The 94,050-nt window shown below is 59.0% G+C and carries 79 protein-coding genes, 1 tRNA gene and 1 pseudogene; 20 read left to right on the forward strand and 61 right to left on the reverse strand.

All coding sequences use genetic code 11. From position 1 onward, the window contains the following. Positions 1–200: 200 nt before the first annotated feature. Complete coding sequence (locus BO1_RS21920; RefSeq protein ID WP_028219385.1) at positions 201–1,025, reverse strand: AraC family transcriptional regulator; 825 nt, start codon at positions 1,023–1,025, stop codon at positions 201–203. A gap of 162 nt (positions 1,026–1,187) precedes the next feature. On the opposite strand from BO1_RS21920, the gene BO1_RS21925 reads away from it, so the two are divergent. From BO1_RS21925 to BO1_RS52185, 3 genes are all read left to right on the forward strand, one after another. Further along, positions 1,188–2,510, forward strand: coding sequence for a tetratricopeptide repeat protein (locus BO1_RS21925; RefSeq protein ID WP_028219386.1), 1,323 nt, complete (start codon positions 1,188–1,190; stop codon positions 2,508–2,510). Positions 2,511–2,711: 201 nt separating this feature from the next. Next, on the forward strand, positions 2,712–3,956 hold the full coding sequence (locus tag BO1_RS21930) for an MFS transporter (RefSeq protein ID WP_028219387.1): 1,245 nt from the start codon (positions 2,712–2,714) through the stop codon (positions 3,954–3,956). A gap of 58 nt (positions 3,957–4,014) precedes the next feature. Next, the gene (locus tag BO1_RS52185; RefSeq protein WP_043285845.1) at positions 4,015–4,935 is read left to right on the forward strand and encodes a LysR family transcriptional regulator; all 921 of its coding nucleotides are present in this window, start codon (positions 4,015–4,017) and stop codon (positions 4,933–4,935) included. Between the two features lie 9 nt (positions 4,936–4,944). Here the strand turns inward: BO1_RS52185 and BO1_RS21940 are convergent, their stop codons facing one another. The 7 genes from BO1_RS21940 to BO1_RS21970 all read right to left on the reverse strand — a co-directional run bounded on the left by BO1_RS21940 (position 4,945) and on the right by BO1_RS21970 (position 11,978). Beyond that, positions 4,945–5,976, reverse strand: coding sequence for an alcohol dehydrogenase catalytic domain-containing protein (locus tag BO1_RS21940; RefSeq protein ID WP_028219388.1), 1,032 nt, complete (start codon positions 5,974–5,976; stop codon positions 4,945–4,947). Positions 5,977–5,984: 8 nt separating this feature from the next. Further along, positions 5,985–7,100 carry a flavin monoamine oxidase family protein gene (locus BO1_RS21945; protein WP_322788537.1) on the reverse strand — a complete coding sequence of 372 codons (1,116 nt, stop codon included), beginning with the start codon at positions 7,098–7,100 and terminating at the stop codon, positions 5,985–5,987. A gap of 11 nt (positions 7,101–7,111) precedes the next feature. Beyond that, positions 7,112–7,786: a cupin domain-containing protein gene (locus BO1_RS21950; RefSeq protein WP_028219390.1), complete on the reverse strand. Its 675-nt coding sequence runs from the start codon at positions 7,784–7,786 to the stop codon at positions 7,112–7,114. An 85-nt stretch (positions 7,787–7,871) separates the two neighbouring features. Beyond that, the gene (locus BO1_RS21955; protein ID WP_028219391.1) at positions 7,872–8,153 is read right to left on the reverse strand and encodes a hypothetical protein; all 282 of its coding nucleotides are present in this window, start codon (positions 8,151–8,153) and stop codon (positions 7,872–7,874) included. Positions 8,154–8,326: 173 nt separating this feature from the next. Next, positions 8,327–10,015, reverse strand: a complete 1,689-nt coding sequence (locus tag BO1_RS21960) for an amino acid permease (protein ID WP_245643872.1) — start codon at positions 10,013–10,015, stop codon at positions 8,327–8,329. Between the two features lie 6 nt (positions 10,016–10,021). Next, positions 10,022–11,245, reverse strand: coding sequence for a MalY/PatB family protein (locus BO1_RS21965; RefSeq protein ID WP_043285848.1), 1,224 nt, complete (start codon positions 11,243–11,245; stop codon positions 10,022–10,024). 169 nt (positions 11,246–11,414) lie between these two features. Continuing rightward, the gene (locus BO1_RS21970; RefSeq protein ID WP_245643873.1) at positions 11,415–11,978 is read right to left on the reverse strand and encodes a carboxymuconolactone decarboxylase family protein; all 564 of its coding nucleotides are present in this window, start codon (positions 11,976–11,978) and stop codon (positions 11,415–11,417) included. 104 nt (positions 11,979–12,082) lie between these two features. Between BO1_RS21970 and gcvA the strand changes: the two genes are divergently transcribed. Beyond that, positions 12,083–13,000, forward strand: coding sequence for a transcriptional regulator GcvA (gene gcvA, locus BO1_RS21975; protein ID WP_028219395.1), 918 nt, complete (start codon positions 12,083–12,085; stop codon positions 12,998–13,000). A 409-nt stretch (positions 13,001–13,409) separates the two neighbouring features. Here gcvA and BO1_RS21980 read toward each other — a convergent pair whose 3' ends face one another. The 9 genes from BO1_RS21980 to BO1_RS22020 form a co-directional block, all read right to left on the reverse strand. Continuing rightward, positions 13,410–13,757 carry a RidA family protein gene (locus BO1_RS21980; protein WP_028219396.1) on the reverse strand — a complete coding sequence of 116 codons (348 nt, stop codon included), beginning with the start codon at positions 13,755–13,757 and terminating at the stop codon, positions 13,410–13,412. A 132-nt stretch (positions 13,758–13,889) separates the two neighbouring features. Then, entirely contained in the window at positions 13,890–15,209 is a 1,320-nt protein-coding gene (locus BO1_RS21985) for an NAD(P)/FAD-dependent oxidoreductase (RefSeq protein WP_028219397.1), read from the reverse strand. A gap of 219 nt (positions 15,210–15,428) precedes the next feature. Beyond that, positions 15,429–16,556, reverse strand: coding sequence for a branched-chain amino acid ABC transporter substrate-binding protein (locus BO1_RS52190; RefSeq protein WP_218002819.1), 1,128 nt, complete (start codon positions 16,554–16,556; stop codon positions 15,429–15,431). A 106-nt stretch (positions 16,557–16,662) separates the two neighbouring features. Beyond that, positions 16,663–17,379: an ABC transporter ATP-binding protein gene (locus BO1_RS21995; protein WP_028219398.1), complete on the reverse strand. Its 717-nt coding sequence runs from the start codon at positions 17,377–17,379 to the stop codon at positions 16,663–16,665. Continuing rightward, positions 17,379–18,155: an ABC transporter ATP-binding protein gene (locus BO1_RS22000; protein ID WP_028219399.1), complete on the reverse strand. Its 777-nt coding sequence runs from the start codon at positions 18,153–18,155 to the stop codon at positions 17,379–17,381. Before BO1_RS22000 ends, BO1_RS21995 begins: the two co-directional genes overlap by 1 nt. Positions 18,156–18,174: 19 nt before the next feature. Continuing rightward, complete coding sequence (locus BO1_RS22005; protein ID WP_028219400.1) at positions 18,175–19,344, reverse strand: branched-chain amino acid ABC transporter permease; 1,170 nt, start codon at positions 19,342–19,344, stop codon at positions 18,175–18,177. Positions 19,345–19,383: 39 nt separating this feature from the next. After that, a complete protein-coding gene (locus tag BO1_RS22010; protein ID WP_028219401.1) occupies positions 19,384–20,334 on the reverse strand; it encodes a branched-chain amino acid ABC transporter permease in 951 nt (316 codons plus the stop codon). Positions 20,335–20,899: 565 nt separating this feature from the next. Then, the gene (locus tag BO1_RS22015) at positions 20,900–22,219 is read right to left on the reverse strand and encodes an NAD(P)/FAD-dependent oxidoreductase (RefSeq protein ID WP_028219402.1); all 1,320 of its coding nucleotides are present in this window, start codon (positions 22,217–22,219) and stop codon (positions 20,900–20,902) included. Between the two features lie 268 nt (positions 22,220–22,487). After that, positions 22,488–23,390, reverse strand: a complete 903-nt coding sequence (locus BO1_RS22020; protein ID WP_043285852.1) for a LysR substrate-binding domain-containing protein — start codon at positions 23,388–23,390, stop codon at positions 22,488–22,490. A gap of 245 nt (positions 23,391–23,635) precedes the next feature. On the opposite strand from BO1_RS22020, the gene BO1_RS22025 reads away from it, so the two are divergent. Together BO1_RS22025 and BO1_RS22030 are read left to right on the forward strand one after the other, a co-directional pair. Then, complete coding sequence (locus tag BO1_RS22025; protein ID WP_028219404.1) at positions 23,636–24,826, forward strand: fumarylacetoacetate hydrolase family protein; 1,191 nt, start codon at positions 23,636–23,638, stop codon at positions 24,824–24,826. Beyond that, entirely contained in the window at positions 24,823–26,283 is a 1,461-nt protein-coding gene (locus tag BO1_RS22030) for an aldehyde dehydrogenase (NADP(+)) (protein WP_052409549.1), read from the forward strand. The genes BO1_RS22025 and BO1_RS22030 overlap by 4 nt, the downstream gene beginning before the upstream one ends. A 990-nt stretch (positions 26,284–27,273) precedes the next feature. Here BO1_RS22030 and BO1_RS22035 read toward each other — a convergent pair. The 13 genes from BO1_RS22035 to BO1_RS22095 all read right to left on the reverse strand — a co-directional run bounded on the left by BO1_RS22035 (position 27,274) and on the right by BO1_RS22095 (position 43,530). Next, positions 27,274–28,608 carry an MFS transporter gene (locus tag BO1_RS22035; RefSeq protein WP_043285856.1) on the reverse strand — a complete coding sequence of 445 codons (1,335 nt, stop codon included), beginning with the start codon at positions 28,606–28,608 and terminating at the stop codon, positions 27,274–27,276. Positions 28,609–29,396: 788 nt separating this feature from the next. Next, positions 29,397–30,125, reverse strand: coding sequence for a GntR family transcriptional regulator (locus BO1_RS22040; RefSeq protein WP_043285859.1), 729 nt, complete (start codon positions 30,123–30,125; stop codon positions 29,397–29,399). A 270-nt stretch (positions 30,126–30,395) separates the two neighbouring features. Then, positions 30,396–31,652, reverse strand: a complete 1,257-nt coding sequence (locus tag BO1_RS22045) for an aromatic ring-hydroxylating oxygenase subunit alpha (protein WP_028219408.1) — start codon at positions 31,650–31,652, stop codon at positions 30,396–30,398. A gap of 173 nt (positions 31,653–31,825) precedes the next feature. Beyond that, positions 31,826–32,746: a LysR substrate-binding domain-containing protein gene (locus tag BO1_RS22050; protein WP_084688101.1), complete on the reverse strand. Its 921-nt coding sequence runs from the start codon at positions 32,744–32,746 to the stop codon at positions 31,826–31,828. Between the two features lie 136 nt (positions 32,747–32,882). Beyond that, on the reverse strand, positions 32,883–33,884 hold the full coding sequence (locus tag BO1_RS22055; RefSeq protein WP_028219410.1) for a glycine betaine ABC transporter substrate-binding protein: 1,002 nt from the start codon (positions 33,882–33,884) through the stop codon (positions 32,883–32,885). A 268-nt stretch (positions 33,885–34,152) separates the two neighbouring features. Next, positions 34,153–35,400, reverse strand: coding sequence for a serine hydroxymethyltransferase (glyA, locus tag BO1_RS22060; protein WP_028219411.1), 1,248 nt, complete (start codon positions 35,398–35,400; stop codon positions 34,153–34,155). Between the two features lie 25 nt (positions 35,401–35,425). Then, positions 35,426–36,541 (reverse strand): quaternary amine ABC transporter ATP-binding protein, encoded by a 1,116-nt coding sequence (locus BO1_RS52195; RefSeq protein ID WP_084688102.1) that lies wholly within the window; start codon positions 36,539–36,541, stop codon positions 35,426–35,428. Further along, complete coding sequence (locus BO1_RS22070; protein WP_028219412.1) at positions 36,534–37,421, reverse strand: ABC transporter permease; 888 nt, start codon at positions 37,419–37,421, stop codon at positions 36,534–36,536. The genes BO1_RS52195 and BO1_RS22070 overlap by 8 nt, the downstream gene beginning before the upstream one ends. Positions 37,422–37,499: 78 nt before the next feature. Next, positions 37,500–38,570 (reverse strand): ABC transporter substrate-binding protein, encoded by a 1,071-nt coding sequence (locus BO1_RS22075; RefSeq protein WP_218002820.1) that lies wholly within the window; start codon positions 38,568–38,570, stop codon positions 37,500–37,502. After that, a complete protein-coding gene (locus BO1_RS22080) occupies positions 38,570–39,895 on the reverse strand; it encodes an NAD(P)/FAD-dependent oxidoreductase (RefSeq protein ID WP_028219414.1) in 1,326 nt (441 codons plus the stop codon). The genes BO1_RS22075 and BO1_RS22080 overlap by 1 nt, the downstream gene beginning before the upstream one ends. Positions 39,896–39,921: 26 nt before the next feature. Next, on the reverse strand, positions 39,922–40,812 hold the full coding sequence (locus BO1_RS22085; RefSeq protein WP_028219415.1) for a dihydrodipicolinate synthase family protein: 891 nt from the start codon (positions 40,810–40,812) through the stop codon (positions 39,922–39,924). Positions 40,813–40,816: 4 nt separating this feature from the next. Beyond that, positions 40,817–42,316 carry an aldehyde dehydrogenase gene (locus BO1_RS22090; protein WP_028219416.1) on the reverse strand — a complete coding sequence of 500 codons (1,500 nt, stop codon included), beginning with the start codon at positions 42,314–42,316 and terminating at the stop codon, positions 40,817–40,819. Between the two features lie 494 nt (positions 42,317–42,810). Beyond that, a complete protein-coding gene (locus BO1_RS22095; RefSeq protein ID WP_156992359.1) occupies positions 42,811–43,530 on the reverse strand; it encodes a GntR family transcriptional regulator in 720 nt (239 codons plus the stop codon). 511 nt (positions 43,531–44,041) lie between these two features. Here BO1_RS22095 and BO1_RS22100 point away from each other — a divergent pair. The 7 genes from BO1_RS22100 to BO1_RS22140 all read left to right on the forward strand — a co-directional run bounded on the left by BO1_RS22100 (position 44,042) and on the right by BO1_RS22140 (position 55,889). Next, positions 44,042–45,172, forward strand: coding sequence for a hybrid-cluster NAD(P)-dependent oxidoreductase (locus BO1_RS22100; RefSeq protein ID WP_028219418.1), 1,131 nt, complete (start codon positions 44,042–44,044; stop codon positions 45,170–45,172). A 121-nt stretch (positions 45,173–45,293) separates the two neighbouring features. After that, the gene (locus BO1_RS22105; protein WP_028219419.1) at positions 45,294–46,523 is read left to right on the forward strand and encodes a M24 family metallopeptidase; all 1,230 of its coding nucleotides are present in this window, start codon (positions 45,294–45,296) and stop codon (positions 46,521–46,523) included. Positions 46,524–46,570: 47 nt separating this feature from the next. Then, positions 46,571–47,164 (forward strand): dimethylsulfoniopropionate lyase, encoded by a 594-nt coding sequence (locus BO1_RS57790; protein WP_084688103.1) that lies wholly within the window; start codon positions 46,571–46,573, stop codon positions 47,162–47,164. 415 nt (positions 47,165–47,579) lie between these two features. Then, on the forward strand, positions 47,580–48,695 hold the full coding sequence (locus BO1_RS52200) for a GlxA family transcriptional regulator (protein WP_043285865.1): 1,116 nt from the start codon (positions 47,580–47,582) through the stop codon (positions 48,693–48,695). A 163-nt stretch (positions 48,696–48,858) separates the two neighbouring features. After that, positions 48,859–52,311: an adenylate/guanylate cyclase domain-containing protein gene (locus BO1_RS22125; protein ID WP_043285869.1), complete on the forward strand. Its 3,453-nt coding sequence runs from the start codon at positions 48,859–48,861 to the stop codon at positions 52,309–52,311. A 216-nt stretch (positions 52,312–52,527) separates the two neighbouring features. Beyond that, positions 52,528–53,889: an MFS transporter gene (locus BO1_RS22130; RefSeq protein WP_028219423.1), complete on the forward strand. Its 1,362-nt coding sequence runs from the start codon at positions 52,528–52,530 to the stop codon at positions 53,887–53,889. Between the two features lie 674 nt (positions 53,890–54,563). Continuing rightward, complete coding sequence (locus tag BO1_RS22140; RefSeq protein ID WP_028219424.1) at positions 54,564–55,889, forward strand: IS110 family RNA-guided transposase; 1,326 nt, start codon at positions 54,564–54,566, stop codon at positions 55,887–55,889. A gap of 170 nt (positions 55,890–56,059) precedes the next feature. On the opposite strand, the gene BO1_RS22145 is transcribed toward BO1_RS22140, so the two are convergent. From BO1_RS22145 to BO1_RS22235, 19 genes are all read right to left on the reverse strand, one after another. Beyond that, positions 56,060–56,659, reverse strand: a complete 600-nt coding sequence (locus BO1_RS22145; protein WP_052409550.1) for a cadmium resistance transporter — start codon at positions 56,657–56,659, stop codon at positions 56,060–56,062. 263 nt (positions 56,660–56,922) lie between these two features. Continuing rightward, on the reverse strand, positions 56,923–57,909 hold the full coding sequence (locus tag BO1_RS22150) for a SphA family protein (RefSeq protein ID WP_052409551.1): 987 nt from the start codon (positions 57,907–57,909) through the stop codon (positions 56,923–56,925). 112 nt (positions 57,910–58,021) lie between these two features. Beyond that, entirely contained in the window at positions 58,022–59,251 is a 1,230-nt protein-coding gene (locus BO1_RS22155; RefSeq protein ID WP_028219427.1) for a cytochrome P450, read from the reverse strand. Between the two features lie 34 nt (positions 59,252–59,285). Beyond that, positions 59,286–60,524: a cytochrome P450 gene (locus BO1_RS52205; protein WP_043285873.1), complete on the reverse strand. Its 1,239-nt coding sequence runs from the start codon at positions 60,522–60,524 to the stop codon at positions 59,286–59,288. Between the two features lie 112 nt (positions 60,525–60,636). Continuing rightward, positions 60,637–62,049, reverse strand: coding sequence for an aldehyde dehydrogenase family protein (locus tag BO1_RS22165; RefSeq protein ID WP_028219428.1), 1,413 nt, complete (start codon positions 62,047–62,049; stop codon positions 60,637–60,639). 18 nt (positions 62,050–62,067) lie between these two features. Continuing rightward, the gene (locus tag BO1_RS22170; RefSeq protein ID WP_028219429.1) at positions 62,068–63,159 is read right to left on the reverse strand and encodes a Zn-dependent alcohol dehydrogenase; all 1,092 of its coding nucleotides are present in this window, start codon (positions 63,157–63,159) and stop codon (positions 62,068–62,070) included. Between the two features lie 229 nt (positions 63,160–63,388). Next, entirely contained in the window at positions 63,389–64,402 is a 1,014-nt protein-coding gene (locus tag BO1_RS22175; RefSeq protein WP_167338373.1) for an MFS transporter, read from the reverse strand. 297 nt (positions 64,403–64,699) lie between these two features. Then, positions 64,700–66,031: an FAD-dependent oxidoreductase gene (locus BO1_RS22180; RefSeq protein WP_028219431.1), complete on the reverse strand. Its 1,332-nt coding sequence runs from the start codon at positions 66,029–66,031 to the stop codon at positions 64,700–64,702. A gap of 376 nt (positions 66,032–66,407) precedes the next feature. Then, the gene (locus BO1_RS22185) at positions 66,408–67,589 is read right to left on the reverse strand and encodes an NAD(P)/FAD-dependent oxidoreductase (protein ID WP_043285903.1); all 1,182 of its coding nucleotides are present in this window, start codon (positions 67,587–67,589) and stop codon (positions 66,408–66,410) included. A gap of 40 nt (positions 67,590–67,629) precedes the next feature. After that, the gene (locus BO1_RS57795) at positions 67,630–68,490 is read right to left on the reverse strand and encodes an SMP-30/gluconolactonase/LRE family protein (protein ID WP_084688107.1); all 861 of its coding nucleotides are present in this window, start codon (positions 68,488–68,490) and stop codon (positions 67,630–67,632) included. Beyond that, positions 68,490–69,725: a CaiB/BaiF CoA transferase family protein gene (locus BO1_RS22195; protein ID WP_028219434.1), complete on the reverse strand. Its 1,236-nt coding sequence runs from the start codon at positions 69,723–69,725 to the stop codon at positions 68,490–68,492. Before BO1_RS22195 ends, BO1_RS57795 begins: the two co-directional genes overlap by 1 nt. Before the next feature lie 9 nt (positions 69,726–69,734). Continuing rightward, positions 69,735–69,932: a ferredoxin gene (locus BO1_RS22200; RefSeq protein ID WP_028219435.1), complete on the reverse strand. Its 198-nt coding sequence runs from the start codon at positions 69,930–69,932 to the stop codon at positions 69,735–69,737. Between the two features lie 26 nt (positions 69,933–69,958). After that, complete coding sequence (locus BO1_RS22205; protein ID WP_028219436.1) at positions 69,959–71,161, reverse strand: cytochrome P450; 1,203 nt, start codon at positions 71,159–71,161, stop codon at positions 69,959–69,961. Between the two features lie 21 nt (positions 71,162–71,182). Beyond that, positions 71,183–72,082 carry an SDR family NAD(P)-dependent oxidoreductase gene (locus BO1_RS22210; protein ID WP_084688109.1) on the reverse strand — a complete coding sequence of 300 codons (900 nt, stop codon included), beginning with the start codon at positions 72,080–72,082 and terminating at the stop codon, positions 71,183–71,185. Continuing rightward, entirely contained in the window at positions 72,057–72,575 is a 519-nt protein-coding gene (locus BO1_RS22215) for a nuclear transport factor 2 family protein (RefSeq protein WP_028219438.1), read from the reverse strand. The genes BO1_RS22210 and BO1_RS22215 overlap by 26 nt, the downstream gene beginning before the upstream one ends. A 95-nt stretch (positions 72,576–72,670) precedes the next feature. After that, positions 72,671–73,999, reverse strand: a complete 1,329-nt coding sequence (locus BO1_RS52210; RefSeq protein WP_156992360.1) for a spinster family MFS transporter — start codon at positions 73,997–73,999, stop codon at positions 72,671–72,673. 255 nt (positions 74,000–74,254) lie between these two features. Further along, the gene (locus tag BO1_RS22225; RefSeq protein WP_028219439.1) at positions 74,255–75,199 is read right to left on the reverse strand and encodes a cupin domain-containing protein; all 945 of its coding nucleotides are present in this window, start codon (positions 75,197–75,199) and stop codon (positions 74,255–74,257) included. 12 nt (positions 75,200–75,211) lie between these two features. Next, on the reverse strand, positions 75,212–76,117 hold the full coding sequence (locus BO1_RS22230; RefSeq protein WP_028219440.1) for a fumarylacetoacetate hydrolase family protein: 906 nt from the start codon (positions 76,115–76,117) through the stop codon (positions 75,212–75,214). Further along, on the reverse strand, positions 76,117–77,790 hold the full coding sequence (locus tag BO1_RS22235; RefSeq protein WP_043285878.1) for an FAD-dependent oxidoreductase: 1,674 nt from the start codon (positions 77,788–77,790) through the stop codon (positions 76,117–76,119). Before BO1_RS22235 ends, BO1_RS22230 begins: the two co-directional genes overlap by 1 nt. Before the next feature lie 375 nt (positions 77,791–78,165). Between BO1_RS22235 and BO1_RS52215 the strand changes: the two genes are divergently transcribed. Beyond that, complete coding sequence (locus tag BO1_RS52215) at positions 78,166–78,681, forward strand: hotdog family protein (protein ID WP_156992361.1); 516 nt, start codon at positions 78,166–78,168, stop codon at positions 78,679–78,681. Between the two features lie 37 nt (positions 78,682–78,718). Here BO1_RS52215 and BO1_RS22245 read toward each other — a convergent pair whose 3' ends face one another. Continuing rightward, positions 78,719–79,657, reverse strand: a complete 939-nt coding sequence (locus BO1_RS22245; protein ID WP_028219442.1) for a LysR substrate-binding domain-containing protein — start codon at positions 79,655–79,657, stop codon at positions 78,719–78,721. A gap of 244 nt (positions 79,658–79,901) precedes the next feature. Continuing rightward, the gene (locus BO1_RS57800; RefSeq protein WP_084688110.1) at positions 79,902–80,153 is read right to left on the reverse strand and encodes a hypothetical protein; all 252 of its coding nucleotides are present in this window, start codon (positions 80,151–80,153) and stop codon (positions 79,902–79,904) included. A 232-nt stretch (positions 80,154–80,385) separates the two neighbouring features. Here BO1_RS57800 and BO1_RS22255 point away from each other — a divergent pair, with 232 nt between their 5' ends. Beyond that, positions 80,386–81,036, forward strand: coding sequence for a TetR/AcrR family transcriptional regulator (locus tag BO1_RS22255; protein ID WP_028219443.1), 651 nt, complete (start codon positions 80,386–80,388; stop codon positions 81,034–81,036). A 1,306-nt stretch (positions 81,037–82,342) separates the two neighbouring features. Here BO1_RS22255 and BO1_RS22265 read toward each other — a convergent pair. Next, positions 82,343–82,624, reverse strand: a complete 282-nt coding sequence (locus BO1_RS22265) for a hypothetical protein (RefSeq protein WP_245643874.1) — start codon at positions 82,622–82,624, stop codon at positions 82,343–82,345. Between the two features lie 136 nt (positions 82,625–82,760). Then, complete coding sequence (locus BO1_RS22270) at positions 82,761–83,060, reverse strand: H-NS histone family protein (protein ID WP_028219445.1); 300 nt, start codon at positions 83,058–83,060, stop codon at positions 82,761–82,763. Between the two features lie 1,227 nt (positions 83,061–84,287). Between BO1_RS22270 and BO1_RS60260 the strand changes: the two genes are divergently transcribed. After that, a complete protein-coding gene (locus BO1_RS60260; RefSeq protein WP_167338374.1) occupies positions 84,288–84,431 on the forward strand; it encodes a hypothetical protein in 144 nt (47 codons plus the stop codon). A gap of 374 nt (positions 84,432–84,805) precedes the next feature. Here BO1_RS60260 and BO1_RS22280 read toward each other — a convergent pair whose 3' ends face one another. From BO1_RS22280 to BO1_RS22290, 3 genes are all read right to left on the reverse strand, one after another. Next, a complete protein-coding gene (locus tag BO1_RS22280; protein WP_028219447.1) occupies positions 84,806–85,120 on the reverse strand; it encodes a hypothetical protein in 315 nt (104 codons plus the stop codon). Between the two features lie 15 nt (positions 85,121–85,135). Continuing rightward, entirely contained in the window at positions 85,136–85,411 is a 276-nt protein-coding gene (locus BO1_RS22285; protein WP_028219448.1) for a hypothetical protein, read from the reverse strand. Positions 85,412–85,480: 69 nt separating this feature from the next. Then, positions 85,481–85,687 carry a hypothetical protein gene (locus BO1_RS22290; protein WP_028219449.1) on the reverse strand — a complete coding sequence of 69 codons (207 nt, stop codon included), beginning with the start codon at positions 85,685–85,687 and terminating at the stop codon, positions 85,481–85,483. A 520-nt stretch (positions 85,688–86,207) separates the two neighbouring features. Here BO1_RS22290 and BO1_RS22295 point away from each other — a divergent pair. Next, positions 86,208–87,581: a hypothetical protein gene (locus BO1_RS22295; protein ID WP_028219450.1), complete on the forward strand. Its 1,374-nt coding sequence runs from the start codon at positions 86,208–86,210 to the stop codon at positions 87,579–87,581. Between the two features lie 460 nt (positions 87,582–88,041). Here BO1_RS22295 and BO1_RS22300 read toward each other — a convergent pair whose 3' ends face one another. Together BO1_RS22300 and BO1_RS57805 are read right to left on the reverse strand one after the other, a co-directional pair. After that, complete coding sequence (locus BO1_RS22300) at positions 88,042–88,335, reverse strand: DUF7673 family protein (protein WP_043285882.1); 294 nt, start codon at positions 88,333–88,335, stop codon at positions 88,042–88,044. Between the two features lie 4 nt (positions 88,336–88,339). Next, positions 88,340–88,489: a hypothetical protein gene (locus tag BO1_RS57805; protein WP_245643875.1), complete on the reverse strand. Its 150-nt coding sequence runs from the start codon at positions 88,487–88,489 to the stop codon at positions 88,340–88,342. Positions 88,490–89,728: 1,239 nt separating this feature from the next. Between BO1_RS57805 and BO1_RS22315 the strand changes: the two genes are divergently transcribed. Next, positions 89,729–90,142: a hypothetical protein gene (locus tag BO1_RS22315; RefSeq protein WP_043285885.1), complete on the forward strand. Its 414-nt coding sequence runs from the start codon at positions 89,729–89,731 to the stop codon at positions 90,140–90,142. A 293-nt stretch (positions 90,143–90,435) separates the two neighbouring features. Here BO1_RS22315 and BO1_RS22325 read toward each other — a convergent pair whose 3' ends face one another. After that, positions 90,436–90,957: an HU family DNA-binding protein gene (locus BO1_RS22325; protein WP_028219454.1), complete on the reverse strand. Its 522-nt coding sequence runs from the start codon at positions 90,955–90,957 to the stop codon at positions 90,436–90,438. 966 nt (positions 90,958–91,923) lie between these two features. Here BO1_RS22325 and BO1_RS22335 point away from each other — a divergent pair. Then, positions 91,924–91,997 (forward strand) — tRNA-Gly (locus BO1_RS22335). A gap of 125 nt (positions 91,998–92,122) precedes the next feature. Here BO1_RS22335 and BO1_RS57810 read toward each other — a convergent pair. Continuing rightward, positions 92,123–92,269, reverse strand: a pseudogene (locus BO1_RS57810) (helix-turn-helix domain-containing protein); the annotation flags it as partial. A 281-nt stretch (positions 92,270–92,550) separates the two neighbouring features. On the opposite strand from BO1_RS57810, the gene BO1_RS22340 reads away from it, so the two are divergent. Continuing rightward, positions 92,551–92,886, forward strand: coding sequence for an H-NS family nucleoid-associated regulatory protein (locus tag BO1_RS22340; RefSeq protein WP_028219455.1), 336 nt, complete (start codon positions 92,551–92,553; stop codon positions 92,884–92,886). A 619-nt stretch (positions 92,887–93,505) separates the two neighbouring features. Here BO1_RS22340 and BO1_RS22345 read toward each other — a convergent pair. Continuing rightward, positions 93,506–94,050 (reverse strand): UPF0158 family protein (locus BO1_RS22345; protein WP_245643876.1); only part of this gene is annotated, 545 nt, incomplete at its 5' end.

Raw genomic sequence — 94,050 nt, forward strand, 5'->3', positions numbered from 1 at the left:
CTTAATTATGTTAAATCTCGTGTAGGCTGATCACCTCCACAATCTGACGCGCCAGCATGCTGCATGCGTACAGCGTGAACCGACGCCCTGTTCATCCACTTGTGTTTAACTGGCTTCTTTCACCATAGCTCGCTCCATTGAACACGGGTTTCGAGATGCGCATCGCGGCGGCGGGAGTCAGGCGAGCGGTCGGCCGGTGCTCAACCGTCCTCCGGTTCAACCGGCATCCGCGAGCCATCGAGCTCGTCGCGCCCTCGCATGTACGCCTGCGGGCTGCATCCCAGCTCCAGACGAAAAGCGTAAACAAAGGCCGAGGTGGAGCCATATCCCAGTTCCATTGCCGTGCGGGTAACTCCCAGTCCTCCCGCAAGCAACTCGATCGCCCGGAACAGGCGCATGCGTCGCCGCCAGGACCGCAGACTCATTCCGGTTTCCGCCACGAATCGACGCGCCAGAGTTCGCTCGGAGATGCCGAGCGCCTCGCTCCACGCCTCCGCCCCACGCGGATCCGCTGGATCGGCATACAGCGCTTCGCACAGCGCTGCGAGCCCCGCCTCGCGCGGCCACGGCACGGCCGCGGAGAGCGGCCGCGCGCGACGCAACTGGTCCAGAATCAGATGTGTGATTCGGCCCGCGTACCCGTCTACGTCCGCACTGCCGGCGATCGCCGTGGCCTCGATGATCAGCGCCTTCAGCAACGGCGAAACGCCATACACCGCGGGATGCACGCACGGCAGCCCCTGCCCCGCGTCCTCCTCGATCCACAGGCTGCGGAATTCTGCCCCCAATAGCGAACCCACGCGATGCTTCAAGCCTGTCGGCAACCACACCGCCTGCTCCGGAGAAATTACCACCGAGCCGCTTTCCGAATTGACCGTGAGCGCGCCGGAAACGGCATAGACGAGCTGATTCCAGTCGTGGGCGTGGTCGGGAAAATAGTGGCGGGCGGGCACGAATTGCGCCCTCACGGTCAGCGGGCACGGCGGCGCGGCGTGACTCGGCGCGGTGACAGGGGTCCAGCTCATGAAGATCTCCGGTTGACACTTATTCTACACATGTCGACGGTTAATCGAGATACAGACATCTCCAAATTTGATGTAATGACTCGATTCCGCATTCATTAGCGTTCCGCGCTCCGCTACCCCATCAGCCGGACGCAGCATTGATACCAGAGGAGCAACTGCTTTATGGCGCGCAACGACCGTTACGGCTTGCCACTTTCCACCCACTCGGACATCGCGGCCGAGCGATACCAGAGCGGCGTCGACCTGCTCCTTTCCCTTTGGCCTGGTGCCGAACAATCGCTGGAAGAGGCGATCTCGGCCGACCCCGATTTCGCACTGCCCCTCGCAGCCCGCGCGCGCCTGCACGCCATCCGTGCCGAAGTGACCGAAGCGCGCGCGAAGATCGCCCAGGCTCTGGAAATCGTCCGCAGACACGGCACAGAGCGCGAGCGCAGCCACGTTGAAATCCTGTCCCTCGCGATCAACGGCCAGTCGCCGAAAGCGCTGTCAGGCGCACTCGCGCATACCGACCGCTGGCCGCGCGATATCGTCATACTTTCGATGCCACTGGGCGCGTTCGGTCTTTTCGCCTTCTCGGGCATGGCGGGCCACAATCAGGCGCGCGTCGATCTGTGCGAGCGCCACGCGCGCCACTTCAGCGATGACGACTGGTGGTTCCTGACGTATCGCGGCTGGGCGCATGGCGAGAACGGGAACATTCAACTGGGCCGCAGCCTTACACAACGCGCGCTCGAATTGCGTCGCCACAACGTGAATGCTGCGCACGCGGTGGCCCATGTGCTGTACGAGGCGGGTGCCAATGACGAGGCGGAAGCCATCATCGATGGCTGGCTGCCCGAATACAACCGCAGCGGCGTGCTGCACGACCATATCGCCTGGCACGCCGCGCTCATCGCACTGGAACGCGGTGACACGCGGCGCGCGCTGTCGATCTATGCGGAGAACGTCGCGCCGCTCGTCACCACTGCAGTACCGGTCAACGTGGTGAGCGACACCTCCTCGTTCCTGTGGCGGCTGCAAGCCTATGGTCACGATGTGCCCGCAGGCATGTGGGACGAGGTGGCCCGGTACGCCTCGGACTATTTCCAGCAGGCCGGCTTTCCGTTCGCCGATTTCCATATGGCGGTAATCGCGGCGGCGACCGGTGACAAGGCGGCGCTCGAGCGCCGCACGAACGCGCTTGACGATTTGATCGAAGCGGACAAGCTGCCGGCTGGCGCAGTCGTGCCCGCGCTGTGCCAGGCGGCGCTTGCCTTCGCGGAAGAAGACTACGCGCGTTGCGCCCGCATTCTCGAACCGGTCGCGAGTGAGGTCGTGCGCATCGGCGGCAGCGGCGCGCAGCGTGAAGTGGCCGAGGACACGCTGCTCGTCGCGTACATGCGCAGCGGCGATGCGGCCAAGGCAAGAGCGCTGCTCGACAAACGACTGCACCGCCGTCCTTCGCCGCGCGACACGCGCTGGCTGAGTCTGCTCACGGCAGCCTGAGACGCCACTCCTGCGCCAGTCACGCGCCGCGTTGCTTCGGCGCGGCAGCCATGCAAGGTTGCGCGCGGGCATCGCTGCCGCGGCGAATTCGTCATTCGAACCCCTTAAATATTTCGCAATCCATATCGTTATCATGAATCTTTGCTGCCGGCATGATGCTAAAAGCGACGCGACGCTCAACAAATTGGTAATACGTACGCCATGAACTCAACCATCGCGCGCAAACGCCACGGGCTTCGGCAGCGTGTGCTGCGCTTGCCGGGCGCAATCGGCACCATCGCCATTGCACAGCTATTCGGCACGTCGCTGTGGTTCAGCGCGAACAGCACGGCCGCCGATCTGATGCGCGTCTGGCACGCCACGGCGGCGGATATCGGCTGGCTCACGAATGCAGTACAGATCGGCTTCATTCTCGGCACGCTGGCCATCTCCTCGAGCGGCGCAGCGGACCGCTACGCCGCCAGCCGGATCTTCGTCCTGAGCGGAGTAGCGGGCGCCATTTTTAACGTGGGCTTCGCATGGCTCGCGACCGGCCTTGTCAGCGGCGCCGCGTTGCGGTTTTGCGTGGGCATCTGTCTTGCCGGGATCTACCCCATGGGCATGAAGCTGGTTGTCAGTTGGGCGCCCGAAAAAACGGGGCAGGCGCTCGCGCAACTCGTTGCCATGCTGACGCTGGGTACGGCGCTCCCGCACGCGATGCGCGTCATGGGCACGGATTTTCCGTGGCAGCTTGTGATTACCGCTTCGTCGGTGCTCGCGCTGCTCGGCGCGGCGCTCGTCGGCGCGCTCGGTGATGGCCCGCACATGCGCGTCGTTCATACCGATGCGGGAAAAACGCACGCCACATCCAGCGCGTGGGCGATGTTTCGCATTCGCGCGTTTCGCGCCGCGACTTTCGGATACTTCGGCCACATGTGGGAGCTCTACACGTTCTGGACGATGGTGCCGTTGCTGGTCTCGCGCACTTCGCTCGCGGCGCCCTTCCCGCACCTGGGCTTGTCCGGCGTCGCATTCTGCATCATCGGTGTGGGGGCGCTGGGGTCGTTGATCGGTGGCGCGTTGTCGCGCCGTATTGGCAGCGCCTGGGTCGCGCTGGGCGCGCTCGCGACATCCGGCTTGTGCGCGCTGACTTTCTCCCTCGCGTGGCGGCAGCTTTCGCCCGCTGCGCTCGGCGCGTTGCTGCTTCTGTGGGGCGCGTCCGTCGTGGCGGATTCACCGCAGTTCTCGGCGCTCGCCGCAAAAGCATGCCCGCCCGGCGTAGTGGGTGGCGCGCTGGCGATCCAGAATTCGATCGGCTTTGCGATCACGGTCGTGTCCATCGCCGCCACAACGGCCCTGTTCGGCCACATCGGCCTCGACGCGACCTGGCTGCTCGTGCCCGGTCCGCTGCTGGGTCTGTTCGGCTATACCGTGGCGGCGCGCGGCGCACGTCCGCAACCCGACTGAGTACGGCACTACGCCTGGCATACGCCAGCGCAGCCCGCACAACGCAACAGAGGCGCTCATGCTAGACCTTCAACCCCTTGTCGTCCTGATGGAAGTCGAGCGTCTCGGCAGCGTGACCGCAGCGGCTGAGCGCCTCAACGTCACGCAATCCGCGCTCTCACACCTGATGCGTAAATTCGAGGAGCGCCACGGCATCAAGCTGTGGACCAAGAACGGGCGCGGCCTGCGCTTCACGCAAGCGGGAGAACACCTGCTCGCGCTCGCACAGCGCGTACTGCCGCAACTCGATCACGCCGAACGCACGCTCGCAGAATTCGCCAAGGGGAGACGCGGCGCATTGCGCGTCGGTATGGAATGCCATCCCTGCGAGAAATGGCTGTCGAGGTTGACGCCACGCTATCTCGCGGCATGGCCCGACGTCGATTTTGATGTGCGCACCGCGTTTCGTTTCGACGGCGTCGCCGCGCTCGTTGGCTACGAGATCGACATGCTCGTCACGCCCGACCCGACCGATGTGCCCGAGCTCCATTTCGTCCCGGTCTTCGATTACGAACTGGTGCTCGTGGTTCACGAGACGCATCCGCTGGCGTGCGCGAAGTTCGCGATGCCGCGCGACCTGCTGGAGGAAGAGTTGATTACCGTGCCCGTGAGCGCCGAGCGGCTTGACATCTACACGAAGTTCCTGATACCCGCCCACTGCAAGCCGGCGTTCCAGCGCACCGCGGAATCGACCGATCTGATGCTGCAACTGGTGGCGGCGCGGCGCGGCATCTCCGTCTTGCCGGATTGGCTCGTTCGCGAGGAAGGGGTGGGCCTGCCGCTTCGAAGCGTGCGCATCGGCGAACACGGCATTTTCAAGAGCATCCATCTCGGCATACGCAAAGGAGAGGAAGCGACTGCGTACATCGCAGGCTTCGTGGACCTTGCACGCCGCCCGGGCGGCGCGTGCGAGGCAAACGAAGCAGCAGTCCCGGCGTGACGCCAGCCATCACGCGAAGGTCCGCCCGGTTGTCAGCACGATGCGAAAGCGCGCGTCGCCTGATTGCAGTCTGCGCAACGCCGCGTTTGCATCTTTGAGCGGCATCACTTCGATCATCGGCCGCACATCCGCGAGCACGCTGAAAGCCAACGCCTTTTCGTTGTCGGAAGGTGTACCCGTGATGGACCCCACGACGCTGCGTTGACCGCCAACCATCTGAGCGGTCGATATCGACATCGGATCCTTGCCGACGCCAAGCAGCATCAAGCGCCCTTCCGGCGCGAGTCCGCCGATGACGGCCGACACCGCATCGGCCTGCGTGACCGTCGAAATGATCGCGGCCGCTCCGCCCGGGTCCTGCAGCTTCGCCGCCGCAAATGCTTCATTGCAGTCGATGTACAGATGAGCGCCAAGTGCGATGGCATCGTTCGCGATGTCCTCGCCACGGCCAAGCGCAACCACCTTGAAGCCCATGCGACGCGCGTATTGAATCGCCATATGTCCCAGTCCGCCTATGCCGAGTATCGCGACCATGTCACCCGGCTCGGCACCGCACTTCTTGAGTGCGTTGAAGGTAGCGATCCCCGCGCAAAGGATAGGCGCTGCTTCTTGCGCATCCAGTTCGTCCGGGATCGACACGAGCGCGGAGCTGCGTGCCAGCATCATTTCAGCGTAGCCGCCGTCGCACGTCACGCCGACCACGGGCTGGTCCAGGCAAAGCTGAAACCGGCCCTGGCGACATTGCGCGCACGAGTTGCAGTGTCCGCCGAGGCGCCCCACGCCCACGCGTTGACCCACTTTCCACACCGAAGGCACGCCCGCACCCAGCGCGACGATCCGACCCACGACTTCATGGCCGGGCACACGGGCCGGCTGTGCCGCAGGGTTCGCGCGTGCGATGTCTGCGGCGTCCGCGCCGCAGACGCCACACGCTTCGACGCCAATCAGCACGTCCCCCACACCCGGCTCGGGTATCGGCCGCTCGACTTGTTCGAGCACTCCGGGCCGCTTGACCTGCATGGCGCAGTATGTTGCTTTCATGGCTTCTCTCATTGCATTTCACATTTGCGGGTCGAGTTCGCCGCACCCAGCAGCGACGCGACGCCGCGTTCCGCGGCATCGACAGCGCCGGCCAGGTAGCCCGGATAGCGGAGCGACCACTCGCTTGCGATGCCTGTCACGCGCCCTTGCCACGCTCCTGATTCCGCGCGGGCCGGCGCGGCCGAGCCATGAGTGGCCGCCTCGGCGAGGTCCAGTGCGCTCGCGGTCAAGGGATCGCTTGCCCAGTCTTTGAGGCCCTCGGCGAGCGGTTCTGCGGCTTCAGGACCAAAGAGACGAGAGAGTTGTGCCCGGCAATGCGCGCGCAGTATGTCCTCCGGCACGTTCGCCCTGACCTGCGCGGGAATCCCGAAGAATCCGAACAGCGCGGCCTGTGCGCCGGGCATCGACGCGTTGTGGATCTCCGCGAGCGGCCCGCGCGCGCTACGCGCCTCGCCGGATAGTCCTCGCGCACGCCAGAATGGCTTGTCATACACCGCGAGATATTTGGCATGAGGCGCCATCCAGGTAGCCGCAGCGCGCCATGAGTTCGCGAGCTCGGGCGGCAACCTGGGGACGAATTCGAGCGTTGTATCGGCAAGCCGTGGTGGCAATGCCATCAACACATGTTGCGCACGCCAGGTGGTCATCCAACCAGCGGCATTCTGGCTCGTCAATTCGATTTCATCGCCCGCAACTCGCAGGGTGCACACCCGCTGGTCCGTATGGATGCGAGCCAGATCCACACGATCTTGAAGCGCGGTCATCAACGCGTTCATGCCGCCGATGATACGCATTCCGTCTTGCGAGAAATAGCCTGCCTCGCGTCGCGGCTCGCCTTCTCCGGCGCGTTCGACAAGCAGATCGCCGCTCGCATGCTGCGCAAATGCATGAAGACCCAACTCGGTAGTCAACTGCGCAAACTTTGGCTGGACCGAAGGCCAGAACCATGTGGGTCCCAGATCGAAGCAGTTTGACGCCCCGGAAGGCGCACGCCCCAAACGCAGCGGCAAAATCCGGCCGCCCAGTGCCTCTCGCGCCTCAAGCAGCACATAGTCGCGCCACCCCTTTTGCTCCAGGAGCAAAGCCGCGTAGAGCCCGCTCAACCCTCCGCCCACGATAGCCACGCGTACAGTGCTCATCGCTGTGCCTCAAATGTTGCGTCAGGCAGATGACCTGTTTTCAGGTAATACGTCGCGCCCTCGACACCCGCCACGATCTGAGGAACGGCGTCCGCGGGCAGACGCAGCCACGCGCCGCGCTCATAGGCCTCACTGTCCAACCTCAGCTCGCCCGACAACACCAGCAGCTCCACGCCATTCACCGGCCCGGAGAACACGGTCTCGCCTGCCTGAATGCGCTGCACGCTCACCTGCTGCGCGCCGTGCGTGTGAAGTGGGCAAATCTCGCGACCTTCAGCGTGTATCCACATCGCGGGATCCCGCGTATCGATGCGCACGGTTTTCGCATCCTGTGCCGCCATTTGCTGAAGCTTTACGAAGATCACGGCGCCTTTAGCAGTGTGCGGTTGATGCTGCGATCCGGGCGGATTGCGCAGATACCAGCCCTCCGGGTAATCGCCTTCGTCATCGGAGAAGGTTCCGCTCAGCACGAGGATTTCCTCGCCCCCCGGATGCACGTGGCGAGGAAAGTGAGAGTTCTGCGTGTATCTGACAATGCTCGTTGCGCGTGCTGCTTCCGCGCCAATCCTGTCCAGCATCACACGCTCGACCCCGCTCTGCGGCGAGGCCACCCATGCATAATCGCGAGGCGCAACGATGGCACATTGCGAAAAATCTGCATTGACCAGCACGAACGATTCTCCTGTTTTTCTCCAGCAGTAGCGCACGTCGTCGTTTGAATCCGTCTACAACGGCGCGAGAGCTTTAATCCGGGAATCAGACGGCCTGGTAGATACGGATATCTGGCGCGGCTTCGAGCAAAGGTTTCAGTCCTTCGACCACATCGTTCGTGAACAGCGCGCTGCTGAGATAGGCGCTCGCCGATGCCTGCGTTTCAAAGCCGTGCAACACCTGCACGTCCTCGTCCCGAACTAGCAGCGCTTTGGATTGGGCACCTGAAGTGGTAGTCAAGAACGGATGCTTGTATTTCATGTAAATCTGCGCAGCGGCAGCGCGATTCGCCGTAGCAATCTTCAGGGTGATTTGCAGGTAGAACACTTTACTCTCCGGTTTGCTGTGGGTGTTTGCCCGAGATTCGCACGGCGGCCCGGCCGTCGATCGCCCGCCGCGCGACCTCTCCTGCCATTCTTCGCGTGATCGAACTTCACAGCAAACCAGATATTGTGTTCGCCAGAGAAAGAAAAACTTTCGCGGCGAACATGCGTTCGCTTTTACGATTCAGTGACCGGATGCGCTACCGGTAGCTCGCTTCGCGTATAGAACCGGTACGCGACATAGACCACGGCCACCCAGACCGCGGAGACGACGAGCGACATCCGCATGTCCGGCAGGATCGCGATACAGACCAGCACGGCCGCGATGAATGCCAGCGCGATGTAGTTGCTGTACGGATAAAACGGCATCTTGTACGCGATGGACGATTCCTGACCACTACGGATACGGATCTTGCGGAAATTCAGGTGACTGATCACGATCGAGCCCCACGCGCAAACGAGCGCGAAAACCGTCACCGAGGAGCACAACTCGAAGGCCCGCTCCGGCATCACGTAGTTGAGGATCACGCCCACAAACATCGCCGCGAACACCATCATGATGGCGTGAGCGGGCACCTTGCGTGCATTGACGACGCCCAGGAATGCGGGGGCGTTCTTTTGCAACGCGAGATTGTAGAAAGTCCGGCTATTCGTGAACACGCTGGCATTCACTGCGGAGAGCACTGCCATCATCACCACGAGATTCATGATGCTCGCAGCTGCCGGAATGCCGATCTTCGTGAACACTTCGACGAACGGGCTGCCTTTGGTGGTCAGCGAGGTCCACGGAAAGATCATCAGCAGCACCGCCACCGCACCAACGTAGAAAATGAGCAGACGCCAGAAGGTGGCGTTCACGGCTTTGGGCATGGTGGTCTTCACGTCGCGTGCTTCGCCCGCAGCCAGACCGAGGTTTTCCACGCCGCCGAACGAGAATGCCACCATCACGATTGCGAGTAGCGTTCCGCCAACACCCTTCGCGAAGAATCCGCCGTGATCGACTAGGTTGCGATATCCGATCGGTTGTCCGTTATTGCCCCAGCCAAAGACAATCATGGCCACGCCGAATGCGATCATCGCGACAATTGCCGCCACCTTGACGAGTGAAAACCAGAATTCGGCCTCCCCATAGACCTTCACGCCGACGATGTTCACGAGGAACATCACGGAAACCGCCGCGCCAGCCGTCACCCAGATCGGAATATGTGGAAACCAGTAATGGACGTAGTGGCCAAGCGCGTTGAGATCGGCCGCACTGGTCGCCAGCAGGAAGATGAACGCGTTCCACCCGTTGAGAAAGCCGGCAAATCGATGGATGTAGCGATTCGAATAGGAAATATAGGAACCCGAGACGGGCTCTTCGACCGCCATTTCGCCGAGCGCGCGCATGACAAAATAAATCGCCAGCGCGGCGAGCAGATACACGAGAATGATCGCCGGGCCGGCCGTTTTTATGGCCCACGAGGAACCATAAAAGAGCCCTGTTCCGATCGCGCCGCCAATCGCAATCATCTGTATATGGCGGTTCTTCAGATCTCTTTTCAGATCCTCCTGCTCATACGCCATCATCTCCCGCTCTGCACTCATTGTCGCCTCCTCCTTTAAACGATGTCCATGCGCTGGCTCCAATGCACAATCGGTTCGCGGGAGCGCGACTTCGGCATCGGAAGACACAGCAGTAGTCTGAAATTGATCGAAATGGCTATCTGTTTGAACAGCAGCCATATTTGTTTTTATTGCGATTTTCTGGCGTGCCAGACGATTGAGACTGCCATCAGTCACTCCCGCCGCGACGACGCAGACAGCCACGCCAAAGGTCTTTGCGACCGTCGGCGCTTGTGCCTCAAAGCCCCACCATTCGCCCAAAACCTTCTATTGGAGCGTCTCGAGCGCCGCCAACAGGCGGCCAATTGCCGTCTCCACCGTTGCGCGCGAGCAGCCGAGATTGATGCGCATGTAGCCATGCCCATCAACGCCGAACTTCTGGCCTTCATCAAGCCACAAGCGCGCCTGCGTCAGCATGAACTTGTCCAGACTCTGCACGTCCATGCCGAGCTTTCGGCAATCGATCCACGCCAGATAAAGCGAGTCTGCGGGTAGGACCTCGACCTTGTCGGTAGCGCGGTTGACCGCTTCGCGGAACAGCGCATGATTTCCCCGCATATAACCCAGCATCTCCTCCAGCCAGGGTTCGCCATGCGTATAGGCGGCCTCCGCGGCAACCATGCCCAGCGTATTCACCGACCGATACATGTTGCGATCGAACTGGCGGCGCAGTTCCTCCCGCAGACGCTTGTTTGGCACGATAATGTTTGCGCTCTGCAAGCCCGGCAGATTGAAAGTCTTGCTCGGCGCCGTGCAGGTGATGCTGTTCGCAGCATACCGCTCTCCCAGCGACGCAAAGGGGATATGCTTCTTCGCCGGATTCATGATGATGTCCTGATGGATCTCATCGGAGATCACAAGCACGCCCCGCCGCTCGCAGATGTCGCCCATGACCCGTAGCTCTTCCTCGCTCCAGATGTTGCCGGTGGGGTTGTGCGGGTTGCTGAGAATAAAAAGCTTCGTATTGTCACGAATGGCCGATTCGAAAATCCGCGTATTGAAGCGGAAGCCACCTTCCACGCGCTCCAGTGGCGCGGCGGAGAGATGTCGTCCATTGATCAGAACATCCTCGTGAAAGTGCGCATAGACAGGCGTTTGAATTAGCACCGAATCGCCCGGTGCGGAGAAAGCCTGAATGGCCGTTTTCAGCGTGGTGATGATGCCTGATGCCTGCAAGACCCACTCGCGCGCGATCTCCCAGCCAAATCGCTTCGCCTGCCAGCCCACAATGGCGTCCAGATAGCTTTGTGGCGCGCCGCCGTTGTAGCCGAAAACGCCGCGCTCCACGGCCCCATGCAGCGCATCAATGACGCAGCGCGGTGCCTTGAAGTCAGTGTCCGCGACCCACATCGGCAGAGGTTGTGCTTCAAACTCGTCTGCTGAAAGAATGATCTTGCCGAGATCCCATTTCAAAGAATTCGAGTCCCGGCGATCAATCACTTCGTCAAAGATCGATGAAGTGCAAACCGTCGAACCACCGTCTCCAATCATTTGCGCAATATTTTTCACGTTGACACCCGTTACAATTCCGACGAAACACCCACTGTGTCTCTCACTACGCACGCAGGTTATCAGCGCAAATTCATGAGCAACAATGGTTTCTACTCATGGAACCGTGAGCACCGCTCATGGATGAAAACCGCACGTGGCCGAGGCCGGTCTAAATGGCCAGCGCCACCAGGAAACGCGATACCATGTTGTACGCGGCGACCGTGGCCACCGCCTCAACCGTCGCCGTTTCGCCGAACAGAATTTTGGCCTTTTCTATCACATCCGCGTCGACGCTCACGCGCTGCGTGGACTGATCGGCCAGTCGGATGAGTAAATTCTCCTGCACGCTGAATTGCGAATCATTGACGTCCAGGTGCCTGAGGGCTGCAGCTTTTTCCTCAGTTCCACCAGCATCGAGGTAGGCGGGATAGTGAACACTCCATTCGAATTCGGCATGGTTAAGCACCGCGACCCGCAACATGATCAGCTCACGATATTCCAGTTCAAGACTGAACTCGGCTCGAACCCGACGCAGCAATTCGTTCCAGCCGATAGCCAACGGGAAGCTTTTTAGTAGCACACGATCGATTCCGATGAGTTCGTCATTGGGTCGACGGGCTCGCATGGCAGCGATGAGACTTTCGGGCGCTTCGTCGCCCTCCTTCCACGGTACGACTCGGACATCGGACACGGAAATCTCCTTCATGTATTGAATGACGATCCACTGGCTCATTGCCGCGTACCGGTCCGCCCCGCACGCGGCATGCAGAAATTCTGATGAAGGAACGGAACGCTTGCAATCGCGATAATCTTCTCGACCGCTAAAGAAAATGTGTCATGAAAGCACCTGTTTTTCTTAACGCTCTCCGTGCCTTTGAAGCGAGCGCGCGCCATCAAAGTTTCTCTTTGGCCGCGACGGAACTGAACGTCACGCCGGCCGCCGTCGGTCAATTAGTTCGATCGCTTGAGGAATGGCTAAACACACCACTGTTTCACCGCGGCAGCGGCGGACGCTCTCGCCTGACCCCCACGGAAACAGCCGAGCGTGCCCTGCCCGACATCCGTGCCGGATTCGACCGCCTTTCGCAGGGGCTGAGCCGGCTGCGTGACGGCGTGAAAGATGGCCCATTGACCGTAACGGTCAGCCCGGCTTTCGCCGCCAAATGGCTTCTGCCGCGTATCGAGACCTTTCATACGCTCCACCCGGAGACCGACGTACGCCTCGATACCAACCTCCGTTTAGCGGATTTCGCCGCCCAGGGCATCGATATTGGGGTGCGGTACGGGAGGGGGTCGTGGCCGGGGCTGACATCCGAGAAGCTTCTGGACGAAGAAATCTTCGCCGTTTGTTCCCCCGAATGGCTTAGAACGCACGGAGACGTCGTCACGCCCGCGGACCTTGCCGGCAAGGCCCTCATCCATGATCTGTCGGTAGACGTGCACGTAGGCTTCGCCTCGTGGAGCGACTGGCTTGCGCGCGTTGGCGCAACGGACGTCGATACGAGTCGAGGGATGCAAATCAACAATTCCGCCGCCGTACTACAGGCTGCAATCGACGGTCAGGGTGTTGCCTTGGCGAGGAGCGTGATGGCGAACGATGACCTTGCTGCGGGGCGACTTGTCGCGCTCTTTCCGCGCGTCAAGCTCGTGTCCAAGCTCGCCTACTACATCGTCTACCGCGCTGAATGTGCGACATTGCCGAAGCTTCGCGAGTTTCGCGATTGGCTACTCAAGGAGGCCGGCGGCACGGCCTGAGAACTGACGCTGGTCGTTTCACGGTCGACCAGCAGATCATCGAGCGGCCGCACTGAAACGGTCTGGACTGAAGCGGCACTGGACTTCACCGGCGCAGCACAGCCGCGCCAGTGGGCAGGATATTCGCAGGTGCACATGCCCCGTGAGCTTCGGGCCGAACGGATACGCCTCGGATCGCTCATAGGCGCTGAGCGCGACGGGCTGCGGGCGACGGCGTCGCTTCCCGTTTAGGAATCGCTCGGCGACATCGCTTGTGAGTACAGTATCCGACCATCGATTCATTGGCGCACCGCGTAACGTGCCACACGTGTCGCGTCACCGCGGGAAGTCCCGAGCGTTGCGCGACACGCCGGCCGCCGTCGCCAAGGCGACAGTCGTTGCCCTTCCGCCAGAGCGACGGCGCTACAACCTAGCCGCGGTACGCGAACGCCTGCACTTCGATGAGGTACCCCGGGTCGGCAAGCCGGCTTTCGACCGTCGCACGAACGGGCTTCTCGGAACCTTCGACCCATTTGTCGTAGACTCTGTTCATTCCCTCGAAGTTGTCGATGTTAGACAGCCAGATCTGGATGCGGGTGAGATTATTTTTCGTGAGCCCCGCGGCGGCAAGCAACTCATCGATCTGGGCAAGAACCTGCCCGGTCTGTCCGGCAATATCAGCGGACATGTCGTCCGCGATCAGCCCGCCAGTCACGAAGAAATCACCGTACTCGACAGCTCGGGAAGCTCTGTTGTTAGGCGTAATGCGATTGATCATCTAGATACTCTCCTTTACTAATGGATTAAAAAAATGTTGACGTGCATCCTGGGGAACCAGCGCTCACCGCACCCCAATCACTACCACTATTGAGTAAGTCAAGAATCGGGAAAAGCCAGAATCGCTTGCAGCTCAAACATCCCCTTTGGCGTGAGCCGCCTCCCAGGCAATGCGCGCTCTCGCTGCAACAAGGCGAATCGGATCGGAAGGCACCCACGACGGACGCGAGCTTTCCAGCACAAATCGCAGGTTCTCGCTCTCGACGCCGCAGATATAGTCGGCCATGTAGTAGCCGAGATAAGTGCCCTTAACAACGCCCACGCCATTGCAGCCGCTCAGCACGTACACGCCCTCGTCCGGATTCGAGAACACGGGTTCGTGGTTTTTGGTAACCGCAAACAAACCACCCCACGTATAGTCGAACTCCATTGCCTTCAGGAACGGGAAGCGCGCCTCGAACGACGATCGGTGGCTGCGCCACGCTGCTTCCAGATCGGCACCTGTGCTTTTAAGCTCGGGCAGGTAATCATATGTATTGCGAATGAATATCCGGTTGTCGTGAGTGAACCGGACGGTCGTCCCCGCAGGGTGCGCCGACGTCACGCCCCATGGCTGCACACCGCTGAAGTGCCGGCGTATTTGCTCTTCGCTCAGAGGGCGAGTCAGGCTCGCATAGGTAAAGATTGGCACAATCCGATGAGCGAGCTTGCCGAACTGCTCCGAATACGAGTTGGTCGCCTGCACGACTTTGCGCGCCGTAATGGTCCCGCCGACAAAATGCAACTTGTGCGGCGGCCCGTATTCGATGCCCTGAACCGGGCTGTTCTCGAATAGCGATACCGATGGCGGAAGCGCCCTGATCAGTCCGCGTACCAGTGCTGCCGGATTCACGAGCACGTTGCCCCGCGTGTAGACGGCAGAACCGTAGTAGTCCGTTCCCAGCCGACGCGCAAGGTCCGGTCCGGAAACCATCTCGTACTCGAACCCCGCCTGCTCGAGCATAGCTGCGAAGTTATTCAGGCCGGGCAGGTTGCTCTCCTCGTGGGCCGCCATGTACTTTCCTGCATCGGTCCACGACGGAATCGCTAACTGATCCTTGAACGCCCTCAAGCGCTCGATGGCAAACATATTCAGACGGAAGAGCGAGCGTGCGTGCTCAACACCGGTCTTCGCGAAGTTCATGTTGTGCGGCAGATCGATCAGGAACCCGGCGTTTCGCCCCGACGCGCCTTCGCCAACACGAAGTGCGTCGACCAGTGCAATACGCGCCGACGGGTTGATCTCGGCGAGCCGCATCGCCACGGAGATCCCCGTGAAGCCGGCGCCAATGACCGCGTAGTCGAACTCGTGCGAACCCTTCAAGCGGGGTCCAAGGCGAGCGGCAGAATCCTGCGAGGTTTCGAGCCAGCCAAGGTCGCCGTCAATCTGCGGCAACTTCTCCACCTTATGCATTCTCGCCCCCTGAATAAACTGGTGAGACGATGCTTGGAAACGAACTGGTCTACAAGCGAAATCGCGTAATAAGCCATTCCACAAAGGAATGCTTGGTGCATTCACGAAAGTATTCGAACAAGGATCGCAGCACGCTTCTCTTCAAGCAGGCGCAGCGTTGCCCGACGCTGCGCCTCTCCTGACTATCCAATTGTCCTTTCCTTCAGCGAATACCCGGGATCACTTCAGATGGACCGTCTGGATCGGTTGATAGTGGCCGTCCTTGACCTGGTACAGGGTCACACTGCTTGAGCGAAGGTCGCCCTTGTCATCGAAGGCAATCGTGCCGGTCACGCCCTGGAAGTTCACTTTCTTCATGGCCGGCAGGAAGTCCTTGGGATTCGTCGAGTTCGCGATCTCCATGGCGTGGACGAAAGCCCACACCGCATCGTAGGCGTACGGTGCGTAGAGCACGACCGGGCCATACTTCTTGAACTGGTCGATGAACTTCTTGCCGCCCGGCATGCTCTCCAGCGGTTGCCCTGCCTGAGCGGAAATCGTGCCCTCGGAAGGCGGGCCGGCGAGCTTGATGAAGTTATCCGTTTCGATCGACGAGCCGTAGAGGGCTACCTTCATCGACAACCCGGCCATCTGCTTGCGCATCGGGCCCGCCTGGGCATCCACGCCGCCGTAGAAGATCGCCTGGGGCTGGCTGCTCTTGACCGACGTCAGCACGCCGCGGAAATCGACCGTATTGGGAGTCACATATTCCCGGTCCACTACCGTCGCACCGTCCTTCTTCAGCTCTTCGGCAACGATATCCGCGAGTCCCTGACCATAGGCCGAGCGGTCGTCGACAATGGCAATCCGTTTGTAGCCCGCCGTTTTCGTCAGGTACTGCGCCACCACGCGGCCCACGTAGGCGTCGTCGCCAATCACCCGGAACGCAGTCGCGAACCCCTGACGGGTCAGCACAGGATTGGTGGCCGACGGCGAAATCTCCGGAATGCCGGCGTCAGAATAGACCTTCGAGGCGGGCACCGACGTGCCCGAGGTCAGATGCCCGACGACCCCCACGACTCCGGCGTCCACCAGCTTTTGCGCAATCGTCACCGCGGTCTTGGGGTCCGCCATATCGTCTTCGGAGTCGATCGAAAGGTGAAGCGGCACACCCTTGATCTTGATTCCGGCCGCGTTGATCTCCTCTACCGCGAGCCTCGCGCCGTTCTCCACGTCCTTGCCCTGACTCGCGAGCGGCCCCGTCAAGGGTCCCGCAACGCCAATCTTGACGTTATTGTCGGCATGCGCCTGTCCGATCAGGGCTGCTCCGAGTGCGATTACGCCTGCCACTTTAGTCATGCTAATCATGATACTTGTCTCCTGAAATACAGTGTTGAATTCCCAGCCGTGTGGTGTACATCTTCCAGATTGCCTGCGCTCACGCGCCAACTTATTTACCCATTCATTTACCCACTCATTCACCCAGATATGCCGCACGTACTTTCGGATCATCGAGCATCTGCTTCGCGTCGCCCTCCATCGTCACGAGACCCGAGTCCATCACGTAGCCGCGGTTGGCCGCCTGCAACGCGAGCCGCGCGTTCTGCTCCACCAGCAGCACCGTGATGCCCTCCGCTGAGATCGTGCGCACCACCTCGAAGATCTTCTCGACCATGATCGGCGAGAGACCCATCGACGGCTCATCGAGCAGCAGAAGCTTCGGCTTGCTCAGGATCGCGCGCGCCATCGCCAGCATCTGCTGCTCGCCGCCCGAGAGCGTGCCCGCGAGCTGCGCCGCGCGCTCCTTCAGGCGCGGGAAGAAGCCGAACATGCGATCGACGTCCTTCTTGATGCTGTCCGTATCGCTGCGCAGGTACGCGCCCATCTGCATGTTCTCGACAATCGACATGCGCGCGAAGATGCCACGACCTTCCGGCACCATCGCCAGACCGCGCTTGAGCAGCTCGTGCGCCGGCACGCCCTTGATCGACTGGCCCATGTACTCGATGTCACCTGCCGAGTAAGGTTTCAGGCCCGTGATCGCCTTCATGGTGGTGGTCTTGCCCGCGCCGTTCGCGCCGATCAGCGTGACGAGCTCGCCCTGCTGGACCTCCATGTCCACGCCCTTGACCGCCTGAATGCCGCCGTAGTTGACCTGCAGGCCCTTGATTTTCAGAACCGGTGTAGCCATCAGTGAACTCCCGCGCCCAGATATGCCTCGATCACCTTCGGGTCCTTCTGCACGTCATGCGGCAGGCCCTCGGCGATCACCTTCCCATAGTCGAGCACTGTCATACGGTTGCACAGGCCCATCACCAGTTTCACGTCGTGCTCGATCAGCAGGATGGTCTTGCCATCGGCGCGGATCTTGTCGAGCAGGCGCGTGAGTTCGACCTTCTCGGTCGCGTTCATGCCCGCCGCCGGCTCGTCGAGCGCCAGCAGCTTCGGATCGGTCGCGAGCGCGCGCGCAATTTCCAGACGGCGCTGGTGGCCGTACGAGAGGTTGCGCGACGTGTAGTCGGCGTACTGCGAGATGCCCACGTACTCGAGCAGTTCGAGCGCGCGCTCCTTGATCTCGCGCTCTTCCTTGCGCTCGGCCGGCGTCTGGAACACCGCGCCGAGCAGGCCGTGCTTCGTGCGCACGTGGCGGCCCACCATCACGTTTTCCAGCGCGGTCATGCCGCCGAACAAACGAATGTTCTGGAACGTGCGGGCGATGCCCGCCTTCGCCACCTGATAGACGGCAGTCGGCGTGTAGGTGTCGCCGTCGAGCCGGAATTCACCCGAATCCGGCGTGTAGAGGCCCGTGATCACGTTGAAGAACGTGGTCTTGCCCGCGCCGTTCGGGCCGATCAGGCCGTAGATCGTGCCGGCTTCGATCTGCAGGCCCACGTCGGAGAGTGCCTGCAGGCCGCCGAAGCGTTTGTTCACACCCTTCACGGACAGGCGGATAGATTTGTTGCTCATCTCGTTTCACTCCAGTCCGTTATACGCTCACCGGCTTCTTGCTCGCACGTTTCGCAATCTTCGCGATCTTGTCTTCGTGCTTCGCCGCGGGCCAGAGGCCTTCCTGGCGATACAGCATGATGACGACCATCGCGAGACCATAAAGCAGCTGTCGAATCACTTCGGTATCGACGATCTGGTGGCCGAACAGCGCGTGCTGAAGCGGGCCCATGGTCGAGCGCAGGAACTCAGGGAAGATCGAAAGCAGGACCGCGCCGAGAATCACGCCCGGAATATGGCCCATACCGCCGAGCACCACACAGGCAAGTACGACAATTGATTCTACGAACGTGAACGACTCTGGCGAAACGAACCCCTGGAAGGAGCCGAACATCGCGCCGGACAAACCGCCGAACGACGCGCCCATCGCGAACGCGAGCAGTTTCACGTTACGGGTGTTGATGCCCATGGCCTTGGCGGCGATTTCGTCTTCGCGGATCGCGGCCCATGCGCGGCCGATACGCGAGTGCTGAAGACGCGTACACACCCAGATCGTGAGCAGCGCGCAGATCACGAACACGTAGTAGTAGCAGTACACCGCGGTGAATGTGAACCCCAATACCGTGTGCGGCTGCGCGAGGTCGAAGCCCGCGATGTTCAGTGGCGCCACCCCGGTAATCCCTTGAGGACCGTTGGTGATGTTCAGCGGCCGGTCCATGTTGTTCATGAAAATGCGGACGATTTCCCCGAAGCCGAGAGTCACGATCGCGAGATAATCGCCGCGCAGACGCAGCGTAGGTGCACCGAGCAGGACGCCTGCGAGCGCCGCAACGCCCATTGCGATTGGTACGACGATCCAGTAAGGCGTTTGCAGCCCATGGGGGAAGATACTGGCGAGCCAGGCGAACTGGGTCGTGAGATGGGGCGACGTGAGCAGCGCGGCAGTATAGGCGCCCACCGCGTAGAACGCGATGTAGCCCAGGTCAAGCAGGCCCGCAAAGCCCACCACCACGTTCAGGCCCAGCGCGAGCATCACATAAAGCATCGCGAAGTCCAGCACGCGGACCCAGTAGTTACCGCCCGCGGCGCCCACCAGCACCGGCAGGAGCGCAACGATAACGGCAGTGACGATGCCCGTTGTCAGGGTCTTCGTCAGATTCTTCTCCGGGTTGAGCGGCGCAGACGGCTCAATGCGTTGAAGGGAAGTCATGGTTCCGTGTCTCCGGTTTTGATATGTAGTCGACATCACTTACGCGCGGTCTGCAACACGTTCGCCCAGCAGCCCCGACGGACGGAAAACGAGCACGATGATCAGCACGATGAACGCAAACACATCCTGATAGTTACTGCCGAACACCCCGCCGGTGAGACCACCGATGTAGCCCGCACCGAGCTGCTCGATCAGGCCGAGCGCCACGCCGCCCACCATGGCGCCGCCCAGGTTGCCGATACCGCCCAGCACCGCCGCGGTGAACGCCTTCATGCCCGGGATGAAGCCCATGTAGAAGTGCGCGTTGCCGTACTCGGAGGCGATCATCACGCCGGCCAGCGCAGCCAGCGCCGAGCCGATCATGAAGGTGGCCGAGATCACGAAGTTTGGGTTCACGCCCATGAGGCTCGCGTTGTTCGGATTCTCGGAAATGGCCCGCATTGCGCGGCCCAGTTTGGTTTTGTGCACGAGCAGCAGCAACGCACCCATCATGAGAAATGCGACGACAATGATCACGATCTCGGTGGGCGAGATCACGGCGCCGACGCTCGTGTCGGTCGCCTTGATCACGTTGATCGGATCGGTCGAGATCAGTTGCGGGAAGGCCAGCGGGTTACGCGACCAGATCATCATCGCGAGCGTCTGCAGCAGGATCGACACGCCAATAGCGGTGATGAGCGGAGCGAGACGCGGCGCGCGGCGCAATGGGCGGTACGCGACCCTCTCGATCGTGTAGCCGACGAAGGCGCAGACCACGGCGGCAATGACGAGCGCGATGATCAGCGTGGGGATGTTCCCGAGGCCCGGGAAGTGGTTATGCATCACGTTGATCGCGGAGAGCGCGACCATCGCCCCGACCATCAGCACGTCGCCATGTGCGAAGTTGATGATGCCGAGAATGCCGTACACCATCGTGTAGCCGAGGGCGATGATGGCGTAAATGCTACCGAGTACGAGTCCGTTCAGGATCTGCTGGATAAAGATGTCCATTGCGATACCAGGTTGAATGTTGAGGCGATGTCGGTAGTGGCCATTCCCACCACTCCCGTGCGACTCCGTTGCTACGGTTGATAGAAGATTACGAAGCCGATATGGACTGCACAAACGAAATCGCCGCATGAGATATGCTGGCCGGGAATACCTTGGCTAGGGATAACCCTAAAAACTGTTGCTGCGAAGCAGCAGCAATTCCCGCATGGAATGCAAGGACGATGGGAAGACGGCTGCCGCGGCGAGGATTTTGTCCACGGCTTTGAACGAACCTCTCGCGTAACAACAGAGGTAAGGAAGTACATGTATCCCGCTCAGCACGAGGGCGTAGCGAATGGGATCGTGAGTCGGGAAGGTTTTGCAAACAGAGAAAAGCCGAAGCCAGACAAGCTGGCTTCGGCTCTGCCGATCAGGTTAGGGAGAACGACCTGGTCGCCGCACAACAGGCGCATCGTGCAATCAGGAACGTGCTGTCAACCGCTCCTTTGGTTGCCGGTGCATCGGCTCGTCGTTACGCCAGGGCGCGTTGCGTAATGTGATTGAAGCGAATCGGCTCGCTGTAGCCTTAGACGTCTCCCTTTGCGGTAACGCCCGCCCATGCGATACGAGCCCGTGCGCCGACAAAGCGGAGCGGATCCGGCGGCACCCATGAAGGATTCGAATTCTCCAGAATGAAGCTCAAGTTCTCGCTCTCGATTCCGCAGATATAGTCCGCCATGTAGTAGCCCAGATAGGTTCCCTTCACCACGCCTACGCCATTGCAGCCGCTGATGACGTAGACGCCTTCGTCCGCCCGCGAGAACGCCGGCTCGTGATTCTGGGTGATCGAGAACACCCCTCCCCACGTGTAGTCGAAAGTGACGTCTTTGAGGAATGGGAACCGCGCTTCGAAAGCTGCGCGGTGTTGGTGCCACGCAGCGTTCAGCTCGTCGCCCCCGCTTCTCAGCTCAGGAAGATAGTCGTACGTATTCCGGATAAAGATCCGATTGTCGTCAGTGAACCGCACCGTGGTCCCTGCCATGTGCGCCGACGTCAGGCCCCACGGCTTGACTCCCTTGAAATGCTGCGCAAGTTGCCGCTCACTCAAGGGCTGAGTCAAGCTCGCATACGTGAAGATCGGCACGATCCGGTTGGGAAGCTTCCCAAACTGCTCCACATATGAATTCGTTGCCTGCACGACTGTGCGCGCCGAGATCGTCCCGCCGACAAATTTCAGCTTATGAGGGGAGCCGTATTCGATGGCTTGGACCGGGCTGTTTTCAAACAGCGAAACAGACCGGGGAAGCGCCTTGATCAGACCACGCACGAGTGCCGCGGGATTGACCAGTACGTTTCCTTTTGTATACACCGCAGAGCGATAGTAAGGTGTACCGAGCCGTCGGGTCAGTTCCGGGCCCGAAACAAGGTCATAGTCGAACCCCGCATGCTTGAGCATGCCTGCGAAGTTCTCCAGGCCGGGCAGGTTGCTTTCCTCGTGTGCCGCCATGTACTTCCCGGCGTCATTCCAGAAGGGAATCGCGTATCGGTCCTTGAATTGCCGCAGCCTCTCGATCGCAAACGTGTTCAGGCGGAATAGCGAGCGCGCATGCTCAACGCCGGTTTTCGCAAAGTTCATGTTGTGCGGCAAGTCGATCAGGAAACCCGCATTCCGACCTGATGCACCTTGCCCGACCCGCAAAGCGTCCACCAACGCGATGCGTGCCGACGGATCATTCTCGGCAAGCCTCAGGGCGGCGGATATTCCGGTGAAACCGGCACCAATCACGACGTAGTCGAATTCGTGATCGCCCTTCAGCCGGGGGCCAAACGCGACATTGGAATCAGGGGCAGTCTCAAGCCAACCCAAATCACCATCCACATGTGGAAATCTCGTTATCTTTTGCATTGCCGTTCTCGGTTGAGACTCAGTTGAGCCATACCGGAACGATGCAAGAACACAGGTTTCAGCACAAACGAATTTGCGTCATATGACATTCCCGCGAGGAATGCAATGTGAAAGAGCCGGCCGCCTGCCCGCAAGGGCCGACGTTTCTTATCGGGTATTCCCTAGCCCATGAGAGGTGTGTCTCGCGCCGCGCCAAAGCCGACCGGCATTCCGATTTGGCATGGGACATACAACCCTCAACGGGCGAAGCCAAGGGAGTGCACGCTGATCAGATTGTGGTGAGCAGCCAATCCCGGAAAGTTGCAGCTTGCGTACTGAGAGGACGATGCTTGGCAAACACGAGATGATCGCCGCGCCCCGTCTCGTACTGGAACTGACCGACTCTCTTTAGTTTGCCGGCTTCAATTGCCGTGCGCGCCATCGAATCCCAGACGAGACTCACTCCAAGTCCTTCGAGCGCGGCGTTTAGCGTCAATGTCAGCTGGTTGAACGTAATCGCCTTTCCGGGAATTTGATAATCGACACCGAAATGATCGAACCAGTCCTGCCAGTCGAGGCAGTCCCACTGGTGCGAGTCGAGCTGTATCAGCGGTAACGAGCGCAGATCACCTGGCGTTGCCGGCTCGGGAAATTGCATTTCGGCGCTGCAGACGGGGTAGACGATCTCGTGGATGAGCGGTGCGCTCTCCAGGGTCGTCCAGTCACCCGATCCATAAAGGATACCGAGGTCGTTTTCCCCCACGCTGTGTTCATTCATGGCGTTGGTCGAAACGACGCTCACCGTAATGTCCGGATACTTCTGATTGAACCGAACGATTCTGGGGAAGAGCCAATAATGTGCAACCGACAGCGTGCAGCTGATGGTGACGGCCTCGCCGGACTGCGCATTGCGGGCTTTCTGCACCGCTCGCTGCAGCCTGTACAGCACAGGCTCCACTTCCTCGAGAAAACTGGCACCCGCCTTGCTCAACGTAATCCCGCGCGCATGCCGGTCAAACAGCGCGCAATTAAGCGCTTCCTCCAAAGCCTTGATCTGTTTGCTCACGGCGCTCTGCGTGATGGAGAGCTCGCGCGCTGCCGCCGTAAAACTCCCACTGCGGGCGACGGATTCAAAGCACACAAGCGTCTCGATCGGAGGCAATGAATTCAACATCCTCAGAACATTCGTCATCACTTCACCATTGCATCGCCACGGGAATTCCCTCCGGATCGTCCAATTATACGGAGATCATTGCGCTGCTGCCATTCCCAGCTGGCATACGTTCGACGGCCATTTCCAACGTATTCGGCTACGTTGAAATCGGGCGTGGCGGCAAGGTATTCCGACGAGGAAGGTCCTATGCCGGGATTTCGTTTGTGTCCGAGAGATGTTGCTCTCTACGATTCGGCTTACACCCCACTCTCTGAATGTCCGTTATGTCCTCAAAATCCGCTTATCTTCCGTGCGATCTCGATCGTGCCCTGCTAGTTGGACGAGTCTGGCGACAAACCCCAGCGGGCGCCGGCCCATGTGTCGTAGCTGTTCGCAATGGAATGGTCTTCGATATCTCTCAAACTGTGCAGACCACGGCAGACCTGTTCGATCGAGAGGATCTGCCCGAGATCGTGCGCAACGCACCTGGCGAACCGCTTGGCGATGTAGGGACGCTGCTCGAGCACAGCCTTGACGCGGAGCGCGACGCCAACCGACCTTATTTGCTCGCACCGTGCGATTTACAGGCGATCAAGGCATGTGGTGTGACCTTCGCTGTGAGTCTCCTCGAGCGCGTCATCGAAGAACAAGCCGGAGGCGATCCCGCGAAAGCACAAACCGTTCGCGCAGAAATCACACAACTGATTGGCACCGACCTCTCGAAGATCAAGCCGGGCTCCGATGCTGCAATCAAGCTGAAGGAAGAACTTCAACGGCGCGGCGCGTGGTCCCAATACATGGAGGTTGGGATCGGCCCGGACGCCGAGGTGTTTTCGAAGTCGCAGCCGATGTCTGCCCTCGGATTTGGCGTGGATATCGGGCTGCATCCGGCTTCCGCATGGAACAACCCTGAGCCCGAGATCGTTCTGGCGGTCAACAGCAAGGGACACGTTGTTGGCGCCACGCTCGGCAACGATGTCAACTTGCGAGACATCGAAGGCCGCTCCGCACTTCTCCTCGGGAAATGCAAGGACAACAACGGCTCGTGCGCCATCGGACCTTTTATCCGGGTGTTCGACGAAGCCTTTACGCTCGACTCGATCCGCGCAACAAGCGTCTCGCTGCGCGTCGAAGGTCTCGACGACGACTTCCTGCTGGAAGGCGTGAGCCACATGAAGGAGATCAGCCGCGACCCGCTCGATCTCGTCGCCCAAACGTGGGGCGCCCATCATCAGTATCCAGACGGCTTCATGTTGTTCCTTGGAACGATGTTCTCCCCGATCAAGGACCGGAACGCACCGGGTGGCGGCTTTACTCACCATATCGGTGATCGCGTAACGATCAGCGCGCCGCCGCTGGGCGCGCTGCTGAACACCGTCCGCTTGTCCACCGAGATTGAACCGTGGACATTCGGAGTTCGCGCGCTGTACGCCAATCTTGCCGCTCGCGGCTATCAACTGGGGAAGCAATCTTGAATCAAACTTCGTTCAATGTGACATCCGCGCCCTTCGCTGCTATCGACAATGCCGTCGCGCGCGCAGACGAAGCCCAGGCGATTTACGGCACCGCGCCCGGCGCGGTGCGCAGCCGCCTCCTGCGTGGCCTCGCCGACGCACTCGAGCGAGACGCCGCCGGGCTTGTTGCGCTCGCCGATGAAGAAACCTCGCTCGGCACCGCGCGCCTGAACGGCGAACTCGCGCGCACCGCATTCCAGTTGCGTGGCTTTGCGGAGCGTGTCGAGTCTGGTCTCGCGCACCGTCAAATCGACGATGCAGCCGTGCCTGGCGCGCCGCCTGCGGGACGTCCGCAGCTCACGCGCGTGCTTGAGCCGCTCGGTCCGGTCGCGATGTTCTCGGCGAGCAATTTTCCGTTCGCATTTTCGGTGCTTGGCGGCGATACGGCCTCTGCCCTCGCTGCGGGCTGCACGGTGATCGTCAAGCCGCATTCGGGTCATCCAGAGCTTTCACGCCGCGTGCACGCGCTTGCCGCTGCAGTGCTGCGCGAGCAAGGCCTGCCCGAAGGTGTGATCGATTTCGTCGACCAGGCTTCACGCGAAGCGGCGGTGCACCTCGTGAGCCATCCCGACGTATCCGCCGTTGCGTTCACAGGATCCTGGCAGGGCGGCGTTGCGCTCTGGCGCGCCGCCAATGCCCGGCCTCGCCCGATTCCCTTCTATGGGGAACTCGGCTCGATCAATCCGCTGGTCGTGACACCTCACGCGCTCGCAGAGGGCGTCGACGTGCCCGCCGCGACGCTCGCCGCGTCGATTACGATGGGCAGCGGCCAATTCTGCACGAGCCCTGGCCTGATCGTGGTGCGCGACGATGCCGACGGCGAGCGCTTTGTTGAGGCACTCGCTCAATCGTTGTCTGCGCAAAAGACGCATGCCATGCTTACGCCCCCGATGCGAACCGGCTTCGAGCATGCTGTCGCGCACATCGCCGCTCAGCCAAGGGTGCACGTACGGCTTGCCGCACCCCCGGGCAGCGACGCTGCAGCATTGCCGCCCGCCCCCCGCCTCTTCGAAACCGACGCAACATCGTTCATCGCAAACCCGGCATTGCGCGAAGAGATGTTCGGTCCCGCCGCGCTGGTCGTGAAGGTCCGCGACGAAGCCAGCGTGATCGACGTACTCGCGGCCGTCGAAGGCTCGCTTACAGCGACACTCTGGGGCGCCGATGACGATACGCCCGGGAACCGCGCACTGGCGGCCGCCGCGCAGCGCATTGCTGGGCGCGTACTGTTCCGCGGCGTGCCGACTGGCGTCGCTGTGTGCGATGCGCAGCAACACGGCGGTCCGTGGCCCGCCTCGACGCAGCCGCAAACCACCTCCGTCGGTTATACGGCGATCGAACGCTTCCTGCGCCCCGTCGCATTGCAGGACGCACCCCAATGGGTGATCGATGCAAACGGGGGAATAGTCGCCGTCTGATGCGGGGTGGCGCGATTTTGCGCCACTCGGAGCAACGTGTTGCCGCCCCCATCGTCGATGGAGGGCGGCAATCGCATCTGCAGTCCTGATGCGCAAGGTCGATGGCCTTTTCCCATCCGAAGCTATCGACGCAATGCTCTCGAAGACCGCGCGCCAAACCCCCACGTTCGTGGACTCAACAACCTTCTCAACGCGGCTACAAAAATAGTGGGCGCCCTCTTCGCAGACGTAGTCGGTCACGCCGAATTCCGTACCGCGTCCAGGCGTCGCAACGCCGGCGAGACAAACCTCGTTGAACCTCAAGATCGCCACCTGGCACCCTCGCCATTCGCCACGTCCCAGCCGCTTACGGTGGGCGCGTGTGGTCACGCCGGCCTACCAGGCGCACGTCCTTCCCCCGAGTCACCCCTTTAGAAAATCCAACCGTATTGAATCCTCGAGCTTCGAAGCGCGTTTCCCCTCCAGGCGACTGAGGCGAAACAAAACTAGTAGCAAGGGACGCACATCATCGGCGTGACCGAGCCGGTGGTGCCCAACTACCAGAGGAGGTTTCGGATGCGCGGCAAGGAGTAACTGCGGCTGCACGCCGGGCAGCCAAAACGTCACGAGATAGGCGTTGTGGGCCGGAAAGTCATGCCCCCGGCCGCACTCAGAGCATACCTGCGATGCGTGATCCCGGTAGAGGCCTTCAGTCGGAAAAATACCTACCGCACGAAGTCAGGCTCTCGCTTCGGGGCAGGCTCTCGTCGCTGCTGCCAACAGGCTCATTTCGCGAGGCCCGTCAAACAGCCCTTGTTTTCTAACCCCAGACCCAGCCTCTGAGGGCGGCTACTGGGTATTCAGCCCGTCACTACCAAATTGCCGCCGGGCGAACCCGCCCGGTGGCCAGAGTCAGAGATATCGAACCTGCCAGTAGCCACTCGCCCCTACCTCCATGCGAGTTGAATCACGGGTAAGGACTGTGTTCGTACCACCAGCCGGTCCGCTTTCCTAGCGTTCTAACGATGCAGCACTTTCCAGGCTCATGTCGCAAGTTTCAGGCGCCATGCACACCGCTGCTATCAAACCAATGAAGGTGACGATTGCGGCCGCTAGCATAGTGTTACCAATGCCGATTGATTCAAGCGAGACAGGCACATACCACGTTCCAATTGCCGCGCCTACGCGCGAGAGCGAAGTACCCATGCCCATCGCAGCCGCTCTGACTTCGGTCGGGAACAGTTCATTCGGATACACCGTTTGCAAGACCTGCGCGCCACCAATAAAAACCGCATAGGAGCCAAACAATGTGAGTATCAAAAGCTTGTTGTCCTGATGCGAAAACGCCAGAACAAAGAGGGCCAACCCAGACCAAAGAAAACTGTGAATCAGCATTTTCCTGCGTCCCAGGCGATTGATCAGTTGCGTAGCGAGAATACAACCAACCACAAACAGAGACGTAATGACGGTCGAACCAAAATCCGCCCAACGACCTGTAAGGTTGAATGCCTCCAATACCTTTGGTACGAAGGCGTAAACTGCGAAGACCGGCACCACAGCGCAAGTCCAAAACACGACAATGAACGCCATACGCGGCCCGTAGCCTGAACGCAGCACACTCATGAATGAAGCGTGCTTCTTACCGTACGCTGCACAGGCGATGTTTGCCAGCGAAAAGCCAGATCCATAGACCTTCTTGATGATTCGCTCTGCCTCACTGCCTCGCCCTTTGCTCAGCAACCAACGGGGTGACTCGGGAGTACCAATCCGTGCAGCAAGCACCATCGCGGAAAGGACGGCAGGGCTTGCGAGCACGAGACGCCACGATTCAGTTCCAAAACTGTCCGATATGATGTTTCCGGCCAGATAGGCGAGTGCAGCACCTGCAAACCACAATATCTGAACCATCGCGAGGCGCGGTCCGCGGTATCTGGTTGGCAGGAATTCGACGAGCATGGCGCTGGCAACCGGATACTCGATCCCCACTCCAATCCCGATCACCAACCTCAAGATAAAGAGTGTGACTCCGGATTCAACCCAATACTGAGCGACGGAACAAACAAGGAAGATAATCGGACCGGCAAGGAACAGCCGCTTTCTTCCAAGTTTATCGGTTAGATTCCCGCCAATGAATCCACCGAGAAAAATCCCAATCAGCGCGGATGCAGCGACCATGCCTTGCCAGAAGCTATCCAGCTGGAGCGCACTCGAGACCTTCGTCAGTGCGACACCAATAATGCTCAGTATGTATCCATCCATCAGCCACCCACCCGAAGCGCGCACCGTCAGGAAGTGATGGAATCGATTTATCGGGGCGTCCTCAATGGATATATTTACCTGTCTCAACTATTGACTCCTGCTTATTTATAAACTTCTATAATTAAATTTATGTTTTATTATTCAATTTTATACACCACCTTTCCGTGGCACTGTTCGCATAAAATATTGACCGTTGAGTAATATGGGTCACGTGAAACAACCTTGATCGCTAAGGCGACGAAGAGAGATCGCATCGAACGACCAACTTCCGAATTGGAGGTTGATCGCTGAGCGTACCCTCATAAACGATCGCCCTCATGCTGGTTCACCGAGCTTCGCAAACACTCAATGGGCATGTCGTGATGCACGGTGTCGACGTTTCTCGCGCACAAGGCGGAGACGCCAGAGAACCCACACATAGTCGAGTTACGTTCGAGAGGGAGGCCTTACCGCAGTACATTGCTGTCGTCTCTTCCATCGCCTTTGGAGGTATTCTTTCGACGATAAGGCATGAAGGCCAAGCGGACAAACGAATTCGAGGCATGCTGTATTCCCCGCAGGAATATTGATGCAAGCTCGCCGCCTAAATGCTTTCGGGGTGGGAGTTGGAAAGACTCCGTTGGCGGCCTGGACGATGCGCTATTCCCGACTTCGAACTAGTCGTCGGCGAGCTCCGGGCAGTAGCGTGCCCGTTACCCCATCTCCACGCGTCGCACTTCGACTGGCCTCCAAGCGCGATAACTATGTTCCGTCAGCCGGGTCGCGAGTCCTGGCAACAGCATTGAAGCGCATCGGGTGCCGCGGCAGTGTTACCGGGGCAGCATCATCACATCCGACGACCGGACCAAAGCGGGCAGTCGGTACGAGGGTCGGCGTCAGGCGACGCCAATGGGCACATGGACGCCTTCGGGCACCGCATATTCCGCCATGCGAAGACGTGAGAGTTCCCAGTGCGCCCGAATAAGATCGCCAGCTCTAACCGCATCGTGCAGCGCGATAGCCTTGATGATCTGTTCGTGCTGGTCGACGGCGTCGGCCATATCCTGCTGCATGCGCTCGACGCCGGGGTGGCGATAGAAGATCTTTCCGAGACGCGCATGATCAATAAGGAGACGACGCAGACTCGGCATCAAGTAGTCGTTCTGCGCCATCCTGCCAATTTCGAGATGAAACTGGTCGTTGTACCGCACGCGGCCATCGACATCATTCTCGCTGACGGCGATCTGAAGGTTCTGCTGAATTCTCTTTAAACGATCAATGTCATCCGGCGTCGAATTGGCCGCTGCCAATTGAGTAGTGACAATGTAGATAAGTGGGGCGGCGAGAAAGAAACTTCGCAGCGACTGATAATTCAAAGACGAAACGCGTGCAGGGCGATTAGCCTCGAGCTCGATGTAGCCTTCCGCCGCCATCTGACGCATCAATTCGCGTACAGGCGGTCGGGAAAGGCTAAATTCATCGGCCAGCTCCAACTCGTCAACGACGGCACCGGGGCGCAGTTCCATGCTGATGATCCGGTGCCGCAAGGCCCCGGCCAACGCGGATTTACGGTCGGTGGGTTGCCCGGCCTCACCGTCCACGTCAATACCACGACTCATTTTCATGATGGATTCAACAGCAAAAGCAAGGGGGTTAAACGCGATAGGCGGCGGCAAGAGCGCGCTGCCAGGGCACTCGCGTTGCCGCTGTTACGAGCCGTCATGTCTTCGGGATTGCAGGAAATCGTGATTCGCGAGGTTTTACGGCCAGATTTGATACCACTCTCCTCGATTTCTTGTTCACCTGCCACGTCGATCCAACGAGGCCTCCTTGTAGCGCGCATCCGTTTTCTCCAGAGGACCATGTGGCATCGACTTACCCAAAAGACCGTCGGATCAGACGCCGTGCGCCTTGAGGCGCGCGGCATACCAGTCAACGAATTGGTCGACGTAGGTTTCGGTGAACGGCGAATACGGCCCGGGGATGTAACCCGGATCCTGCGCGCCGCGGTGGTTGATGGCTACCAGACTAGCGTCCTGCGCGTTCGTAGCGACCCAAACCTCAGTGAGTTTGTTGACGTCATAGTCCACCCCCTCAATAGCGTCAGCGTGTACGAGCCACTTCGTGCGCACCAACGTCTTTTCCGGAGTGAGAGGGATGATGTACGAAATCATTGCGTGATCGCTCATCACATGCGTCCACGAGTTGTGAGTCCACATGTGCGTGTCGCCAAGGTCGCGCCGAGACGAACGACCCAGAAGCTTTTGGCACGCCACCTTGGTGTCCATGGTCTGCGATTCGCCGCATCCGGCGATGACCAGACGTTGAGTGCGAAACTGCGTCGCCACATCTCCGCCCAATTCTTCGACGGGCGAGCATAGCAATCCTTCCTTCTCCCAACCCTGCTGGCTTGCGTCGTTGCGCTTGTGGTAATCGTCGAGCGCGCGCAGCGATTCTTCCGTCATTTCGTCTGTGCTGAAGCCGAAGTCCTCAGGCAGAAAAGATACCGTCAGTTCCGGGTGCCCCGCCTCGCAGTGGTAACACTCCCGGTTGTTTTCCATGACAAGCTTCCAGTTGCCATCCTCAATAATCTCAGCTTCATGCGCAATCTTCGTGTTCTGTAAGTCATACGGAGCAAAGCGCGGCGCCATCGTTGCTTCCAGCTTTCCGATGTCAGCCGGCGGTTCGTCTGCGAGACAGACAAACACGTGGGTTCCGACGACTTTAGTGTGAACCGGCAACAGGCTGCGACACGTTGGGTCAAAATGCTTACCCATGTGTTTCGTGTGACACAAGCTTCCATCAAGGTCATACGTCCACTGATGGTACGGGCATACCAACTTGCCCACCGTCGACTTGCCTGCGTCCTTCAAGCGCGCGCCACGGTGACGGCAGACGTTGCGGAAAGCACGAATGTTCTCATCGTCGTCCCGTACGAGGATGATGGACGCTTTGCCGATATCGACAACGGAGACGTCACCCGGTTCGGGTATGTCCGCCGTCACGCCGACCAGGATCCAGTGCTTGTGAAAGAAAACATCAACGTCAGTATCGAAAATATCCGATCGGATAAAAACCTCTCCAGGCAATCCGCACCCTGACTCACGGCTCCTGATCAGCTCACCAAGGGACTTCAACTGAACTTCTGACATTGTCTTTCTCCAACGTTGATGGGGATACGGGGACTTCGAATGTTCCCGCGTTATCGGCAGTATTCGATTGCCGAGAAACGACGTCAATGCGCTTTATTTTCGTGAACGTATAACTTTGGTTTATGGCCACCCGATACGCGCAAACTCATGGTCCAGCGCACGCAGGCAAACCATCACGTGACCCCTGCAGCAGTTCGCAGCAACTCCATGAGCGTTTTAATGGTCGGCGTGATCGCTCGACCATGAGGCACAACCATGTAATAGGCGTCTCGCAAGGGGAGCGAAGCGTCCGTGAGGCGGACGAGTTCTCCGGAAGCCAGATGTTCGTGAAGCAACCTGCCCCAACCCAGCGCAACACCCTGCCCCAGTCGTGCCGCCTGAATGGCATCGGTGTAAAGGCAGGTGCGAATCCCGTAATTGAGCTTGGTCGAATGTGCGCCGATGGCCCTGAACCATTCTTCCCATGTCAGCCAACCCTCGGACGTTGGGTCGTACGCAATTAGCGTCATATTCGCCAACTCCTCCAGCGACCCCGGCGCGCCGTACTCATCTTTCCAGGCTGGCGAACATACCGGAAATACCTGCTCATCGAACAGCAGATGCGCTGTCCCGTCACTCCAGTTTCCATTGCCCCAGCGCACCTCGACATCCACCTCGTTGCGACGAAGGTCCGCAGTAAACATCGTAGTGGTGAGTCGAAGGCGCAGATTCGGTTGAAGGCGTTTGAGCCTCGCGAGACTCGGCATCAGCCGGAAATGCGAGAACGCCGCTGTCGTTGCCAGCACGAGCTCGTCGTTGCCCTCGATTCCAGCCGACAGGCGGTCGAACACGCCTGCGATTTTTCCCATCGCCTCCGAAACAACGGCGTACAACGCCTCGCCTTCGTTGGTCAACGCGGTCGTGCGGTGCAGTCGGTCCAGCAACCTTACCCCGAGCAACTCCTCGAGTAACCTGATCTGCCGACTGACGGCTGCCTGCGTCACGCCAAGCTCTGAAGCCGCATTCGTGAAGCTTCGTAGCCGCGCCACCGCCTCGAATTCGACCAGTGCCGTGAGCGAAGGGATGAGTCGCCGATAGCCCTTCGCACCGTCCATCGCTACTTTCATTGTGGGACCATGAGTGGAAAGCGCTTCTATACCTATACCGAAGTACCGAGGGCCATCAACATCTTCCGTTGACGACTCGCCGCCCGGACGCGAACAGCGAGTCAAAAGCCGCCGTTGACTGCCTTTACAACGATGCCTTGATTTTCTCCGCTGCGGCCGGCGTTACCCACTTGGTCCAGACATCCTGCTTTTCCTTGAGGAAGCGCTTCGCCCCATCTTCGCCAGTCGCCTGGTTGTCCGTCATCCAGGTCATGACTTGCTCGACGTCAGCGGTCTTGAACGTCCGTGTATCCAGGTACTTCATGACATCTGGGCTGGCGTTTGCCGCAAATGATTTGGTAAAGAGGGTGTACAACCGCCCCACCGGCCACCCTGTCGGCTTCGGGTCAGGGCAGTTCGCCACCGTCGTACACCGCTTCCACTCGGCCTGGTCGACAGGGGTGCTCACGTCCAGTCTGACCATCTTGTATTTGCCAAGCAGGGAGGTAGGCGACCAATAGATGCCGAGCCACGGCTGTTTGTGCTCGTAGGCCTTCGCGATCGATCCGTCCAGGCCCGCCGCCGAGCCCGTATCGATCAGCTTGAACCCCGCCTGGGCACCCTTGTACGCCTTGAACAGTTGAGCACCGTTGACTGTCATGCCCCACCCCTGCGGGCCGTTAAAAACCGCACCTTTGCCCGGATCCTCGGGGTCCGCGAAGATTTCCGGATGCTTCAAGGCATCCTGAAACGTCTTGATGTCAGGATGCGCGTCCGCAACGTATTTGGGGATGTAAAATCCCATGACTGCGCCTTCCTGAATCGTCTTTGCCCCCATGATGACCTTCTTGTCATCAATCCCCTGTTTGACGATTGTGGGCAGCAAATCGATGGCCCCTTCCGACACAATGTCCGGTGTGCCCTTGTTCACCATCGATGTAATCGTCGGAACCGTGTCTCCAATCACTGTATTCACCTGACAGCCATAACCTTCCTCAAGAATCGTTTTGTCCACGGCGGACTCGAGTTCGGCACTCTGCCAGTTCATGCTTGCAATCGTCACGCTCCCGCAACCGGCGGCGTTGGCCTGCGTGCTACCGCAGAAAACTCCAGCTGCGACCAGTGTCCCTAGAAATTTCAGTTTCATTGCAGTTCCTTCAAGAGTTGCCGGACCTACCCCGGTATGCGTTGAACTAAGTGTTGATCAGATTTTTATTTGAATAGCATTACTACATAATTATTATGATTTTTGATGTGACTATTCGAATTAACGGCGTTGCGACCTGAAAACCCTATCCACCTATCCAAACGACTTCGCGAAACCCGTGCCACGTTGCAAATGTAATACCGGGCTACTCACATTAAGCAAGGTTCCTTTCTTACCCTGCGGGTAGCCCAGCACGGATTCCGGGCAGCTAGCGGTATACCGCGAAGCGCTTCGTCAGCTCGGCGACCTGCGCCTTCACGCGCTCGATCGTGGCTGCGTCTTCCGGATTGTCGAGCACGTCGGCAATCAGGTTGCCCACCTGCTCGGCTTCCTTCACGCCGAAGCCACGCGTCGTCATCGCCGGCGAGCCGAGGCGGATGCCGCTCGTCACGAACGGCTTTTCCGGGTCGTTCGGGATCGCGTTCTTGTTCACCGTGATGTGCGCGGCGCCCAGCACGGCTTCGGCGGCCTTGCCCGTGATCTTCTTCGCGCGCAGGTCCACCAGCATCACGTGGCTTTCCGTGCGACCCGAGACGATGCGCAGGCCACGCTTGACCAGCGTTTCGGCCAGCACGCGGGCGTTCTCGACCACCTGCTGCTGGTATTCCTTGAATGCCGGCGAGAGCGCTTCCTTGAACGCCACCGCCTTGCCCGCGATCACGTGCATGAGCGGACCGCCCTGGATGCCCGGGAAGATTGCCGAGTTGATCTGTTTCTCGTATTCGGCCTTCATCAGGATCACGCCGCCGCGCGGGCCGCGCAGGCTCTTGTGCGTGGTCGTGGTGACGAAGTCGGCGAACGGCACCGGGTTCGGGTAGACGCCCGCGGCGATGAGGCCCGCGTAGTGCGCCATGTCGACCATCAGGTACGCGCCCACGCTCTTCGCGATCTTCGAAAGACGCTCGAAGTCGATGCGCAGCGCAAATGCCGAGGCACCCGCCACGATCAGCTTGGGCTTGTGCTCCTGCGCGAGCTTTTCGGCGGCGTCGTAATCGATGTCTTCGGCTTCGTTCAGGCCGTAGCTCACGACGTTGAACCACTTGCCCGACATGTTGACCGGCGAGCCGTGCGTGAGGTGGCCGCCGTGCGCGAGGCTCATGCCCATGATGGTGTCGCCCGGCTTGAGCATGGCGAAGAACACACCCTGGTTGGCCTGCGAGCCCGAGTTCGGCTGGACGTTGGCGGCTTCGGCGCCGAACAGTTCCTTCACGCGGTCGATCGCGAGCTGCTCGACGACGTCCACGTATTCGCAGCCGCCGTAGTAGCGCTTGCCGGGATAGCCTTCGGCGTACTTGTTGGTGAGCTGCGAGCCCTGCGCGGCCATGACCGCGGGAGACGTGTAGTTTTCTGACGCGATGAGCTCGATGTGCTCTTCCTGGCGGCGGTTCTCCTGCTTGATCGCCCTAAGCAAATCGGGATCTACAGCTTCGAGGGTGTGTTCGGCTCGATTAAACATGGTTTTCCACAATTGATGATGTCTTTCATGCACGAGAAACGGCTACCCGCGCGTCGACACAGTCGCCCACATCGGGCCGCACATGACCAGTCTCGGATGTTCCTTCCTGAGTAGTCAGCGCACAAGCCAATTGACGGAGACTCACGGTGCCAAGCGGCAGATTACCCTCCCCGACAACGTCCAAATGGTCAATTTCCGGATCGTGCGTCAGCACCGAAATCGCATCCTCGATCGTCGTCCCAGCTGCAATGGACCTGCCAACCGCGGCAATTCCCGGGCGCAACGGAGACATGACCGCCTCGACGCACACGACGCGCCCGCGATTCACCTGCTTGACGAAGTTGCTCACATACTCGTCGGCCGGGCGCAGGACGATGTCCTGCTTTGTCCCTTGCTGAACGATATTTCCATCGCGCAAGATAGCGATCTGATCGCCGAGCCGAAGCGCTTCATCCAGATCGTGGGTAATGAAGACAATCGTCTTGCGGATTTCCTTTTGAAGGTCCAAAAGCACGGTTTGCATATCCATGCGAATCAACGGATCGAGCGCGGAATAGGCTTCGTCCATCAGCAGAACCGGCGCATCCAATGCAAGCGCGCGCGCCAAACCCACGCGTTGTTGCATGCCACCCGACAACTGATTCGGATAGCGTTGCTCAAATCCCTTGAGACCGACACGCTCAATCCATCTCATCGCTGTCTCGACTGATGCGGAGCGCGCGACGCCGCAAATCTCGAGACCGTAGACGACGTTGTCCAGCACATTACGGTGGGGAAGAAGTGCAAACTTCTGAAATACCATCGCCGTTTGGCGCCGACGAAACTCACGCAGATCCTTTTCCTTCATCTTGCACACATCGACGCCGCCGATCAGCACTTCACCGGCCGTAGGGTCAATCAATCGATTGATGTGCCGGATAAGCGTGGACTTGCCTGAACCAGACAGGCCCATGATCACCTGAATGGATCCCGCGGGAATATCCAGATTAATGTTACGCAAGCCAAGTACGTGGCCGGACTGCGCGAGCAAATCAGCCTTGGAAAGACCGCCTTTCACGGCGTCGACATAAGACGCGCCCTTTGGACCGAAGATCTTGTAGAGATTGCGGATCTTGATCCCGCCAGAATTGATGTCAGCCATGGACGACCTCCTGATGCTTTTGGAGCCGCTTGCCATACGCCTGGCTGACTCGGTCAAAGATGACCGCAATGCCCACGATGGCGAGACCGTTAAAGATGCCGAGTGTGAAATACTGGTTTGCAATGGCCTTCAGCACGGGCTGCCCAAGACCCTGAACACCAATCATCGCGGCGACGACCACCATCGCCAGAGCCATCATGATGGTCTGATTGACCCCAGCCATGATCGTCGGCAGAGCAAGAGGCAGTTGAACCTTCAACAGCCGCTGCCAGCTCGATGAGCCAAACGCGTCGGCCGCCTCGAGAATGTCCTTGTCGACAAGACGGATACCAAGATTGGTCAAGCGTATCATCGGTGGGATTGCGTAGATGACGACAGCGATCAGGCCAGGCACGCGTCCGATGCCCAACAACATCACCACGGGGATCAAATAGACGAAACTCGGCATGGTTTGCATCACGTCGAGAACCGGGTCGACCAGCCTGCGAGCCCGGTCCGATCTCGCCATCAGAATGCCGATTGGCAAGCCGATGATGATCGACAGGAGCGTACAGACGAAGATCATGGACACGGTTCGCATCGTGTCCTCCCACATGTCGAGATAGCCAATCGCGGCGAGTGTGACAAGGCACCCGACGACAATCTTCCAGTTTCTGCTGGCGACCCACGCCACGGCGAGAATCAGCAGCATGATAATCGGCCACGGGGTCTGCGTCATAAAGCGTTCTGACGCCATCAAGAATTGCTGAAGCGGGTGGAACGCTGCATCGATGGGGTCACCATACGCGGCCGTAAAGGCTCGAAAACCGTCATCGATTGACCGCTTCATATTGAGAAGCGCGTCGTCCTGCATGTGTGGGAATCTGGTTAGCCAGTTCATGTCTACTTCCTCCATTCCAGAACCATATGTGGCACTTTTCACCGCACCGAAGAATTCGGTAACGTAAGCCAACCCGGTTCACAGAGACGCGTTGATGCGGTCAGCTGCGTCTTTAGATACCCATTTAGTCCATACATTCTTGTTATCCTTCAAGAAATGCTTGGCACCATCCTCTCCGGTAGCCTGGTTTGCAGTCATCCAGGCCATCAACTGGTTCACTGTCGCGTTGCTCCAGGCGCGCGTATTCAGGTACTGCATGACGTCTGGACTGGTGGCCGACGCAAAACGCTTGGTAACGAATGTATAGACGGGGTCCGACGTTTGCCAGCCAGTCGGCTTGGGATCGGGGCAATTTGCTTTCGTGGTACATCGCCGCCATTCCGCCTCGTTAAACGGTACGCCGGGGTCAAGGCGTACCATCGGATATTTCCCAAGCAGTGCTGTGGGCGACCAGTAGTAAGCAACCAATCCTTGCTTGTGTTGATATGCCTTGGCGATAGCACTGTCGAGCCCAGCGGCGGAGCCCGTGTCAACCAGTTCAAAGTTGTCTTTATCGGCCTTGAATGCTTTGAAGAGTTGAGCCGTGATAACTGTCCAGCCCCAACCTTGCGGGCCGTTGTAGATAGCCCCTTTCTTCGGGTCATCAGGTGCAGGGAACAACTCCGGGTGTTTCAGCACGTCCGCAATGGTTTTTATTTCGGGATGCTTGTCGGCTACATATTTCGGGATGAACCACCCGTTCATACCGCCATCGGAGATTACCTTGGCGGTCTGCTGCAGTTTCCCTTCCGCCAACCCGCGCTTCACGACATCCGGAACGTTGTCTGTCCAGACTTCGGGCGCGATATCCGGCTGACCTTTTTCCACCATCGAGGTGATGGTTGGCACAGTGTCACCTGTCGATACTTCAGCATCGCAACCATAGCCTTGGTTAAGGATGATCTTGTCGACTGCAGCTAGTACCTCGGCGCTTTGCCAGTTCATGCTTGCTATGGTTACGTGCCCGCAGGACCCGGCGTAAGAAACCGGCGCCCAGGCAACAAGGCCAAGCGCTGCGCAAAGAGAGAAGCTGATTGCTTTCATTTTCAAAACCCCTTTAATTCCTGAAAAACGTACCGGCTCGAATTCATACATGAAAATATGATTCATCATTCGATTCCGGCCGACCATTCCTTGACGCTGAGGTTTGCAGTCGCGCCGATCGTCAAGAAGGGTTGTGGCGGAAGTGGCTTCGGTGTCGCGAAGCCCTTGAAGACCTTTACAAGCCATGAATCGACACCCATTGCCGCCTCGGCAGCAGCGATCCCGGATGCGGTCGCTTTCGTGGCACCGACTCCATTGCACGCAATCGCGGCGAAGATTCCGGGCTCAATTTCCCCGAACGCCGGAACTCCGTTCCATGTGAGTGCCATCGCGCCTGCCCAGCGATACTGCATCTGCAGGCCCTTAAGCGTGGGAAAGCGCGCCTCGAACTTGCGGTCGTGTATGCGGCCGGCGCGCCCAATCGCGCCATCGCTGACCTGCAACCTGGGGTTGTACGTATAACGGGAGCGAATCAGAATTCGGTCGCCGTCGTCGCCCTGAACCCTGCGAACCGTTGTGCCCATCGGGAACGCAGGCGTTGCCGCCCATGACCGTTGACCGCCGAGTCGCTTGGGGTCAAAGGCCGCGGTCATGGAGGCATACGTATAAACATGCAGAAGCACGCCACGGAAAAGCCCAAAACTCTGCGCGTGCCCGTTATTGGCGAGGATGATCTTCGCCGCGTTCACCATACCGTTGGGTGTCTTGATACGCCACGATGTGCCTTGGCGCTCGAAAGACAAGGCGGGGGTATTTTCAAAGAGCTTGACCGAGCCGCCAAAGGAGTCGGCGAGGCCCCTGATATAGGCCGCGGGCTGAATAATCACGGTACCCGGCGTGAAAATCGCCGACGTGAATGAACGCGTGCCGGTTACCGTGGCAATCTCGTTTCCATCGAGCAAGCGATATTCTTCCTTAATGGCGTCCAATTGCCTGGCATAGGACACCACATGTTTATCGCCCTTCGGCCCCATCGCGACGTTGTACTTTCCGCAGGGGTCAAAGATGTCTTTTCCCCAGCCCTTCTCCTCTGCCAACTCCCGTGCGAGGGCGATCGCCATACGATGAATCTTGATGTCGTGGCGCCGCTCGTTGCTGTCCGAGCCCCCGTAATCCTCGGACGAGACCTCGTGAGGCAAATCGATGATGAACCCGGAGTTCCGCCCGGTGGCGCCCTGCGCAATTTCTCCAGCTTCGAGGACCGCGACCTTGAGCTTGGGATCGAGTTGTGACAGACGCCGGGCCGCCGAAAGCCCGGCGAACCCTCCGCCAATAACGGCGATGTCGGCATTGACGGTGCCGCTAAGCGCGGGGCGTGGCTTCCTCGGGGGCAGCATGGAGACCCAACCCGATTGGCCCAAATGCTGGGGGAGTTTGCTAGCTACGAACATGATATTTCGTCCGGTCTCTCGATGAATTACAGAGCCTTTTCGCGCTCGACCAGATCACCGAGCGCACGCCTCAGGGCATCGATCTTCCCGGCCGAAAGGCGTGACAAGGGGCGACGCGGGTTGCCGGCGCCATAGCCCGTCATTTGCGCGGCCGCATAGACCGATTGCACATAGTCGCCTTGCCAGATCAACGACATGGCGGGCTCCAGGATTCGCCAGACTTCTCTCGCGTCATCCCAGCGATGCTCCTGTGCCGCAGCGACCAGCTCGACGCAAGTCTTCGGTGCGAAATTGGCACCGCCCCAGATCAGCCCGCCCACACCGGCATACATCGCGTACGGCACGAGCGGGTCCGCGCCGTTCATCATTGGCAACCCCGTGCGGATCAGGGCCGCCTGGCTGGCCAGATCGCCACTGCTGTCCTTTACCGCGAGGAATTCGGGAATCTCACACAGCCGGCGCAGGAGCGACGGCGTGATTTCCACGCCAACGGCTTGCGGCACGTTGTAGCCAATAATCGGCACGCCGGCACGTGCGACCGAGGAATAGAACTCGAATACCCCGTCGTCATCAGCCGGTCCCTCGAAGAACGGCGGCAGCACCATGACCGCTCCTGCACCGCAGTCCGCAGCATGACGCGTAAGCTCGACGACATCATCGACGAGCAGCGCGGACGTCTGGGCGATGATTCGTGCGCGTCCGTTAATTACCTTGGCCCCAAACGCCACGAGCGACTTGGACTCCTCCCGAGAGAGGTAGACGTGCATGCCTGTGCCCGAGCTCAGGACGAAGCCGCCAACGCCCACCGCGAGATACCGTTCGATCAGGCTCTCCAACCGACCATAGTCGATTTTCCCGCTTTCATCAAAAGGAGTACTAATTGCCAGATTGATGCCATGAAATGCAAAGTTGCTCATGTCGTTACTCTTCGTCCGTTTCGTTATCGTTCAGATCAAGCCAGATGGTCTTGAGTTGTGTGTATTGATCGTGCGCGGCGAGAGAGTTGTCTCGACCGCCGAAACCCGACTGCTTGAAGCCGCCAAATGGTGTCGTGATGTCGCCTTCACCAAACGAGTTCACGGTAACGGTGCCCGCGCGAATCGCTCGCGCAGCGCGCATCGCACGCTTGCCATTACCGGCGAAAACCGAGGCAGCAAGGCCATAGTCGGTGTCGTTAGCAATGTCGACTGCTTCCTGCAGGCTGTCTACCGTGATGACCGAGAGAATCGGGCCAAAAATCTCTTCACGCGCATGCCGTACGGCGTTACTTTCTACATCGATGACTGTGGGGTGGACATAGCGCCCCTCACTCGTTTTCCCGCCATAAAGCACGTTCACTTCGTCGGCAAGATAGGACGCCACCTTCTCGTAGTGCTGTTGCGAAATCAATGGGCCGATACGGTGCGCAGGGTCGAGCGGATCGCCGACACGCCATTCTTCGGCAAGCTTCGTGATCTTGTCGAGAAGCGACGACTTGATGTCACGATGAACGATGAGCCTCGAAATGGCCGAACAGTTTTCGCCCATGTTCCAGAACGCACCGTTGACAATATGGCCTGCCACGGCTTCCAGATCCGTTGCGTCGGACATCACGATGCAGGGATTCTTGCCGCCCATTTCAAGCACAATCTCCTTGAGATTGCTTTCGGCCGAATAGGCCAGGAAGCGTCGCCCCGTATCGGTCGAACCGGTGAACGACACCATGTCGATGTCGCGATGGCGGCCAATGGGTTCACCTACCGCAGGCCCCGTACCGGTGACGACATTGAAGACGCCCGGAGGAATACCCGCTTCAAGCGCGAGTTCAGCGACGCGCATCGTGGTAAGCGACGTTTCCTCGGCGGGCTTCACGACGAGCGAGCAGCCGGCGGCAAGAGAGGGCCCGATTTTCCATGCCAGCATCAGAAGCGGGAAGTTCCAGGGCAACACCAAGCCGACAACACCAACCGGTTCCCGCACGATCATGGCGATATGGCTATCCGAAGCGGGCGAGACCTGGTCGTATATCTTGTCGATGGCCTCTGCGTGCCAGCGCAGCACGTTGATCGTTTCAGGAACGTCGACCGTCTGGCAGTCGAAAATCGTCTTTCCGCTATCGAGACTCTCCATGACCGAAAGTTCAAGAGCGTTCTTCTCGATGAGGTCGGCCAACTTGAGAATCACCTGCTTACGGGCAGAAGGATGCAACTTGGACCAGCGCCCGTCAGCAAATGCGGCGCGCGCGCTCGCGACTGCCAAGTCAACGTCTTCCGTCGAGCAAGCCGGAACGTCCGCCAGATGCTCGCCTGTCGCAGGATTAAGCGTCGCAAACGTCTCGCCCGATAAAGCACCACGTGCCTCGCCATCGATGATTGCAAGGGTCGGTAGCTTTATCTCACGAGCGATTTTCCGGTACTCGGTAGCGGACAGCAAATCTGTCATAGCAGTCTCTCACTGATACAGATGTTTATGAGGAACCAAACAAGTCATTAATTTAGTAATACTAAAACTATAACGAAGCATCTACTTATTTACGGGCGACACACGCGGCCATATTGAGCCACGCCAGGTTGACGTTCGCTAGTACAACGCTTCCAGTAAGCTCGGCATCACGCCGTTGGATGGCGTCGAAGATGGTGCATACTGCGGTCGCGAACAAAATTTCCGGTCGCTGCCCAAGGGGTGTGCTCAAAGGGACCGTTACTGTCCTGAGAGATCCCTTCGTGCGGGTCGATTTCGATGACAGTCGCCTTAGTGTGCCGTCCTGTCATACCGGGTAGCGGTCATCCCAGCGCCACCGGGCGCCCCATTGCTACCGTTACCACAAGATTACGAAGCCGATATTGACCCCACAAACGAAATCGCCGCATGAGATATGCTGGCCAGGAATACCTTGGTGACAGCTTATTGAGGACCAAGGCATTCAGCTGGCATTGCTAAAACTCAAACGGTACATCTACGCCTTCGGGCGCCACATACGCAGCCATGTTGCGCCGCGCCAGGTTGACGTGCGCCAGCACAACTGATCCGGCAGCCTCGGCATCACGCCGTTGAATGGCATCGATGATGTCTTCGTGTTGCTGCACCGCGGTCGCGAGTTCGGCTTCCATTCGCTCGTTGCTCGGTTGATAGAACGTCTTGCCAAGCCTGGCGTGGTCAATCAGCAAGCGGCACAGACTTGGCAGCAGATACGGATTGCGCGCCATCTTGCCTATTGCCAGGTGAAACTGGTCATTCTCCAGTACCCGCTCATCCACGATGGTTCCTTCCACTGCCGCGCGGAATCGCTCCTGGATTCGCTTGAGCGCGTCGATGTCCGCCGGTGTCGCCTGCGTCGCTGCGAGCTTCGTCGTTGCAACGTAAATCAATGGTGCTGCCAAAAAATAGCTGCGCAGCGAGTCGTAGTTCATGGAGGCAACGCGGGGTGCGCGATTCGCCTCGAGTTCAACATACCCTTCGGCAGCCATTTGGCGCATCAACTCGCGCACTGGCTGGCGCGACAGCCCGAACTCTACGCTCAGTGCCACCTCGTCGAGAGTCGAACCCGGCGCCAGTTCCATGCTGAGGATGCGTTGCCGAAGGGCATGCCCGAAGGCAGCCTTGCGGTCCAGGGAGGGAGCTTCCTCCTGGTCGATTTCGATGACAGTCGCCTTCATATGCCCTCCTGTTACACTCATCTTGTGTCGACAAATTGTATAAGTCAAGGCGACAATGTGTCGGATCAGGGAAGTTACCAATAAAAATGAGGAATGATGCCGTGCCAGGCAGGTCACACCACCTGTGCCGCCGATGCCGCTGCGCGGGGAGTTTGTTACCTCCGGTAAGGGGACCGCGCCCGCAAGGACTGGCCATACGCCCCGGGAGACACCGCACTGAGGCGGTCGAACTACTACTTCGGCCACCGGAATCATCCGGGCCTCTCTCGACTCATAACTTAATGTAATGAAGCGGGGAAAATAAAGCGCATTGACGCTACCTTGGTGCACGCCAATACTCGTCGCACAGCGAGGGCAGTTCAAAACCTGAGAAGAAATATCAGATGAACGCGGCGCGCCGTCGGAACAAGCGTCGCCCTGCTATCGCAATTTCCAAGGATGCGCGTTGAGCAGTTCATGGCTGGTCAGCAGCTGAATGAGCACGCAAGACGGTCACAACAGATTTGATGCTATGAACTCGATTGAAGGAATGTTCGACTTGGCGCCTGAAGCTGAAGACAGGCTTGCAAACCCGAGGACGTGGGAAAGTGGCGGCCATCCTTGGGCCAGTAACGAGCAGCGGACCCTGACATGTTGTCGCGTGGTTGAGGAAACCCACGACGTCAAGAGCTTTCAATTTCGCGTGGGTGATGGGCTGCCCGTAGGTTTTGAACCCGGCCAATTCGTGACCGTGTCGGCCAACGTCCAAGGACAGGCGGTAGAGCGTTGCTACACGATCTCCTCCGCCCCGACGCGTCCCTGGCTTGTTTCCATCACCGTAAAGCGGGTACCCGGCGGGATCGTGTCGAACTGGCTTCACGACAACATGAAGCCGGGAAGCCTGTTGCGTGCATACGGTCCGGCCGGCACCTTCACCCCCACAGCGGCACCGGCCATCAAGTCCCTGTACCTCTCTGCAGGCTCAGGGATCACCCCTTTGATGTCCATGACACGCGCGAGCCTCGATCTCGGGCTGGACCGTGACGTCGTATTCGTTCATAGCGCCAGGACACCGGCAGATATCATTTTCCGAAACGAACTGCAGAGGCTCGCAGAGCTCTCCCCCCGACTTCGCACTTTTTTCGTCTGCGAAGGCCCCGGCGAGCAAGCAGATTGGCAGGGACCGATTGGCCGACTGAGTCTGCAGCTTCTTTCCGACTGGGCGCCTGACTATGCCGATCGTGAAGTGTTCACCTGCGGGCCCGCCGGCTACATGAGCGCAGTGCGCGAATTGCTTCGTGCGGGTGGCCACGACCCGGCACGATACCACCAGGAAAGCTTTGACATTGCCGCTGGTGTCGCTGCAGAACCCGCCGCGCCGGAAAGCGATACTCCCCAAGATACCTTCACGGTCAAGCTCGCACGCTCCTCGAAGGCGTTCACCATGAATGCTTCCGAAACCGTGCTCGCTGCGGCAAGAAAAGCCGGAGTCGCCGTCCCGTCGTCATGCAGCCAGGGCATTTGCGGTACGTGCAAGACCAAGGTACTCGAAGGCACGGTGGACATGAAACACAACGGTGGGATTCGTGACAGAGAAGTCCTGAAGGGTTTCCGGCTGCTCTGTTGCAGCCGTCCAACGTCAAACCTTGTACTCGAGCTCTAGCGCGTCGCCCAGGGTCATCACGCTAGTCACAAGGCACTTCGCCGCGGGATCAAAGCCGCCCCGAGACGCCCGTCGTTATTCCGTGCAAACGCAACATCAAAACAGCCCCAGGAAAAACAGGATGGCGATCGACCAGTTGCTTGATGCTTGCAGCGCAATCGAACCGGACGGCAAGGAAGCGATTTTGCGGGATGTTCGTGCCTATCGGCTCGCCCGGGTGCAGGAGCAGCTACTCAAGCATGAGGTCCCTGCCGTACTGCTGTATGACCCCGTGAACATTCGCTACGCGACCGATACATCCAACATGCAGGTGTGGGCAGGCCGCAATCCGGCGCGATACATTGTGGTTTTCGCCAACGGCCATATCGTCGCATGGGAGTTTCACAGCAGCGAGCATGTATGGGACGGGCTGAACCTCGACGTGGAACTACGCAGCGCGATTAGCTGGACGTTTTTCAATGCCGGCCAGGAAGCCGAGCGCCGCGCCGAGGCATGGGGCGCCGACATTGTCGACGTTTTCCGAAAACATGCCCCAGGAGAGCGCCTGCTGGCAGTGGACCGCCTCGACCCATACGGCGCTGCCTACCTGCACAAGCACGGAATAGCACTGCGCGACGGCCAGGTCTTGATGGAGACGGCCCGGTTGATCAAATCGTCAGGCGAACTCGTTCTCATTGGCGAATCCTTGCGCACCTGCGAAATGGGCGTCGACCGTATGCGGCGCGAACTTCGGCCGGGAATGACGGAGAACGATCTTTGGGCACACCTCCATTACGAAAATATCCGACACGGCGGCGAGTGGATTGAAACCCGCCTTCTCGCCTCCGGAGACCGCACCAATCCCTGGATGCATGAATGTTCTTCGCGGGTCTTGCGCGACGGCGACCTACTGGCTTTCGACACAGATATGGTGGGGCCAAACGGCTACTGCTCGGACATTTCCCGCACTTGGGTGGTTGGAGACGGCCGCCCAACTGATGAGCAGCGCAAGCTCTATGAATACGCCTACTCGCAGGTCCATTTCAATATGGACCTGCTGCGCCCGGGCATGACGTTCCGGGAGTTCTCGGAAAAGGCGTGGAAGATTCCAGACGAGTTTATCAAGAACCGGTACTGCTGCCTTGCCCATGGTATCGGAATGGTGGACGAGTATCCCTCGATTGCACACCAGATCGACTGGGAAAGCTCGGGTTATGATGGCCGGTTCGAAGTTGGCATGACCATGTGTGTCGAAAGCTACATCGGTGCTGAAGGCGGTTCTCAGGGCGTCAAGCTCGAGCAGCAGGTAGTACTCACCGAGAACGGCTGCGTCTCGCTGACCGATTGCAGTTTCGAGACGGACTGGCTGTGACAGATAGCTCACAGCCAGTCCCTAACTCAATGCCATCGGGAGACACCATGTCCGGTACCCGCCCCGAAAACGTGAGCGCGTTCGTCCGCATCGCTGAGGGCCTTTTTCAGGCTGACAGGCTTCCTTTAGCGGGACGAGCAGTCGCGTCTCGAGTGTTCGAGCGGCTTCAAACCTGTTCAGACGACGGAGTGAGACACAGCACGCGATATCCTGCATGCGAATGGCTTGATGCTGCGCTAGCGTCGATCACGCACGAGCGTCCCCCACTCGGTACCGCAGCGCAGACGATCAAGTCACTCGAACCTGTCCTGGGATGGTCCCGACGTACATCCGGCTCGCAAGGCAGTGAAAACTATATCGATGGACACGTACATGGCATGATTTGCGGGCCCGGTGGCGCAGAAAGTCGTTACGACGTCCAACTCGGTTTTACTGTGCTGTTGCCCAATGTGCGGTATCCAGACCATAGCCATCCACCGGAGGAGGCGTATGTGCTTTTGACTGCAGGGGAATTTCGGCAGCAAGACGGGGAATGGTTCAATCCCGGAATCGGTGGCGGTATTCATAACAGCCCTGGAAGCTTGCACGCGATGAGATCCGGCTCGGCACCGTTCCTCGCTATCTGGTGCTTATTGATTTGATGCCCTGAGGCGACAGAATGCTAGCCAGGATTTTTGCTACACGGCATACCTGCCTATTACGTCATCCAATGCTGGCCTTCCCATACTTCCCGCCCTCGGAGATCCAGGTGCGGCGCAGGAAAGGCGTTTTGTCCGTGTCACAGTACTCCTGAAGACCGGACCGCTCTCCCGAGATTGCATGACCGGTCCAGCGCGTCCTTGTCGATTCGCGACAGGTCCTACTCCGCGCGCCCAGCATGACCTGGATCTCTGGCCCAATGCTGGTGAGGCGTCGCCAGGGATTGCCTCTCTTGTCAGTCGGCAGCCGCGCTTGCAAACTGGTACAGGTGGCCAACTCGCGTTCGAAGTGCCCGTCAGGACTGTCGAACATCCGTTGTTTTCAATTGTTGGGAATGCATTGACGCAGGCGTCTCTCATGGTTCAGCACTCAATTGATACGGAGGCCAAGGCCTCGAGGCGACTCCGTTTCGGCATCGTGTTATTGCCCAACTTCACCTTGACTGCCTTCTCCGGCTTCGTAGACCTTCTCAGGCTCGCGAGCGATGAAGGCGACATGAGTAGACCCGTTAGGTGCTCGTGGACCATTGTCGGAGAAAGTCTGACTCCAGTTCGTGCCAGCTGCGGAATCCAGATAACACCTTGGACAACTTTCAGTGAGTCGGGGGTATTCGATTATGTGGTGATCGTCGGTGGACTGTTGCACTCAGGGCCACCGGCCAGCGACGCGACACTCGCCTTTATTCGCGCCATGGCCGATACATCAGCCACGCTGGTGGGAATCTGCACGGGCGCGTTTGCGCTTGTACGCGCGGGCGTGATGAGCGGGTTCCGAGTCTGCGTCAGCTGGTTTCACTATTGGGATTTCGTCGAGCGTTTTCCGCACTTCGATGAGCGCGACCTCGTTGCCGACCGACTCTTTGTTATCGACAGACAACGCATCACCTGTTCCGGGGGGCGCGCGTCGATTGACGTTGCAGCAGCCATCCTGTTGCGCCACGTGGAAGCCACAATTGTCCGAAAGGCGCTCCGTATTCTGCTTGTCGATGACGCCCAAAAAGGCAACGCACCGCAACCCCACCCTCCGGGCCTCGAACCCGCGACGCATCCCAAGGTAAGGCGCGCCATTCTGCTGATGGAGCAACATATCGGCCAGCCACTGAGTTTGCCCGACCTCGCGTGCCGGCTTGAAGTGTCGGTTCGGCAGCTTGAACGTCTCTTCACGTCGGAGACAGGAAAATCTCCCGGCGTATATGCGAGACAAATCCGGATACGGATGGCGTCGTGGCTGTTGACCAGTTCCGACCGCACAGTTGCGGATATCGCTTCGTCGTGTGGTTTTTCGGATGCCTCCCATCTTGGTCGCGAGTTCCGTAAGGAATTTGGACAATCACCAAACGAATATCGCACGACGCGATTGCCGAATGCATGTGACGCGTCACCCGATATTCCGCAGCCGGTCGAATCGTCGCCGGATGGGCACGCCTACGCTTTGGTTAAGCAACCCCGCATCGAACCGAAAAGACTGCAGTAGATCGATGCCCCCTCTGGATCCTGAGCGCCTCGACGCCGCGGAGGTACGCGCGCGCAAGTGAACTTGGTGCTATTCGACGCCCTTCGGATCCGCCATTTCTCTTGCCTTATCGGATACGGCGCATAATGTCTGAATGGTGGCCCTTGGCAAGGAAAATGCTGTTATGCACTGCACAAACTGCGGATGCGAGAACCTCCCCGGTGCCAAATTCTGCGAAGCGTGCGGAACCAATCTTCCGCGCGCGTGCCCTCGCTGTGGCCACGAGGCGACGCCTTCCGCCAAATTCTGCAACGAGTGCGGCGCCCCCCTGACCGAAGCGCCTGCCCCCTCGTCTCCGCATTCGCGGCCTGTTCCAGAGCCATCCAGAGCGCCGGTTCATTACACGCCACACCATCTTGCCGAACGCATCCGCGCCGAGCAGGCGGCCATGGACGCGCGAGGTGAGACCGCCGGTGAACGCAAGACCGTCACAGCGCTGTTCGCCGACATGGCCGGTTCCACCGCGCTGATCCACGACATGGACCCCGAAGAGGCCCATCGACTGATCGAGCCCGTCGTCGCCCTGATGATGGACGCCGTGCACTACTACGAGGGCTATGTGGCCAAGTCGCTGGGCGACGGCATCCTCGCTCTGTTCGGCGCGCCCATCGCGCACGAAGACCATGCGCAACGCGCACTCTTCGCGGCGCTGCGCATGCAGCAGGCGATGCGGCGCCACAGCGATCGCATTCGACTGGAGGAAGGCATTCCGCTGCAGATCCGCGTTGGCGCGCACACCGGGGAAGTCGTCGTGCGCTCGATCCGCACCGACGACTTGCACACCGATTACGATCCGGTCGGACACACGATCCACATTGCGTCCCGGATGGAAGGCATTGCCACGCCCTCGTCAATTCTCGTGAGCGAAGCGACCCACAAGCTGGCCGAAGGCTATTTCGAGTTCAGGGCCCTGGGGGCCACACAGGTCAAAGGCATTCCCGATCCGCTCCCGGTGTACGAGGTACTCGGTCTCGGCGCGCTGCGCACGCGCCTGCAACTGGCGGCGCACCGAGGTCTCGCCAGGTTCGTAGGCCGCGAGGCCGAACTGGAGCAGCTGAACCGGGCGCTGGATAAGGCCAGAGCTGGCCGTGGACAGGTGGTTGCCGTGGTCGGCGAGGCCGGGGTCGGAAAATCGCGGCTGTTCCATGAATTCAAGGAGCGCTCCCGACGCGGCTGTCTGGTGCTCGAGACGTTTTCGGTATCGCACGGCAAGGCCTTTGCCAATTTGCCCCTGATCGAGCTGTTGAAGAACTATTTCCAGATCACCGATCAGGACGACGAGCGAGGGTGCCGGGAAAGGGTCATGGGCAAGGTGTTGACGCTCGAGCGCCGCTTCGAGGATCTCGTGCCTTACCTGCTCTATCTGCTGAGTATCTGCGAAGCCGGTTCGGCGCTGGCCGAGATGGATCCCCGCATCCGTCGGGACCGAACATTGGACGCGATCACGCAGTTGCTTACACGCGAAAGCTGCAAGCAGCCGATCGCATTGCTGTTCGAGGACCTGCAATGGCTGGATCGCGAAACAGAAGCCTTCCTCGCGTACCTGCTCGAACACGTGCCAGGCACGCGGGTCCTGCTGCTCGTGAATTACCGGCCCGAGTATCAGCCCGGTTGGCGACACGCGGATCACAGCTGCCAGCTACGGCTCGAACCGCTGGGCCCGGCCGAAGCCCAGGGACTGCTCACGGCGCTACTCGGAGATGACCTCTCTCTCGTGCCCCTCAAGCAGCTCATCCTGGAGAAGACGGAGGGCAACCCGTTCTTCATGGAGGAGGTAGTCCAGACGCTGACTGAAGAGCAGGTTCTGCTCGGCAATCCCGGCCATTACATGATCGAGCAGACCCCGGCGGCGCTGCATATTCCCACGACCGTTCAGGGCGTTCTCGCCGCCCGTATCGACCGGCTCCCCGTCGCAGAGAAAGATTTGCTGCAAACGCTGGCTGTTATCGGCAAGGAGTTTCCGTTCAGCCTGATCCAGCGTCTCTGTGATGACCCCGTTGCGCGCACGGAGGACCACCTGCGCCAGCTTCTCGCCCACCTGGAAGCCGCGGAGTTCATTTACGAACGTCCCGCGTTTCCGGAAGTCGAGTATTCGTTCAAGCACGCGCTGACCCAGGAAGTCGCAGGCCACTCGCTGCTCAAGGAGCGCCGGAGCGCACTGCACGAGCGCACCGCGCAGGCGATCGAGACGCTGTTTCCGACCCGCATCGCGGATTACTGTAGCGAACTGGCTCATCACTACGGTTTGAGCGGCAACATTCCGAAAGCCGTGGAGTACCTGCATCGCGCCGCGCTACAGGCACTTCGACATGCCGCCCATCTGGACGCCATGCACCACCTCGGCGTCGCCCTCGAATTGCTCAAGCGTCTGCCTGATACTCCGGCACGCGTGCATTGGGAGCTGAAGCTGTTGCTTTCCCTAGGGCCGGCCTTGATGGACGTGCGAGGCTATGGCGCGCCGGAGGTGGCCGCGACCTACACCCGCGCGCTCGCGTTGTGTGAGCAGACCGGCGAGACGTCACAAGTCTTCGCGGTGCAACTTGGACTGAGGATCCACTACGTGTCGCGCGCCGAGTATGCCACTGCGCGCGACCTGGCCGAGCGGATGCTCCACATGGCGCAGCGCGCCCAGGATCCGGCTTTGCTCGTCAACGCACACGACGCCCTCGGTATGTGTCTTCTGCTCCAGGGGGAGCTCGAAGCCGCCCGCACCCACGCGGAACAAGCGCTTGCCCTCTACGACCCTGTGCAGCATCAGGCGCATGTCTTTGCTCACGCGCTGGATCCCGGCATCTGGGCTTTGAACATCCTGGTTCTGACCTTGTGGCTTCAGGGTTACCCCGATCAGGCATACAAGCGGAACCTCGAGGCACTGGCCCTCGCACAAAAGCTCGCCTTTGGTCCAACTCTCGCGAACGCCCTGGCTTTCGCGGCCGAGTTGCACCAGCTTCGGCGAGAGTCATCGCGGGTCCTCGAGCACGCCGAGGCGCTCATCACGCTCTCGACCGAAGAGGGGCTGCCATTGTGGCTCGCGTGGGGAACCTTTTTTCGGGGTTGGGCCCTGACCGAAAGCGAAAGCTCGCAGGAGGGCGTAGCCCAAATGCGCGAAGGCCTGGCCGCCGCCCGCGCCGCCGGTGGCGAGGACCAGAGGTCGTACTTTCTGGCGCTTCTTGCCGACGGCTCTCAGCGCGCGGGTGACGGGAAAGCAGCCCGCGACATGCTCGAAGAGGCCGTGGCGTTCATCGACAAATCCGGGGAGCGCTGCCACGAGGCGGAGTTGTATCGGCTCAAGGGCAGCATACTGTTCGGTGCGTTGAACAGTGATGATGGCCTGTCCGCGTGCGGCGACGAAGCGGAGACCTGCTTTCGCAAAGCGATCTCGGTGGCTCGCCAACAGGGCGCGAGATCGCTGGAATTGCGCGCGGCGTTAAGTCTGGCCCGGCTGTGGCAGCGCGAGGGCAAAATCACTGAGGCCTCGCAAGCGCTGTCCGGGGTCTACGGCTGGTTTACAGAGGGCTTCGAGACCACCGATTTGCGAGAGGCCAAGGAATTGCTTGATGCCCTTGCACCAATTTAGGCGGATGAGGTGCCGTGCGATGGCGTCTCGAAGAACGCGGACCGCGCCGTCAGGAACAACACCTCCACCTTGCCAGGCTTTGATGAGACGAGACATATCTGCTTCGATCATCCATTTGGGCTGCCGGGATCAAAACTAAAGAGTCCGCTCTGCTGGCGAAGCACACCCTGAGCGTCCACCCGGAAGCGGCAGCACAAAAAACTGGAGGGACTATCCATGTCGTCGCAGAACAAGCCTTTTGCCCCCCGGCGCAAAGTCGCCGAGACGGAGACGTCCGTCGCGTTCAAACGACGCTTCATGAAGCGGATGATTTTTGTCCTGGCGGGCGGGATGTTTCTCGACGGCTATATCCTTGGAATTGTCGGACCGGTGAGCCTCAAGCTCACAGCCGGTCTTGGCGTTTCGACGCTCTGGGAAGGCCTGATCGCCGCGGGCGCGTTGTTTGGCATCCTGTTCGGCTCCCCGCTGGGGGGCTGGGCCGCCGACCGGTACGGTCGGAAGCCGCTGTTCATGATGGACATGGGCATATTCCTGATTGCCTCCGCGATGCAGTTCTTGGTCCGCACTCCGCTGCAGTTGTTCGTGGTGCGCCTATTAATGGGCATCGCGATCGGCGTTGAGTACTCCGTTGGCTGGCCGCTCATGTCAGAGTTCGCGCCCGCCAGACTGCGAGGGTGCCTCATGGGCGTGACCTTGATTGCCTGGTACACCGGATTCATGGTCGCCTTCGCTGTGGGATATGTGTTGAACGAGTCGACACACCTCAGTTGGCAATTCATCCTGGGTACGAGCACATTTATCGCGGCGATCTTGTTCCTGGCCCGGATCGGCCTGCCCGAGTCGCCACGCTGGCTGTGGAACCAGAAACGCGTCGGCGATGCCCGCGCCATTGCTGGACGGTATATGGAGAGCGCCGAGGACGTGGCCGATGTCGAGCGAGAATCCGAGACGAAGGACGGTTTGAGGATCGGAGTGCTCCTCTCCCGGCAGTATTGGCGGGCCACGCTGTTCATGTCGATGTTCTGGTTCTGCGCCGTCACGCCGTATTTCGCGATTGCGACATTTGCAGACAGCGTGCTGAAGACATATGGCCTCGGTGGAGGGCTCGCCGGTGGTGTCGGTCTCTCCACAGTCGCTTTGGCTGGAGTTGTAATCACGGTCCTGTTAGTCGACAAAATCGGCCGCCGTGCGCTAACCGTACCGCCACAGTGGCTGTGCACCGCGCTCCTCGCGATCATCGGTTTGTGGGTCAACGCACCACCGATGGCAGTACTAGCGTTGTTCCTCGTCTTCTCCTTTTTCAACGCCGGGTACAACACGCTTACCGGCATCTACCCTGCAGAGGTCTTCCCGACTGAGATCCGGGGGATCGGGACGGGCTTCGCGGCCGCCGTCAGTCGGGTCGGAGCCGGCCTCGGCACGTTCCTTCTGCCGTGGTCGATGGCTCACATCGGCGCTTCGGGAACCATGCTGGTGGCTGCCGGCATCGCGGGTCTCGGAGCAGTTCTGTCACAATGGCTTGCACCCGAGACCAAAGGCAAGAGCCTCACAGAAACGGCCGCTGGTTACGCGCATTAGCGCGATTCCGGCCAAAGATTCCGGCCTGTCTTTCAAAGAGTGAGCCACGGCGACTTCCTGTATAAGCGCCTACCCGAACCGCTCGTCTACGGTATCGAGGCCGGGTAGCAAAGATATTCGAATCTTCCAGTTATGCCAGATCAGTATTTGGCGATGATTTGAATAGCCGCGGCCGTTGACCACTATGCCAGCCGTGCACAACGCGCTCCCAAGTTTTTCACGAAAACGTGACGCTCAATGCCGCTGTTAAGATAAGTTTTCTAAGTAGCCATTCTGCTCGGTCGATCTGCTTACCGTTCCCGCCCGCTCTCTACGAACCAGACCGCCTCGCTGTGCAGACACCAGACTCCGCGCTACCCCCCTCTCGTCACTCGGCGACCGGCCCTTGACGACTCTCATGCCACATAGCTTCCCAAGGCCGTCAATCGTCCCCGGTCTTCCGGAAGAAACCACGATGCGCTATAACACAGGCGGCAGCGCCACGATGACCGGCAGATCACTGGTGCCCGCATGCGACGTCACCAGACGCCGCGTGACGAGCCCGGCACATAGCGTGGTCCGGGAATCGTCGGTGACATTGGTGAGCGGCGCGAGCTGCATCCCGTTTGAGAGATCGAGTCGATTCAGACGCTTCCCCCTGGCGCTGCCCTGAACCAACCAGCCGGGAGCACGCCATGGCCATGCGCAGGCGGGAAGACGACGAGGTGTATCCAAACGCCGCCGGGATCGACGTTGGCGGGTCCAGCCACTGGGTCGCAGTCCCCCGGACGGCCGATGACCAGCCCGTTCGAGAATTCGGCGCCACAACATGCGAGTTGCACGCGATGGCCGACTGGCTGCTTGCGTGCGGCGTAGATACCGTGGCGCTCGAATCCACCGGGGTGTACTGGATCCCGGTCTACGAGGTGCTCGAGCAGCGCGGCCTGGCGGTCTGGCTCGTTGATGCGCGCCAGATGAAGTACGTTCCCGGCCGCAAGAGCGACGTGCAGGACTGCCAGTGGCTGCAGAAGCTGATGAGTCTCGGATTGCTGCGCGCGGCGTGGCGGCCTGCTGGCGAGGTCTGCGTGGTACGCGCAGTAGTGCGGCAGCGTGAGCTGCTGCTTACCGAACAGGGCAGCTGGATACAGCGCATGCAGAAGGCGCTGGTGCAGATGAACCTTCAGCTTACCGAAGTGCTAACCGATTTGATGGGCATGACCGGGCAGGCGATCGTGCGGGCGATTGTCGCCGGCGAGCGCGACCCGAAGGCCCTCGCGCAGCATCGTCACGCCCGAATCAGGGCCAGCACCGCCGAGATCGAACAGGCGCTGACGGGCAACTGGCGCGACGAGCACCTGTTCGTGCTCGGGCAGGCGCTGGCGATGTTTGACAGCCTGGCCCAGCGCGTGTTCGAGTGCGATGCGAAGATCGAGGCGCTGCTGGCGCCGCTGGGGTGTCACGAGATCGAGCTCGCCGGACCTGGCAAGCGGCGCGGCAAGAACACGCCACAGTTTGATGCGCGTGTGGCCCTCGCTCGCTGGGCGGGCGTGGACCTGACGCGCATCAACGGCCTGTCGGTCACCACCGTGATGGCGATCCTCTCGGAGACCGGCCCGGACCTGAGCCGCTTTGCGAACGTCAAGCACTTCTGCTCCTGGCTCGGGCTGTGTCCCGGCACCAAGATCAGTGGCGGCAAGGTGCTCAGCGCCCGCACCCGCCGCTCGGCCAACCGGGTACGTCAGGCGCTCAAGCTCGCGGCCATGAGCCTGTCGCGCAATGATTCAGCGCTCGGCGCGTTCTACCGCCGGCTCTGTGCGCGCATGGACAAGCCGCGCGCCAATACGGCGGTGGCTCACAAGCTCGCCCGCATGGTGTATTTCATGCTCACGCGCGGCGAGGCCTTCGTCGACCAGGGACAGCAGCGCTACGAGGAACAGCAGCCCCAGCGTAGCATTGATGCCCTCAGGCGACGCGCCACCGCCCTTGGTTTCCAGATCACCCCAACCGCTCAAGTGGCCTGATGGCCTGAAAACCGACGTCATCCTGAATGTTTCTCGTGAGATCTAGCAAAGTCGGACATTACCGTGTAACCGCCACAGCGAAAGAAATTGGTCACTATATTTATGTAAACCAACGCCACGCGCGTTCGAGGCATTTCTAGCGCTGCCCCGCGGGACGAACTGTTTCCCGGCTACGTCAAACCAATCAAAATATGTATACCAAGCGCTATAAGGATGACCGGCAGAAGCGCACGGCCGTATCGCAAGGTTTGCAATGCAGCCGCACGTGTCCTGGCTAGAGCATGCCCGACTATGCACAATACAGCGGACATGACTGCAAAGACAAAAATATAGACGGGGATATCCTTTACTGAGCTTGCGAACAGCGGGATATAAGCAGCCAGATTATCTCCTCCATTCGCGATTACCAGAGCCGAAACGGCGAGAACGCGCGTACCACTGATCTCGGGCAGCACAAGGTCGTCCTCTTCCAACTCCTGCGGGTTGGCTAGAAACGCGAACGCCCGGTAACAGCCGATACCAAGAGGCACAAATCCCAGCATCGAGACCCATTTGTGCGGAATTGAAACCGCCGCGACGGCAGCGATGCTGCTTGCCGCAACCAGCGAGCCTATGCCGATGAATTGCCCGGCGACCACCTCTCGATCACTGTAGCGACCATTTCCAAACAAGACGCCTAACAGAAGCAGGCCATCCACATTCGTCGCTACAAAGACCGCCATGGCGAGGGTAAGGGAATGCAAGCTCATCCGCGTCAAGATAAAGAGCACCAACGCTCATCGGGGTTAGGTAATCCGTAGCTGGTAAGGAAGCCCGACGCCTCATTCATCTCACGGCTTTTTTAAACTAGCCTTACACGTAACGTTTTCCCACAAGTAGGTCCGAAGCACAATAAGACAAACTTTACCTAGAACGATATGTTGCCCAAAAGAAATCAGCGCACCCAAAACCGAACCGGGCACGCCATTCGTTCAAGCACGCTTCGTCCGGGTGAGGACGAAGCGTCACTATCGGATTCCAGTTCGCTTGCGCCCTAAAATGCCTTCACGATCGAAACCATGGCCGCTACCTGGTGAGCCGTGTTGCGCGTGTAGACAGGCAATTGAAGCTTGGCTTTGACGACACTTTTCCAGCTGGGAATCAGGTAAGAGACAACCGGACCAAGCGTCACGATCCCGATCTTGTTCCCTCCGGGCAGTTCCGTGCCGTATTGCTTGTCACCCTGCAGTTGAAAGGCATAGTTGCCTGCCAACCCGTACTGCCATCGACCGGTTCGCTCCGAGATACCAAAGTCGATGTCTACCGTGTCTCCCGAACTGTAGTCCGTTGCGGTGTTCTTCGACGTCATCGCATAGAAAACCTGCGCCGAAAACTCCACACCATCACCAAGCAGATTCGGCCCCGTAAGATACGTCAGTGCGACGTTAGGAATGAAGCGATACACGTTATTCCCAAACGACGGGGTCGGCGCAGTTGCCTCATATTTGCCAGTCGGGAACTGCATCGAGAACGCCGCCTTGACGGTCAGTCCATAGGGCAACCCATGTGGGGAAACCTCTCCGCCGATATGTTTGCTCCACATGAGGATGTCGCTGTACAGGTCTCCCCATTCATACGTGGTTCGACACGTGCCGTTGACGCACAACCTCGACGCCGCATACGTCTCCAGAACACTCGTTCCAAGAGTCCCACCCGCGAGCTTGAAAGGGTACACATACAGAACCCCTAGCCCTGGAACCGCAGCCTTACCGTTGAAGTTCAGGGCACTTGGGCCGCCGTTGTCTCCATAGTACCGATCCGGCGCGGCGCCCCAGAGCATCGCGATCCCATAGAAGCCAGTCGCGTCGGGCAGATACGCCCCGTTAATATCTGTTCCGCCACGCGGCCCACCGTAGGTAATGCCCTCCGCAGCATACGACGAGGTGCACGCTCCCACGGCAATACCAGTCGCCGCGACCAATCTGACAACGCTTCGCCAAACGTGAATACCGTCGTCATGACGAACGCTCTTCATCTCCATCCCACACTCCTGTTTAATAGTAGTCATCTGCCGTTTCCGGCCGTCTCCAAACACATTGTTATTCGTACTACTACACATTTTTTTGGCCTAGAATTGCAGACATTCCATATTCCTACAGAACTTGCATCTTCACCGGCATCTGCTTCGGCCCTCCAAGGAAATTTCCTTCAATCCATCTTGTTTCCCCGGCAAGTTCCAACGCCGACACCCGCTCCACAAACCTCGTCAGGTATAAGCGCAATTGCGTGCGTGCAAGCATCTGCCCGAGACACATATGTGGCCCCGCGCCGAACGCCATGTGTGTGTTTCTTCCACGGTCAAGACGAAAGGAGTCTGCATCCTCAAAGACGTCCTCGTCCCTGTTTCCGGACGGGTAGAGCAAAAGGACGGCGTCTCCTGCGCGAATAGTTTTCTGTCTCAACGTGTAGTCTTCATTCGCAACACGCATGAAACTTCTCACCGGGGAAACGAACCGAAGCATCTCCTCGACAGCCGCCGAGATCTCGACCTCTCCGCGTCGAAGTCGCGATAGCTGGTCGGGGTGAGTAATCAGCGCACGCGTACCACCTGCAATCGTCGCGGCTGTAGTGTCGTGCCCCGCCGCAATGATAGAAACGCAATACGAAAGCGCGGTATGCTCGTCGATCAGCGAGCCATCGATCGTAGCGTTCGCGATCACCGAAAGCAGATCTTCAGTGGGCGTAGCGCGGCGTTCGGAAATTTTTCTCCTGAAGTACGCGAAAAATTCGTCAACCGCTTCGGCGGTCGCGTGACCATCAGTCGCCCGTGCAGCATCTGGATCCAGCGGGCTGAAGAGCTGCCCCGTCAACCGATGCAGCATGTCGCCATCGCACTCTTCAATCCCCAGAATCAACATGATGACGCGCAAAGGAATTCCGAGGCTGACCTCCTTGACGAAGTCAAACGTGCCTTCCAGCGAAGCGGCATGGTCCAATCGTCTGTCGATGACCCCCAGAATCTTGGGCTCCAGGTTGACGAGACTGCCGTATGCAAATCGTGCCTGCGTAACACCCCGATACTTGCGATGGTCGGGTGCATCCATCGTCGGAAGCGAACGAGTGATAGGCGCGCCACCGGTACGCTGCTTGATCTGCAACTCTTCGCTTTCCAGCATCAGTCGGTTTCGCGGCCCGGCCAGAAACACATCACTGCGCGCTTCTATCTCAGCAATATCCGCATACTTCGAGATCGCCCAGAAAGGCCGGTAGCCCGCGGGTGAAGTCCAGCGCACGGGAAATCGGGTCCGCAGTTCGCAAAGCATGGCGTGGAAGCGCGCTTCGTCGGCATAAATTCGCGGGCAAACCACATCATCATCAGTCATATGATCTCTCCTTCGAACGTTACCTTCGCCTGCCCTAGCTGAGCTGAATCTTCACAGGCATCTTCTTAGGTCCGCCGAGGAAATTCGATTCGAGCCACGAAGTTGGTCCAGCGAGTTCCGCTGACCTTACGCGCTGGAAGAAGCGCGTGTAGAACGCGCGCAACTCCAGTCGCGCAAGCATCTGACCAAGGCACATGTGTGGACCACATCCGAATGCGAGATGGGTGAACCGGCCGCGGTCGAGACGGAAGCGATTGGGATCTTCATAGACGCTTTCATCACGATTGCCAGATGGGTAGAACAAGAGGACCGCATCCCCTTCACGAATGATCTTCCCGCCGATTTTATAGTCGCGGCTCGCAACGCGCATGAATCCGCGCACGGGCGAAACATATCGCAGCATCTCTTCAACAGCCGGTGCCACTTCGACCGAACCTGCGTGAAGGGCCGCAAAGCAATCGGGGTGAGTGAGAAGCGCGTTCAGACCGCCAGATATCGTCGCCGACGTCGTGTCATGCCCACCGACGAATACCGTAACCGCGTTCGACAGTGCGTCTTTTTCATCTATCGGCTTACCGTCAACCGTCGCGTGAGCAATGATGGAAAGCAGATCGTCTCGAGGATTCGCACGACGACTGTCCAGATGCACTTTGAAATATTCGAACAGCTCCTGTGCAGCCTCTGCGGTGCCATGCCCTTCGGTTTTTCGTGCGGTATCGGGGTCATACGGATTAAAGAGCTGGGCCGACAGTCGGTGAAGACGATCACCATCCTCAAACGGAACCCCAAAGATCATCATGATCGTTTGCAGAGGCACCCACAGACTGACCTCATTGACGAAGTCAAACGTCCCCCCGAGGCTCGCCACGTGCGCCAGACGCTCATCGACGATTTCGCGGACCCGCGCTTCCAGTTTTTTCAGATTCCCCGGAGCGAACCACTCCTGAAAAATGGCTCGATACTTCCTGTGATCGGGTGCATCGAGGGTCGGAAGCGAACGGAGAATCGATGCCTGACCTGTGCGCTCACGCACCCGTCGCTCCTCTTCTTTCGTGAACAATCTATTGCGCTGACCTGCGAGAAAGATGTCACTCGCAGTCTCGATCTCCAGGATGTCCTGTTGTCTGGTAATCGCCCAGAACGGACGGTATTCCGATGGCTCAGTCCAATGGATGGGATCCCTGGCACGCAACTGCGCAAACATTTCATGCAGCCGCGATTCGTCCGCGTACAGCTTCGGCGACACGATGTCGTCGTCGGCAAACGTCTCCAATTTTGTCTCCTCCTACTTCTGTCAGGTAATATCGCAAGGATTGGTCGCGTTGAATCTATTAAGTTGAAGCGACCAACCCATTTAAGCTCTTGCGCCCTCTCAGCGCTTCCTGTTAATGCGCAGTGGTCTTCGCCACATTCAGAATCTTCAGTTGCATGGATGCCTTCAGGCCTTCAACGCCATTCTCCTGTCCAATGCCTGATTGCTTTGCACCACCGAAAGGTACCTCGGGCGCGAGATCCAGATGACGGTTGACCCATGCAGTGCCGACATCCAGTCGTCGCGCGACATCAACGCCCCGGTTGTAGTCCGAAGTCCACACCGTTGCTCCTAATCCGAACGGCGACGCATTCGCACGCTGGATGACCTCGTCCTCTGTGTCGTAAGCCAGAATCGGCATCACTGGCCCGAACTGCTCCGATTTCACCAGTTGGGCGTGATCATCAAGGTCTCGAACGATTGTCGGAGCAATGAAATATCCGGGGCGATCCAGTGCGTGCCCTCCCGCGATCACCGTGCCCTGACTGCGGGCGGTTTCGATAAGATCCAGCACCTTCTCGAACTGCACCACATTCTGCAGCGGTCCCATCTGTGTTTTCTCATCGAGTCCATCGCCGACCCGGGTCTGCCGCGCAATCTCCGAAACCTCCTCGCAGAAGCGGTCGACCATCTTGCGCGGGACAAAAACCCGCTTCGCCGCGAGGCAGACTTGCCCCGCGTTTAACATCGCAGCGTCGAAGACCTTGCGGGCCACAGCCGGCATGTCTGCGTCGTCAAGGACGATTGCGGCGTCGTTCCCGCCTAGTTCAAGCGTGAGGCGCTTGAGTGTTCCCGCCGCACTCTGCATTACGCGACGCCCGGTTTCGGTCGACCCGGTAAAGCCGATTTTGGCGATGTCCGGATGTGACGTCAGCTGCTGCCCCAGATCGTTCGTGTCGACGATCACGTTTAAGACACCAGCGGGAAGAATATCCACGGCAATCTCGCCGAGGAAAAGCGTCGTCAGTGGCGTTGTCGGGGCAGGTTTTGCGACGATCGTATTCCCCGCAATGAGCCCCGGTGCAATCTTGCTGATCAGTAGACTGAAAGGGAAATTCCAGGGGGTAATCGCAGCAAGAACGCCGAGCGGCGAATAATACTGAATGACCTGTTCAGTTTCGCTTTCCCGCAGGACAACCGGCGGGCAATCCAGATCGGCGTAGTAACGGAACCGCCGGAGTGCTCCGGAAATCTCGCCGTTTGCCTGCAACAGCGGCTTCCCCTGCTCCTGCGTAAGCAGTCGAGCAAACTGGTTCGCGCGCTCTTCAATTGCATCGCAAAGACGCAACAGGTATCCACGACGATCAGCGTGTGAGAGATGCGCCCATCCAGGCTGGCTACGTTTCGCCGCTGCCACCGCTTCATTCAGCTGATCGAGGCTCGCCCTGGCGCACGTAGCGAATGCCTTACCTGTCGCGGGATTAATCACGTCCAGCGAGGTGGCACCTTCTACCAGTTTTCCACCGATAACCAGTTTGAACATCATTTGAATCATCTCTTGTGTTTAGAACGACGTGATCACGCTACGGGCAAATTCGCCACTTTCCAGCGCACGATAGGCGTCGTTAATTTCGTAAATGCTAATTTGTCGCGATACAAGACGATCAAGATCAAGCCGGCCTTGTCTATAGAACTCGGCGTACATAGGAATATCGTGTTTGATATTGGTCGATCCCATGTAAACGCCTTTGATCGTCACCTGACGTCGGATCAAATCAGGGTGAACCTCAACGGCCAACTCGGTGCCGGGCTTCGGTAGTCCGATGACGTACATCGCACCGCCCTTACGTACCATCTGTACCGCCTGTTGCAGCGTCTGCTTGAGGCCGATCGCCTCGAAAGCGTGGTCGACCCCAGCAGGCGATGCGGCCAGCACCGCATCAACAGCGTCGACTTTGCTTGCGTTGACGAAGTCGGTTGCACCGAAATCACGCGCCAACGCTTCCTTTTTTGCCTGCGCGTCGATTGCAATAATACGACCGGCGCCCGCGAGGCTGGCACCCGCAATGACATTCAGCCCCACGCCTCCCGCGCCGATGACTGCGACTGTTTCCCCCGGACGAACGCCCGCGGTATTGAACACAGCTCCCACTCCCGTAATGGTCCCGCATCCCAGAACGGATGCCTGTGCAAATGGAACATCGACTGGAATCTTGACGAGCTGGTTTTCATGCACAAGCGAATATTCTGCGAAAGCGCCCACGCCGAAAACCTGCGTCAGCTCGTGAGAAGACCTGGCCAAGCGGCCTCGCTCACCAGGCGCCCGCAACGTCTTCTCGGGGTGATCACACTGCCAGGTATGGCCTACCAAACAGGGAGAACAGTGTCCGCAGAATTGCACGAGAGTTCCGACAACGTGGTCCCCCACCTTGAACTCGGTCACCTCGGAGCCCACCTTCTCGACTATGCCCGCGAGTTCATGGCCAAGCACAGCCGGCAACGGAATGCCATAGTCGGATTGGGCAAGATGCAGGTCTGAGTGGCAGAGGCCAGCGGCCCTTACCGAAACCAGCACTTCACGTCCGATCGGATCATCGATCTCGACTTCTTCGATCTGGAAACCTCCGGATATTCTGTTCAAAACGGCCGCTTTCATTCCGTCTCCTCACTCCTTCTATCTAGGACAATCCACGCCTTGCGTTGGTGAACTCAACGCACTTAGCGACGTCTGCATTCTGTCAAGCGCTCTTCTGGATGAAGGCGTGGCCGCATTATTCCGAACGATTCGAAAATATCAGTCGGATGTCTAACGGTCTAATAGTGTTTTAGAATCATTCAAGACGAATATCGAATGATTCACTTCCCGCCATTTCATCATGTAATGATCACACTGGAATTCGTAAGCAATCGCTGGGATCTGAACGAAGCGGCGCGAGGATGACGCAGGCTGATGCAATTCCGCCTGCGATAGCTGCAATCGCAAACCCAGGTCCGTAGGTCCCGCTAATCCTCAAAGCGATCGATAGCACCGCAGGCCCGCATCCCAAGCCGAGGCTGAAGCAGAAACCAAGAACGCCGTACACGACCCCCAGATTTTCTGCTCCGAACACACGAGCACTCAAAAAGGCCATCGCGTCAACTTCAGACCCGAGGGCAACGCCTACAAGCACTCCGGCAATTACAATGCCGGTCACGGACGCGTTCACGGCAAGCATGCCGATGCCAACTGATGCGAGCGCGAAGACGACTGCGGATAGACGCTGGGGATCTACTCGATCCAGCAATATGCCAAAGAAAAAGCGGGCCGCGGTCATCGAGCCACCGACAACAAGCATGATGCTCGAGCTGCTTTGCGCAGTCAGCCCACGGTCATTCAAAACAATCGGCAGCGCCCACGTTCCAGCGCCCACCATCACCGAAACGAAAAAGAAAGTCGTCGCCAGGAACCCAAATGCGGGTGATCGCAGAAGTTGTCCACTCATACGAAGGAGCGCTGTCGAGCTCAACCGATCTGCATGAGTGAACGCATCAGCATGTCGTGGCTCGCGCATGAGCAACGTTACCGACAGCAAATTCACGCCAGATACCAACACGCCAAGATAGGCATATGCGGTACGCCACCCTACGAGGGAAATGAGCCAGGCGGAAATTGAAGGCAACGCACCTACGCCAATTCCACCGAACAGCATTGCCGTACCTAATGCCAGCCCGAGACGCTCTCTGTACCATCCTGCGATCGCCTTCACGTAAGTCACTGGCACCTGGAGCGCGCCGAGCAAAATGCAGACACTGAACGCAACGAGAAACATGGTCTGGCTGGTTGCAAGATAGCCGATCAGACACATGCCAAAGCCCAGGAGGGGGCCGGCAAGCAGTGCGACTCGTCTTGCTCCGGTCAATCGCCAGTCCAGCCATTGGCGCACACAAAGCCAGTATCAACTGTCCGAAAAGTGTTGCTGAGCCCACGATGCTGCGATCCCAACCAGTGTCAGAGACGATCGGTTTCACAAACACCCCAAAAGTAAAGAGCAGGAGCTGGCCCGTTCCGGCAAACAGATTCAGCCCTGCCCCAAGGACAGTCATTCTGGCCGACCCAAACGATGTATAGGAGATATCTTTCACTTCGCTGGGTTCACAGATCGTGGATTTGACTCTTTTTGCTTGCGTCGTTCCGCTATACGCTGTAGGTGCATCGCTTACCAGCCGGCGGTAGCCGCAGCGACGATACCGAGTGACATAGCCTGTGCCAGTCCTCCTGCGTACCCTTGCCCGTACACATCGCCAGCGTCAGCGCCTGCGGCAAGAAGGCCAGTAATTGGTACCGCTTCGGGTCCGAGTACACGCGTATTGGCATCAATCGTCAAACCACCGAACGTATAGGTAATCGACGGATATACGACAAGGGCGTAGAAGTCCGGCTGGTTCAATGGCCGGCAAGCTTCCGTGCGCGGTGGCACGAGCGTCTCCCACGCCGTTTCGGCACGAATATTAAAGTCTGCAAGGGATTCGATGAGCCGTTCCCCGTCGAAACCCACACTGTTCGCGAAGGCGAGCAGATCAGCATGGTCGCGACAGATACGCCCTTCGCCGCCATGGTCCATCGCAACGTTGAACTTGTCGTGGCCCGGCTGGCCGGGAATTGAGGAAGCGGTCGCGTAGCGATCCTGTACTCGCCTATCCCACAGTAGGAGTGCACGTGCGTTTGGCTGAAATACGGTCCACCAGGCGTTGTTGTGATCGCCCGTCGATTCATCACAGAATCGATAGCCATTTTCATTGAATAGCAGCCCGTGCTCGCTGTGATACTGGGCAAGCAGCGAAAAGAAGCGTTCATCCCCCCATGACGGAGACCTGCTTACCAGATGACCGTAAAATCCACGATTCGCTTCAGACGTCTGCGCGCCCACAGCGAGTGCCAGTTCGATCGCATCGCCGGAGCTATGTGGATTGGCTCTCACTAGCATGTTGCGCGCATTCTCGTGGATGTAGCGCGCCCTTAGCTCGGCGGAGCCCTGATATCCCCCAGTGGCCAGAAGCGTGTACGGAGCGTGCACATCGACCGCCCCGTCGGAGTGGACGGTACGGACTCCAACAATTTCTCCGCTGCGCCCTTTCAGCAGCGATTGGACAGAAGTCCCGCATACAACATAGCCCTCAGTGCGCTCGACAGTCCGCCGACACTCTTCGAGATACTCCACGATATCGATCTGATAACCAAACCCACTGAGGACTTTTCTTGCACCGGACATTTTTATGCCCTGGCGCTTAAGCCAGCTTATTGCCTCCGGATAAGCGCGGCGTACGACGTTGCCCAGCAGCCGGCTTCCGCCGCCGTATAACTGCATTCGCTCGTCAGAGCTTGATGTCCAAAGGATTCCACCCGACATAAGCGCTGAGCCGCCTATGCGGGGGGCCTTTTCAATAACCACAACACGCGCGCCACGATCGGCCGCCCGTGCGGCGGCCGTCATACCTGCCATTCCGGCACCGATGACAACAAGGTCGCACGACAATGCATCATCATTCATTTATTTACTCCACACAGCGCCAATCTACCTGAAAGCCGACCGACTCTCACACCGCGTCGGCGAGCATGAGGAATACCAATGCAAATGCAGCACGAATCCCGCCAAGCCAGGTTGAAACTTTACCTGGCCTACCGCTCTCTCCTTGTGACTTGAATTTCACTTGCCCCCCTCGTCAGCGGACGATTCATAATCATGGGACCCTGCCGGAAATCTGAAAGGCCCATATCCGAAATTGTAAAATCGCTTTAAGTTAATATCGGATAACGAATCAATAGCATTACTAACGTCAGGGACGTTGACCAATTTTCGGATCTTTCGCCAAGCAGAGGTTAGCAATTGACGCGTCCCAGTCGTGGCAACGTCCCAAGCAGTTATGTCAGGCCGACGGGCGGACGACAGCCTCGGCTAATTGACCCGCGTATCGCATCGTACGTGCACCGGCGTTACACCCAACGACACCAACAAGAATCCCGTCTTTCCGATACTCAGCGACAAATGCCTTTTTGACGTTATCGTCGAACACGTACTCAACGGCCGTTGCCCCCCGGGATGTTCCGAGCATCTGCACTCGCTTGCCGTGGAAGTCAGACCAAAAATACGGAACGAATTCTGACCATGCCGAATCATGCGTCCCGAGAATTCGCTGGGCGACGATACGTCCCTGCTCGCGCGCAGCAGTCCAGTGCTCGTGCCGTTCATGAACTCCCGTACGCACATCGAGCCAAGCCGCGACATCTCCTGCCGCGTAGACGCCATGGACATTGGTATTCCCATGCTCATCGCAGATGACGCCATTCTTCAATGCAAGTGCCGACTGGTTAAGCCACTCTGCGTTGGGAAGTGAGCCCAGTCCGGCAAGCACGACATCTGCCGTCACGACTTCGCCATTCGCAAGGAAGAGTGTTCGCTCACCATTTTCGGCGGTCGCGATTCGGTCAACGGCACTTCCGCATTTCAGCTCAATCCCGCGCTCGCTATGCAGTGCTGCCAGACGTCCTGCAACATTGTTACCAAGCAAACGCTCAAAGGGCTGGCCGGCAGCCTCAATCAGCACAACGCTGGCTCCAAGGTCCACCGCGCTCGAAGCAACCTCCGCCCCGATGAACCCACCACCGATGATCGCAAGTCGTTTCCCGTGGCTCAAATCGCTGCGCAGCGCGAGTGCATCGTCGAAATCCCGAAGCAGATGAACCTTTCCAGCGCCGGCTTCCTGCGGAAACGGACGCGCCCTCGCACCGGTTGCGATGATGACTGCATCTGCCGCGAACTCCTTACCAGATTCAAGCTTCACCGTACGCGATGCAGTGTCGAGACTCTGGACCCTGACACCGAGCAACAATGAAATATCTGAGCGGGCGTAATACCCTGCGTCATGAAAGTGGAAGCCTGATGAAGCAGGATCGACTAGTCCGGCTTTCGAAAGTGGCGGGCGATCATAGGGAAGGTGCGGCTGCCCATCCATGAGCGTGATCTCGCCCCGAAACCCTCCACGACGAAGTTCGTTTGCAGCACCAACTCCTGCAACTGACGCACCAACAATCAAAACACTGTTCGTCATAACCTGACTCACAAAATAAAAATTAACCTACGTCTGCTCATTACCCGTGCAACCGAAGCCCCGGAGCCCCGCTTCGCAGCTTGATTACCGTTCCGATCCCGGCAGCAGTAATGAAGACGTCTCGCCGGTCGTCGCCACCAAAACAGATGTTCGTGGTCATCGTGCCCGAGCCCAGATCTATTCGACGCGATAACTGTCCACGTCTGTCGAATATCTCGACGCCTCCCGTCCCTGGCGTACAGATCCAGACGTTTCCTTCTTCGTCGATCGCCATCCCGTCTGGCCGGCCATTGGTGAGATGGCAAAAGACACCTTCGGATGTCCAGCCGCCTCCGGTTAAATGCAGCCGCTCTATCAGTCGGGGATATGTCTGCGCGAGAAGCAGGTGTTCTCCATCGGCCTCAAACGCAAGGCCATTCGGGAAGAGACGGCCATCAACGACGGTCTCACATTCGCCAGTTCGAAGGTTGCACGCAAGCAGACGGCCTTCTGTCGGTTCAGTCAGGGCACGATCGGTCGCCGGGTCGGTTACATACAGGCGACCGTCCGGTCCAAAAGCCAGATCATTGGGTGCGAGAAAGCCCTGATCGAGCACGTAGTCAACCCGACCGTTCTGAATGCGTTGCACGCCGGGCCGTGCTACACCCGAACCACCAAATATTCCGCCGTTTTGCGCGATCAGCAGGCCAGAACTGGAGAGCACCAGTCCATTGGGCCCGCCACCAACGCTCACAGCTTCCACTCGATTACCGGCAGCATCCAGGGTGTAGACACAGCCGTGATTGATCGAAACAACGCTCAGAGTTCGGGCGCGATGGTCCCAGACAGGTCCTTCAATGAAGCCAAGTCCGGTTGCAAACCGCACTGCTTCATCAGGAAGCTGTGATTCTGGCGCTGACATCAGATGACTCCGCCCGCGCGGAGCGCTTCGATTTCGTCAGAGCTCATACTGAGGAACTCGCGGAGAACATCAGCAGTATGCTCGCCGAGTAAAGGAGGAGACGAGATAGCTGGTGTCGACGAACCCGTCATTTTGACTGGCCACCCAGCGAGCGTGATCTCTCCACGAGTTGGATGCTGTACCTTCGTGAGCATCCCCGTTGCATAGAGCGAAGGATCGTTGATGATGTCGAGCGAATCGAAAACAGCGCCAGCCGGCACACCGGCACCGTTCAGTTTCTCCATCGCAACACGCTTGTTCTGCGTCGCCATCCATGGTGCGATCACCTCGTCGACGTCTTCCTTTCGAGCAAATCGCGCCTGAGGCGTAGCAAATCGCGGATCATCGATCAGATCCGCGCGGCCGATTGTTCGGAGCAACGCATGCCATTGCTTGTTGCCACTGAACTCGTCGCGAGCCGTATAGATAAAGCAATAATCGTTCGGGCCGCCTCCCTCACATGCATAAAGACCCGAAGGGGCAGCCGTACTGCTTGGCGAACCATTGCCAACCCGATCGGCAGCGCGTCCCGTCAACTGCGTACGCGCAAGTGACATACGGCCGAAATTCACCATCACTTCCTGCATGGCGACCTTCACCATCTGCCCCTTGCCTGTGAGCTGACGCTGGTGGAGCGCCGCGACAATACCAATGGCGAGGTGGAGACCGGACCCCGTGTCGGCGAACGTCGGGCCAGGCTTCATCGGCGCCCCTCCCGGTTCGCCTGTGAAGGCAACGGCACCGCCGACCGATTGGGCGATGGCATCGAAACAGCGAAAATCACGGTAGGGGCTTTCGTCGCTAAAGCCGCTAATGGAACCGTACACGATCCGAGGATTGATTTCCCTGACCGAGTCATAGTCGAATCCGAGGCGCTTGATCGTGCCGGGCGCGAAGTTCTCCAGCAGCACATCGCACTTGGCAACCAGCTTGCGCAGTAGCGCCTTGCCCTCTTCACGCGCAAGATCGATTGTGATAGCTCGCTTGTTCGAGTTCAGAACAAGGAAGTAGAGCGAGTCCGCGTCCGGCGAGTCAGCGGAGGCGATACGAGCAGGGTCACCGCCCTTCGGTTTCTCGATCTTTATGACGTCTGCACCGAGAAACGCCAGCGACTGGGCGCACATCGACCCCGCCTCCCACTGCGTCAGGTCCAGCACGCGAATGCCACTCAGGGCACGATCCTGTGTGTTCTGCATGACTGTTCCTCAGTCCTCAACCACCACGATTGCTTCGGCAGGGCAAACGCGCGCTGCGAGGCGTGCTGCGTCCTGATCCTCCGCCGACGGGGATTCCGCAAGCAGGATCACCATGCCGTCGTCTTCCTGCTGATCGAAAACCCGGGGGGCCTTCAACACGCACTGGCCGGCACCGATACAACGCGACTTGTCTACTACGAGTTTCATTTGTCTCACTCCTATGATTTGATGATTTACCAGGCAAGCGGGAGTTCGTGGACGCCGTACACGAACATGTCGTGGCGGAATCGAAGCTCCTCGAAAGGCACCCCGAGCCGTAACGTGGGGATACGTTCAAAGAGACGCGAATAGACGATCTGCAGCTCGATACGGGCGAGCACCTGGCCGAGGCATTGGTGAATACCAAAGCCAAATGCCACGTGGCCAGCAGCGTCACGGTCAAGGCGCAGCGCATTGGGCTCCGGGAAGAGGCGCTCGTCGCGGTTTGCTGCAGGAATCGAGCAAATGATGCCCTCACCCTTTTTCACAAGGTGGCCATTGACGTCGATGTCTTCGAGCGCCACCCGGCGCGCTCCCATGTGCAGCACGCTCGAATAACGGAGGAGTTCCTCCACAGCATTCGGGATCAGCTCTGGCTTGCTCCGAAGCAGTGCGAGCTGTTCCGGGTGCTGAAGCAGCGTCAGAACGCCAAGCGCTGTCATGTTTTGTGTTGTCTGGTGTCCGGCACTCAGCAGCAGGCGAACAATATTGATCAGGGTCACCCGATCGACATTCCCGGGAACAAATTGCTCGTGCACGAGACGAGAGACCACGTCGTCCTTGGGATTTCGCTCTTTCTCGGTAATCAGTGCATCCAGATACGCGAAGAGCTCCTTGAGCGATTCGCGCACCTCATCTGGCGTCGATTTCGCGCCGAACTGGATACGGGTCGCCTTATGGAAAAACTCGTGATCGTCGTACGGAATACCAAGCAGATACGTGATGACTTCGGTCGGAAGCGGACCTGAGAAGTGTTCGACGAAATCCGAACCCTGTGGCAAGGACAGGAAGTTGTCGATCAGTTTTTCGACAGTCTCCTCGATCCTGGGCCGGATCGCCTCCACGCGACGAACGGTAAACTCCTTCGTCACCATCCGACGAAGGCGGTCATGCTCGGGGTTGTCGAGCCGAAGAAACGAGCGATCCGCCTTGTCAGCGACTGCGCGCCCCTCAAAGACGTGCGGGAACCCTTCCCTTACGGGTTCGCAACTGAAACGCGAATCGCTCAGTGCTGCCTTGATGTCAGCGTGATTGGTCAGCAGGTACGGCGTGCTGCCGTCCCACAGATGAACACGTGCGAAGGGTTCATTGTGGCGCAGTTCGTCGTACTGCGCCGGCGGATCGAACGGGCAACCGCGTTCAAACGGATATTGGCGATCCGAAACAACAGTATTCATCATATCTCCTACAATCGAATATCAAGCGGCGAATAGGCAGGATTTTCCCTGGCTGCGCGTTCGTGCTTTGCGCATGCTGCTTATCCAGCTCTGGCGATCCTGGACGCGACGCGCCTCATATTCCCCGGTGCGGGGATGGGTAAGGACGAGAAACTGGCCTTCTTCAACACCAACCAGGGTACGCTCGGCCACCTCGCCCGCTTCAATAAAATTGATTCCCGGACCAGCTGATTTGCTGTCAGCCTTTGTCATCCCGGTGAGCACACCCTCCGGACAGACGCAGGAAACTTTCACGCCTTCACCCACACCAATCGCAAGCCATTCCGCAAGGCCCACGAGTGCATGTTTGGAGACTGTGTAGGGTGCGTTGCGGATGTCACTCAAAAGTCCAGCCGCAGATGCAGTAAGCACAAAGCGGCCCGCACCGCGGCGCTCCATGCCCGGCAGAACACAGCGTGCGGCATACACGTGAGCAAGCAGATTGACATCGAGCGCGATGCGCCATTCAAGCGTGCTGCCAATCCCTTCGCCACGATTTACGCCGGCGTTCGAGAACCACAGATCGATCGCCCCGAATTCGCGCTCAGCCTGCGCGACACAGGTTCTGACCGCGTCTTCATCGGTCACGTCGAGTCTTTTTGCAATGACAGATGTTGCTGTTTCCTGGCCGACAATCAGGGCAGTGTGTTCGACCGCGCTTCCGTCCAGGTCGATTGCAATAATCGTCCGCGCCTTGCGCTTTGCCAGCGCAGCCACAAGTGCTCGTCCAATTCCACTGCCCGCTCCGGTTACGACCGCAACGGCACCGCTGAAAATGTCGCTAGCGCGCCCGTCAGCGGATGCGCCTACATGCGTTGATCCATGTTCTTTCAATTTCGTGTTCCCCGCGTCGCGCTTATACAGAGCCAATACGGATGCCATTTGCTACGGGCCGATCGAACGCGTAAGCGGAGACGATCGGATTCAGATACTCCTTCACGTGGCTGACTTTCCCATCGATGATGTCGAAGCGAAACACGTAACGATTCCGGTATTCCTTCCCGTCCGGCATGGTCATATTTCCGCGCTGCTCGATAAAGATCCGCGAACCGTCTCCAGTGATTGACAGCTCAACGTCGTCCGGACTTTCCGATTTGATTCCGGAGCTGGACATACCGCTCCAGAACGACACCACTTCTTCGCGTCCAACGTAACGGCGGAAGCGGCCAACTTCGGTTGATCCCGTCTCGCTGAACGGCATTTCATAGATGACGTCGTCTGCTACAGCACCTGACAACGCCGCCATGTCTCGCGAAGCAATCGCTTTCAGGAAAGTTTTCACCGCATCCTTTCCTGCCCGGCGGCCCTCTGCAGAATCCTGCGGATCGTCCTCGCTGCGCAGCAGCGCGCCAAGCCCCAATGCTCCGTTCTTCATTGCAATTCCTTGCTCAATTTATATTTCCAGTGGGCACTTGTCAGTTACCAGCCCCTAACCTTGGCCCACCAACCTCTCCACCTACTACCCGTCGCTCATGCGCCGTCTGGCTGCGCGCCTTCAGTCTGCAGATCGTCTATTGACTCCCCATTCGCATCTCGCTCAGTCGCTTTCGCCTTCCACGCCGAAACCATCTTCCAGACAACAACATATCCAGCGGCAAGAATCACGAGTGCGAAAACGACTGCCAACAATGAATATCGAACAGCGTCGATTCCATATTGAGACTTGAGATGGTCGTTAAGCGCTCCAATCAACAGCGGTCCGCATCCCAGACCGATGAGCACCATGCTTCCTGTGATGTATGCTGAGGCCTGAGCACGAGTCGCAACGGAGGCAACGCGAAAAGCCAGTGCATAGGTGGGCGTGAACCACGCGCTCATGAAGAAGATCCAGGCAAACGCACTCCAGATCGCGACATTGGAGTTGCCAGCGAATAGCGAGAGCAAAGCGAAAGGAATCGCGAGCAGGCTCCCCGCAGACGCAACACCGGCGTACCAACGCACGTCACGTTGCGCGAGCCGGTCACCCACATATCCAGCAGCCAGATGGCCAAACGCATTGCCCATCCCCGTCGCAAGCCCGACCTGCCACCCGATCTGGGCCGTGTTCATACCGTGCACGCGGATCAGGAAGGTCGGCATCCAGCCCAGCGTCGAATAAATCGCAAACCCGCCGATTCCACTCATAACAAGCAGCATCACGAAGAGCGGAGTAGCGAACATTTCCCGCACGCCGCCGTGGCCGGCCATTGCTGCCTGGCGCTCAGGCTCTCTGGTCGTGAAACGCAGAAGCAATGCGACTGCTACGCCAGGGATACCGACCACGAAGAACGCCATGCGCCAGCCGTAGTGAAGATTGACCCATCCCCCGATATACAGGCCAGCGGCGATTCCTACGGAACCTGCAGCCATCAGAATTCCGAACACAGTCGCGCGACGCGATGGTGGATAGAGATCAGAGAGCAGGGAGTGAGAGATGGGGACAGCTGCCGATTCGGAGGCGGCCACACTCGCACGCGCCAATGCCAGATGGAGATAACTCTGGGCAACGCCACAAACTGCGGTCATTCCACTCCAGACCAGAAATGCGAGCGCGAGAACATTTCTACGGACACCGCGGTCGGCAAGACGCGCGAGCGGAATGCTTCCAAGGATGTAGAACACCGAGAATGTTGTGCCAGTTAGCAGGCCCATTGCTGCGTCACTCACGCCAAAGTCCTTCTTGACGGACTCGAGAAGAATCACAAGGATCTGACGATCGATGTAATTGAAAAGCGCAACTAAACAAAGTACGATGAACGCATAGTGTGCCGCGCGGCGCACACCGGATTCGGACATAACTGGATCTGATTCGACCTTCACGTTTCCTCCTCGTCGTCACTTTGCTTCGAGCAAAGACGACATGGTTGTCTCCGACAGTCTTTTGTTCTGCAACCGCGTCGATAGGATTCTTATCCGCATCGCGCGATCACTGCTTGATTTTTCGTTTCTTAAAGGCTACCGATCGTTAACCCCCGCGTCCAATTAGATTTTCGACTTATCCAAGATGGGTTTCTTCTTGTCGTTAAACAGGAACCCGATATCGCCGAGATCCGACCAGCCGGAGGGGGTAGACCGTTACATCCTGCGAGACGTTTGAACGTCGAGGAAGCCTAGCCGCCGTGTGACCGGGCTATCGCTGACCTTGAGCATCCGGGACCAATGCGCCTTGCCTCGAATCGAGTATTCATGCCAGCAGGGAATGACGATTACGTCGCCGCGTGCCAGCGTGACTTCCCCAAGGCCATTCGCTTGAAACACGACTTCGCCATGCATGACGGCAAAGATGGCACTTTCCATGGCCGGACGATGAAGTTGTTCTTGCCCCTCGGTCCAGCCGGACACCTGTAGCGCGATTGTTCCCAGTCCACCTGGCGCGACGTCCACTACTCCTGCTTCACGGACACGCTCTTCAAGGAGTGTGCCGCGTTGGCGTAAATGCGAGTCTGGATCATGGACGACGGGCCGCTCATTGCGATCTGGGTGATCTTCGAAAAACATATTTTCGAGACTCTGAACCAGGGGTACGTCGAGAAAATCAATCCAGAAGGCCGGCTGGCTTCCCATGTTGCTGTGCCCGTGCCAATGCCACGATGGAGTCAGCACGACGTCTCCCGGTAGCACGTCCACCTTTACTCCGTTAACGATGGTGTACGTCGACTCGCCCGCATCAACGATGAGGCGGAGCGCGTTGGGCGTATGACGGTGCGATCGCGCCGTCTCCCCTGGCAACACTAGTTGATAGGCAGCAACCAGGTTCCGGCTAGTCGGATAGATGTTGTCCGCGACCGGATTAACCATGATCAGATTGCGCCGCTCAGCAAACTCTGGCGTGACGAACGCACTTGCCTCGTCAAGAGCGGCTCGTGCGTCCGCGTAGCGCCAGACAGTCGGCACATAACGGGACACAGGCGTGGGCCACATCTGCGGCTTCTTCTTTGCCCACCCAGGCGAGAATGCACGTTGCTGAAGACCTTCAAAGAAGCCGGGCGGTACACTCTGGAGCGTGTCGGATTGAGTCATCGTGTGCTCCTTTCAGACCGGTAGTTCGGCTTTCGAGGCACTCCAAACGCTGTGCTCGCCAATTTCACCCTGAACGACCGGCAGGCGCATCGTGCCAACTCCATCGATGGAAATTTCGACCAGGTCGCCGGCCCGCACAGGGCCCACCCCAGCAGGTGTGCCAGTCGCGATGATGTCTCCCGGCTCGAGGGTCATGACAGCGGACGACATGGCGATCATCTCGGGAATCGTGACAATGAGATCGCGTGTGGATGCCTGCTGTCGTAATTCGCCATTGACCGTGAGCGAGAGCGAAATGTTCTCGAAGTCGTTGATCTCGTCCGCGGTGGTAATCCAGGGACCGGTAGGACAGAACGTGTCATAGGATTTGCGCATGACGCGCTCTTCCTTGCCGCGCACTACCATGTCGAGCAGGCATGTGAAGCCGAAAACGTACTCTTTGCTAGCAGACTCCGGAATTCCGCGACCGCGCTTACCGATCACGATTCCGAGTTCACATTCGTGGTGAATCTCCCGGTCTGCCAAAGGGGGCAGGACGATCGCATCTGCTGGCCCACTCAGGCTTGAATTTGCCTTCAGGAAGAAACCCTGCCCGCTAGCCTTGAACCTGGAGATGAGGCCGCTCCCGTTCCCGGTTCGCATTTCATCGATGTGGGCGTAGTAGTTTGCCGGGAATGCGACCACCTTGTTAGGCCACCGGACAGGTGCATCGAGTCTTACGTCTGACAGTGCGACCCGAGGCGCGTTGTGAATCGCGTCGCGGATCTGGGCTTCCTGCGTCAGGAATGCTTCGATGATCTTTACCATGCCAACCGGTGGCCAGAAAGCCGGATCGACGCCGCCGAGTTCGGTGATGTCCACAACAACATCACCGTGGACGACGCCAAGGCGTCCGTTATTGAACGAAACCAGCTTCATCAGGCCTCCAGGAGAGTGGTCGGGTTTAACGCTTGATTGAAGGCGCGGGCACCGCGAACAACGTCGATTACGTTCGCGGCGTCGTCCGGTTGCGTATCGCCGCGCCATGCCACATGCCCGTCGGGTCGAACAAGTACCAGTCCGGCGCCGTACAGCTCTCGCGCCTCCGCGTTGTCAATGTCGACCAGTCGAATCGGTACATCCTTGCCCCGTGCAGCACTGAGCAGATGATCGGCGTCGAGTGCTGGATCAAATCGCATCAGCACAAATTCGTGGCCGAAATAGTCGAGCGTGGATTGCGTCGACGTAAGCCATACGTGCGGCGCACGATGGCCCGGACGTGCAGTCTGCTCGTACGTGCTTACCGTGTCCTCTGGCTCAGGGGTACCGTCAGGAATCACGATCGGTGAGCCTTCATATCTGAAACCCAGGTGGATGCCGATGGTGTACCACTCACGCTTCATCATCGCCGTGTAAGCGTCACCGAACTCCTTGCGGGCGTGGTCCCCCTCCGAACCCGGTTCGAATACATGGCCATTGAGCTTCTCTCTCGGCGCAAGCATCAATTTCAGGTTGTTGGTGGCCTCATTGACATTGCGGATGGCCACCGGTCGGCGCTCGATCTCATATGACTTCAGCAACTCCGGCCCACCCCACCCCTGGACCATGGCCTGAAGTTTCCATCCGAGGTCGACGGAATCCTGGATGCCCATGTTCATCCCGAATCCCCCGGTAGGTGAAGTCAAATGAGCCGCATCGCCGCCGATAAGCACACGCGAGGTACCGTAGCTATCCGCGACAAGTTGGCGCCGAACCCAAGGCATCACGGAAATGATCTTGAAATCGAAATCATCGCGACCAACTGCGCGACGGAACGCCTTAGCGACGTCGTCCTCGGTAAGCGTTCTCATCACACCGTCGCCGACGATGGAAAAGCGCCACCAGTTTCGGCCGTTGATAGCCACAACTGTGCTCCAGGTACCTTCCGGGCCGATGAAGATGTAGCGGTATCCAGGTTTCTTGTCGTGGAGCTTTTCGAAGCCCTCACACTCGATGATCGCGTTGGTCGTGTACGTCAATGTCGGCGTGCCGGTCATCTTGATGCCAAGGGACTCGCGAACCTTGCTTGCACCGCCGTCACAGCCAACCAGGTATTTGCATTCGACCGTGTATTCTCCACCCGACGCCGTATCCTTCAGGCTTACCGTAACACTGTCTTCATGCTCGACGTGACCGAGATATTCGGTCTTGTACCGGATGTCGACATTGCCTGATCGCTCGGCAAAACGCGTCAATACGGGGTCAAAGAAATTTTGAGGGCATCGTTCCCGCTTCTGCGGGCTTTGCGGCGGTTTCGGTTCGTCCTTGACGCTGGGAAACTCTTCCCGACCGAATTCGTATCCGCCGTGCAGCTGGGACACCCAGGCATAGTCCTGCGAGTACTCACGGTTGTAGCCTGCACTCTCCACCCAGTCGACGATCCCCCAGCGACGGCAAAATTCCATGGTTCGAATTCCAACCATGTCCATACGCGGCTGAAAAACTGCGCCGTCACCACGCTCAACGAGTACGCATGGCACGCCGCGCCACCCCAGGTCGCCGGCGAGCGCCAGACCTACTGGTCCCGCACCAATGACCACTACGGGCAATTGATGCGATTGCTGATTTGACATTGAAGGCTCCTCCAGTCCTGTTTGCTTTATCCGAAAACGTTCTGCATTCGTGCAGTTATTTCAAGGTATCAAAGCACCAATCGGATCGGCCAATACTGTTTGCGAATCAATTCAGATCACTTACTTATCGTCCGGACTGTTGCGCCCCCGTGGGCAAGCGAAAGATCAGGCCGCGTTGGCTTTCACGTTGCATAGGCCAGCAATAAGGTTTCGCGATCGTTCGATTCGAAATTGCTCTTGACGGCCCTGTGCTCAACGATTCTCTTGCGATCCAGCCGATTGCCTGAAAGAATTGGATCAGGTTTGGAGTACTGTTCAGGCACCCTGTTCTACAGCATTGAGCGGGTCAGCTATTACGCAATGGAGAACATTCGCATGCCTATCATGCTTAAGGGGCTCGAGGGGATCCGCGCTCACGCGGGCTTTCCGCTCGGAAAAAGTCAATGGATCTGTGTGACCCAAGAAATGTGCGCGGCGTTCTGGCTTGCAGTTGACGAGCAGGATTCCGGATCAGTTCAGGCCGCCGGTTCGCACGTCAGACGCAGCGACCAGGCCGCGCATGGCTTTCACGCATTGGGACTTCTTATTCCGCTACTTGAAGACGTATTCGTTCTCGAAGATGTGGTGGTAGCGCACACCTACGCTTTGCGGGACGTGCGCTTTCGGGGCTCCGTGCCAATCAACTCGAGCGTGCGCCTGTCTGTCAAACTCGACGCAGTCGAGCACAAGGATGGGCTTGTTGCCTTGCATCTCGATTGCTCGATGGAGTGTGATGCGAATCGCACTCCAGTTCTGTGGGCAAAACTTAGCCTTCAATGCGAGGCAACGGGTCCCCATCTGCTGGTGTCGCCACCCGAGCATGAGAGCGCGGGTGCGCCGCAAGGGACGTGACGGAGGCGTACTCCGCCCGACCAAACCGGAGTATGGCCTACACAGCTAGAGCAGGTGCCGAATGGATGAACAGGTCGGGCCGTCTTGCCATCAATTTCGCTGCATTCGTACGTGCTGCGTCCCGAAAAAGCGGGATGAGCTGCGCTTCTGAATCCTTGCGCCAAGCCACTGAAAACGACACACCTTGAGTTTCCGTACCGAGCGCGCGAAAGGAGACGCCCGGCGTGTTCATCAACGTCATGGTCGCCGGCACCACCGCGACGCCCATCCCTGCGGCCACCAGGCAGATTGAGGTATGCATGTCGTAGACCTCCTTGACGATGTTCGGAGTAAAGGCGTTCTCCTCGAAGATCTCAAGAATTCGGTCCGCGTAGCCGCGTGGCAATCCGCGAGCAACCGCGATGAGCGGCCATTCAGCCAGTTCCGCAACGCGCACCGGACCATTTTCATCGTATTCACTGCCAGCCGGCACCGCAACAACGAGCAGCTCGCGATAAAGAAGTTCGGTGATGATGTCCCGATCGTAAATGTGGCCACGCACGAGACCCACTTCTATCGTCCCCTCTTTGAGTCCGGCGATCTGCTGGGCAATGGTCATTTCCTGCAGACTGACCTCCGCGGTCTCGGCAAGAGACTTGAACTCTCGGAGCGTGTTAGGCAAAAAATTGTAGATTGCCGAGTAGATCGCGCCGACCGTCAGATGAGCAGCCGCACCACGCTGTGCGGCGCGAACCGCAGCGATCGCAGACGACGCTGCATTCAGTACCCGCTGCGCGTGTTCGACCAGAATCGCACCCGCAGGCGTCAGCGAGACTTTGCGCTTTTCACGGGTGAACAACGCGGCGCCTAGTTCGTCCTCGAGCGCCATGATCTGCTGACTCAGCGCGGGTTGGGCAACGTTCACGCGCTCCGATGCACGGGTGAAATTGAGTTCCTGCGCCACCGCGAGGAAATACTGCAGTTGCCTTATGTTCATATCCCTCGCACCTCACTCGAGCCCGAAGATCCGCCACATCTGAAATCGGCGCGGCGCGCATAAGAACACGCCGCTGGCACGGTTCTCTTTGACAATGGCCATCTCACTACCGTCGACCACCGAACCACCTCACGAATTTCATCCAAATTGGCCAAACGTGTACGTTCACGTACAGGTTGAGTTTACACCAACTCAAAGGTGAACCTGTATACGGCGCAACGGTGAGTCGTTGTCACTTACAGCTTTACATTCCGGAAGAGCGATAAATCTCAGGTGCGGCATGCGATTTGTGGCTTTGGGGGAAAACCCGCCATGCGCCATCGTCATGGCGAAAGAAGAAAAGGGTCAGCAATCCTTGCGGACGACGCACTTCGATGCGGACACACCGCTCAAGCGCCTTGGTACCGGCAACACGCGCAACGCGGAGGCTGCTGCTCTGCCACGGCGTAAGCCATTTATCTACTGCCCAGCGCAGCGATTGTGAATCTCCGCTCATCGCTAACTCCTCTTCTCAGCTACGCCTCCGGCGCCCTAAATTCCAGTCCCGTAATTCTTGGTCTCGTGACCAAATAATAATGGTCGCTAGACCAAATTTCAAGGCTCATCATTCCTAGGGATTACCCCCGTATTGTCGGGATTTTACCGATTCATCGTTATCCTGCGCCAACGCGCTATACTTGGTCATACGACCACAGACGGCGCGGTTGGATCAGGAGCAGATGAACCCCATGAAAGATCTGACGATTAAGTTCGACACAATCTCCCCTTCTGGTCTGAAGGCGGCGACGAGCGGCCGGCGGGCAACCCGTGTACTGGAAATCCTGGAGGTGGCGATTGCTGTATTCGCGACCGACGGAAACGCGGGATTTTCACAACGACGTGTAGCAGCCGCAGCGGGCGTGCGTCTGGCGACAGTTCAGCACTATTTCGGAACGCGCGATGAACTACTCATCGCGACCTTCGATGAGATGTCACATCGCCTGATGGGGCGGTTTCGCTCGCTTGCAGCGAACGAAACCGAAACACCTGAGCGCAGATTGAAGGATCTTTTGAATGAGACCTTTGATGCCTTAACTGACGCAGATAACCTCTTCAGTCGGTTCGTCATCGAGTGCTGGTGTCTCGCCGAACATAATGAAGAGATCAACGAACGCATCGTCACATTCAACGGAGAATTTCAGTCCCTCTTCAGCGGACTGGTGGCGCAGATCAATCCCGCACTAGGTCCAGAGGAAAGCCGGATTCGCGGCGCCATGATCTACTCCCACTGGCAGGGCCTGATCGTCTTCATGCGGAGATCGGGACGAAATCGCCCTGACGTAGCGACATTCCGCAATGCTGCCGAAGTTGTCTGGCGGGCGCTAAGTGCCGGCGGGTAGTACGTAGGCGAGCGCCATTCCTTCAATTTTCCGACGAAGAGGTCTACATCGAGCCGGCCTGCAAAGCGTTCCCTGCCTTGCGATTGAGTGCTTCGCGGACGGCGCTTGAAGATTTGGCTGCTCCCATCAATCACCCGGCGATGTGGCGAAGCCGGTTATTGTCGAAGTTGGTGGCGTCGATCTCTCGCGCACCACGAAAAAATGGCGCCAGCAAGGGCGGCATCGGCGGGACGTGGCAGCGGCTGAATTGCGCCTCGTCCGTTGATCGAGCAACTGGGCGGCTCATGCCTGGTAAGCCGCGACCAGTTCATCGACAGGCGGCGGAAGCGATTCCGGGGCACAGCCGGAGGACAGCGCGAGGGCAACCAGTTCGAAGCGATCGGCCATTTCGTATCGAGAGCTCTTCTAACCTGCGGCCACGAGCGGGCAACTTGCTCATCCTGGGTAAATCCTGCGCCGCAGCCCCCTTCCGCAGCCGTATCGACGCAAACCGCTGGCCATCACAGAAGCCGCGAGAGAGCCGGGGAGCACCACCGGAGCGCACGAGGGGTTCAAGCGCTCGCGCAACTAAAGTTGAAACTACCAGTGTGCAGATGCAATATCCCCGCGAGTCCTTGTCACACAAGGCGCAGAGGCCCCTTCCCATTTCAACCAAAGTCGTAACTATCGGGGCTGCGCCGTCAACTAAAGTTGTAACGCACTGGACGATTTCAACCAAAGTTGTATCGCAAGGGACGGGCGTGCGGCCAGAAACGATCATGGCGCGCGAGCCCGACAAGCGGATCCGGCGCAAATGCAGCGAAACCGCGCACGCGGTGACAAGACGCGCGGGTAGTTACGACTTTAGTTGAAATTTAGCTACAACTTTAGTTGCGCGAGCGTGCGAGTTTCTCGCTGGAACGTGACTCTAAATGCGTCTATTATGATAAGTTTTCGTATATTGATAGTTTCGTGAAGCGTGAGAACTTCATTTAATTAGTTATGCATATTTATTAAAATCGCATTCGACGCCCAAGGCTACAAGGTTGATGAACTCCAACCGGTACGCTTGAGTCGACATCAAACCCCGAAGGTATCGGCAAAGAGCGCGGACTAGCCGGCAAGGCGCCCGCAAGCAAATTCCTGTTCCCCCACCACCGAGCGCAAAACCTCTATTACGAGTTTCCTTATTGGCAAGGGAATCGCGATTCGATAGTCGTGGCTTTGATTCATGTTCGCACCTCCCCTTCATGCCTCGTATGGGTTGGAGCGCCCCGAAAGGACGGGATTTTTTCGTGCGCTCTGTCCCGGTCCACTCATTCTGCCTTCAACGCTCGAAGGAAGTGCCGTCGAACAGGTCTGGTCCCGCGCGAGACACGGTGCACTCGGGGACTGTGCCGGCGCGGACTTGCGCCAGAAGATCCTGGGGCAGCCAGGCCGCCTCCAGTGTGCTGATCCCACCTTCGATCAACTGCTGGAGGAAGAAAGACGGTTTGCGGCCGCTCGTTTCGGCCAGTAGCCGCAGCCTGCGCTCGATGGCCGGATCGATGCGGACCGCCACAACCTTCAATTTTTCCGCTTTCCTGGGCCTGACCAACATGTGCTCCATGATTTTTAATGACCGCGCATTCTACGCGGAGACCCGACGCATTCACTACGCATCTGGATTGAGGCAACCCGATGAAGTTCGCCAAACGCCCCGGAGTGGCCAACCCACCCGGTCGCTTGCGCGCCGAAGCGCAAACCTAGCTGCGGATCAGGAACCGGTCGCGGTTCTTCGCATCCTTGATCCAGTTCGGCGCACGGCCCCGTCCCGACCAGGTGGCCCCCGTCTTCGGGTCACGGAACTTTGGCGGTACGCCGCTTTCAGTGGCCTTCCTCGGCCTGCCCCGCCCGCGTCCGAAGATGTCCTGCTCCGTGAACCCGTAATCGGCGACCTTGGCCCGGATGTCCGCGAGCACCTCCTGAAACTCTGCCGCCCGGGCCGCCGCTGCCTGCGCCTCAAGCTCGGCCATCTGTGCTTTCAGCTCACTATATGTCGCCAAGATTGATCTCCCCAAATGGAAATGGTGAGGGCAATCATAGCCCGCTTTGCATTGGTGCGATCACCAGGCGCTCCCCCGGTCGCACTGCGGGAATCCGGACCCTGTGCACTCACGGTGGCGCGTTCGCGCCCGGGGCGCCACTACTTTCTAGAAGAGCCCCTGCTGCCGCACATCCCTTGCCGGCGGCAACGACACCTTCGCGCGGTGAGCACCGCGACGACGCACAAGGCGCCGGACGTGCGCCACGAGCTCTGTGCGCAGGTCAGCCGACTCCAGCACCAGTGAAAAGAGGTTCACCCCCTCGGGCCCAGCGTCCGGGCGCAGGTGTAACGACACTCGCAAGGCGTGGCGCCGCGCACGATCGAGCAGCTGGGCGCGGCTCATCCCGGGCCAACACGCAGCGACCAGCGCCACGACAGACGGCGGAAGCGATTCGGGGGCGCAGCCGGCGGGCAGCGCGAGAGCAACGAGCTCGAAGCGGACGGTCATATCGTGGGGAGATGCTGTACCAAGCTGCTGGGAAGACCGGGCGACCTGCTTATCCTGGCGTAAAACCCGCTGCGCTGCAAACCCCTTCCAGAGCCAGCTTCATCTCAACCCGCTGGACGCCTCACAATCGCTATTCATCTCTTACTGTCTTGAATTTGCTGACGCGCGATCCTGCTGGCTTGCTGGTCCGGGCAAAAGTCACGGCTCCCATAACCGGGCACCTTATATGACGACCGGACACGGCCGCACAACGCAATGTGAATCTGGCGCGCCCAGGACCCGCCTTTTTCGTCGGGTCGCTTCGAGCCAGTCTGTCTCAAACGCCGCCATCTGTGAACGCAGCGTGCCTTGATGTGAAAGCACCTGCGGACTTCTCCTGGTGGTTGGGCAACGGCCTTCCAGCCCGCCCGGACACGGGTTCGACTCCTGTAGTCCAGCCTGCGCGAGGCAATTCGCACGCTCGTGCTCTGCGCGATGCATCTGGGAATGTGGATCGTCTGTGGTCAGTTCGAACGTACCCACTTTCACCCGTGAAGGTGTCGCCCTGTCATCGCACTTCGCATTGGCGCTTCTCGCCGTTCACTGATGCCTGAACACTGGGGCCCTTCGGTGTAATAATGCGCGGCGGTGACATGGTGCGCGCGGAACATGTCGGCGTCATTGCCAGTGCGTGATCCTGAAATCGAACCAGGCACAGTGTGTGCTCGTCGATAGCAAACAACCCACTGGAGCAGAGCCATGAAAAAAGTCGCCCTGAGTCTTGCGATCGCCATGACCGGTCTGGTGGTTGCTGTACCAGCCTCCGCTGACTACTATCACCACCGCTGGCATCACTGTTACCGTGTCTGGCATCACCATCATTGGGAACGGGTGTGCCGATAGGGAGATGAGCTGCTGAGGTTCTGCCGCGTTTGAGGTTGAAATCGCTCAGCACTTATGACGCGAGCGACCTGGCGATGCGCTGTCCCGGCTGTCACCCGGGGCGGTGCCGTCGATTTTGATTGCGCGGCGGCTGCCGGTTGTTGCAAGGTACGTAATTCAGTTGTGCGAACAACGTGTCCTTGCCTTTAGGCGGCATGCAATCCCTGCCGCGGCGTGTGTATTTGCGAGACCGCCGGGAGTTCTGCGGTCTCCTTTTTTATCTGTGCAACGAACCTGCAACTGGCATCAAGGAATTGCTGCCTGCCATTTCATTCCACCTCAAGATCGTTGCGATTCGGGTCCGTTGCGTTTCAGGCGCTCGCGGATTTCCCACGTCAGTGGAACTTGGCCGCGTGACGACGGTGCGCAGTCGCAAGCAGAGGGTTATCTTCGACCTCTGCGTTACTCGCCTCAGTGCCGGCTTCAGAAATGATGACCCGCACCTCCTGCGCGAAAGCCTCTTCGAGCCGCCGCCGTGCGAACTCGATGCAATCCTCGCCGTTGCCGGCATGCGCTGCCGCCTCGGCGCTGGCCTTCGCGGCCAGACCGAAAGCTGCAACTGCCTCGTCCCACGTCAGGCCGAGTTCCATCGCCTGCTGAACCAGCTTCCCGGCTGCAAAGCCGATCTTCGTCGTAAGTTCGTCTTCCATAAGGCCATTCCGTTATTAAACCGATCCCGCCAGTGCGAGAAATGCTTCATGGGTGTCCGGCCACGCCAGGCCGTCGCGCTCGGCAGCCGCCTTTGGGGTCGTCGATCCGTACGCGCCGCAGCGATTCGCCACGTCCTTGTATGTCAGTCCGCTGGCCATCAACTCAACCGCGTTAGCATTGCGCCGAAACAGGCCATAGTAACCGTCCGGCATCCGCTGCAACCGGTAGCCACGGAGCGCAGCCGCAATAAACAGGGTGCGCTCCAGCTCGCTCAGTTCAGTGTTGCTCATTCCTGTTGTCCGTATCTCCCTGCCATTTACCAGCCGCCGAAGGCGGCTCCTTTGCGTGCGCTTATCCCGTCAAGTCCCGAACTGGAACCGTGCTGCCTGTTCATGGTGGGAGCCAGTGATCTCGTACCCGCAGCGCTCGATGATGCGCGCCGCCCTGGCGTGTGAAACCTGCGCCACCACGTCGAGCGCCGGAAGGACGGGCAGATCGTCCAGTTCCCCGGCACCAGCGTCATGCAGTATGACCTCGCCGGCCTGAGCGGGCGTCGCGTCTTCCATGGGCTTCCTCGTTAAATCGATCGTTTTGACTTCGGTCCTGGCGCCAACGAAGTGGTTCGGGCGCGGCCACCATCATCGGCCGTTCTGCTTCAGGCGATGGTCAGGCCGGGCATACCTGAAGTCGACCGGGCGACCGCCATATCGCTGTTCTCGTGTGGATCGGATGCGATTTTATGCGTCCAGTGTTCGATGTTCAACATGTGACTGCGGCATCAACCGGACGGCTCGCCATCTCTGCGGCGCCCTTTGATCAGCACAAGGCTGCCAATGTCGTGTTGATACGGGAGAAATCAAGACCAGCACGACAGCCGGCGAGAGGTAGGCGAAAACTGACCTGAACGGAGCACTTGCGAGAGACCGGATCATGACCATTGCGTGATGAGCGCGGACGTCGGAGACACGGGATCCATTCTGGCCCATTCAGCGTCATGCACCCATTTGAATACCTGCTCCATTCAATGCCAACATTGCCTGCGTCTATAATTCAGGGGATACCAACGATCGCATGGAGCCCTTCTTTATGAATCCAGCCCGCGGGCGATATGCGGGATCCCGGGACAGCGGCCAGCACCAATCTCGCTACGGAAAAAAATCTTCGTCCCACCGGCAGGGACAACCGTACGTAAAGGCGCCGCCCCCAGACTCCACCCAGACTGCCTCCATTTTCAAGACACGATCGTTCCAGTTTCTGGTCGATGCAGTAGGCGCCGAGAATATCGCGATCGCCCTTGAATCCAGCATGACGCGCGTGGCTGAACTCCTTAAAGGCGAGAGGTTCACACCCGAGACCGCCTTTCACATGGAAACCACGCTTGGATTGCCGCAGGGATTTTTTGACCAGCCCAATCCTGCGCTCACAGACGAGACGATTGCCCGTCTGAAGTCGCCGCTCGATTTCATTCAAACTGACAACGGGCCAGACGACGTGTCTGAAGCACCTGAGCTGGCGTCCCCCGCGGACGCCGGCCAACAACCCCTTTTTAACGACAGCTTGTCCGAGGAAGCGCAAATGCCCAGGAAAGCCACTGGCGGCACGCCCAGGACCGTCAGAAACAGTCGAAGCGCAACGGTCGAACAGACTCAACCTCATGAGCCGAAAAACGCTTCGCCTTCAAAGGACAGCACGTCGCCTGAAACAACCCGGCAGCAAGCGCTCGCACTCAACGAGAGCGCCGAGGTAGAAAACATCCGCCGCGCCAATCTCCACGTGCTCACGAGTCGCAACGGATCGAAAGCACGACTGGGTGTGGTCATGTCGATGAGTGGATCCAACATGGCCCATCGGCTGCATGGCAAGAAACGCCTGGACAGTGCCGAAGCAAACCGGTTCACGGAGCGACTTGGACTGCCAGCTGGCTGGCTGGACACGCCGCGCTCCGAAGCCGAGATTCCAGAGTCGGTGTCGCATATGCTTGCGCCTGCTTCGCGCGGTCGCGCGGCCGTTCAACAACACGACCCGCTTGCGGCCGTCACGAACGACGGTCCAGTGGAGAACACCCCCGAAGCGAAGCCGCGCACGAGGCGCTCGCCGGCGGCCGTCCGGGGCCGTTCGGAAAACCCTTCACCTGTGTGGGCGAATGTCGTGGGCGAGCAGGAGCCCATCATCGTCACCCCACAGGTTCACGAAAGTGATCTTCCTGACGACCTTGCCGCTCGCACACTTGAAGAAAGCAATGGCGAGGCCCCGGCAGCCCTACCGGCAACACTTGAGACAGCGTCGGCAATACCGCAACAAAACCCCTTACCGCTGCCTTTCGTGACCAGCCTGGACAATCTTCATGGTATTGAACCGATCGCCGAAGCATTGCTCAAGACGCTCGCAGGCAAAGCACGCACGGGTCGACTGGACGAACTGAAAGCGCTGGAACTTTTGCAGCAAGCGGTCTTGCTGTGAGTCGGCATTAGCGCGCCAGGCCCCCTCGTGCCAGGACGCATCAAGCGCATCGAGGTCGCCTGGGCTCGATGCGCTTGAAAAAATCGCCTGGATTCAGATCGACGGACGACCGCGAATACCGTCCCCGACCGGTGCTCCTCTTTCAGCGAGCGTATTATCTGATTCTTCTGTATATGATCAGCAGAAGAATTTGTTTAGCCATATTGGTGGGCAATTTAATCTGCGCTACTGATTTTTTAACCGTGGCCCGCAACATCTGCACGACAGCAGATCAACCTTAACTTCCAGGCGCAAGAAGATGCGAGCACCCCCTGGCGGATCGCAGCCCCCCTTTGTCGCCCGCGTCGAATCACCGGCTGGTATCGGAGTGTCGATCGAATGCGGCGAACGCCATGGGCATGCTGCGCCTCAAGGCCGCAACTTGACACATCAGGAATTAGCAACGCTTTCAAAACATTTTCTAGCGTTCATGAGAAACCAGCTCCGGGCGCCATTCGCGTACGATGGCTTCGAACTGCGGACCGTAGCCGAGCGTGTCGGGATACCGGTGCACGCGTGACGCCAGTCGGAACACCGTGATCACGTCCTCCACGATGTCATCGTCCATACCCCATGCGGTCGTCAGGTCGTAGCTGCCGCACGAGGCTGGATTCCACCACGCGAGCAAAAAGTCCGCCACACGACGGCTCTGGCCAGTGTCACCCTGGGCGATCTTCAGCAGGCGCTCGAGCGCCTGTTTTTCAGCTTCCAGCATCAGTTCAGGATGCCTGATTCTCCCGCTGGGCTACGGCCTTGTGCGCGCCGTAGCGGTAGTTGTTGTCGATCCGTTTTAGGCCCAACGATGCCGCGCTCGTTGGCGTGAGCACGATACCCGCGGTTGCCGAGGTCGTGAAAGACGAAGCGCTCATCGCCGCGCGAGACAACGGCGCCCGTCACGAAGAGCCGCTGATTGCGCCGGATCGGCGGCGGCGCCTCGATCTTCCAGCCCTCCGCAGTCTACGCCAGATCAATGGCCGTCGCCCTGCGCCGCGAAGGGCTCAACTGGGCTGGCAATCCGGCAACGATTTCCGCATCGCTTTGTGGCGGTTGTACGTTCGGCGCCCGGTAACCGATTTGACGAGCCTCAATGAATCATGTCGGCTGGTCAGGTGCGACCCAGATCGACTCCACGAGTGTCTGCATATCGTGAGGGCCGCCGCCCACACTGCAATTTGATATAGACCTGGGTACCGTAGCGGGTTTGAATTGGTCGAGAGGAAAAAAAATCGGAGTGTTAGTTGCGTTCATAAACGTACTGGCCAATCGCCTTGTATGCGAGGCAGCACTTCTCCTGTACCAGACCAGATCACCGTGGCTCCAATGCGTCCGACTGCGGATTGCCGGGAAGCTGGAAAGCTGGAGAGCGGTAGCTTGGGTTCCCATTGCGCCCGGGCCATGTGATATACCATTTGATGAAATGGCCATTTGCGCTCGCCAGTCAGCGAGCGTGCGATAGCCCGTCTCACGTCTCGACCAATGGATCACCCGACGCTTTCTTCGACTGACACGTCCGCGCGAAGATGAAGACGCTCACGAACCGGTGCTGGATATGACACAGGCAGGTCTGTAGATCGTCAACTATCTTGGCCGGCGCAAGCATGGACTAGAATTCCGCGAACAGCGGCTTCACGCCCACGAAGGTGGCGTTCGATGTGTTCAGCAGGTCCGGCGATCGGCTGGTCAGTAACAGGAAGGCAATTCCACGGAAGAGCGCATATGAGCACGCACGCAAACGCAGAGGCATTACTTTCATGGCTTCGTGAACGTCCGGACGCGACGGTCAGTGACATCGTTGCGTCTGGAATGATGAACTCGCGTACAGCGTCTGATGCCGTGCAGTATGCAGTCCGCAACGGCGCTCTTGAGCGCATCGTCCGCTCGGGAGCAAGCGCAAGGGAGCGTGTACGGTATCGGGCAACGGGAATTGCGCTTCCCGCCCCCCGGACAGGCGCTGCGAGTCCATCTTTCGACAACCTCCTGGAAGCGTGGGGTATGGCCCGGGAACCGGTTTCGCTTCGGATGATTGAATCACACCGGCACCAGATTCCGGATAACGACTAGACAACAAAGCTGCGACGGAGATGCAGCGAAGATTTACGGAGTTTTGGATGTACGCCTCCTCAGTTGGCAATCAGGCTTATACGATGACGGTCTGGATGTTTGCTGACTGGATCAGCCGCAAATATCGTCACATGGCGACACAGGCACCCGAACAATCGCCTCCGACCTGGACGCCAGAACAATGGGAACAGGCAGCGAGACTGGAAGACGCTTTGCGCCTGTTTGGCCCTGACGATGACAACCCTGAACTGCTCGCCATTAAGGCTGCAACGCCCAACGAAATACGGAGATACGTTCGAGAAAACGAGGATGAATGCCGCGCCGATGACGGAATCCTTCGCCGATTCCCCGACCAGTTGCTACGGATTCTTCTCGAGGGCCGCGGGGATATGGAGCTGGACGCTGCTGGTGCAATGACGGATGCTTTGGATATCGCCCGGAATATCCGGCGGCCGTTGTAGTCTGGGGTGGCGCGACGGGAAGGCAAACCTCCTGCAGATGCGAGGTTCTGGCTGAGACAAAACCAGATCAATACGTCAAAGGATGAAAGCTGGAATCCGTGACGCACGCGCAGCAAGGCGACCATCGGAGCGACCGCGAAGCCCAGCAGTTGTGGCGCGGCGGCTTCGCCCCACACCAGGGCTGCAGGCAAGCCGCGGCAAAGCTCGCTGCGGGCAGCCTTGTTATGAGTGCTGCTCGGTACATAAACAAAAACCCGCACAAGGCGGGCTTCCTGCCAACGTCGTAATGACTTTCAGGCTGCTGCGGCGTCCTTCAGCTTCTTCAAAGCGCGAATCTTCAGCTTCACCGTTGCCGGCTTTGCATCGAACCAGCGCTCTTGACCCGTGAACGGGTCCTTGCCGAAGCGCTTCTTCTTCGCCGGGACAGCCTGGACGCCGATTTTCACCAGGCCTGACAGCGTGAACTCACCTGCACCCTTCTTGTGCACCGAGCCCAGAATCGTGTCTTCAAGCGCAGCCAGAACGGCCTTGGCCGCTTTCGGCTCGACACCGGCTTGCTCAGCAACGTAAGTTGCCAGCGAGGCCTTCGTGAACGTTTCCTTCAGCGGCTTGAGTACGCCATTGGTCGCGGCCTTCTTCGCCGGAGCTGCAGCCTTCGGCGCGGCCTTCCTGGCTGCCGGCTTTGCGGCCTTCGGTGCTACGTTCGGTGCTACGTTCGTTGCGGCCTTCGGTGCTGCTTTCGGTGCTGCTTTCGTTGCGGCCGGCTTCGCAGCCTTCGGGGCTTTAGCTGCTTTCGTTGCGGTCTTCGTTGCCATGAACAATCCTCTATCAGGTTGAGAACCGCTTAAGACGGGGCACGACGCCCTGCGTTACTGCACCGTCTTAAGCTGGCGCCTAGCGTATCAACGGTTTGTGCGATTCGCAACCGAAAAGCACCTTCCAGCAAGGCATTTTGTCATCTTCAGAGCAAAAAGCCCGGGACGTGCGCCCGCTTTCGCAGCGGGCCGACGTAAAAAGCGGCAATTGACGTCGCGCTCGCCACCTTCTCATGCGTTCCACTGGACGATGCCACGGGACTGGCCGCGAACACACTGCGCCAGATGGACGCGAGTCCGAGTCTCTTTGGCGGCGGCTTCTCCGCTTTCCCGGTTCTGCGCGCACTCTCTGTCACGACCCAGGCGAGGTGTCCGCGGGGCGCGCTCTCGACGCGCTTGCGATTTTTGCGCCAACGGGTGTGCTCGCGGTGCTAGCCCAAAAGTGGCGCGGCGCATTGCAGTCGGCCCTTTTCGTATAGCCGGTCAGGAAGCGGTCGAGCACACCCATCCCAAGCAAGGCAAATGCAAGCGCTCGGCCGGGTGATATGGCTAGCAGCAGCCCGCAGACGTGCCAACATGAACGCAATGCGAGAGCATGCCGCCTGAGGACGCATCCATCCCGCCGCGCTTCTCGCCGAGCGGGAGCAGATAGCCGCTCACATGCCGATCAAGATGCTGAAGAACGGCGCGGATGACGTGCGGCACAATACGAACGTTGTGATCGCGCAAGGGCTCCTGCAGATCGCGCGCGACGCCGCTGGCGCACCGCCAACGGAATGACCGCCCATCGCACTAACGTGAGCGCGAATTTTCCACACGCACAGGCTTGCGCTTGCTAGACTATGCACCGCTTTCTCGTCAAGGCGGTTGCAGCAGTCGGTTGGCGCGGCTGCAGGCCTTCGGGCGGTACTCTCTCAAACACGCTGCCATATGCGAGCGCAGCGCGCCTTGATTTGAAAGCACCATGCGGGCTTCGCCTAGTGGTTTGGCAACGGCCTTCCAAGCCGTCCACACGGGTTCGATTCCCGTAGCCCGCTCCAACTCCCTCCCAGCTCGTAAGCCGATAGCCACACGACGCGCGGCAACGGTTGGGGAAGCTGAGCACGAGTCGCAGTAATCTGCGGCGCGCTGACACGGAGCACACGTGGGCCTTGCGCCCGCGTTTTCATTTCAGCGCGGCACGCGTGCGCTCTCCTTTGCCAGTCGCCCATACGCGCTTCACCTGACTCTCGCTGCACTCCGCCATGCGCGCCGTGTCAGCGATGCTGTGGCCGCCGGTGCGCAGCGCAATGATGTGCTCGTGCGTCGCCTTGTCCGTCTTTCGCCCGGTATAGCGACCACGGAATCAGCATCGCGATGCAACAAAGGATGAGACACAGCGTGCTGAAGCGAACCAAAACATCGCTTCCCGTTTGACGTATTATGACGCGTGCCGCCGCAGTCGCGGCGCCTTCTGTGCCGGTTCCGGCAAAGCGCGTTTAAAACGTGAAAGCCCTCTGCGCTGCCGCAGCATGGACAGCTTTGAGTCTCGCGCTATCTTGGCGGCACGCGCCTTGCACTAATCTGCCCGATGAGGTGGAGTGGAGAATATAAATGGACGAGAGAAAGCGCGACAGCATCGTGGCCTATTTGCGTCGACGAATGGCCGAATTCGGAATCGAGCCGGAAGACATCGCCACTTCGATCGCGGCCGATCAGGAACGGTTGCGTGCCGTACGTTTCAGGGACGCCTCCGGCAACACATGGGACGGCAAGGGCGCCACCCCGCAATGGGTCGTCCAGGCGACCAGCGCCGGCCAGTCTCTCGATCATTTCGCCACTGACGCGGCGGCCACGCGGGAGTCGGGCAGGCCCGCTGGTGCGGACTGGCGCAATGACCCGTTTGCCGGCACACGACTGGCCACCAACCGGAGCGTTGAGGCCGCATGAGAGCGATCCGCCTTTTCCTCCTGCAGCACAAACTGCATGCAGGTTAACCGGCGCGTTCACGTCCGCTTTCAACGCTGAAGACATCGAGCCCTTGAGGGTGGGCGATCCGCACACGGTCCTGCCGCGAGGCCACTTTCCTGGAAATACTGAAAACACTCACCTGTCGCCCTGCGGATCAGCGGATTGCCGGAGAAATACCGTTTTTGAATGGCGGCGATTCAAATGCGCTGTGAAAATGGCGTTTTCGAGCGCATATCAGGGCGCTTTTCATACGTCTCGCGTAGCGTCATAGAATGGGCATGCAGGCTTGCCGAACGCTCACCGGCGCTCACCGGTCAAGAACGAGCCGCCCCGTCTTCGAACCGGATTGTCTGAGCGCTCGCACCGGCAGTGACCAGCAGCACGCCCGCAACCGCGAGCGCGGTGATGGTCGTCGCGCGTCTCCATCGCAGACACGCTGCACCCCATCGGAACCCGCCCGACTCTTTTGTCTTTCGCAAAAGGGCAATCTCAATCGGTGGTCATGGCCGCGCCGCTCATCGTCGCTGCGGGTGGAACTACTGGGATGGTACGCTGCATAACGAGAGACTTTGGCCTGCGTGAACCGACGCGTCGCGTCTCAATCAAGAATTTCGATCCCGTTTTCAGCGCACCATTGCCTCAGTGCCTTTTCGACAGAGTCGGCTTCAAACGCATACCAGCGTTCCAGAGCACCTTCGTGCTCGAGTAAATCCTTGAAGCGCGCGTATGCCCCTCGCCGCTGGAAGCGCCCTTCAACCTGGCCATAACGTGCAGGTAGTTGCTGTGCGGCAAAGCGCAAGGCGAGACTGCTTCCGAGATCAAGTTCGTTCTTGTGCGGTATCGCGAGGTAGCGATCCGAGTCTTCCTGGTCCTCGGGAATTGCCTCCTCGATCGTGTCGATGGCATCGGAGATCCAGTAGATTTTTCCCGTATCGAGCGAGATATACGCCTGGTGTTCCATCGGCGCTGCGTAGCTGACGAAGTCGAAGGCCGAGGAAACATCATCGAATTTGACGGCGACCATGACGTTGACCTCATCGGGATGTTTTTGCGTTCTGTGGCGATCGTGGTGTCGCCGACGAGCGGGGGGGCGACTTTTGCGTGGCGATTGAACGGGGCGCCTTTGGCGCGTCCGCGCGCAGC

The organism is Paraburkholderia oxyphila NBRC 105797, assembly GCF_000685075.1.
Taxonomy (GTDB): domain Bacteria; phylum Pseudomonadota; class Gammaproteobacteria; order Burkholderiales; family Burkholderiaceae; genus Paraburkholderia; species Paraburkholderia oxyphila.

Coding starts and splice junctions, on each gene's coding strand:
- BO1_RS21920 (WP_028219385.1), bottom strand. CDS start 1,025: ATGAGCTGGACCCCTGTCACCGCGCCGAGTCACGCCGCGCCGCCGTGC.
- BO1_RS21925 (WP_028219386.1), top strand. CDS start 1,188: ATGGCGCGCAACGACCGTTACGGCTTGCCACTTTCCACCCACTCGGAC.
- BO1_RS21930 (WP_028219387.1), top strand. CDS start 2,712: ATGAACTCAACCATCGCGCGCAAACGCCACGGGCTTCGGCAGCGTGTG.
- BO1_RS52185 (WP_043285845.1), top strand. CDS start 4,015: ATGCTAGACCTTCAACCCCTTGTCGTCCTGATGGAAGTCGAGCGTCTC.
- BO1_RS21940 (WP_028219388.1), bottom strand. CDS start 5,976: ATGAAAGCAACATACTGCGCCATGCAGGTCAAGCGGCCCGGAGTGCTC.
- BO1_RS21965 (WP_043285848.1), bottom strand. CDS start 11,245: ATGATTGGAGACGGTGGTTCGACGGTTTGCACTTCATCGATCTTTGAC.
- BO1_RS21970 (WP_245643873.1), bottom strand. CDS start 11,978: ATGAGCCAGTGGATCGTCATTCAATACATGAAGGAGATTTCCGTGTCC.
- gcvA (WP_028219395.1), top strand. CDS start 12,083: ATGAAAGCACCTGTTTTTCTTAACGCTCTCCGTGCCTTTGAAGCGAGC.
- BO1_RS21980 (WP_028219396.1), bottom strand. CDS start 13,757: ATGATCAATCGCATTACGCCTAACAACAGAGCTTCCCGAGCTGTCGAG.
- BO1_RS21985 (WP_028219397.1), bottom strand. CDS start 15,209: ATGCATAAGGTGGAGAAGTTGCCGCAGATTGACGGCGACCTTGGCTGG.
- BO1_RS52190 (WP_218002819.1), bottom strand. CDS start 16,556: ATGATTAGCATGACTAAAGTGGCAGGCGTAATCGCACTCGGAGCAGCC.
- BO1_RS21995 (WP_028219398.1), bottom strand. CDS start 17,379: ATGGCTACACCGGTTCTGAAAATCAAGGGCCTGCAGGTCAACTACGGC.
- BO1_RS22000 (WP_028219399.1), bottom strand. CDS start 18,155: ATGAGCAACAAATCTATCCGCCTGTCCGTGAAGGGTGTGAACAAACGC.
- BO1_RS22005 (WP_028219400.1), bottom strand. CDS start 19,344: ATGACTTCCCTTCAACGCATTGAGCCGTCTGCGCCGCTCAACCCGGAG.
- BO1_RS22010 (WP_028219401.1), bottom strand. CDS start 20,334: ATGGACATCTTTATCCAGCAGATCCTGAACGGACTCGTACTCGGTAGC.
- BO1_RS22015 (WP_028219402.1), bottom strand. CDS start 22,219: ATGCAAAAGATAACGAGATTTCCACATGTGGATGGTGATTTGGGTTGG.
- BO1_RS22020 (WP_043285852.1), bottom strand. CDS start 23,390: ATGACGAATGTTCTGAGGATGTTGAATTCATTGCCTCCGATCGAGACG.
- BO1_RS22025 (WP_028219404.1), top strand. CDS start 23,636: ATGTCCTCAAAATCCGCTTATCTTCCGTGCGATCTCGATCGTGCCCTG.
- BO1_RS22040 (WP_043285859.1), bottom strand. CDS start 30,125: ATGAAAATGAGTCGTGGTATTGACGTGGACGGTGAGGCCGGGCAACCC.
- BO1_RS22045 (WP_028219408.1), bottom strand. CDS start 31,652: ATGTCAGAAGTTCAGTTGAAGTCCCTTGGTGAGCTGATCAGGAGCCGT.
- BO1_RS22050 (WP_084688101.1), bottom strand. CDS start 32,746: ATGGACGGTGCGAAGGGCTATCGGCGACTCATCCCTTCGCTCACGGCA.
- BO1_RS22055 (WP_028219410.1), bottom strand. CDS start 33,884: ATGAAACTGAAATTTCTAGGGACACTGGTCGCAGCTGGAGTTTTCTGC.
- glyA (WP_028219411.1), bottom strand. CDS start 35,400: ATGTTTAATCGAGCCGAACACACCCTCGAAGCTGTAGATCCCGATTTG.
- BO1_RS52195 (WP_084688102.1), bottom strand. CDS start 36,541: ATGGCTGACATCAATTCTGGCGGGATCAAGATCCGCAATCTCTACAAG.
- BO1_RS22070 (WP_028219412.1), bottom strand. CDS start 37,421: ATGAACTGGCTAACCAGATTCCCACACATGCAGGACGACGCGCTTCTC.
- BO1_RS22075 (WP_218002820.1), bottom strand. CDS start 38,570: ATGAATCATATTTTCATGTATGAATTCGAGCCGGTACGTTTTTCAGGA.
- BO1_RS22080 (WP_028219414.1), bottom strand. CDS start 39,895: ATGTTCGTAGCTAGCAAACTCCCCCAGCATTTGGGCCAATCGGGTTGG.
- BO1_RS22085 (WP_028219415.1), bottom strand. CDS start 40,812: ATGAGCAACTTTGCATTTCATGGCATCAATCTGGCAATTAGTACTCCT.
- BO1_RS22090 (WP_028219416.1), bottom strand. CDS start 42,316: ATGACAGATTTGCTGTCCGCTACCGAGTACCGGAAAATCGCTCGTGAG.
- BO1_RS22095 (WP_156992359.1), bottom strand. CDS start 43,530: ATGAAGGCGACTGTCATCGAAATCGACCAGGAGGAAGCTCCCTCCCTG.
- BO1_RS22100 (WP_028219418.1), top strand. CDS start 44,042: ATGAACTCGATTGAAGGAATGTTCGACTTGGCGCCTGAAGCTGAAGAC.
- BO1_RS22105 (WP_028219419.1), top strand. CDS start 45,294: ATGGCGATCGACCAGTTGCTTGATGCTTGCAGCGCAATCGAACCGGAC.
- BO1_RS57790 (WP_084688103.1), top strand. CDS start 46,571: ATGTCCGGTACCCGCCCCGAAAACGTGAGCGCGTTCGTCCGCATCGCT.
- BO1_RS52200 (WP_043285865.1), top strand. CDS start 47,580: ATGGTTCAGCACTCAATTGATACGGAGGCCAAGGCCTCGAGGCGACTC.
- BO1_RS22125 (WP_043285869.1), top strand. CDS start 48,859: ATGCACTGCACAAACTGCGGATGCGAGAACCTCCCCGGTGCCAAATTC.
- BO1_RS22130 (WP_028219423.1), top strand. CDS start 52,528: ATGTCGTCGCAGAACAAGCCTTTTGCCCCCCGGCGCAAAGTCGCCGAG.
- BO1_RS22140 (WP_028219424.1), top strand. CDS start 54,564: ATGGCCATGCGCAGGCGGGAAGACGACGAGGTGTATCCAAACGCCGCC.
- BO1_RS22150 (WP_052409551.1), bottom strand. CDS start 57,909: ATGGAGATGAAGAGCGTTCGTCATGACGACGGTATTCACGTTTGGCGA.
- BO1_RS22155 (WP_028219427.1), bottom strand. CDS start 59,251: ATGACTGATGATGATGTGGTTTGCCCGCGAATTTATGCCGACGAAGCG.
- BO1_RS22165 (WP_028219428.1), bottom strand. CDS start 62,049: ATGATGTTCAAACTGGTTATCGGTGGAAAACTGGTAGAAGGTGCCACC.
- BO1_RS22170 (WP_028219429.1), bottom strand. CDS start 63,159: ATGAAAGCGGCCGTTTTGAACAGAATATCCGGAGGTTTCCAGATCGAA.
- BO1_RS22180 (WP_028219431.1), bottom strand. CDS start 66,031: ATGAATGATGATGCATTGTCGTGCGACCTTGTTGTCATCGGTGCCGGA.
- BO1_RS22185 (WP_043285903.1), bottom strand. CDS start 67,589: ATGACGAACAGTGTTTTGATTGTTGGTGCGTCAGTTGCAGGAGTTGGT.
- BO1_RS57795 (WP_084688107.1), bottom strand. CDS start 68,490: ATGTCAGCGCCAGAATCACAGCTTCCTGATGAAGCAGTGCGGTTTGCA.
- BO1_RS22195 (WP_028219434.1), bottom strand. CDS start 69,725: ATGCAGAACACACAGGATCGTGCCCTGAGTGGCATTCGCGTGCTGGAC.
- BO1_RS22200 (WP_028219435.1), bottom strand. CDS start 69,932: ATGAAACTCGTAGTAGACAAGTCGCGTTGTATCGGTGCCGGCCAGTGC.
- BO1_RS22205 (WP_028219436.1), bottom strand. CDS start 71,161: ATGAATACTGTTGTTTCGGATCGCCAATATCCGTTTGAACGCGGTTGC.
- BO1_RS22210 (WP_084688109.1), bottom strand. CDS start 72,082: ATGGCATCCGTATTGGCTCTGTATAAGCGCGACGCGGGGAACACGAAA.
- BO1_RS22215 (WP_028219438.1), bottom strand. CDS start 72,575: ATGAAGAACGGAGCATTGGGGCTTGGCGCGCTGCTGCGCAGCGAGGAC.
- BO1_RS22225 (WP_028219439.1), bottom strand. CDS start 75,199: ATGACTCAATCCGACACGCTCCAGAGTGTACCGCCCGGCTTCTTTGAA.
- BO1_RS22230 (WP_028219440.1), bottom strand. CDS start 76,117: ATGAAGCTGGTTTCGTTCAATAACGGACGCCTTGGCGTCGTCCACGGT.
- BO1_RS22235 (WP_043285878.1), bottom strand. CDS start 77,790: ATGTCAAATCAGCAATCGCATCAATTGCCCGTAGTGGTCATTGGTGCG.
- BO1_RS52215 (WP_156992361.1), top strand. CDS start 78,166: ATGCCTATCATGCTTAAGGGGCTCGAGGGGATCCGCGCTCACGCGGGC.
- BO1_RS22245 (WP_028219442.1), bottom strand. CDS start 79,657: ATGAACATAAGGCAACTGCAGTATTTCCTCGCGGTGGCGCAGGAACTC.
- BO1_RS57800 (WP_084688110.1), bottom strand. CDS start 80,153: ATGAGCGGAGATTCACAATCGCTGCGCTGGGCAGTAGATAAATGGCTT.
- BO1_RS22255 (WP_028219443.1), top strand. CDS start 80,386: ATGAAAGATCTGACGATTAAGTTCGACACAATCTCCCCTTCTGGTCTG.
- BO1_RS22265 (WP_245643874.1), bottom strand. CDS start 82,624: ATGGAGCACATGTTGGTCAGGCCCAGGAAAGCGGAAAAATTGAAGGTT.
- BO1_RS60260 (WP_167338374.1), top strand. CDS start 84,288: ATGAAAAAAGTCGCCCTGAGTCTTGCGATCGCCATGACCGGTCTGGTG.
- BO1_RS22280 (WP_028219447.1), bottom strand. CDS start 85,120: ATGGAAGACGAACTTACGACGAAGATCGGCTTTGCAGCCGGGAAGCTG.
- BO1_RS22285 (WP_028219448.1), bottom strand. CDS start 85,411: ATGAGCAACACTGAACTGAGCGAGCTGGAGCGCACCCTGTTTATTGCG.
- BO1_RS22290 (WP_028219449.1), bottom strand. CDS start 85,687: ATGGAAGACGCGACGCCCGCTCAGGCCGGCGAGGTCATACTGCATGAC.
- BO1_RS22295 (WP_028219450.1), top strand. CDS start 86,208: ATGAATCCAGCCCGCGGGCGATATGCGGGATCCCGGGACAGCGGCCAG.
- BO1_RS22300 (WP_043285882.1), bottom strand. CDS start 88,335: ATGCTGGAAGCTGAAAAACAGGCGCTCGAGCGCCTGCTGAAGATCGCC.
- BO1_RS57805 (WP_245643875.1), bottom strand. CDS start 88,489: ATGAGCGCTTCGTCTTTCACGACCTCGGCAACCGCGGGTATCGTGCTC.
- BO1_RS22315 (WP_043285885.1), top strand. CDS start 89,729: ATGTACGCCTCCTCAGTTGGCAATCAGGCTTATACGATGACGGTCTGG.
- BO1_RS22325 (WP_028219454.1), bottom strand. CDS start 90,957: ATGGCAACGAAGACCGCAACGAAAGCAGCTAAAGCCCCGAAGGCTGCG.
- BO1_RS22340 (WP_028219455.1), top strand. CDS start 92,551: ATGGACGAGAGAAAGCGCGACAGCATCGTGGCCTATTTGCGTCGACGA.